Genomic DNA, 112,775 nt, shown 5'->3' with positions numbered 1-112,775 from the left:
CGAACTGCACGTAGAACGGCTTGTCGAGTCCGAGGACGCCGCGCATCTGCTCGCGGTCGGCCTGCGTCGCCTCGGGCGGCAGCATGAGCGACACCGGGTCGCCCACGAAATTGAAGAGCGAGAAGGCGATGAAGCCCACGACCAGCATCACGATGACGCCCTGCATCAGGCGCCGGATGACGAACGCCAGCATCTAGCCCAGGGCCATGAAGAGGGCGGCCGCGGCCGCCCGGTGCGACGTCATTGGATGTTGACCCACTTCACCGACACGCGGTTGTCGGCGCGATGCACGGCGAACACGTTGGAGCGCATCGCCCAGGGGATGACCTGGTGGTGCAGCGGGATGTGGCCCACGTCGTCGCGATGCAGGATCGTGATCTCGCGGGCGAGGTCGGCGCGCTTCTTCGGGTCGATCTCGGTCTTCAGCTTGTCGATCGCGGCGTCGACCTTGGCGTTGGAATAGCGCCCGAGGTTGTAGTCGCCATCGGCTGTCTTCTCGATGCGCGTGCGCATCAGGCTCTGCAGCGCGTATTGCGAGTCGAAGGTCGGCACGCCCCAGCCCAGCATGTAGAAGCTGGTGTCGAGGAGCTGGATCTTCTGGAAATACGTCGCCCGCGGCATCGAGTTCACCTTCACCTTGATGTTCACTTGCGCGAGCATCCCGGCGGCGGCAACACAGATCTTCTCGTCGGCCACGTAGCGGTTGTTCGGGCAGTCGAGGGTGACCTCGAAGCCCTGCGGGTAGCCGGCCTCGGCGAGCAGCTTCTTCGCCGCTTCGCGGTCGGGCTTGACCGGAACGTCGAGGTCCTTCGGATAGCCGTCGACCTGCGGGGCGAACATGATGCCCGTGGGGACCGACAGGCCGCGCATCACCTGCGACTTGATCGCCTGCACGTCGATGGCGAGCTGCACGGCCTTGCGGACGCGCTGGTCCTTGAACGGGTTCTTGCCCTTCACGCTCGAGTACTGCAGCTCGTCGCGGAACTGGTCCATGCCGAAGAAGATGGTGCGGTTCTCGTTGCCCTCGAGGACCTTGATCTTGGCGTCCTGGCGCAGGCGCGGCACGTCCTGCGGCGGCGGGTCGAGCACGAAGTCGATCTCGCCGGAGATGAGCGCGGCCAGGCGCGTGGCGTCGGACTTGATCGGCTGGTAGACGATCTCGGTCACGTTGCCTTCGCGCTTGCCCCACCAGTTGGAGTTGAGCACCGCGACCGTCTTCACGTCGGCTTCACGCGTGCGCAGGATGAAGGGGCCGGTGCCGTTGCCGTTGCGCGAGGCGAACGTCTCTTCCTTGTTCTTGTAGTCCTGGGGCTTCAGCACGTTGTGCTTGGTGCACCACGCCTTGCTCATCACGCGGATCTCGGTGAGCTGGCCCAGCAGCGCCGGGGCCGGGCCTTCGGTGAGGACGTCGACCGTGAGGTCGTCGACCTTCTTCGCTTCCTTCACGCCCGCGAGGTAGGGCTTGAAGTTGGAGGTGTCGGAGAGCGCGCGCTGGAACGTGAACACGACGTCGTCGGCGTTGAACGGCGTGCCGTCGTGGAACTTCACGTTCGGGCGGAGCTTGAAGCGCATGGTGGTCGGGTTGACCTGCTGCCAGGAGACGGCAAGCGCGCCCTCGACCTTGAGGTCCTTGCCGCGGGTGACCAGGGGGTCGTAGATGTTGTCGAGGAACGCGTTGGTGAAGCCCTCGTTGTTGCCGTGCGGGTCGATCGTCGTGATGTCGCCCTGGCTCGAGAAACGGAAGGTCTTCGCCTCGGCGCCGAAGGCGCAGGCCAGCGCGACGGCGGCGGCGATGGCCGCGCGGACGGTTGCGGTTTTCATGTGGTTTTCCCCTGGAATGTCTGCTGTGCAGGCTTGCGGGGTGGAATATTACGCGAGAATAAGGGCATGACCGAAGCTCTCTACCGGGACGACGCCTACCTTCGAGACTGCGAGGCCACCGTGGCCGCGGTGGACGATCGGGGGATCCGCCTGGACCGGACCGTCTTCTACCCGCGCGGCGGCGGCCAGGCGGGGGATGCCGGGCGGCTTGCGCTCCCCGGCGGAAACACGATTGCGATTGCCGATACCGTGAAGGGCGAGGGCGCGGAGATCCTCCACGTGCCCGCGCCGGGGCAGGAAGCCCTGCTGGCCGCGCTGGCGCCGGGCACGGCGGTCACCGCCACGATCGACTGGGATCGCCGCCATCGCCACATGCGCTTCCACACGGCCACGCACCTGCTCTGCGCGATCGTCCCGCACCAGACCAACGGCTGCTCGATCGTCGCGGACTACGCTCGGCTCGACTTCGACATGGTGGAGCCCCTCGACAAGGAGCATCTCGAGCGCGAGCTGGCGCGCCTGGTCGCCGAGGCCCACGACATTCGCACCACGTGGATCACGGATGCGGAGCTGGATACGAAGCCGGAGCTGGTGCGCACGATGTCGGTGCAGCCGCCTCGTGGCGTGGGCCGCGTGCGCCTGCTGGAGATCGCGGGGGTGGACCTGCAGCCCTGCGGCGGAACCCACGTCGCCAACACGAGCGAAATCGGTGCACTGCGGATCGTGAAGATCGAGAAGAAGAGCGCGCGCTCGCGGCGCGTGGTCCTCGAGTTCGATAAATAATGAGGGTCAGACCACCATTTCGCCGACGCGAAATGGTGGTCTGACCCTCATTATTTATTTGAGCCGGAACTCGACTTCGGTCTCGACGGTGCGGCCGGACGGGCCCTCGTTGAAGTGCCACTGCGAGAGCGCACGGACCACGGCGCGGTCGAAGAGACGGCGCGGGTTCGCTTCCACGACTTCCACGCGCGTCACGTTGCCGTTGCCGTCGAGCGTCATGCGCGCCTTCACGCTGCCGCGCTCGGCCCCGGCGATGACCGCCTCGCGCGGATAGTCGGGCTCGACGCGGCTCACGAGCTTTGCGGCGGCGAGCGCCGGCGGGGGCGGGGGTTGTGCAGCCGGAGCCTTGGCCGCGGCCACTTCCACCTTCGGAGGAGCGACGGGCTCCGGGCCTTTTGTAGGCTGGGTTCCCGCCTCCGCGGGAATGACGGGTCGCTGCACGGGCTCCGGCGCGGGTGCAGGTGCGGACTTTGCCGGTTCCGCCTTGGCGGGCGCCGCGGCGGCGGTCTTCACGGATTCGGGTGCCGGGGCGGGCGCAGCGGGCTTTGCGGCCTCCGCTCTCGCGGGGGCGGGCTCGGCCTTGCTCTTGTCGAAGAGCTTGGTCGCGGCTTCCTGGCGGGCCAGGCGTTCCTTCGTGGCTTCGTCGGCGGAAGCGTTCGACGAGGTGCCGTCGAGCGTGCCTTGGGCCGGCTTGAGGGGCGCGTTGGCGCGGGCCTTGTTCGAGGGTGCTTCACTGTTGCCGCATGCGGTAGCAAGCAGCCCACAGACCGCCAATGCAGCGGCCATCTCCCTGGTTTGGCGCTTCATGGGCGCGTTCTCCGTTTTTCTACACGGGAAAGTATAAAAAAACGGTTGACGGAGTGCTTCGGTATTTTTACGGAATCTTGCGGTTGTAATGTCCTAGGTGCCCAAATGCGCCAGTGGGAGCGCCGTGGTCTCCTTCACTTCCTCCAGGACGAAGCTCGATTTCACGTCCAGGACGCCCGGGTGCTTGAGCAGGGAATCCATCACGAAGCGCGAGAAATGCTCGAGGTCCTCGACGTGCACGCGCAGCAGGTAGTCCATGTCGCCGGTGGTCGAGTGGCAGCCCACCACTTCGGGCCAGTCCTGCACCGCCTTGGTGAAGACGTCCGTCGGCATGCGCCCGCGCTTCTCGAGCTTCACCGTCACGAAGGCGCGCAGGCCCAGGCCCACCTTTCCGGGATCGACGATCGCGGCGTAGCGGCGGATCACACCGGCTTCTTCGAGCGCGCGCACTCGGCGCAGGCACGCGCTGGGTGAGAGGCTCACGCGCTCGGCGAGCTCCAGGTTGGTGAGGCGGCCGTCGCCCTGGAGGATCTCGAGGATGCGGCGATCGCTGCGGTTCAGGGCTGGTCGTGCCATTTGTTGTGTGACTTAAGGCTTTAACGCAATTTAGTTGCGTAAGCATGGCTTCCTGCCGCCAGAATTGCAATCTTGTGCCTTTCCTCGCGGCGTAGAATGGTCGCCCGGCCGTACGGTCTCAAGACAACACGAAGCGAAGGAATCCGAGATGGAGCAGACCGCGCACGACAACCCCATGGGCACCGACGGCTTCGAGTTCATCGAATACACCGCGCCCGATCCCAAGCTCCTCGGCGCGCTCTTCGAGCAGATGGGCTTCACCGCCGTCGCGAAGCACCGCTCCAAGGACGTGTGGCTGTATCGGCAGGGCCGCGTCAATTTCATCGTGAACCGCGAGCCCGACTCGTTCGCGCAGTCGTTCGCGCGCGTGCACGGTCCCTCGGCGTGCGCGTTCGCGATGCGCGTCAAGGATGCCGCGAAGGCGTACAAGCGGGCGATCGAGCTGGGAGCGAAGCCGTATCAGGGCCCCGTCGGCCCGATGGAGCTCAACATTCCCGCGATCCGCGGCATCGGCGATTCGCTGATCTACCTCGTGGACCGCTACCCCGGCAACGGCGGCAACCTCTCGATCTACGACGTGGACTTCGTCCCGCTCGAAGGCGTGAACCAGCATCCGGAGGGCGCGGGGCTGGTCGAGGTCGACCACCTCACGCACAACGTCTACGTCGGCCGCATGGACGTCTGGGCGCAGTTCTACGAGAAGCTCTTCAATTTCCGCGAGATCCGTTACTTCGACATCAAGGGGAAGATGACCGGCCTCACGTCGCGGGCGCTCACCAGCCCCTGCGGCAAGATCCGCATCCCGATCAACGAGCCGTCGGACACGAAGTCGCAGATCCAGGAGTACCTCGACGCGTACCACGGCGAGGGGATCCAGCACATCGCGCTCTCGACGGAAGACATCTACGCCACGGTGGAGAAGCTGCGCGGCCAGTCGGTGAAGTTCCTCGACACGCCCGACACCTACTACGAGCGCGTGAGCGACCGGGTGAAGGATCACGGCGAGGACCTGGCGCGCATGAAGAAGAACAAGATCCTCCTCGACGGCGAGGGCGTGGACAAGGACCACCACGAGGACAAGCTGCTGCAGATCTTCACCGAGACCGTGATCGGCCCGATCTTCTTCGAGATCATCCAGAGGAAGGGCAACCAGGGGTTCGGGGAGGGCAATTTCCGGGCGCTGTTCGAGAGCATCGAAGCCGACCAGATCGCCCGCGGTGTCATTTGATCGTCGCCCCCGCGGAGGCGGGGGCCCAGCCCAAGGCAAAAGGCTTCCTCCGCGGATAAACGCAGATAAACGCCGATGAAATACCTTTCAGGATTCGGAAGTCACCACGAGAGCGAGGCCATCGAGGGCGCTCTGCCGGTCGGGCAGAACTCGCCGCAGCAGGCGCCGCTCGGGCTTTATGCCGAGCAGCTCTCGGGCTCGTCGTTCACGGCGCCGCGATCGGAGAACCTGCGCTCGTGGCTCTATCGCCTGCGTCCGTCCGCGATGCACGCTCCGTTCAAGGCACTCGAGGGCACGCTGGTCCACACGGCGCCCGATCCCGACGCGCAGCCGACGCCGAACCGCCTGCGCTGGATGCCGATCCCGATTCCGGGCGCGGCGGTGGATTTCGTCGATGGGCTGCGCACGTATGCGACCAACGGCTCCGCGCGCGGCCAGCACGGCATCGGCGTTCACGGTTATGCCTGCTCGAAGTCGATGGCGGGCCGCGCGTTCTACGACGCGGATGGCGAGCTGCTGATCGTGCCGCAGCAAGGCGCGCTCACCCTGCGAACCGAGCTGGGCGTCCTCGAAGTCGCGCCGGGTGAGATTGCCGTGATTCCGCGTGGCGTGCGCTTCCGCGTCGAGGTGACCGGCCCGTCGCGCGGCTACGTGTGCGAGAACTATGGAGGGCCGCTGCGCCTGCCGGAGCTGGGACCGATCGGATCGAACGGCCTCGCCAACCCGCGTGATTTCCTCGCGCCCACCGCGGCGTACGAAGATGCAGGCGCCACCGAGCTGGTCGCCAAGTTCGCGGGACGGCTGTGGCGCGCGTCGCTGCCGCACTCGCCGCTCGACGTCGTCGCGTGGCACGGCAACTACTATCCGTACAAGTACGACCTCGCGCGCTTCAACGCGATGAACACCGTGAGCTTCGACCATCCCGATCCGTCGATCTTCACCGTGCTCACCTCGCCGTCGGACACGCGCGGTGTCGCCAACGTGGACTTCGTGATCTTCCCGCCGCGCTGGATGGTGGCCGAGAAGACCTTCCGCCCGCCGTACTTCCACCGCAACGTGATGAGCGAGTTCATGGGCCTCATCCACGGCGCGTACGACGCCAAGGAAGGCGGCTTCGTGCCCGGCGGAGCCAGCCTGCACAATTGCATGAGCGCGCACGGGCCGGACAAGGCTTCCTACGAGAAGGCCGTCACCGCGAAGCTGGAACCGCACTACCTGGGCGGCTCGCTCGCCTTCATGTTCGAGAGCCGCTACGTCCTCGAGCCCACCGCGGCGGCGATGCAGGTGAGCCTGCTCGACCCCGATTACGACGCCGCCTGGAGCGGATTCACGAAAGCCCCGTTGAAATGAAACTCGCTTCCCTGAAGGGCCCCACCCGCGACGGCACCCTGCTGCTGGTGAACTCCGGCCTCACGCGCGCCGTGAACACCGACGGCATCGCGCCCACCATGCAGTACCTGCTCGAGCATTGGGAGGAAAGCCACGCCAAGCTGCTCGACGCGGCCGAGAGCCTCGAGTGCGGCAACGAGCGCCATGCGTTCGATTTCCAGGCTGCGCTCGCGCAGGGCGCCATCGACGCGCCCCTGCCCCGCGCCTACGAGTGGCTCGACGGCTCTGCGTACCTCACGCACGTCGAGCGCGTGCGCCGTGCGCGCAACGACAAGGTCCCCGAGAGCTACTACACCGATCCGCTCATGTACCAGGGCGGCGCGGGCTCGATGATGGGCGCGCGCGACCCGATCCGCGCGAAGAGCGAGGACTGGGGCATCGACCTCGAAGGAGAAGTGGTCGCGATCACCGGCGACGTGGCGATGGGCGCCACGCCCGCGGAAGCCTCGGCGGCCGTGCGCCTGATCACGCTCGTGAACGACGTCTCGTTCCGAAAGCTCATTCCCGCGGAGCTCGCGAAGGGTTTCGGCTTCGTGAACGGCAAGGGCGCCAACGCGCTCGCCCCTGTGGCCGTCACGCCCGACGAACTGGGCCAGGCGTGGGACGCGGGCAAGGTGAGCTATCGCCTCGTCACGCACATCAACGGCAAATGGTTCGGCAACCCGAACGCCGGCGACGACGCGACGTTCAGCCTCTTCGATCTCATCGCGCACGCCGCGCGCACGCGCGAGCTGAAGGCCGGCACGATGATCGGCACCGGCACCATCTCCAACAAGGATCCCGCCACCGGCTACGCCTGCATCATGGAAGCGCGCGTGGTGGAGCAAGTGGAGCAGGGCGAGCCGAAGACGCCGTTCCTCAAGTACGGCGACACGGTGAAGATCGAGATGTTCGACCACCAGGGCGACACGATCTTCGGCGCCATCGAGCAGAAGGTCGTTCCCTACCCGTGACCGGCGAAACCGCCCACAACCTGCGCGGCGACTACAGCCGCATGCGTCCCGACTACACGGTCGTCCAGGACTGGGCTGGGTATTCGCAAGCCGAGCACGATCTCTGGAAGCGCCTGTACGCGCGCCAGGTGGCGCTCGCGCCGAAGTACGCATGCGACGAGTTCGTGGACACGCTGGCGGCGCTCCACTTCGGCGATGGCATCCCGAGCTTCGAAGCCGTGAACGCGAAGCTGGGCCGCGCGACGAACTGGCAACTGGTCGCTGTGCCGGGGCTCGTGCCCGACCTCACGTTCTTCGACCACCTCGCCAACCGCCGCTTTCCGGTCACCGTGTGGCTGAGGACGCCCGAGGAGTTCGACTACATCGTCGAGCCGGACATCTTCCACGACTTCTACGGCCACGTGCCGCTGCTCTTCAACCCGGTGTTCGCGGACTATCTCCAGGCATACGGGCGCGGCGGCATCAAGGCGCACGAGCTCGGTGCGATCGAGATGCTCTCGCGCCTCTACTGGTACACGGTGGAGTTCGGCCTGATCGACACGCCGAAGGGCCTGCGCACATACGGCGCCGGCATCCTCTCTTCGGGCGGCGAGCTGCCGTATTGCATCGACAGTCCCGATCCGAACCGCATCGGCTTCGATCTTCTTCGCATCATGCGCACGCGCTACAAGATCGACACGTTCCAGGAGACGTACTTCGTGATCCGCGATTTCCGCGAGCTCTTCGACGCGACCGCGCCGGACTTCACGCCGTACTACGCGGAATTGAGCGGCAAGGAGCCGCACGCGCCGTCGATCGTGCTGCCCAGCGATCGCGTCTATCACCGCGGCGCGGCGCCGCAGCGCGCCGCATAGGCACCTTCAGGCCCGGGCCCGCCGCCAGGTCGCCGGCGGCTCGCCGAACTCCCGCTTGAACGCACGGCTGAAGGACGCCTCGGACTCGTAGCCGCTGTGCTCCGCCACGCGCGCGATCGTCTCGCGGCTCGAACGCAGCGCTTGCGCGGCGAGGGCGAGGCGCCAGCGCGTGAGGTACTGCATCGGCGGCTCGCCCACCATCGCGGTGAATCGTTCGGCGAGCGCCGAGCGCGAGAGCGCCACTTCGCGCGCGAGGTCGTCCACGGTCCACGCCCGGCGCGGGTCATGGTGCAGCAGCGCCAGCGCGCGGCCGACCTGCGCGTCGCGCAGCCCCGAGAGCCAACCCTTCCCGCCGGGCGGCAGCGCCTCGACATAGCGGCGGATCGCTTCGACGAACATCAGCTCCGAGAGCTTCGCCAGCATCGATTGGGCACCGGCCCGCTCCAGCGACGACTCGCGCACGCCCGCCTGCAGCAGCTCGCGGATCATCGTCGAGAGTGGCGTGTCGCCGACGTCGATGCAGAGCAGGCGCGGCAATGCTTCCAGCAACGGACGGCAGACACTGCGGCTGCACGCGAGGTAGCCGCACACGAAGCGCGTGGCCGTGCCGCCGCCGTCGTAGCGGATCCGCGTGTGGTCGCCGCCGGCGGCGCTCTCGGCGGCGAGGCGCTCGCTGTCGATGGGCGTCAAGCGAACGTCGCTGCCGAGCAAGTGCCTGTCGGACCCGGGGATGAGGATCACGTCTCCGGCATGCGCTTCCACGGTCTCGGGCGAGTCGTCGAGCTTGGCGCGGCATGCGCCCTCGGTGACGAGGTGGAAGAAGAACACATGCTCGGCATCGCGCAGCCGGTCGCGCACCGACGGCACGTTGCATTCGCCGCGGATGCACCACGGCGCGGTGAAGTCGCCGTTCAGGTACACGGCGCCCTCGAGGTGGATGGACTTCAGGACATCGGACAGCGCATCCATGGCGTTTCGATCATGAAGTGTGGTGTCCCGGCCAAGGCGGATCTGGCGAGGGCTGCGGATACTAGCAACACGCAAACTGCCCTGCAAGAGAGGTTCCATGGATACCGTCGAGAAGCTTGCTCCCAAATCCGCCGCGCCCGCAAAGACCTACGAAGGCCGCTGCTTCTGCGGCGCCGTCGAGCTGCGCGTTCGCGGCGAGCCCGCCGGCATGGGCTACTGCCATTGCGAGTCGTGCCGCAGCTGGTCCGCCGGCCCGGTGAACGCGTTCACGCTCTGGAAGCCCGAGGCCGTCGAAGTCACGAAGGGTGCTTCGAACATCGGCACGTTCAACAAGACGCCGCACAGCTACCGCAAGTGGTGCAAGTCCTGCGGCGGCCATCTCTTCACCGACCACCCGGGCATGGGCCTCATCGACGTCTACGCGGCGACGATCCCCGATTTTCCGTACGAAGCCGGCATCCACGTCCACTACCAGGAGACGCGCCTGCCGATGAAGGACGGCCTCGTGAAGATGAAGGACCTGCCGAAGGAGATGGGCGGCTCGGGCGTCGCGCTGGCCGAGTAGCGCGGGCTGGCCGGGTCGCGCGGCCTTACGCCGATCCGGTGACGAGCTCGCGGAAGCCCGCGCGGAAGAGGCTCTCTCCGCCGTGCGCCGGGTGGCGGATGTAGCCGGCGCAGTGGCCTCCGGGCCACTGGCCGAGCGCGAGCTCCGCGACCTTTCCCACCGCCAGCACGCGTAGCGGATGCGTGAAGCACGCCTGGAAAGCTTCGAAGGCTGCGTGACCCTCGCGCACCTCCGCGGGACGGGGCTTGCGGTTCGAGGTGACGTCGTCGCCGTAGGGATGCCACGGGTACGTGTTCCAGAGCACCACGTCGAAGGGAGAGCCCGAGTGCTCGAGCTCGCCCCAGATCACCGCGGCGCTGCGCTCGGTGAAGGGCTTCGTCGCTGCATCGCGGCTGGTGAGCTGCAGCGGTTTCCTCGCGACCAGGTCCGCCTTGTGCACCAGCTCGTGCTCCGAGCAGAACGGAATGCCGGAGAAGCGGCAGCCGCGGTGGCTCGGCGCCTCGCCCATCAACACGTAGCGTGCGCTGGTGCGGCGGGCCTCGAGGTAGGCAGCGAGGTTGTCGAGACGGCGCTGCGGCATCCGGCGATGCGGCGTCGCGTCGCGCTCATCCGTGTCGCGCCAGGGATTGAAGACACGCTGGGGATCGGCGGGACCTTGGGCCAACAGGTCCAGCAGCGTTGCGATCGGCTCGGCCACGCTAGCGGATCCGCACCCATTCGGCGGTGACGACGTTGTCCGCGCGATGGACGGCCTCCACGTTGGCGCGCATCGCCCACGGAATCACCTGGCGATGGAGGGGAATGGTGTAGATGTTCTCGCGCGCGCGTTGCAGGGCCTGCAGCAGGAGGGCCGAGCGCTTCGGGATGTCCATCTCCACCTCGGCGGCTTCGCCGATCCTGTCCAGCTCCGCGTCGCGATAGCGGCCGGAGTTGAAGTCCCCGCGCCGGCCGTCGCGGCTGTGGAGGATCGGCGTCACGGTGAAGCCCGGATCGGTGGCCGCGCCCCCCCAGCCGTACATGTGGATGGAGTGGTCGAACTGGTCCACGCGCTGGAAGAACTGGGCGCGCGGCAGCGTCTCCAGCCGCGCCTTCACGCCGACCTTCGCCCACATGGAAGTGATGGCCGTGCAGATACGCTCGTCGTTCACGTAGCGGTTGTTGGGGCAGAGGAGTCCGACTTCGAAGCCGTCGGGATAGCCCGCTTCGGCAAGGAGCTTCTTCGCCTTCGCCGGATCGTGAGGGAGCAGCCGCGGCTCCAGGGGCGGGAAGCTGCGCGAGATCGTCGGCACCATCGCGCCGGTCGGCCGCGAGGATCCGCGCATCACCTGGCGCTGGATGGCTTCGATGTCGATCGCGGAGTAGAGCGCTTGCCGGACGCGCAGATCCTTGAGCGGGTTCTTGCCCTTCACGTTCGAGTACTTGAGGGTGTCGCGCTCCTGGTCCATCACCAGGAAGATCACGCGGTTCTCCGGCCCCTCGATCACCTTGACCTTCGCGTCCTGGCGCAGGCGCGCGATGTCCTGCAGCGGCGGGTCCTGCACGAGATCGATCTCTCCCGTGACCAGCGCGGCCATCCGCGTGGCATCCGACTTGATGGGACGGTAGACGATCTCGTCCACGTTGCCCTCGAAGCGCTTGTCGGCGATGCCCCACCAGTTGGGATTCTTGCGCAGCGTCGTCGCCACCTCGGGCTCGCGCTTCACGAGGATGAACGGGCCCGTGCCGTTGGCGTTGCGCGATGCGAACGTCTCCTCGCCGGTCTTGAAGTCCTGGGGCTTCAGCGCGCCGTTCTTCACGCACCATGCCTTGCTCATGATGCGGATGCTGTTCAGCAGCTCGTGGATCAGCGGGCTCGGGCCCGGCGTCTCGATCTCCACCGTGTAGTCGTCGATGCGCCGCAGCTTGCCGATCGGCCCCGCGTAGACCTTGAAGTTCGAGCTCGGGAGCTGGGCTCTCTCGATCGAGAACACCACGTCGTCCGCCGTGAACGGCGTGCCGTCGTGGAACGTGACGCCCTTGCGGAGGTTGAAGCGCCACAGCGTCGGCGACTTCGCCTCCCACGAGACGGCGAGCGCGGGCTGCAGCACGAGGTCCTTGCCGCGTGTCGTGAGCCTCTCGAAGATGTAGTCGTTGACGTTGTTGTTGAGCCCCTCGTTCTGCGCGTGCGGATCGGCGGAGAGGTAGTCCCCCTGCGAGGACCATCGGAACGTGGCGGCACCGGACGATGTCGCGGCGAGGAGACACAGGGCGAAAAGGACGGGGCGCATGCGTCGCATTCTGCCTTACACTGGGCGCCGTCGCGAAGAGAAGGCCCGAACGAATTTGTCGCTGCCCCGGGAATGGATCGGCCTTGCGCTCGTGCTCGCGGGGCTTGCGCGCGCGGCCCTGCTCATCGCGCACGAGCCGATCGTCGGCTACGCCAACCAGTACGACATGGCGCGCACCAGCGCGTGCACCGGCCTCTATCCCGCGGTCGATGTGGCCGTGCGCGAGCGGGCCAGCCCCGAGGCGCCGCTGCCGCTCTATTCGCTGGGCGCTCCGAAGCGGGAGGGCTGCTACCCCAGCACCGAAGTCGCCCTCACCGGAATGACCGTCGCGGCGGCCGTGGCTTTCGGCGCGCCGCCTACCCAGGTGCGCCTGAAGTGGATCGGAACGGTGAAGCTCACCTTGCTCGCGGTCGTGGCGCTGCTGTTGGCGTTCGCGTTTCACGGCCATCCGGCGGCCGCGCTGTACCACGGGCTCGTCTTCTTCTTCGTGATGGCCGATCCCGCCGTCACCCTCTGGCTCAACACGCTCTACACGGAGTTCGCGCTGCTCGCGTCGCTGTACGCATGCATCGGCGCGATCTGCGCGATCGCGCTCACCGATCGCGGGTCGCTCGTCCTCTCGGTGACGCTCGCGGGCTCGCTCGTGGCGCTCGCCTTCTCGCGCGAGCAGTTCGCATTGCTCGCCCCGGCGCTCGTGGCCGCGGCGTGGCCGTGGCTGTGGCGGCGATCGCCGCACTTCACCGTCACCGCGTTCGGCATCGCCGTGGTCGCCTCGATGCTCGCCTTCGGGCTGCTCTCGCGCCCCGGCGCGGTGCGCGAAGTGAACCGCACCAATACGTATCTTGGCGTGGTGCTTCCTGCCGCGGGCGATCCGAAGGACGCCGCGCAGGTGCTGGGCCTGCCCGAGCGCTGCGCGGCGCTCTCGGGAGCCACGTGGTACCTGCCGCGCGGCGAGGTCCTGCGGGAGAAGTGCCCCGAGGTGTTCGGGCTCTCGAGCCTCGCGTTCCTGCGCTTCGTGCCGGCCGACCCCCGGCTGCTCGTCCGTTCGGTGGCTCGCGTCCTGCCCGCTACGCAGGCCGTGACGCCCGCTTACCTCGGCGTGCTCGGCGACGCAAAAGGCGTGACGGTCGATGGCCTTGAGCCATGGAACCGCTCGCTCCTGCAGCTCGCGGCGACCCACATGCCGGGCCCCGTGTTCGCCGCACTCGTGATCGCGTCCATGCTCGCGGCCTTTCTCGCGGCGATCGCGGCGGCGCTCTGGGCGCGGCCCGCCAGCGACGATCCCGCGACCTCGCTGCTCCTCGCGATGCTGCTGGGCGGCACCGTGATCTACGCGGTGCTCACCACGGTGTTCGGCGACGGGATGAGCGAAGCCTCTCGCCACTTCCTGCCCGGCTGGCTCGCGATGGCGGCTCTCGTGCTCGGCGTCCTCGTCGCCGCGCCCATTTGCCTGATGCGATGGGGCCGCGCGCCGCGTGACAACGTGCGGCCGATCGCGGCCGCGGTCCTCTTTACGGCGGCGACGGTGGCGGGCGTCTACTACACGTTCGATTGGGCGAACCGCCAGCCGCTCTCGATCGGCGTGCTGGATCTTCCGGCCTCCCGCCAGGTGAACAGTGTCCCGCTCGAGATCCGCGGATGGACGCTCGATCCGTTCGGGGTCGAGTCCGTGTCCGTGAAGCTCGGCAAGGTCGAGAAGCCCGCGCGCTTCGGCGATGCCAGCGCCGATCTCGCCGCCGTCTTCCCGGGCTACCCCGACGGTGCGCGTGGTCGCTTCGCGCTCGACTTCAGCGCCGAAGACCTCGCGGCCGCGGGTCCGCCGGAGGCGCTCGAGATGCGCATCACGACGCGCTCGAAGAACGGCCACGTCTCGGAGATCGACCGCCGGCGCCTGGAGATGCGCCCGTGAACGACCGGCGCGCGGCCCTCGCGTCGTGGCTCGGCTTCGCGCTCGCCGCGGCGTGGCTGATGGCGCCGGTCCTGCGCGTCTACTTCCTCTCCGACGATTTCGTGCCGCTCGCGCTGTTCCACCATTGGCAGGAGCAAGGCCGCTTCGGCGCCATGCTGCTTGCCAAGCTCCACACCGGCCTGGACGCGGGCGACAACCACTTCTACCGGCCGCTCTCGTACGCATCGTTCGCGCTCAACTACGTCGTCGGAGGTCTCGATGCGCGCGGCTGGATGGCGGTGAACCTCGCACTGCACGTGGCGAGCGCCGTGATGGCGGGGACGATCGGCGTGCGGCTCGTGGGCGCTCGCGGCGCGCAGGCCTCGCTGGCCGCGGCGCTCGGGGCGGTGCTCTTTCTTGCGTTCGCGCCGAGCGCCGAGGTGGCCGCGTGGATCTCCGGCCGCTTCGACGCGAGCGCCACGTTCTTCACGCTGCTCTCGTGCCTGCTGTTCCTCGCGAGCCGCCGCCTCGGCGACGCGGCCTCGGTCGCTTCGCTGGTGGCGGCCGTGGCCGCGTTCCTGTGCAAGGAGTCGGCCGCGATCCTGCCGTTCGCGATCCTGCTGCTCGCCGCGGCTCGCGACGAAGAGGAGGGCGCGAGCTGGACCTTCGCGAGGTTCGTGGCGGCCGTGCGGCGATCGCTTCCCTGGCTGATCGTTGCCGCCGCGTACCTGGTCGCGCGCTACGTGTTCTTCGGCTCGTTCACGCGCGTCTATGCGGGAACGACGCCCGCCACCGCGATCCTCACGCTGGACTACTGGTCCGGGCTCGCGGGCACGTTGCCGATCTGGTTCGCCGCGCACTTCCGTCCTGAGGGTCACGCCACCGCGGTACTCGGCTTCACCGCGATCCAGCTCGCCCTGGTCGCGTGGGTGGTGTTCTCGCGCGGGACGTCGCGCGCGATGCGCACTGCGTTGCTGGCCCTTGTCGCGGCCGCCGCGTTCACGATCGCGCTGGTGGCACCGCATATCGGCCGGCTGCCGCCGATGGATCTCGGCGGGCGGCTGCTCTACCAGACGGCAGGCTTCTATGCGGCGCTCGTGGCCGCGGCGATCGCCGTCGCGAATCCCGTGAAACCGCTCGCGGTGATCACGGTGGGAGTGGCCCTTATTCACGGGAGCTCCCTGCTCGAGTCCCTCGACCGCCGGGTCGAGACCTCGGACCAGATGCGCGCTTTGATCGGCGAGATCGCCCGCGAGTCCGCCGCCACGCGCGCCGGCGACTACACGCTCGTGCTGGCGCCGCGCGACTACAAGGACATCCCGTTCGCGATCAACGCGCAGGGCGGCCTCATGCTGCCGCCGGTGTTCCCGGCGCCATTGGGCAATCACCTGCTGGTGCAGATCTACGAGGAGATCCCGGAGCTGCCCGGCAAGATCGAAGGCGGTGTCGTGACGACGCTGCGACAGCATTCCGTCTTCGAGTATCTCGAGGGCAAGCGCGTGAAGGCCGCGGAGCCGGAATATCCGACGCGCGTGGTGTGCTGGGACCCGAAGCTGAAGCAGCTGGTGCCCGTGCCGGTCACGCCGGGACCCGCGCCGAAGCCGTGGGCCGAAGCGATCGGCCGCTATGTCGCCGGTTCCGGCTGCGCGTTCGGCGCGTCGATCGGCCGCCCTCGCTAGATCTTCAGGCGGACGAAGATCGCCTCGGGCAGGTGGCGGATCGCGAACATGATCGGCCACCAGAACCACGGCAGGTAGACCTCGGCGCCGCCATGCTCCATCGCGGAGACGATGCCCTTCGCGATCTTCTCGGGCGCGGCCCACAGCAGGCCCTTCTTGAAGGCGGCCGTCATCGGCGTGTCGACGAAGCCGGGCTTCACGGTCACCACACCGACGCCCGTCGCGTTCAATCGCGCACGCAGCCCCGAGAGGAAGATCGACAACCCGCCCTTGGCGCTGCCGTAGACGTAGTTCGAGGCGCGGCCGCGGTCGCCGGCTACCGAGGAGATCGCGACGATGCGTCCCGTGCCCCGCGGTGCGAAGCGATTGGCGAGGTGGGTGGCGAGCGATGCGGGCGCCACGAAGTTGGTGAGGATCTCGCGCTCGGCGAGCGCGAAGTCGTGTTCGCAGGCGACCTGGTCGGGCAGCGTGCCTTGGGCAATCAGCGCGGCATCCATCGCGCCGCCGAGCGATTGCTCGGCTTCCTCGACGAGCGCCGCGTGTCTCGCGGTCTCGTCCAGGTCCGCGAGCGTCACGCTCACGCCCGCGCTGCCGCGCGCCGCGATATCCGCGCGCACGGCTTCGAGCTTGGCGGGATCGCGTCCCACGAGATGGAGCCGCACGCCTTTCGCCGCGAGCTGCCGCGCCACGGCCTGCGCGATCGCGGAGGTGGCGCCGAAGATCGCGACGCGTTGCAGGCTCATCGGGTGACCCGCCGCCAGAAGCTGGAGGAGAACGCCGGATCGCGATGGCGCTCCAGCTCCTCCCAGCGCGGGAACGAAGCGCGGAAGGTCTCGGGCGACATGCGCGCGTCCTTGGCCGGATAGATCGCACCGCCCGCGTCGCGCACGATGGCGTCGAGGCGCTCCAGAAGCTCCAGCGTCGCGGCGCCGCGCATCGGAAGATCCAGTGCGAGCGTCACGCCCGGCCGCGGGAACGAGAGCAGTCCGGCACCCTCGCGGTCCCCGAACACCTTGAGGACGGTGAGGAACGACGCATCGCCCGCTTCGGCCACCGCTTCGAGAATGGCGCGCACCCGCAGCGGCGCATCCGTGCGCGGCACGACGCTCTGGTGCTGCACGAAGCCGGGCTTGCCGTACATGCGGTTCCAGTGCGCGATGCCGTCCAGCGGGAACAGGTACTTCGAATACGGTTCGTGCGTGTGCTGCCAGCCGCGCGAACCTCGGGCGCGGTAGAGCGCGTTGAAGAGCGAGACGCTGTGGCGGTTCAGCGTGGCCGCGGGCAGGTCGAAGGGCATCGCGAGGCGTGCTCCGGCCTCCGGCATCGGATGGATCGCCACGGACGAGTGCCGCGCGCGGATGAAGAGGCCCCGGCCCAGGTCCTTGCCCTTCGCGAGCGCATCGACCCACGCGACGTTGTATTCGTATCCGGCCGACGCCTCCGTGAGCGCGAAGAAATGGCCGAGGTCGTCCATGCGCGTCGTCTCCACGTCGAACATCGCGGAGTCGATGCGCTTCAGCCGCAGCTCGGCCCACGTGACGAGTCCCGTGAGCCCGAGGCCCGCGATCGTCGCGCGGAAGAGCGCGGGCTCGGTGGGCGGAGCGCACTCGATCCGCGTTCCGTCGGAGCGCGCGAGCTCGAAGCGGCGGACGTGGGCGCCGAACGTGCCTTCGAGGTGGTGGTTCTTGCCGTGGACGTCGTTGGCGATCGCCCCGCCCACCGTCACGTACGAAGTGCCGGGCACCACCGGAAGGAACCAGCCCACCGGGGCTGCGAGCGCGAGGATCTGCCCCAGCGTCATACCGGCTTCGCAGCGGAGCACGCCCGTCGTGCGGTCGAATGCGATCAGCCGGTCCAGGCCGCGCGTGGCGAGCAGCGTGCCGCCTTCGTTGAGGCAACTATCCCCGTAGCTGCGTGCCAGGCCGGAGGGCAGCATCGTGCCGCCGACTTTCGGCAACGCCTCGTGGCGCCACGCGAGCGGGATCACCGCCGCGTGCTCGACCTTCGGGTAGTTGCCCCAGGAACGCACGCTCACGTGGCGGCAAGCATCGTGACGAGCACCAGCGCGCCCACGATATAGCTCGCCCGGTCGCGAAGCGCGAAGAGCAGCGGATCTTCGTGCAGGGCGCCGCGGTGCGCGAGCAGCCACACGCGCGAGATCCAGTAGAGCAGCAGCGGGATCGCGAAGCCGAGCACGCCCGGCGCCTTGTAGAGCGCCGCGACCTGCGGGCTCGTCACGTAGAGCGCGAACACCAGCACGGCGAGGTAGCCGCTCGCGGTGCCGAGCATCGCGACCAGCGGGCCGTCGCCCGCGTGGTAGCCGCGGCCGCCAACTTTCTCCTCGTCCCGCGCGAGGACGCTGTCGACCTCCACGTAGCGCTTGGCGAGCGCCAGCGACAGGAAGAGGAAGAGCGAGAACGCCAGCAGCCACGGCGAGACCGGCACGTCGATCGCGGCGGCGCCCGCCAGCAGGCGCAGCGTGTAGAGGCCTGCAAGCACGAAGACATCGAGGATCGCCACGCGCTTCAGGACCAGCGAATAGGCGAGGTTCGCGACGATGTACGTCACCAGCAGCGCTCCGAAGGCCGGCGGCAGGCGCCAGGCGATGAGGGCGGCACCGGCCACCAGCAGCGGCAGCAGCAACAGGGCCGCGCCGATGGGCAGCTCTCCCGAGGCGATCGCCCGCGTTCGCTTGGTGGGATGGCGCCGGTCGTCCTGCAGGTCGGCCAGGTCGTTGGCGAGATAAACGGCCGAGGCCACGAGGCAGAACGCGACGAAGGCGAGCGAGCACGCCGAGATCGAAGCCGCATCCCAGCGGTGGGCCGTGAGCAGCGGCACGAAGACGAGGAGATTCTTCGCCCACTGGTAGGCGCGCGTGCCGCGGCGCACGGCGCGCACCGGGTTCGTCTTCCGCTTCACGTCGATCGCTTCGCGGGCGTGGTTCCAGATCGGCACGTCGTGCCGGTCCTCGCCCACGTAGTCGAAGCCCTTCTCGCCGTAGCGCGCCACGAGCTCGCGGGCCTTCGCCTCGCGCTTGAGGTTCTTCACGCCGTCGCTCGCGAGCACGGTCTGGAAGAGGCCCAGGTGGTCGGCGATGCGCTGCGCGATCGTCGAGTCGGCGGCGGTGGCGAGCACCACGGTACGGCCCTGCTCTCGTGCGTCGCGCAGGCGCTGCAGCACGGCCTCGTCGTAGGGGAGCACGGCGACGTCGATCGCGTCGGCGCGCATGGCGAGCTCGTGCTTGAGTGCCGCGCGGCCGCGAGCGAGCCAGAAGGGCAGGGCGAACGCGAGGAGGGGACGCCGTTTGAGGGCCGCCACGAGCGACTCCAGTAACATGTCGCTCTTCACGAGCGTACCGTCGAGATCCACGCACAGCGGAACCGGATCGGCCGATGCCAGGGCGGGGGCGCTGCCGAGGGGATTTCGCACTTGACTCTGCATGAGCGTGGCTACCGGTTTCGCGCAGCCATCATATCAGCCGTCCTCGCCGTGGGCGCCTTCGTCGCCCTGGCCTTCTGGAGCGACGCGGCGCGTTTCGGGGAGGCGCTGGGACGCGTCGGTATCGGCGAGCTCGCGGCGCTGCTGGCCCTCTCGGTGGCCAACTACGCCACGCGGGCCGAGCGCTGGCGTGTCTTCCTCGCGAGTGCCGGCCATCCGCTGGACCGCCGCGCGGCAGCGGCGAACTACGTGCGGGGCTTCGCGTGGACCACGACACCCGGCAAGGTGGGAGAAGCGGCTCGCGCGCTCGAGCTGAAGCGCGACCACGACGTGCCCTACGCCGTCTCGATCGCGGCACTGCTCGCCGACCGCCTCTCGGACGTGCTGGGCCTGGCCCTGCTTTCGATCCTTGCGCTCGCCTTCATTCCCCACGGCGGGACGGTGGCGATCTGCGTGGCCGCGGGCGTCGCAGTGGCCCTGTGGATCGCAGCCTCCGATCGCCGCACGGCCGCGCTGGTCCGCGTGCTGGTGCGCGTCGTGCCGCATCGCTTCGCCGCGCGCTTCGAGGCGCTCGCCCGGGAGTCGAGCCGGATGGCCCGCGGCGGGCCTCTCACCATCGGGCTCGCGTTGTCGGTCGTGGGCTGGGCCGCCGAGGCCTGGGCGCTCCACCTCGTGGTTGCCTCGATGGGGGCCACGATGCCGGTCGAGACCGCGATGGGCATTTACGCGATCGCCTTGCTGGGGGGAGCGCTGCTTCTCTTGCCCGGTGGGCTAGGCAGCACCGAGGCATTGATGCTATTCCTGCTGGTACAGGCCGGCATGGAACCGGCCGCGGCAGGAGCGGCAACCGTGGTGTCGCGAGTGACGACGCTCTGGTTTGCTGTAGGACTGGGATGGGCCGCGCTGGCCTGGAAGGGAGCAGCGCGCAAGCTCACCGGATAAAAACAAGGGAGGCAGCATGGGCGCACAAGCCATCACGAACGAAGACCTCGACGCGGCGCAATGGGAGGCCGATCCGCACGCCGACCAAGCCATCGAGCAGATCCTGGGGCCCTGGCCCCAGCCCCTCCTGAAAGCCGCGGCGGACGCACCGCTCGCGGCCTCCGCGAAGGAGGGGACCCAGGCGTCCCCGATCCAGGAGCGTCTCGAGCGCATCCGCGCGCTGAACAAGGAGATCACCGCCTGGGACTGCAACGACGCGGTCGCGAACTGGAAGCCCACGGCCGCGACCCCGGACTACCTCGTGCAGCCGCTGCAGGACTACGTGAAGGCCGCGCTTCCGCGGCCTCCCGACGGCGCCGACCGCGAGCGCATCGCCCGCGCCGAGAAGCTGTTCATGGATCACGGAGCGCTCTCCGTCACGATCCTCTTCTGCGCGAGCCTTCCCGAGTGCTACGTGGTGCCCGACCTCGCGTCCGTGCTGCAAGCGACGGGGCAGCTCATCCATCGCGCCGAGCATCGCATCCGGGCCACGGGTGCGATGATCTTTCCGGCGATGATGGAAGGCGGCCTCACGCGCGGCGACGCGAGCGGCATCGCGCAGATCCTCAAGGTGCGGCTCATCCACGCGAGCGTTCGCAACCTCATCCTGCGAGGCACGCCCCAGGCCGCCGCGGCCGAGGAAACGCACGAAGCGATCCCGCCGCTCGCCACCATCCAGGACAAGGACGACCGGCATGAAGCGCTCTACGTGCACGGCTGGGACCTGGGCGAGGACGCGCTGCCCAACAACCAGGAAGAGCTTGCCTACACGCTGCTCACCTTCAGCTACGTCTTCCTGCGCAGCCTCCGCAAGCTCGGCATCCCGTTCGAGCGCCAGGAGGAAGAGGACTATCTGTATCTGTGGAACGTCGTGGGGCACTACCTCGGCATTCGTCCCGAGCTCACGGCCGGCACGTACGAGGAGGCCGAGAAGCTCTTCGCCCTCATGCAACAGCGCGGCCGCGAAGACTGGGAGCGGACCGCGGACAAGCGTAACGACCCGCGCCCGGCGCTCGGCGCCGCGCTGATCTCGGCGATGAAGTCGGCCATTCCCTGGGCGGTGTTCAAGCCGTTCCCCGTCCTGCTCACACGGGAGCTGGTCATGCCCGCGAGCGCGCGCGAGCTGGCACTCGAGGAATCCGTGGGGTGGATCTCGCAGTTGCTCTTCGTAGCCATCCTGGGCGCGGCGCGCTGGTTCGATACGCAGGCGCGCCGCTGGTTTCCGAACTTCTCGATCGCCCGCCTGCTCACGCGCGTGATCGGCTACCGGCTCACGTGCCGCCTGCTGATGGATCAGACGCGCGATCTCGTCGTCCCCGGGCGGCTACGCCAGCCCATCCACGCGCTGATCGAGCAGTGGGGGCGCGACCCGGACGCCTCGAAGTGGATGAACTTCCTCGAGGACAGCCTCACGACCTTCGGGAAGTGGGAACCCCTCGACCCGCCTCGCGAGGGGTGATGCGCGGGCTTCGCATGCTGGGCTGCGCGCTGCTGCTCGTGGCGGGCGAGGCCTGTGCGCAGGCGATCCTCGCGGAGGACGCGAGCGTCGACCTGTGGCCGCAGGTGACGGCGCTCGCCGATCCGGACGGAAAGCTCGCGCCCGAGGACGCGTTCGCCGCGCGCGATCGCTTCGCCGCGCCGAAGGGGGCCTACGCGACTCTCGGCATGGACAAGATCGTCACGTGGCTGAGGGTGCCGCTCACGGTGAGCGCCAAGGGCGCCGGCACGTGGGTGCTCGACATCGATTACGCGCTGCTGCAGCGCGTGGACGTCTATGTCTTTCGCGATGGCCAGCTCGCGCACCGCGAAACGCTGGGCAACGTGACGCCCTTCGCGCGAGCGCCACTCGTGGGACGCACGCTCGCCGCCCCGCTCGAGTTCGTGCCGGGCCGCGCGACGGAGCTGCTGCTGCGCGTCGATACGCCGGGCGCGAAGATCGTTCCGCTCACGTTGAGCCGGCTCTCGGCGTTCCATGTCCGGGCGCTCGACGAGCAGATGCTGCAGGGCGCGCTCGCCTGCCTGGGGTTCGTGCTGCTGCTCTACAGCCTCGCGCAGTGGCTGGCGCTGCGCGAGAGCCTCTACCTCAAGTACGCGCTCCTCGTGCTGTGCAGCGCGATGTTCTCCGTCAACTTCTTCGGCATCGGCGAGATGTACCTGTGGACCGACCACGCTTGGTACGAGCGCCACATGGCGGGCGTTACCGCGCTGATGGCGACCACGGCGACCGCGCTCTTCGTCGAGGACGCGCTTGCCGGCGACCTGCACCCGGGCCTGCGCTACGCGCTGCGCGCGGTGGCGGTGCTGCACACGGTGGCCACGGTCGCCTACGGGCTGGACGTGATCGACCTCCAGGTGGTCGCGATCCTCATGACGACCACCGGCCTCGCTCCGGGCCTCATGGGCTTGCCCGGTGCGCTCGCGATGGCGCGCCGCGGCGACAGCGTCGGCGCCTGGTTCATGTTCTCGTGGCTGGGCTACTTCGTCGCGAGCGCCGTGATGGTCGGCGTGGTGCGCGGGCGCGTCGACGCGAACTTCTGGACGCTGCATTCGTTCCAGGTCGGCGCCACGCTCGACATGCTCGTGTTCATGCGCATCGCGGTGCTGCGCACGACCGCGCGCTTGCTCGAGCGCCGGCGGCTCCGCTCGTCGTTCTCGGGCTACGTGAGCCCCGCGGTGATGGAGGAGATCCTGAGCGGGCGGCTGACACCCGAGGCGGGCGGCGAGCAGCGCTACGTATGCCTGCTGTTCTCCGACATCCGCGGCTACACGATGCGCAGCGAAAGCATGAAGCCCGCGGACCTGCTCGCCTTCCTCAACGGTTACTTCGACGGCGTGGTCGGGATCATCCACCGGCACGGCGGCACCGTCGTCTCGTTCATGGGCGACGGCTTCGTGGCCGTGTTCGGGGCGCCGCAGCGGCTGGACAACCCGAGCGACGCGGCCTTCCGGGCCGCGCGCGCGTTGATCGACAACCTGGCCGGCGTGAACAAGCGCCTGGCCGAAGAGGGCAGCGCGCCCATCGACATCGGCGTCGGCCTGCATGCGGGCGAGGCGGTCGTGGGCCACATCGGCGGGCGCAAGCGCCACGAGTACGCGGCGATCGGCGACGTCACCAACGTCGCGGCGCGCCTCGAGAACGCCACCAAGGACACGGGCTATCGCATCGTGCTGTCCGAGGAAGTCGCGCGGCACCTCGCGTCGCGCGAGGGCCTCGTACCGCTGGGGCCGGTGAGCCTCAAGGGACACACGCCCGTCGATGCGCACGGCACCGATCCGATCGCGGCGGGGGTTTCGTGAGCGCTTCCTTATACTGCTGGCCGATGCTTCGCCTTTCTTCCCTGCTTGCCGTGTTTCGCGCATTGGTCCTGGTCTGCGTGGCGGCCCTCTCGCCGACGGCACATGCGCAGGCGCTGCTCACCGGCCACGCCGGGACCGTCGACCTCTGGCCGCATGTGCAGGCGCTCCCCGATCCTGAGCGTGTGATCGGCATCGAGCAGGCGCTCGCGATGCGTGAACGCTTCGGCCAGCCGAACGGCGCCTACGCGACGCTCGGCATGGACAAGCAAGTGGTCTGGCTGCACGTGCCGGTGGCGACCTCGGCGGCCGGGCAGGGCACGTGGATCCTCGACTTCGACTACGCGCTCCTCCAGCGGGTGGACGTCTATCACGTGAACGACCGGAGGCTCGTGCGCCAGGTGATGCTGGGCGACCTCCAGCCGTTCGCCTCGCGCCCGCTGCAGGGTCGCTCGCATGCCGTGCCCCTCGAGTTCGCGCCGGGCAGCTCGGAGCTGCTGCTGCGCGTCGATACGCGCGGGGCCAAGATCCTTCCGGTGAGCCTCTCGCGGCTTCCGTCCTTCCATGCCCGAGCGCTGCAGGAGCAGCTCCTGCAGGGCGCTCTCGCGAGCCTGGGGATCTTCCTGCTGATCTACAGCCTCGCGCAGTGGGCCCACCTGCGCGAGCATCTCTACGCGAAGTACGCGTTGCTCGTCGTGTGCAGCGTGATGTTCTCGGTGCACTTCTTCGGGATCGGCGAGATGTACCTGTGGACCGACAACGCGTGGTTCCAGCGCCACATGGCCGGCATCACGTCGCTGCTCGCCGCGGCGGCCACGGCCCTCTTCGTCGAGGACGCGCTCGCCGGGGACCTGAACCGGTGGTTGCGCAAGGCGCTCCGCGGCGTGGCGGCGCTGCACTTCGTGGCCGCGGTCGCCCACGGCGTGGACCTGATCGACATCCAGGCCGTGGCCATCCTCATGACGACCACCGGCCTCGCGCCGTCGCTGATGGGCCTGCCGGGAGCGCTCGCCAAGGCACGGCGCGGCGACAGCGTGGGCGTCTGGTTCATCGCCGCCTGGCTGACCTACTTCATCGCGAGCGCCATCATGGTCGGCGTGGTGCGCGGCCGCATCGACGCCAACTTCTGGACGCTGCATTCGTTCCAGTTCGGCGCGACGTTCGACATGCTGGTCTTCATGCGCATCGCCGTGCTCCGGACGGCTGCACGCCACCGCGACGCACAGCGCGCGGCCCTCGAGCGCGACACGCTGCACTCGCTCGCCCATACCGACGCGCTCACGGGCCTCATCAACCGCCGCGGCCTGAACGACGCGCTCAATGCCGCGCTCGCGCGCGTGTCACCCGACCGCATCCTCGCGCTCTACGTCCTCGACCTGGACGGCTTCAAGCCCGTGAACGACCAGTACGGCCACGACGTCGGGGATTCGCTGCTGCGGGTCGTCGCACAGCGGCTGCGCGCATCAATGCGTGCGGGCGACGGTGTAGCTCGTATCGGAGGCGACGAGTTCGTCGTGATGGCCGAGGGGCTGACCCACGAAGCCCAGGCGCTCGATCTCGGGCTCAAGCTGCTCAACGCGTTCGAAGGGGCGTTCGTGTTCGGTCAACACTCGTGCAGTGTGTCGGCGACGGTCGGGTATGCGTTGGCGCCCAACGACGTGTCCGATGCAAATGCGCTCATCAAAGCCGCGGACGCCGCGATGTATCTCGGGAAGCAGGAAGGGAAATCTCGATTGCGGCGCTTCGGGGCGTGACTAAAGCGGAGGCCAGGGGGTAGGTAGGACCTTTTCTTCGTCGGGACCATGACAGGGTTTCAATGCGTCTCGATCTCAAGCGGTATGGGTTCTGCGGAGGTCAGTGAGTCGAGGATGGCTCAGGACTTCGGCGCGGGGATCACGGCGGACACCCCATCCGTCCCGAGCGAAAGAAAAGGTCCTGCCGTACCCCCTGTCCTCCCCCTCGAGCGCGCCGCCAGCGCGCCGCGATCGAGTTTTCGAACCAGCTTGCGAACATCCATTGCCGTGGTCGAGTTCCATTCCGCTCCGGGGACGTGCATCGGCCGCACGGTTGTAGGGAGGCATGGGTGATGACCACGGCCATTCGCGTAAAGCCACGATGACGCCGGTCCTCTGGAACGAGTGCCAACGACAGCCGTGCGCCAAGGGTAGGAGGAGGGGGTACGGTAGGACCTTTTTTCTCGCTCGGGACAAACGGGCTGTCCGCCATGATCCCCGAAAGGGCCTACCTACCTCCTCCTCCTAAAAAAAACGCGGGCCTGGGCCCGCGTTCGAGAGAGTTGCGATCGATGAATTACTTGATCGTCACCCAGGTCGCCTGCAGCCAGTTGTCGGCCCGATGGATGACGTTCACGTTGGAGCGCGACGCCCAGGGGATCACTTGCAAGTGCAGGGGGATGTGGAAGACCTGGTCATGGTGGTACTGCATGGCCTCGTTGATGATGCCCTGCCGCTTCTTGAGGTCCGTCTCGCCTTTCGCCGCGTCGATGAGCGCGTCGAACTTGGCGTCCTTGTAGTTGCCCCAGTTGTAGTCGCCGTCGCCCTTGTCGTTGCGGCTGTGGAGCACCGGCTGCAGCGTGAAGATCGCGTCCGTCGTCGCACCGCCCCAGCCCAGCATGTACATGCTGATCTCCAGGCGCTGCGCCTTCGGGAAGAACTGCGCGCGCGGGATGGCGTTCACCTTCATCGTGACGCCGATCTTCGCCATCATCCCGGCCACCGCGACGCAGATCTTCTCGTCGTTGAGATACCGGTTGTTGGGGCAGTCGATCTGGACCTCGAAGCCGTTCGGGTAGCCGGCGTCGGCGAGCAGCTTCTTCGCGGCGGCGACGTCGTAGGGATAGCGCTTGTCCATCTCCTTCGGGATGCCGGCGCGCTCCGGGTTCGCGAGGTTGATGGCGGTGGGCACCGACAGGCCGCGCATCACCGCCTTCTGGATCGCATACACGTCGATGGCCTGGTAGAACGCCTGGCGCACGCGCTTGTCCTTGAACGGGTTCTTGCCCTTCACGTTCGAGTACAGCAGCTCGTCGCGGTTCTGGTCGAAGCCGAGGAAGATGATGCGGTTCTCGCGGCCCTCGTAGACCTTCACGTTCTTGTCCTGCTTCAGCTTCTCGACGTCTTGCACGGGCGGGTCGAGCACGAAGTCGAGGTTGCCCGCGAGCAGCGCCGAAACGCGCGTGCCGTCCGCCTTGATCGGCGTGTAGACGATCTCGTCGACGTTGCCGTCCCAGTAGCCGGGTTCCTTCAAGCCCCACCAGTTCGGGTTCTTCTTGAAGACGCTTTTCACGTCGGGCTCGCGCGAGACGAGGATGTACGGGCCGGTGCCCATCGCGTTCCTGACGGCGAACGTCTCTTCCTGCGTCTTGAAGTCCTGGCTGCGCTCGACCTTGTTCTTCTTGCACCACGCCTCGCTCATCATGAAGAGGCTGTTGGCGAGCATCTCGAGCATCACCGGGTTGGGCACGGGCGTGGTGAGCTCGACCGTGTGGCTGTCGATCTTGCGGGGCGTGCCCACGCCGTTGCCGTAGACGCGGAAGTTCGAGGTCTCGCCCTGCAGGCGCTTGATCGAGAACACCACGTCGTCGGCGGTGAAGTCGCTGCCGTCCTGCCACTTCACGCCCTTCCTCAGGGTGAAGACCCAGATCGTGGGGCTCACCTGCTTCCAGCTCTCCGCGAGCGCCGGGAGGATCTCGAGCTTCTTGCCGCGCATCACGAGCGATTCGTAGACGTGGCCGTTGATCGAGTTGGTCAGCAACTCGTTCTGGCCCATCGGGTCGGCCGTCACGTAGTCGCCCTGGCTGGACCAGCGCAGGGTCTTCGCGTCGGCGAAAGGTACCGCGGCCATCAGCAGGGCGGCGGCGAACGGGGCAAGGCGTCGCATTCGGCAAATCTCCACGGGGAAAGGGCCGATGATAGCGCCCCGGAATGCCCCCGGCGGGTCTTGTAACAGCTACCGACGCCAAGCGATATACTCGTCAGCTTCCCCCCGGGAGGTACCCATGAACGCCGCCGTCATGCAGGCCCGCAGCGCACTCAGCAACCTCAAAGATCCCTCGCTTTTCAAGGATAAAAACTATATCGACGGGCAGTGGGTCGGCGCCGACAGCGGCACGACCATCGACGTGGACAATCCGGCCGACGGGTCGGTCGTGGGCACCGTGCCCAACTGCGGTGCGGTCGAAACCAAGCGCGCCATCGAGGCCGCCCGGGTCGCCCAGCACTCCTGGGCCAAGCTGACCGGCCGCGAGCGCTCGATCATCCTGCGCAAGTGGTTCGACCTCATGGTCGCCAACGCCGACGACCTGGCGCTCATCCTCACCACGGAGCAGGGCAAGCCCCTGGCCGAGGCCAAGGGCGAGATCCTCTACGGCGCCTCGTTCATCGAGTGGTTCGCCGAGGAAGCCAAGCGCGTCTACGGCGACACGATCCCCAGCCCCACCGCCGACAAGCGGATCATCGTCATCAAGCAGCCGATCGGCGTCGTCGGCGCCATCACGCCGTGGAACTTCCCCAACGCGATGATCACGCGCAAGGCCGGCCCCGCGCTCGCCGTGGGCTGCTCGATGGTGCTGAAGCCCGCGTCGCAGACTCCGTACTCCGCCCTCGCGCTCGCCGAGCTCGGCATCCGCGCCGGCATCCCGAAGGGCGTGTTCAATGTCATCACCGGCAGCGCGCGCGCCATCGGCGGCGAGATGACCGCGAGCCCGATCGTCGCGAAGATCACCTTCACCGGCTCCACGGACGTGGGCAAGGTCCTCATGCGCCAGAGCGCGGACACGGTGAAGAAGCTCGGCCTCGAGCTGGGCGGCAACGCGCCGTTCATCGTGTTCGACGACGCGGACCTCGACGCTGCCGCCGCGGGCGCGATGATCTCCAAGTTCCGCAACAACGGCCAGACGTGCGTGTGCGCCAACCGCATCTACGTGCAGGAATCGGTCTACGACGCGTTCGCCGCCAAGCTCGCGGAGAAGGTGCGTGCGCTGAAGGTCGGCCCCGGCACGGGCGAAGGCGTCACCGCCGGTCCGCTGATCGACGGCGGCGCACTCGCGAAAGTGGAAGAGCACATCGCCGATGCCGTCGCCAAGGGCGGCAAGGTCACCGTGGGCGGCAAGAAGCACGCGCTGGGCGGCCGCTTCTTCGAGCCGACGGTCATCACCGGCGTCACCAAGGACATGAAGGTCGCCACCGAGGAGACGTTCGGTCCCCTCGCACCGCTCTTCAAGTTCAAGGACGAGGCCGATGCCATCGCCCAGGCCAACGACACCGAGTTCGGGCTCGCCGCGTATTTCTACGCACGCGATCTCGGCCGCGTGTGGCGCGTGGCGGAAGCGCTCGAGACCGGCATCGTCGGCATCAACACCGGACTCATCTCCACGGAAGTCGCTCCGTTCGGCGGCGTGAAGCAGTCGGGCCTGGGCCGCGAAGGCTCGAAGTACGGCATCGACGACTTCACGGAGATCAAGTACCTGGCGATGGGCGGCATCTGACGGGACCGATGCGCGTTCGCTCGCTGCTCGCCGCCGCGCTCCTCGCGGCGTCCGTTTCATCGCTCGCGCAGCTCCGGCCTTCGCAGCCGGAGCCGCCGAGCGGCTGGACTCCCAAGACCCTCGCCCACGCCAAGCGGTTCATGGTCGCCGCGGCGAGCCCGCTCGCGGTGGATGCGGGCGTGAAGATGCTGGAGCAGGGCGGCAGCGCGGTCGACGCGATGATCGCCACGCAGCTCGTGCTCACGCTGGTGGAGCCGCAGGCCTCGGGCCTCGGCGGCGGCGCTTTCTTCCTGTACTACGATGCCGCGACCAAGCACGTGAGCGCGATCGATGCGAGGGAGACCGCTCCGGCAGGCGCCACCCCCGAGCTCCTCATGAAGGACGGCAAGCCCATGGCCTTCCAGCAGGCCGTGGTGGGTGGCCGCTCGGTGGGCACGCCCGGCACGCCGCGCCTGCTCGAGGTCGCGCATGCGCGCCACGGCAAGCTCCCCTGGGCCAAGCTCTTCGAGCCGGCGATCGCGCTCGCCGAGAACGGCTTCCCGCTTTCGCCGCGCGTGGCCGAGCTGCTCACCAAGGACAAGGGCCTCACGGACAACCCTGCGGCACGCGCGTACTTCTTCGATCCGGACGGCAAGCCGAAGACGCGGGGCGCGATGATGCGCAACCCCGAGCTCGCGAAGACGCTCCGCCTGCTCGCGGCGAAGGGTGCGGACGCGTACTACACGGGCGACGTGGCCACCGACATCGCCGCGGCGGTTCGCGGGCACGCCACGAACCCGGGCACGCTCTCGACGGACGATCTCGCCGCCTACCGCGTGCGCGACGTCGATCCGCTCTGCGGCCCGTACCGGACGCTTCGCGTGTGCGGCATGCCGCCCTCGTCGTCCGGCGGCATCGCGGTGCTGCAGATCCTGGGCGTCCTCGAGAAGCACGACATCGCCGCCGCGCGCCCGAACTCCACGCAGGCCGTGCACCTCTTCGCGGAAGCGCAGCGCCTCGCGTTCGCGGACCGCAACCGCTACGTGGGAGACGACCGCTACGTGGACGTGCCGGTCACCGGGCTCGTCGATGCCCGATACATCGCGCAACGCTCGCAGCTCGTGCGCGCGGAGAAATCGATGGGCCGAGCCGAGGCGGGCACGCCGCCGGGCACGAAGGTCGCCCTCGCGGACGATCCGGTGGACGAGGTCGCCGGCACCAGCCAGATCGCCATCGTCGATGCGGCCGGCAACGCCGTGTCCATGACCACCACCATCGAGGGCTTCTTCGGCTCCAAGCTGATGGTGCGCGGCTTCCTGCTCAACAACGAGCTCACCGACTTCAACTTCAATCCCGTCGAGGATGGCCGGCTCGTGGCCAACAGCGTGGCGCCGGGCAAGCGCCCGCGCAGCTCCATGGCGCCGTTCCTGGTCTTCGACGCGAAGACGGGCGCGCTCGACATGGTGGTCGGAAGCCCCGGCGGCAGCCTCATCATCGGCTACGTCGCCAAGGCGATCGTGGGCGTGTACGACTGGAAGCTCGACATGCAGAAGGCCATCGACCTTCCCAACCGCGGCAGCCGCAACGGCCCGACGGAGATCGAAAAGGGCACGGAACTGGAAGGGCTCGCCGCGGCTCTGAAGACGATGGGCCACGAGGTCAGCGTGATCGACATGACCAGCGGCTTGCAGGGCATTCGCCGGGTTCCCGGCGGGTGGGAAGGCGGCGCCGATCCGCGGCGCGAAGGCGTGGCGCGCGGCCACTAGAAGCGCGCCGAGAATGAACCGAGGAGATTCCGTGAAGCAACTGATTGCCGTGGCCGCGATGGCCTTCACCGCGGCCTGCGCGAATGCGCAGGCCCCCAAGGCCGCCGATGCGAAGACGGGCTGCGTGCCGCCCCCGAAGGAGCTGGTGAAGAAGGACCTCGCCCCCGGCACGGGCGATCGCTCCGTCATTCCCAAGAGCGCCATCCTCGTGAGCTACACCGGCTGGCTCTACGACGGCTGCGCCAAGGACTTGAAGGGCGCCAAGTTCGATTCCTCCGAGGGGCGCGCGACGCCGTTCGGCTTCATGATCAGCGTGGGCAAGGTGATCCCGGGGTGGGACGAGGGCATCATCGGCATGAAGGAGAAGGGCGCCAAGCGCCTGCTGGTGATCCCGCCCGACAAGGGCTACGGCGAGAAGGGCACGCCCGACGGCAAGATCCCGCCGAACGCCACGCTGGTCTTCGAGGTCGAGACGATCCAGATCGTCTACTACCCGCAGCCCGACGCCGCACCGAAGGCGCCCGCTCCCGCACCGGCGGCTCCCAAGTGAAAGTCCATCTCGCCGGATTCGTCGACGGCGGCGCGATCCCCGCCAAGTTCGCGTTCTGCGCGCCCGATCCGACGGCGCACGTGCGCATGTCGGAGAACCGCAATCCGCCGCTCGCGTGGAGCGACGTGCCCGCGGGCACGAAGAGCTTCGCCGTGATCTGCCACGATCCCGATGTGCCGAGCGTCGGCACGGACGTGAACCAGGAAGGAAGGACGGTCCCCGCATCGCTGCCGCGCGTGGACTTCTTCCATTGGGTGCTGGTCGACCTGCCGGCGTCCGTCGCGTCGATCGGCGAGGGCGAGTTCTCGTCGTCCATCGTCGCCGCGGGCAAGCCCGGGCCGGCCGCGCCGCGCGGCGCCCGCCAGGGATTGAACGACTACACCGGCTGGTTCGCGAGCGATCCGGCCATGGCCGGCCAGTACTTCGGCTACGACGGGCCGTGCCCGCCGTGGAACGACGAGATCGTCCACCACTACGTGTTCACGGTGTTCGCCCTCGACGTGGAGCGCCTGGCCGTGGACGGCGCGTTCGCCGGAGCGGATGCGCGCCAGGCGATGGAGGGCCACGTGCTGGCCAAGGCTTCGATCACCGGCACCTACGCGCTCAATCCGAAAGTGAAGTTCTAGCTTGGCCTTCGGCGCGCTCATCATCGGCGACGAGCTGCTCTCGGGGAAGCGCCAGGACAAGCACCTCGCCAAGGTGATCGAGCTCCTCGGAGCCCGCAACCTCGAGCTCGCGTGGGCCGAGTACGTGGGCGACGATCCCGCGCGCATCACCGCGACGCTGCAGCGCACGTTCGCCACGAGCGACATCGTGTTCTCCTTCGGCGGCATCGGCGCCACGCCCGACGACCACACGCGCCAGTGCGCGGCGGCGGCGCTGGGCGTCGGCCTCGCGGTCCATCCCGAGGGGCTGAAGGAGCTCGAGGCGCGCTTCAAGCCGGAGGAGATCACCGAGCGGCGCCTGAAGATGATCGAGTTCCCCGAGGGCTCGTCGATCGTGCCGAACCCGTACAACCGCATTCCCGGCTTCTGCGTGAACCATCACTACTTCGTGCCCGGCTTTCCCGAGATGGCACACCCGATGGTGGCGTGGGCGCTGGACACGCGGTACAAGCACCTGCATCGCGAAGTCCGCCCCGTCGAGCATGCGATCGCGGTGCGCGTGGGCGAGTCGTTCCTCATCGACATCATGAACGCCGTCGTGCGCGACTATCCGGACCTCAAGCTCGCGAGCCTGCCGCAGAACATCGAAGGCGGCTATCGGGTGGAGCTCTCGGTGCGCGGCGACCCGAAGCGCGTTCCCGACGCCATGGCCTACGTGCGCACGGAAGTCGCGAAGCTCGGCTACGCGTTCGAAGAGCTGGCTCCGCGCTAGCCATGGATGCGCGGCGCCGCGCGCTGCTGGTCGCCGGATCCGCGTGGCTCCTCCCGGCCCGCGCCGAAATCACCGCCGAGTCGCTCTGGACGACGCTTCGCCGCGGGGGCTCGGTGATCCTCGTCCGCCACGCGAGCACGACCTCGGGGCTCGGCGATCCGGCCGGCTACACGCTCGAGGACTGCGCGACGCAGCGCAACCTCTCCGATTCGGGGCGTGCGGAAGCGAAGCGCATCGGCGAGCGCATCCGTGCCGAGCGCGTGCCCATCGCGCGCGTCTACACGAGCCCGTGGTGCCGTTGCCGCGAGACGGCGCAACTCGCCTTCGGCAAGGCCGAGGACTGGTCGCCGCTCGGCTCCACGTTCGATACGCCGCACCTCGAGGGCGCGGCGACCGAGACGGTGAAGAAGCGCATCCTGGGCTATTCGATCGCGAAGCCGAAAGGCAACGTCGTGATGGTCACGCACAACGTGAACATCGCGGCGCTCACGAAGCTCTCGGTGGCGACGGGCGCGCTGGTGGTCGTGCGTCCCGACGGCTGCTGCGGCCTGCGGGTCGTGGGAACGCTCAGGGTCGAATGATCGCGCTCACGAGCTGCCCGCAGGAAAGCACGCCCGCCCACAGCACGATCGAAAGCGCTGCCGAGGCGCGAGCCGTAAGCGGCGCGGTGACCCCCGTGTCCCACGCCGGCACCGTGGCCCACGGGCCGGTGCGGAAGAAGGCGGCATTCATGCCCGCGGCGAGGATCAAGCCCAGCTTGAGCTGGAAAGCGCGGCTGGCGAGAAGCTCGTCGGCGTGCGCCGAGAGCATCAGCAAGCCCGTGGGAAGGATCGCCAGCAGCGCGGTGAAGCACCACGGAAGCGTGAGGCGCGACAGGGCGCGCAGCGGCACCGCGCGCGAGAAGCCCAGCACGCGAAGGTCGAAGACCACGATCGCGCCCACCAGCACGACGAAGCCGAGCGTGTGGATCGCGACCACGGCCGTGTAGTGGGACAAGGTGAACGCGTCGATCATTCGTCGTCCTGGCCGTGGAGCCACTTCTCGTAGTCGCGGCGCGATTTCTTCGTCGGCCGGCCGGTGAACACGGGCGCGGGCGCGGCTCGCAGCTCGGCCACCAGAGCCTCACGTCGCGCCTTGCTCTCGGCCGTCTCCTCGTAGAGCGTCGCGGCGATCGCCGCGGAGCCGCGCTGCTCCGAAAGGGCGCGCACGATCACGGCCTGCTCGAACGGCGGACGACGGATCAGGAGGGCATCACCGGGCTTGACGGCCTTCGCGGGCTTCGCGCGTTCACCGTTCACGCTCACGCGTCCGGCCTCGATCGCGGCCACCGAGAGGGCTCGTGTCTTGAAGAAGCGCGCTGCCCAGAGGAACTTGTCGAGCCGCGTCACGGATTCGCGAGCCGCACCTCGTGCAGGGCGAGGGGGAGGGACGTGCCGGTGTCGAACTCCGCGCCGGCCTGCACCCCGGTCTCGGCGATCGCTCCGGCGGACTTGCCCTTCGCGTACACCGTGTACATGGCGCCGAGTGCAAAGTCGCGGCCCGAGCCGATCGCCCAGAAGCGGTCGAACTCGAACACCTCGCGCATCGAGTACACCGCGAAGATGCCGGCGGGGTTGGCGATCATCACCGTCATCTGCGAGGACTCGTAGGGATCGTCGTCCTCTTCCTTCGGGTTCAGGAACGCCTCGTCCTTCAGCATCGGGTGGAGCTTGCGGAACGATTCGTAGATCGCGGACTTGCCGTGGAAGTCCAGCTCCGGCGCGCGCGCGAGCAGGTTCTCCATCACGAGCTGGTGCGCGGCACTCCCGGCGATGCCGATGAACGAGTCCTTGTACGCCACGATCTTCTGCGGATGGCGGTCGTAGGCGGGCGCGAGGCGCGTGGAGCCGAACGTGGTGAGCGAATCGGCGGCGATCACGGCGGTGTCGCCCTTGCGGACGACGACGATGGTGGTCATAGGTCGACGGACTTGAGGAAGGCCTTGCGCTCGTCCTCGTCGTCGATGTGCGAGGCGAGGGAGAGGTAGAGCTCCTTCAGGGTCGCCGACTTGTTGACGGCGTCCTTGATGAGGATCTTGGCGAGCGGGCCGACGTAGCTCGCGAGGCGCTTCTCGGCCGTGGCCACCGCCTCGGGCGTGAAGTTGATGCGCGTCTTCTGCGCCTTGGCGGACTGCGTCGCGTCCACGGCGGGCGACGGTGCGGGAGCGGCCGGCGCGGGTGCCGGCGCCTCGGCCGCCGCCACGGCCTTCTTGCGGATCGTCGCGGCCTTGGCGAGGAACTCGCCGCGCTCTTCCCGGGGAATGTTGGCCGCGAGCAGCTCGAGGAGCTCGTCCATGTCCTTCGCCTCGCCCTGGCCCTGCTTCACGAGCACCTTGGCGAGCGGGCCGATGTGGCGCGAGAGCGAGCGCTCGAGCTCGGCCAAGATCGAGGGATCGACGACGAGCGGCCGGCGTTCGGCGGGCGCGCGCATCGAGATGCGCGTGGACTCGGCGCGCGCGGCGGCGCCCGGCGGCAGCGTGCGCTCGACGGAAGAGGTGCCGGCCACGGCCTTCCCCTGCAGCGCCTGCAGGAGCGCCAGCTGGAAATCGCGGGCGCTGGCGAAGCGGTCCGCGGGCTTCTTGGCGAGGGCGCGCGCGATCACGCCGTCGAAGCCCGGCGGCAACGCGGGATTCACGCTCGACGGCGGCTCGGGCGTCACCTGCAGCACGCGGTGCATCACGGTGGCCGGCGTCTCGGCGAGGAAGGGATTCACGGCGGTGAGCATCTCGTAGAGGATCACGCCCGCGGACCAGAGGTCGGCGCGGCCGTCGGCCTGGATGCCCATCAGCTGCTCGGGCGCCATGTGCGTGGGGGTGCCGACGACGGTGCCCACCTGCGTGAGCGAGGACGACTCCAGCCTCGCGATCCCGAAGTCCATGATCTTCACCTTCGGGCCCGGCAGGATCATGAGGTTCGCGGGCTTGATGTCGCGGTGCACGACGCCCTGCTTGTGCGAGTACTCGAGCGCCGAGAGCAGCTGCTTCATGATCTCGAAGGTGTCGATCAGCTCGTAGCGCCGGCCCTCGCGGAAGACGTTCTTCAGCTCCTCGCCGTCGCAGTACTCCATGACGATGTAGGCCATGCCGCCTTCGTCGCCGTACTCGTAGACGCCGATGATGCCGGGGTGCATGAGGCGGCCGCCGGCCTGGGCCTCGCGCTTGAAGCGCGCGACGGCCTCCTCCATCTCGGCGGCTTCGAGGTATTCGGCAAGGATGGTCTTGATGGCGACCCGGCGCTCGATGACCGGGTCGTAGCCCTCGTAGACCATGCCCATCGCGCCCTTGCCCAATGGGCGGACGACCTTGTACTTGCCGATCTTCTCCGGGGCGTTGTCTGCCATGAAGCCCCGATTTTACCGCTCGATCAGCTTGAGGGCCTTTTGCAGGCTGCGGCGCATCCGGTTGAAGGAGGTCCCCAGCGCGTGGATCTCGTCCCGGCCCTTGGTCTTGAACTCGGGCACGTCGAAGTCCCCGGTCGACACCTGGTCCGCGGCCGCGCTCATGCGCGAGATCGGCCGGATGATCATCACCGAGAGCATGACGTTCAGCACGATGAAGGTCACCACGAAGATCGCCGCCAGCGAGCCGATGAACGTGACGAAGGCCTTGTTCGCGTTCTTGATCGGCAGCGACATCGGCACCGACACGACCTGCGCTCCGATGATCTCCTGGTGCTTCCAGCCGAAGCCGTTGTTCTCGCCGTAGAGCTTGATCATCGAGGCGGGAGCGTTTGCCGGAACGCTATGGCAGACGAGGCAGGCCGGATCCTTGATCTGCAGCGGGCGGGCGAGGTAGAGCATCGGGCCCACGGGCGTGTCGCGCATGCCCGTCACTTCGGGGAGCGAGGCGCCCGCGTTGCGGAAGGCGTTCACCACGTCGGCTTCCCACTCCACCGCCTTGTCGCGCGGATTGGTGGGATTCAGCGTGGCTTCCTTGTACGAATAGTCGGGATACTTTTTCCGCAGGGTATTGAAGGTCTCCGTGGCCGCGTAGGCCGGGACCGTCTGCGGCAGGAAGGTCTCCGCGAGCTGCGCTTCCAGGTGCGGCTTCACCTGCGTGACCGTGTAGCCCCGGATCGACAGCGCAGCCTCCATCATGAGGCCGGCGTTGCGAAGGACTTCTTCCTTCGCGTTGTCCTGCAGGAGCCTGTGCGAGACGTAGGCCGAAACGCCCATCCCGGCTGCGAAAACGAGAAACAAAACGATGTTGAATTTGAGTCTGAGACCCATGGCTTGTGCCCTCCCGGCTTGCCTTACGCGACATACTACCGTCTGGATGCGACCCTCCCAACCATCCGTCGCCCCTGGCGCGCCGTTAGTCGTGAATGCCACGGAATACCTGACAAAGGCCGCCCGGAACCATCCCGAGCGGACCGCACTGTACCTCGGAAGCTCGCCCTGGGCGTCCTACAAGGATCTCGCCCGGCGCGTCTCCGCGCTGGCCGGGGGCCTGCGTGCGCGCGGCCTCGAGCCCGGCAGCCGCGTCATGATCCTGCAGCGCAACGCCCCCGAGTACCTGGAGGCGATGTATGCCGCGTGGTGGGCCGGTCTCGTCGTGGTGCCAGTAAACGCGAAGTTGCACCCGAAAGAAGTGAGCTACATCACTGAACACGCGGGCGTGCGTTACCGCTTCGAGACGGAGGGCGCGGACTATCGCCGCCTGCTGGCTTCCGGGCCCCTGGCCGAGCCCGATCCGCAGGGCGGACTGGCGTGGCTCTTCTACACGAGCGGCACCACCGGGCGGCCGAAGGGCGCGATGCTCTCGCACGCGAACCTGGCGTGCATGACGGAGAGCTACTTCCGCAGCGTCGACGAGGTGCCTGCCGGCGGATGCCTGCTGCACGCGGCCCCGATGTCGCACGGCTCGGGGCTCTACACGTTCACGCACCTCGCGGCGGGCGCGGCCCAGGTCGTCCCCGAGTCGGGCGGCTTCGACGCGGACGAGGTGCTGCGCCTCTGCGAATCGCATGACGAGGTCTCCCTCTTCGCGGCACCGACGATGGTGAAACGCCTCACCGAGGCCGCGCGCGCCTCGGGGCGATCGGCGCCAGGGCTGCGCACCCTCGTGTATGGAGGCGGGCCGATGTACCAGGCGGACATCCACGAGGCCATCGCCGTGCTCGGCAACCGCTTCGCGCAGATCTACGGCCAGGGAGAAACGCCGATGACGATCACCGCGCTGTCGAAATTCCACCACGGCGACACGGCGCATCCGAGGCACGCGCAGCGTCTCGCTTCGGTGGGCGTTGCGCACCACGGCGTGGAGGTCGCGATCCGCGGTGAAGACGGGCGCGACCTGGCGCCCGGCGAGGTGGGTGAGGTCTGCGTTCGCGGCGGCACCGTGATGTCGGGCTACTGGGAGGATCCGGAAGCGACAACTCGCGCGCTACGCGGCGGCTGGCTCTGGACCGGAGACCTCGGAGCGCTCGATGCCGACGGTTTCCTCACGCTCAAGGACCGCAGCAAGGACCTCATCATCAGCGGCGGCTCCAACATCTACCCGCGCGAGGTGGAGGAGGTCCTGCTCGCGCATCCCTCGGTGGCCGAGGTTTCGGTGGTGGGCCGTCCGGATCCCGAATGGGGCGAGAGCGTGGTGGCCTTCGTCGTCGCCCGCGGGACGGCGCCTTCGGCCGCGGAGCTCGACCGCTGGTGCCTCGAGCACATCGCGCGCTTCAAGCGGCCCAAGGACTACCGGTTCGTCGAGAGCCTGCCGAAGAATCACTACGGCAAGGTCCTGAAGACCGAGCTGCGCGGTAGACTCGACACCCCATGAGCGCTCCCCTCTTCGAAGGCTTTCGCGACACGCGCATCCGCACCGGCGAGACCGAGATCGCCGCGTGGGTCGGCGGCTCCGGCCCGCCCCTGCTCTTGCTGCACGGCTATCCGCAGACGCGCGCCATCTGGCACAGGGTCGCGCCGCGCCTCGCCCGGCGCTACACCGTCGTGGCCTCGGATCTGCGCGGCTACGGAGACTCCGCCAAGCCCGCGGGCGGAACCGACCACGCGGGCTACTCGAAGCGCGCGATGGCCGCGGACCAGGTCGAGCTCATGCGCTCGCTGGGCCACGAGAGCTTCTTCCTCGCGGGCCACGACCGCGGAGGGCGCGTGGCGCACCGGCTCGCGGCCGACCATCCGAAGGCGGTCACGAAAGTCGCCGTCCTGGATATCGCGCCGACGCTCGCGATGTACGAGCAGACGACCGAGGCTTTCGCGCGCGCCTACTGGCACTGGTTCTTCCTCATCCTCCCGGCGCCGCAGCCCGAGCGCATGATCGGCGGCGACCGCCTCGCCTACCTGCACTTCAAGATCGGCCAGGGGCGAGCCGGCATGAAGCCTTTCGCGCGGGAAGCGCTCGCCGAGTATGAACGGTGCTTCACGGACGAATCGATCCACGCGATGTGCGAGGACTATCGTGCAGCGGCGGCGATCGATCTCGTGCACGATCGCGCCGACCGCGACGCGGGGCGGAAGCTCCCCATGCCGCTGCTGGCGTTGTGGGGCGGGCACGGCGTGGTCGAAGCCTGCTTCAAGCCCGTAGACGAATGGCTGCGCGTCGCCCAAGATGCGAAAGGGCACGCGCTGCCCGCGGGGCACTACCTGCCGGAGGAAGTCCCGGAGCAGGTGGCCGACGAATTCGAAGGGTTCTTCAAGTAACCCGGTACCGAAGGAGGGGAAGTGAAGCGTTTTCGCATTGCCGTCGTCGCGGGCGACGGGATCGGCACCGAAGTGGTGCCTGAAGGCATCCGCGTGCTCGAGGCCGCGGGCCGCAAGTTCGGCTTCGAGTTCCAGTGGGACGAGAAGCCCTGGAGCTGCGAGTACTACGCCAAGCACGGCCGGATGATGCCCGAGGACGGGCTCGCGTCGATCAAGGGGCACGACGCGATCTTCCTCGGCGCGTGCGGGTTTCCCGGCGTTCCCGACCACGTCTCGCTCTGGGGCCTGCTGATCCCGATCCGCCGCGAGTTCCAGCAGTACGTGAACCTGCGTCCCGTGCGCCTGATGCCCGGCGTGCCTTCGCCGCTCGCGGGCCGCAAGCCCGGCGACATCGATTTCTGGGTCGTGCGCGAGAACAACGAGGGCGAGTACTCCTCGATGGGCGGGCGCATGCACGCGGGCACGGAGCACGAGTTCGCCTCGCAGCTCTCGGTGTTCACGCGCCGCGGCACCGACCGCATCATGAAATTCGCCTTCGAGCTCGCGCGGAAGCGCACGAGGAAGCACGTGACCTCGGCCACCAAGTCCAACGGCATCGCGATCACCATGCCGTACTGGGACGAGCGCTTCAAGGAGATGTCCGCGAAGTATCCGGACGTGAAGACCTCGCAATACCACATCGACATCCTCACGGCGCACTTCGTCCAGCATCCCGACTGGTTCGATGTCGTCGTGGGCTCCAACCTCTTCGGCGACATCCTCTCGGACCTCGGGCCCGCGTGCACCGGCACGATCGGCATCGCGCCCTCGGCGAACCTGAATCCCGAGCGCGAGTTCCCGTCGTGCTTCGAGCCGGTGCACGGAAGCGCGCCGGACATCGCCGGCAAGGGCATCGCGAATCCCATCGGCCAGGTCTGGTCGGGCGCGATGATGCTCGAGCACCTGGGCGAGCCCGCCGCGGCCGCCGCGATCGTGCAGGCGATCGAGACGGTGCTCAAGGATGGCCCGCGCACGCGCGACATGGGCGGCAACGCGGGCACGCAGGACGTCGGCAAGGCCATCGCACAAATCATCGGAGGATGAGAGACATGAAAAGACGCGAATTCCTGGTGGCGGGCGGCACGCTCGCCATGTCGCTATCGCTGCCCGCGCGCGCGGCATTTCCCGAGAAGCCCGTGCGCTACTACATCGCGTTCGCCCCCGGCGGCGAATCGGATGTCGCCGCGCGCCTGCAGCAGCCGTACTTCCGGAAGAAATTCGGCCAGGAGCTCATCGTCGATTCGAAGCCCGGCGCCGGCGGCGCGCTCGCCTGGTCGCAGCTGAACACCTTCCCCGGCGACGGCTACACCGTGATGGGCACCAACCTGCCCCACATCGTGCTTCAGCCCCTTGAAGGGAATGTCCAGTACAAGACGGAAGACATCACGAACATCCATTTCTTCCAGTACACGCCCGACGCGATCATCGTTCGCGCCGAAAGCCCCCTCAAGACCTACCAGGACCTCGTGGCCGCAGCCAAGGCAAATCCCGGCAAGCTCAACTTCGCCGGTTCCGGAACCAATTCCGCGAACCACGCGGCGCACGAGCGGCTGAACAACCTCGCCGGCATCAAGACGCAGTACGTCGCGTTCAAGGGCACGGGAGACCTCGTCGCCTCGCTGATCGGCGGGCACGTGGACGGCGCCATGTCGTATTCGCCGCTCGCGCTCCAGCAGAAAGGCAAGGCGCGCATGCTCGCCGTCGCCTCGGAGAAGCGCCTCGAGCTCTTCCCCGATGTGCCGACCTTCCGCGAGCTGGGGCTGGACTGGGTGGACGGCGCCATCCGCGGCATCGGCGTGCCGAAGTCCACGCCGGAGGACCTCCGCAAGAAGCTCTCGGACATGTTCTCCGAGATCAACCGCGATCCCGAATTCAGGAAGCAGATGCTCGACAACGGCTTCGAGCTGATGGACATCACCTACGACAAGATGCCCGCCTTCATGGAAGAGCGGAAGAAGATCTACCTGGGCACCGCCAAGCTGATGGGCCTCGCGAAGTGACGTTGCGTTGCTGCACTGCGTCATTCCCGCGGTCCGCGATGCTGACATAATCAGGCCGGCCGCACCGATGCGCACACCGAGAGAGAGAAAGCCATGATGAAGAAAGGAAACCAGACGGATTTCTGGGCCGGCGTGATGTTCGCCAGCATCGGATTCCTGTTCCTGATCGTTGCCTACGGCGTGAAGATCGGCGACAAGGTGCTGATGGCCGGCTACTCGATGGGTACCCCGGCGCGCATGGGCCCCGCATTCTTCCCCTTCTGGCTCGGCCTCATCCTGTTCATCCTCGGCGTCGCCATCGCCGTGATGGCGCTGCGCAGCAGCGAGGTGAAGCCCGTCGAGAAATTCCACTGGGGCCCGATCCTCTGGGTCCTCTCCGCCGTGGTGTCCTTCGGCCTGCTCATGAAGCCGCTGGGCATGCCGATCGCGGGCATCATCCTCGTCGTCATCGCCAGCATGGGAAGCCACGACTTCCGCTGGAAGCCCACGATCATCCTCGCGGTGTGCCTGATCATCTTCGCGACCGGGGTGTTCGTCTACGGGTTGAAGCTGCCGATCCCGCTCTGTCCCGACGTCGCGAACCTGCAGGACATGCGCGCTTGCCGCGTCTAAAGGAATAAGCCATGGACTTCCTCAACAACCTGGCACTCGGCTTCTCGGTCGCGCTGACCTTCAGCAACATCATGTATTGCTTCATCGGCGTGCTGCTCGGTACGCTGATCGGGGTGTTGCCCGGCATCGGACCGATCGCGACGATCTCCATGCTGCTGCCCGCCACGTTCGTGCTGCCACCGGTGTCCGCGCTGATCATGCTGGCCGGCATCTACTACGGAGCGCAGTACGGCGGCTCGACGACGGCCATCCTGGTGAACCTGCCGGGGGAGGTCTCATCGGTGGTGACCTGCCTGGACGGCTATCAGTTAGCGAGGCAGGGAAAGGCAGGGAAGGCACTCGGGGTCGCGGCGCTCTCGTCCTTCTTCGCGGGCTCGGTGGCCACGCTGCTGATCGCGGGCTTCGCCCCGCCGCTCGCGGAGCTGGCCCTGAAGTTCGGCCCCGCGGACTACTTCTCGCTGATGGTGCTGGGCCTGGTCGCCGCGGTGGTGCTGGCGCACGGCTCGCTCATCAAGGCGATCGCGATGATCATCCTCGGGCTGCTGATGGGGCTGATCGGCACCGACGTGAACTCCGGCGTGGCGCGCTACAGCTTCGGCCTTCCGGAGCTGATCGACGGCGTGGGCATCGGCACGATCGCGATGGGCATCTTCGGCTTCTCCGAGATCATCCGGAACCTGGAGCAAGGCGAGAAGCGCGAGGTGTTCACGAAGTCGATCACCGGCCTGCTTCCGAACTTCGCCGACATCAAGCAGGTCACGCCGGCGACGCTGCGCGGAACCGCGCTGGGTGCGTTCCTCGGCATCCTGCCGGGCGGTGGCCCGGTGCTGGGCTCGTTCTCGGCCTACACGCTGGAGAAGAAGCTGTCGAAGGACCCGAGCCGCTTCGGCAAGGGCGCCCTCGAGGGCGTGGCCGCCCCGGAGTCCGCGAACAACGCGGCCGCGCAGACTTCCTTCATCCCGCTGCTCACGCTCGGCATCCCGTCCAACCCGGTGATGGCGCTGATGATCGGCGCGATGATCATCCACGGCATCCAGCCCGGCCCGCAGATCATGACGGCGAAGCCCGAGCTCTTCTGGGGGATGATCGCCTCGATGTGGGTGGGCAACTTCCTGCTCGTGGTGCTGAACCTGCCGATGATCGGCCTGTGGGTGAAGCTGCTGTCGGTCGACTACAAGTACCTCTACCCGGCGATCCTCACGTTCTGCTGCATCGGCGTGTACTCGATCAACAACGCCACGATGGACGTCTTCCTGACGGCGCTCTTCGGCTTCATCGGCTACCTCTTCATCAAGCTCGACACCGAGCCAGCCCCGTTGCTGCTGGGCTTCGTGCTGGGACCGATGATGGAGGAGAACTTGCGAAGAGCGCTGCTGCTCTCGCGAGGCAAGATCGACGTGTTCTACGAACGCCCGATCAGCCTCGTGCTGCTGATCCTCTCCGCCGCGCTGCTGCTGATCGTGATGGCGCCGTCGATCTCCAAGAAGCGCGAAGAAGCTTTCCAGGAGTAGAGAGAATCCAGGGGTCAGACCCTTTTATTCGCGTGCTTTTCGCGAATAAAAGGGTCTGACCCCTTTCTTTTGCGCCTATTGCTTCAGGAGCTCGGCAAGTTCGGAGAGATTCGAGATCACGGCATCGGGCCGCACGCCCAGCCGCTCCACCGGCGCCTTCCCGCGATTCACCCAGAAGACCTGGAAGCCGAAGGTTCGCGCGCCCGCCGCATCCCACCCGTTGGACGACACGAAGCCCGTGAGCGAGCGCGGCACGCCGAGGCGATTCTCGGCGAGCGCGTAGACGCTCGGGTGCGGCTTGAAGACCTTGGCCGCGTGCACCGAGAGCACGCCGCCGCGGAAGAGGTTCCTCAGCTTGTTGTGCTCGACGACGGCCTCGAGCATCTCGGGATGCCCGTTGGAGAGGATCGCGAGCGGGCGTTGCCGCGCCATCGCATCGAGCGCCGCGGGCACTTCGGGAAACACCGCCAGCGTCCGGTATTCCGCGACCAGCGCGCGCCGCGCCGCCTCGTCCGCCTCGAGGCCCAGGTGCTCGAGCGACCAGTCGAGGCTGGCCGCGGTCACGCGGTTGAAATCCTCGTAGCGGTCCATGAGCGAGCGCAGCCACGTGTACTCGAGCTGCTTGGTCCGCCAGGCTGCCGAGAGCGCGGCGCCACGCCCGGGAAAGAGCGTGTCGGCGAGGCGCGTGACGGAGTGCACGTCGAAGAGCGTGCCGTACGCGTCGAACACAAGGGCTGATATCTCTTGGGCCATGGGTGTGCTTTTGGCCGATGCTACCATTGGGGCAACCCCGCACATCCGGAACGCCCCATGCTCGTCCGAATCGCCGCGAGCCTCGCGCTTGCGCTCGCCGCATCCGCCGCCCACGCCCAGGCGTGGCCCACCAAGCCCATCAAGATGATCGTGCCGTTCCCGGCGGGCGGCCCGACCGACGTGCTCACGCGCTCGCTCTCGGACAAGCTCAGCACCGCCCTGGGGCAGGCGGTCGTCGTCGACAACAAGCCCGGCGCCGGCGGCACGATCGGCTCGGACCTCGCGGCGAAGAGCCCCAATGACGGCTACACGCTGCTGATGGCCACGGGCAGCACGCACTCGGTCGGCCCCTACCTGCAGAAGCTGCCCTACGATCCGGTGAAGGACTTCGTCCCGGTCGTGTACGTCGGCTACGCCACGAACATCATGCTCATCTCGCCGAAGATCCCGGCGAGGAACGTGCGCGAGTTCATCGAGCTCGCGAAGAAGGATCCGGGCAAGTACAACTATTCCACCAGCGGCATCGGCAGCGTCGCGCACCTGACGGCGGAGATGTTCTCCGCGCAGGCCGGCATCAAGCTCACGCACGTGCCGTACAAGGGGACGCAGCTCTCCATCCCCGACCTCGCGCAGGGCACGGTCTCGATCCTCTTCGACAGCGTGATGACCGCGAAGCCGCACCTGGACAGCGGGCGCCTGAACGCGCTGGGCATCTCGTCGCTGCAGCGTTCCGATCTCGTGCCCAACCTCCCCACGATCGACGAGTCGGGCCTCAAGGGCTTCGACTCCTGGAACTACTTCGGCATCTTCGCGCCCGCGGGCACGCCCAAGGCCGTCGTCGACCGCGTGAACACCGAGATGAACAAGATCCTCGGGGATCCCGCGATCAAGGAGCGCTTCCGCCAGCTGGGCTTCGACATCACCGGCGGGACGCAGCAGGATTTCGTGAAGGTGATCGCGAGCGAATCGGCGAAGTGGTCGAAGGTGATCCACGACGCCAACGTCAAACCCGAATAGAACGAAAAGACGCCGCATGTTCACCTGGGATTTCCCGTATACCTCGCAGCGCATGCCGGTGCTGGCGAAGAACGTCGTCGCCACCTCGCAGCCGCTCGCCGCGCAGGCCGGCCTGCAGATGCTCCACCGCGGCGGCAACGCCGTGGATGCCGCGCTCGCCGCCGCCATCACGCTCACGGTGGTCGAGCCCACCAGCAACGGCATCGGCTCGGACCTCTTCGCCATCCTGTGGGACGGGAAGAAGCTGCATGGGCTCAACGCCTCGGGCCGCTCGCCCGCCGGCTGGACGCCCGAGCGCTTCAAGGGCAAGACGGCCATGCCGATCCACGGCTGGGACGCGGTGACGGTTCCGGGCTGCGTGGCCGCCTGGGCCGACCTCTCCGCCAAGTTCGGCAAGCTTCCCTTCGCGCAGCTCTTCGAGTTCGCGATCAAGTACGCGCGCGAGAGCTACATGGTCTCGCCGATCACGGCGCTGTCGTGGGCGCGCCAGGCGCCGAACTTCAAGGACTTCTCCGAGTTCTCCTGGACCTTCCTGCCGAAGGATCGCGCGCCCTACGCGGGCGAGCGCTTCTACTGCCCGCAACAGGCCGACACACTCGAGGAAATCGCCGCCACGCGCGGCGAGAGCTTCTACCGCGGCCCGCTCGCCGAGCGCATCGCCCTCGCCAGCGCCTCCGACGACGGCGCGATGACCGCCGAGGATCTCGCCGCCCACAAGAACGACTGGGTGGACACGATCTCCATCGACTACCGCGGCTATCGCCTGCACCAGATCCCGCCCAACGGCCACGGCATCGCCTCGCTCACCGCGCTCGGCATCCTCTCCGGCTTCGACGTCTCCTCGCACCCGGCCGATTCCGCCGACAGCATCCACCTGCAGATCGAGGCCATGAAGCTCGGCTTCGCGGATGCGTGGAAGCACGTGTCCGATCCGTCGACGATGCAGACGACGGTCGAGGAGCTGCTGGACGCCGGCTACCTCGCCCAGCGCGCGAAGCTGATCGACATGAAGCGCGCATCGCATCCGAAGTCCGGCATCCCGAAGGACGGCGGCACGGTCTACCTCACCACCGCGGACGAGAGCGGAATGATGGTCTCGCTGATCCAGTCCAACTACATGGGCTTCGGCTCGGGCGTCGTGGTGCCCGGCACCGGCATCAGCCTTCAGAACCGCGGCGCGGGCTTCAAGCTCGTGGCCGGCCATGCGAACGAGGTTGGCCCGCGGAAGCGCCCGTACCACACGATCATCCCCGGCTTCCTCACGCGCGACGGCGTTCCGGTCATGTCCTTCGGCGTGATGGGCGGCATGATGCAGCCGCAGGGCCACCTGCAGATGGTCGTGCGCCTCGTCGACTACCACCAGAACCCGCAGGCCTGCACCGATGCGCCGCGCTGGATCGTGAATCCCGACTACACGATCTGCGTCGAGGACCGGATGCCCGCGACCGTGACCGAGGAGCTGGTGCGCCGCGGCCACAAGATCGTGCCGCCCGAGGTGCCGATGTTCGGCTTCGGCGGTGCGCAGCTCATCCACCGTCTCGAGGACGGCTACCTCGCCGCGTCCGACCACCGCAAGGACGGCTGCGCGATCGGCTTCTGAAATAAATGGGGTCTGACCCCATTTATTTGCCTATTTCTTGGGGTTCTCCGCGGGCAGCAGCTGGATCTGCACCGGTGCGGGTTCGACCTTCGCGGGCCGCAGGACGCGCGGGAAGAAGTCGAGCGACGTGACGAGCGCCCCCATGACGACCAGGAACGCGACGGCGAGCTTGATGATGAAGCCGAGCCCGTAGCTGGAGGGCGTCAGGTTGCGCGCCGATTCGGCCGCCACGGTCCGGTCGGCGAGGCGCGCATAGGCGGCGTCCACCGGCGAGACGAACTCACGCTCCAGGGGAGACTTCACGCGCCGCGAGACGGCGCCGGCGATGGCCGCGGCGCCCTCGGCTGCCACGGACGGCGGGCAGCCTTCGTCGACCAGCGCTTGCTCGACCTGCATGCGGTCGAAGCCGATGAACACCAGCTCCTGGGCGAGTGCCACGCTCGCGACCCGCAGCCGTTCGATCTCGTCGGGCGGCGCCCCGGGCTGCGCGCAGCGCTGCGCGAGCGAGCGATAGCGCGCCTTGAGCTCCTGGGGAGTGGCGGTACCGGAGAGGCCGAACGAGCGTTGCAGCAGGTCCGTCAGTCGTCGCCCTCCGCGGGCAGCGCGGCCGTCGGCGCCCGGTGCGAATCGACCGTCTCGCCCTTCGTGATCCACTGCGTGGCCTTGCGGCCCAGCGTGTCGAAGTACGTGAAGAGCACGGGCACCACCACGAGCGTCAGCGCCGTCGAGGTGATGATGCCGCCGATCACCGCGTGCGCCATCGGCGACTGCTGCTCGGATCCGGCCCCGAGGGCCAGCGCCAGCGGCAGCATGCCGAAGACCATCGCCGCCGTGGTCATGAGGATGGGCCGCAGCCGCACCTGGCCCGCGTCGAGGATGGCGGTGTAGCGATCCTTGCCTTCCCGGATGCCCTGGTTCGTGAAGTCCACCAGCAGGATGGCGTTCTTGGTGACGAGGCCCATCAGCATGATGAAGCCGATCACCGAGAAGATATTGAGCGTGCTCTTGAAGATCATCAGCGCGAGGAACACGCCGATCAGCGACAGCGGCAGCGAGGCCATGATGGCGAGCGGCTGCAGGAAGCTGCCGAACTGCGAGGCGAGCACGAGGTAGATGAAGATCACCGCGATGCCGAGCGCGATGACGGCGTACTTGCCCGACTCCTGCATCATCTCGCCGTCGCCGCCGTAGTCGAAGCGGTAGCCCGGCGGCAGGGCGGTCGACGAGGTGATCTTGCGCACCTCGGCCAGCACCTCGCCCGAGGTGGCACCACTGCCGACACCGCCCCAGATCTGGATCTGGCGCTGCAGGTTCCGGCGCTCGATCGTGCGCTCGGAAAGCGACGGCCTGAACTCCGCGATCTGGCGCAGCGGCACCATGCGCGGCGTGGCGTCGGCGTTGAACGAGTAGGAGGCGACGTAGATCTTGTCCAGGTCCGCGATGCCGGTACGCTCGTCGCGCGGCAGGCGAATCAGGATCTGGTGGTTCTCGCCGTCCGGGCCTTCCCACTGGCCGGCGAGCTCCCCGGCGAGCAGCGCCCGCGTGGTGAGGCCGATCTGCTGCATCGACACACCCATGTCGCTCGCGAGCTCGCGGTTCACGACGATGTCGAGCGCCGGGCTGGTGGGCTTGAAGCTGCTCTCCACGTCCACCGTGCCCTTCACTTCCTTGATCTTCGCGATCACCTCCTGCGAGATGCGGTCGAGCTCCTTGATGTCGGAGCCCTGCGCGAAGATGCGGATCGGGCGGTTCCAGCCGATGTTCACCTCGAGGCCGGCGATGCGCTTGAGACGATTGCGGAACTCGTCGTCCATCTGCTTCTGGCTCTTCGAGCGCTTCTTCTTGTCCACGAGCTGGATCTCGAACCACGCGGAGTTGCGCCACACGCTCTTCGACAGGCGCTTGATCTCGGGATAGTCCTTGAGCGCCGCTTCTACCTGCTCGGCCTTGGACGTGGTGTAGGCGAGCGAGGAGCCCACCGGGGTCTGGATACGAAGGCTGGTCCAGCCCTCGTCGGTCTGCGGCACGAACTCGCTCTTCACCAGGCCGGCGGCCAGCAGGCCGAACGCGGCGGCCAGCGTGAGCAGCGCCATCCACAGCACGATGCCGCGGTTGCGGATGGTCGCGCGGCGGAAGCGCTTCTCGTGGAACGAGTAGGTGGGAATCCAGAGCTTCCGGTAGTCGGTCTTGAAGGCCCAGCGCAGGATCGCGTCGTACTTCGCGTGCAGCCAGTCCATGAAGCGGTCCTGCTGGCGCAGCACCCAGCCGAGCGGGCCACGCTGCATCCAGGCCGAGGGCGGGTCCTTCCACACCGACGAGAGCATCGGGTCGAGCGTGAAGGACACGAAGAGCGACACCATCACGGCCACGACCACCGTGATGCCGAACTGGTAGAAGAACTTCCCGATGATCCCGCCCATGAACGCCACGGGCACGAACACGGCCACGATGGTGAACGTGGTGGCCATCACCGCGAGGCCGATCTCCTGCGTGGCTTCGAGCGCGGCCTGGCGGTGGGTCTTGCCCATCTTCAGGTGCCGCACGATGTTCTCGCGCACCACGATCGCATCGTCGATCAGCACGCCGATGGACAGCGACAGCGCCAGCAGCGTGATGAAGTTGATGGTGAAGCCGAACGCGTTCATCGCGATGAAGGTCGCGAACACGGAGATCGGCAGCGTGAGGCCGGTGATCACCGTCGAGCGCCACGAGTGCAGGAACAGGAAGACGATCAGCACCGTGAGCAGCGCGCCCTCGATGATCGTGTGCTTCACGTTGTCCACCGAATCGCGGATGAACTCCGACCGGTCGAAGCTCACCTCGAGCTTCACGTCGGCGGGGAGCGTCTTCTTGAGCGATTCGATCTGCTTGCGGATCGCGGCGGCCATCTCGATGGTGTTGGCGCCGCGGGTCTTGCGGATCTGGATGGAGATCGCGCGCTTGCCGTCCATCGTGGCGAGCGAGTTCTCCTCGCGCTGGGTGTCGCGCACGTCGGCGAGCTGGCCCAGCGTGACCGCGGTGGTATTGGCCCCGGTGCCGCGGCGCGCGACGATGATGCGCTCGAATTCCTGCGGGCTCTTGATCTTGCCCTGCACGCGCACCACGCGCTCCATCTTGTCGGAGATGAGCGAGCCGGCGGGCGCGTCCTGGTTCTCCACGCGCACGGCGGCGATGATCTGGTCGATGCCCACGCCGTAGGCGGCCATCATTTCGGGCTTCAGGCGGATCGCGAGCTCGCGCTGCACCGAGCCGTTCACCTCGACGTTGCCCACGCCCGGGGCGCCCTGCAGGCGCTTGGCGACGAGATCCTCGGCGAGGTCGGAGACTTCGCGCAGGCTCCTCACGTCGGACTGCATCGTGAGGTAGACCACGGGCTGGTCGTTGTCGTTGTCCGCGCGCGAGACCGTGGGCTCGCCCACGTCGCGGTTGAACGTGCGGCGTGCCTCGGCGACCTTGTCGCGCACGTCCTGGATGGCGGTCTTGATGTCGACGTCGAGCTCGAACTCGGCCACGACCCACGAGAAGCCGAGCTGCGAGCCGGAGCGGATGGTACGAATGCCGGAGACGGTGTTCACCGCCTCTTCGATGCGGCGCGTGACTTCCTGCTCGACCGCCTCGGCCGACGCACCGGGGTAAGGCGTGCGCACCACCGCAACGGGAATGCTCACGTCGGGCATCTGCTCGATCGACAGGCGCTGGTAGGAGAAGAGGCCGAGCACCATGATCGCGGCCATCACCATGGTCGCGAAGACCGGGTTGTTGATCGAGACGCGCGTGAACCACATGGTCAGGACGCCTTCGGGGCGGCTGCGGCCGCGGGCGGGGCGCCGGCAGCGCCTTTGACGATGGCGGTCGCCCCGGCCTTGATGCCGTCGGCCTTCACGATCACCACGGGCACGTTGGGTTCGAGGCCTTCCTTCACGACGATCACGCCGCGCTCGACGCTGCGCGGCCCCGTGACGACGGAGCGGCGCTCGATCTTGCCGCCCTTCACGACGTGCACGAACGTCTGGCCGCCTTCCTCGAGGATGGCGGTGATCGGGATCACGTTCACGTCCGTGCCGGCTCCGGTGGCGAGGATGCCGTTGGCGAACATGCCGCCCTTCAGCGAGGAGTCGGCGTTCGGAAGCGTCACGAACACCATGATCGTGCGCGAGCCCGCCTCCGCCGAGGGGTTCACGCGCTCGACCTTGCCGCTGAACTTGCGGGTAGGGAAGCCGTCGACGGTGAACAGGATCTCCTGGCCCACGTGCACGAAGGGGATCTCGCCCACCGGCACCGCGGCTTCGAGCTCCATGCGGCCGAGATCGACGACGTAGGCCACGGGCATGTCGGCGGTGACCTTGTCGCCCACGTTCACCCAGCGCTTGGCCACCACGCCGTTGAAGGGCGCGCGGATCGACGCGTCGTTCAGCGCGCGCTGCGCGATCGTGGCCTGCGCCTCCGCGGAGAGCAGGATGGCCTCGGCAACCAGCACCGTGTTGCTCACCGTGTCGTACGCGTTCTGCGAGATGAAGGTCTTCTCGAGCAGCTGCTTGTTGTTCGCGAGGTTCTTGCGGGCGAGGTCGAGCCGCGCCTTCGCCTCGGCGACCGTCGCGGCCTGCGCGTCGTAGCGCGCCTTGAGGTCGGCGGTGTCGAGCGTGACGAGCGCCGTGCCCGCGTCGACGCGCTGGCCTTCCTGCACGTGGATCTTCGCGACCTCGGCGGGGACCTTGGAGCGGACCGTCGCCTGCAGCAGCGGCTTCACCGAGCCCGAGACCGGGATCTGGCGTCCGAGCGGCACGCGCTGCATCTCGGCGAGATCGCCGGCGGCGAACTCGAACACCTTCTCCTCGTTCTTCTTGGCGTCCTTCTTCGCTCCGGTCTGGCTCAGCGCGAGGGCCGTGCCGACACCGGCGGCGACGAGGAGGGCGAGGGCGGCGATGACGTACTTTTTCTTGAAGAGCATGGGGTATCTCTCGTGGACGGCGCGCGGGCTCGGGGATGGTGGGCTCGCTCTGCCCCGTTGGATGCCGGGGCGGGCCGTGGCGGATTCGCGTGACCGCCTTTGGATGCCGCGATTATAGGCTCCACCGCGGGAACCCCCTTGTCACATATTGTGGATTTCGGCCGCCGGGGTTCCCGGTATTCGCGCCGGGTCCCAATCTCGCGTTGCCGCGGCGAGCAGCTCGCGCGGGTCGCCGGACCGCGGAACCGGCTGGCCGAGGAAGGCGAGGCCCTGGCCGAGGAGCCGCGTGGCCGCTTTCGCATCCAGCGCGGGCGCGCGGTTCTGCTTCGAGAGCTTCTGGCCGTCGCGGGTCGCCACGGGAATGTGCAGGTAGCGGGGCGTGGGGTATCCGAGCACGCGTTGCAGGAAGACCTGGCGCGGCGTGGACAACAGGAGGTCGGCGCCGCGCACGATGTCGGTGATGCCCTGGTCAGCATCGTCGACGACGACCGCCAATTGGTAGGCAAACAATCCGTCGCGGCGCTTGAGCACGAAATCACCGACGTCCTGCGCGATCCGTTGCGACACCGGCCCTTGCGCGCGGTCGGTGAACGCGATCGCCTCGCCGGCGGAGAGGATGCGGTCGGCGCCGTCGACGTCGAGGCCGAGCGCTCGGTGGCGGCACGTCCCGGGATAGACGACGCCCTCGATGCCTTCGACGCTCGCCATGGCGGAGTCGGCGATCTCCTTGCGCGAGCACTTGCATCGGTAGACGAGCCCGCGTTCGCGCAGGCGTTCCAGCGCGGCGCCGTAGAGCGCCGTGCGCTCGCTCTGGCGGACCACGGGTCCATCCCAATGCAGGCCGAAGGCTTCGAGCGCGCGAAGGATCGCGTCCTCGGCACCGGTCACGGTGCGGGGCGTGTCGACGTCTTCCATGCGAACGAGCCATTCGCCGCCCGCAGCGCGCGCGTCGAGCCAGCTCGCGAGCGCGGCGACCAGCGAGCCGAAGTGCAGCGGCCCGGAGGGTGACGGCGCGAAACGGCCTCGATAGTTCATGAAAGGAGGGTGGCCGCCACGAGGGGATCTTCGAGACGCTTCACGAACCACTTGAGCGCCTTGCCCGCGCGGTCGGGATGCCATGAGTAGAGAAGCTCGCCTTCGACGGGCCCGGTCTCCACTTCGAGGATGCGGAGCCGCCCGGCATACGCCTCGCGCTCGGCGATCCACTTCGGGATGCGGCCGACGCCGAGCCCGGCCACGAGCGCGGAGACCTTCGCTTCGAGCGTGGGCACCGTGAGCACGTCCTGCCCGGAGAGCAGGCCCACGGTGCGCGGGGGCAGCAGGCGCGAGCTGTCGGCGATGCTCACCGCGCGGTAGCCCGTGAGCACCGTGGACGTGAGCGGCTGCGGCTCGCGCGTCACGGCATGGAAGGGTGCGGCGGCGAGCGCCAGCGTGAGGCGGCCGAGCGGACGGCTCGCGAAGCCGCCGCCGGGCGGGCCGTCGCCGATGGCGCCGATGGCGAGGTCGGCGCGCCCCGAAGCAAGCGCATCCCACGTGCCGCCCAGGACCTCATGACCGAAGCGCAGGCGCGTGCCCGGGTTCTCCCCGTAGAACTCCGCGACGACGCCGAAGAGCTTGTCCATTCCCACCATGGTGTCGACCGCGATGCGCAGCTCCGATTCCCAGCCCCTCGCCACCTGCTGGACCCGGCATTCGAGGTCCGCGGCGGAGCGCAGCAGGTGCCGGCCCTCGTTCAAAAGCTCCTTTCCGGCCTCGGTCAGCTTGGCCCGGTGGCCGCGCCGGTCGAAGAGCAGGACGTCCAGCCCCTCCTCCAACTGCTGGATGGAGTAAGTGATCGCTGACGGCACGCGATGGAGCTCCTCCGCCGCCGCGGCGAACGAGCCGCGGCGGTCGATGGCGTCGAGCACCTGCAAGGAGTCGAGGGACAGTTTCATTCAGATTAATCGAACGAGTCTGTCGCAATTATTCGCTTTTAAACCGGGCTTGTGAAGCCCAACATGGCTACATCGCAGGCAAACCTAGGACAAGGAAACTGAACATGAACGAGCTCCGCAAAGGCCAGGAACGCGGCCACGCCCAACATGGCTGGCTCGACTCCTTCCACAGCTTCTCCTTCGCCGACTACTACGACCCGGAGCACATGGGGTTCGGGCCGCTTCGCGTGATCAACGAGGACCGGGTCCAGGCCGGCAAGGGCTTCGGCACGCACGGCCACCGCGACATGGAAATCATCAGCTACGTGTTGGACGGCGAGCTCGCCCACAAGGACTCGATGGGCAACGGCTCCGTCATCCGCCCGGGCGACGTGCAGCGCATGAGCGCGGGCACCGGCGTGCACCACAGCGAATTCAACGGCTCGAGCGACAAGCCCGTCCACTTCCTCCAGATCTGGATCGAGCCCAGCTCGCGCGGCGACAAGCCCTCGTATGAAGAGAAGCGCTTCGACGAAGCCGCCAAGCGCGGGACGCTGCGCCTCATCGCTTCGCCGGATGGCCGTGAAGGCTCGGTCACGGTTCACCAGGATGCCAACCTCTACGCCGCGCTGGTGGACGGCGCGGAGAGCGTCGAGTTCACGCAGAAGCCCGGTCGGCTCACCTACGTGCACGTGATCCGCGGCGCGGTCGAGGTGAACGGCCAGGCGCTCGTGGGCGGCGACGCGATGAAGCTCACCGGCGAAGCCGCGGTCCGCATCTCGAAGGGCCGCGACGCCGAAGTCCTTCTTTTCGATCTCAACAAATAAAAGGAAAACCATGAATGCGAACGTGTCCAACACCGCCGTCCTCGCCGGCCGCATCCTGCTCGGCGCGATCTTCATGCTCTCCGGCTTCGGCAAGATCACCGGTTACGAGGGCACCGCCGGCTACATGGCCTCGAAGGGCATGCCGATGGTGAACCTGCTGCTGCCGGCCGCGATCGCGGTCGAGCTGGGCGGCGGCCTGCTGCTCGCCATCGGGCTCAAGGCGCGCTGGGCCGCGCTCGCGATCTTCCTGTTCCTGATCCCGACCACGCTGGTCTTCCACGCCTTCTGGGGGATCGATCCCAAGGAAGCCGCGACGCAGCAGATCAACTTCCTCAAGAACCTCGCGATCATGGGCGGCATGCTGATGGTGTTCGCGCATGGCCCCGGTCGCTACAGCCTGGACAAATCATGAATGCCATCCTGCGTGAAGTCGTGAAAGGCCGCGAGGTCGCTCAGGTCGCGGCCTCGCAAGTCGCCCCGGTGGGGACGTTCACGGTGCGCCGGGCGTTGCCGCTTCGCGACCGCCACTCCGTCGGCCCCTGGGTGTTCCTCGACCACTTCGGCCCCTTCCGCGTGAAGCCGGGCGAGGACGGCGTCGGCGCCCATCCGCATGCGGGCATCGAGACCGTGACGTACCTCATGTCGGGCCGCATGCAGCACCGCGATTCGGCCGGGCACCTCGGCGTCGTGGGCAAGGGTGGCGCGCAGTGGATGACCTCGGGGCGCGGCATCGTGCACGCCGAGCGCCCGCTGGCGGAGAACGACGACGAACTCACGATGCACGGCATCCAGCTCTGGACGTCGCTGCCGCGCGCGAAGAAGCTCATGCCGCCGCGTTACCAGCGCATCGCCGCCGAATCCATTCCGGCCGTGGCGATCGCCGGGGGCACGGTGCGCGTGATCGGCGGCGACTTCGCCGGGACGGCGGGGCCGGCCGAGACGCAGATGCCGCTCTTCCTCTGGCACGTGTCGCTCGAGCCGGGCGCCGCGTTCGAAGCCGCGATTCCCTCGTCGTTCGAGGCGGCGGCGTATGTCATCGAAGGCGAAGCGGATCTCGGCGATACGGGCGAGGAATCGGCCGTCACGGGACGCATCGCGATCTTCGACGGATCGGAGGAGCGCATCCGCATTGCGAACGCTTCCGCGTCGGCGAAGCTCGAGGTGCTATTGCTGGGCGGTGCGCCGGCCGAGGGACCGCTCGTCTTCCACGGGCCGTTCGTGATGAACAGCGTCGAGCAGGTTCGTGCCGCGGAAATTGCCTACCATACGGGACGCATGGGCCAACTCTCGGAGACCTGATGGCAGCCAAGATCCTCGCATTCGCCGGAAGCGCGCGGCGCGACTCGTTGAACAAGAAGCTGGTCCGGGTGGCGGCGCGCGCGGCGCGAGAGGCGGGCGGCGAGGTCACGTTGATCGACCTCGACGACTTCCCGATGCCGATCTACCACGGCGACCTCGAGGATGCGGAAGGCTTGCCGCCCAATGCGCTCAAGCTGCGGGAGCTCTTCCTCGCGCACGACGCGCTGCTGATCGTCTCGCCCGAGAACAACGGTTCCGTGCCGGCCGTGCTGAAGAACACGATCGACTGGCTTTCGCGCGGTACGGGCGACGGCCACGGGACCAACTCCGGCATAGCACCCTATCGAGGCAAGGTGGCCGGGCTCGCGGGTGCGACGCCGGGGCCCTGGGGCACGCTCTACCAGTGCCTGCCCCACCTGCGCATCATCCTCACGAAGCTCACCGTGACGGTGATCCCGCAACAGGTGCCGCTGCCCCACGCCGACGAGGCGTTCGACGAGCAGGGGGAGCTGCGCGATCCGAAGGTCGCGAAGAGCGTCGCGGCGTTCGCGAAATCGCTCGTCGAAACGACCCTCAAGTTGAAAGCCTGACCAATCGGCCCCATTGGAATAATTCATTGGCGCGGCAAGGTTTCCGCCCCCATATTCGACGGACCGACACTGGAAAAAGAAAAGGAGTGACCATGGCCAGGAAATCCGCCGCGCCGGCGATGGACATCGGCATCAGCGCCTCCGACCGCGCGAAGATCGCCGAGGGCCTGTCGCGCCTGCTGGCCGACAACGCCACGCTGTATCTCAAGACCCACAACTTCCACTGGAACGTGCGCGGCCCGATGTTCCAGACGCTGCACCTCATGTTCGAGGCCCAGTACAACGAGCTGTGGCTGGCGCTGGACGCCATCGCCGAGCGCATCCGCGCCCTCGGCCACGATGCCCCGGCCACCTACTCGCAGTTCGCCAAGCTCTCCTCGATCAAGGAGACGGCCGGCGTTCCCGAGGCGAAGGAGATGGTCCGCCTACTGGTCCAGGGCCATGAAGCCGTCGCGCGCACGGCACGAAAGATCTTTCCCGCGGTCGAAAAAGCAGGCGATGAGCCGACTGCCGACCTACTGACCCAGAGATTGCAAATCCACGAGAAAACCGCGTGGATGTTGCGCTCGCTTTTGGAGCAATGACCATGGCTGTCCAGGAACTCACGAAGGAAAACTTCGAGCAGGTCGTCACGGGGAGTCCTACCGTGATCGTGGACTATTGGGCCCCCTGGTGCGGCCCGTGCCGCGCCTTCGCGCCCACCTTCGAGCGCGTGTCGGAGAGGCACCCCGACGTCGTGTTCGCCAAAGTGAACACGGAGGACGAGCAGGAGATCGCGGGTCATTTCCAGATCCGTTCGATCCCGACGCTCATGGTCTTCCGCGACAACATCATCATCTTCTCGCAGCCCGGGGCGCTGCCCGAGGGCGCGCTGGAGCAGGTGATCGCCAAGGCGAAGGCGCTGGACATGGACGACGTCCGCAAGCAGATCGCCGCGCAGCAGGCGGACGAGCCCCCGCAGGCCGGGGCCGCCACCGGCTGAACGCCGCGGCGCGGGGCGGGTGGGGGCGCTAGAATGGCGCCCTTCCCGCAACCGTCCCCGCCATGGATATCTCCGAATCGCCGCTGCGCGCGCAGATCCGCGCGCACTACCTCCGCGATGAACCCGAAGCGCTCGGCGAGCTCCTCGCCACGGCGCGGCTCGAGCCGGCAGCCGATGCCCGCGTAACCGAGCGCGCCCGCTCGCTGGTCGAGACGGTGCGCGCGAAGCAGCGAGCCTCGGCGGGCATGCAGTCCTTCCTGCAGGAATATGACCTCTCGTCCCGCGAGGGCGTATTGCTCATGTGCGTGGCCGAAGCGCTGCTGCGCATTCCCGACGCCGCCACCGCGGACAAGCTGATCCGCGACAAATTCTCGCAAGGCGAATGGGACCGCCACTTCGGCAAGAGCCACTCGATGCTGGTGAATGCCGGCACCTGGGGAATGATGCTCACCGGGAAGCTGGTGGCCGTGGACGAAGTGGACACGAGCGGCATCGGCCGCTGGGTCGCGTCGCTCGCGGCGAAGGCCGGAGAACCCGTGGTTCGCCTCGCGCTTCGCCAGGCGATGAAGCTCATGGCCGAGCAGTTCGTGATGGGCAGGACGATCGAGGACGCGCTCGCGCGCGCGCAGACCGCGGAGCAGGCGAGCTACCGGCACTCCTACGACATGCTCGGCGAGGCGGCCTTCACGGAAGCCGACGCGCAGCGCTACTTCAAGGCCTACGAGGACGCGATCGACGCGATCTCGTCCGCCGCGGCGCGCATGGCGGGAAGCCGGACGGTGTTCGAGAAGCCGGGCATCTCGATCAAGCTCTCCGCACTTCACCCAAGATATGAATTCGCGCAGCGCGAGCGCGTTCTCGAGGAGCTCACGCCGCGCGTGCGGTCGCTCGCCGAGCGCGCGCGCCGAGGCGACATCGGCGTCACGCTGGATGCGGAAGAGGCCGACCGCCTCGACCTCTCGCTGGACATCTTCGAGCGCGTGTTCTCCTCGCCGGCGCTCGCGGGCTGGGAGGGCTTCGGCCTCGCGGTGCAGGCCTACCAGAAGCGCGCGCCGTTCGTGGTCGACTGGCTGGCCGAGGTCGCGCGCCGTGGCGGGCGGCGCATCATGGTCCGCCTCGTGAAGGGCGCCTACTGGGATTCCGAAGTGAAGCGCGCGCAGACGCAGGGGCTCACGGGGTATCCGGTGTACACGCGCAAGTCCAACACCGATGTCTCGTACCTCGCATGCGCCGCGAAGATGCTGGCCGCGCCCGAGGCGTTCTACGGCCAGTTCGCCACGCACAACGCGCACACCGTCGCCACCATCCTCGAGCGCGCGAAGCCGGGCCAGGCATTCGAGTTCCAGCGCCTGCACGGCATGGGCGACGAGCTCTACGGCGAGGTCACGCGCCTCGGCCACGCGTGCCGCGTCTATGCGCCGGTCGGCAGCCACGAGGACCTGCTGCCGTATCTCGTGCGGCGCCTGCTCGAGAACGGCGCCAACACGTCGTTCGTGAACCGCATCGCGGATGCCGCGGTGCCGGTGGACAGCGTCGTGGCCGATCCCGTGAAAGTGGCCATGGCGAACGCGACGCCGGCCAATCCCAAGATCCCGTTGCCCGCGGACCTGTATGGCGACCGGCGCAACTCCGCGGGCTTCGTCTTCGCCGACGAGGCTGTGTCCATTCCGTTCCTCGCCGCGCTCGAGCCCGAGCTCGCGCGCACCGATCGCCGTGCATCGCCGTTGATCGGCGGCAAGGCACAGCCGGGCGTGCTTCTCGACGTGCGCGATCCTTCGACGGGCCGCGTGCTGGGGCGCGTGGAGGAGGGTGACGCGAAGACGGTCGATGCGGCGCTCGCTCGCGCGGTGGCGGCCGTGATCCCGCCGGCCGAAGAACGCGCGGCCGCGCTCGAGCGCGGGGCCGATCTCCTCGAAGCCCATCGCGTGGAGCTGATCGCGCTGCTCGCGCGCGAAGCCGGCAAGACGCTGCCCGATGCGCTGGGCGAAGTGCGCGAGGCGGCCGATTTCTGCCGCTACTACGCGATGCTCGCGCGGCGGCACTTCGGCGAGCCGGAATCGCTGCGCGGCCCGACCGGCGAGTCCAACGATCTCTACCTCGCGGGGCGCGGTCCGTTCGTCTGCGTGAGCCCGTGGAATTTCCCGCTCGCGATCTTCGTGGGCCAGGTCGTCGCGGCGTACGCGGCCGGCAACGCGGTGATCGCGAAGCCCGCGGAGCAGACGCCGCTGGTGGCCTTCCGCGCGATTGAGCTGCTGCTCGAGGCCGGGGTGCCCGGCGATGCGCTGGCGTTCATTCCCGGCCGCGGCGAGACCGTGGGGGCTGGCCTGGTGTCCGATGTGAGGACCGCGGGCGTCGCCTTCACCGGCTCCACCGACACCGCGCGCGCCATCAACCGGGCGCTCGCCGCTCGTGACGGCCCGATCGTGCCGTTCATCGCCGAGACCGGCGGACTGAACGCCATGCTGGTCGATTCGAGCGCGCTCCCCGAACAGGTGGTCACGGACGTGATCGCCTCGGCGTTCAACAGCTCGGGCCAGCGTTGCTCGGCGCTGCGCGTGCTGTGCCTGCAGGAAGACATCGCCCCGCGCGTGCTGCAGCTGCTGGAGGGGGCGACGGCGCTGCTACGCGTCGGCGACCCCGCGCGGCTGGAGAACGACGTCGGCCCGGTGATCGACCAGGACGCGCTCGAGATGCTGGAAGCGCACGCGCGCAAGATGGACCGCCAGGAGACCCTCGTGTGCAAGGCGCCGCTGCCGGAGGGGCTCACGGGCTTCTTCTTCGCGCCGCGCGCCTATGCGATCGCCGACCTCGATGCGATCGACCGCGAGGTGTTCGGGCCGATCCTGCACGTGGTCACGTTCAAGGCCGACGAGCTGGAAGCGGTCGTCGACGCGATCAACGCGAAGGGCTACGGCCTCACGCTCGGCATCCACAGCCGCATAGAGCACACGGTCGAGGCCGTGCGGCGCCGCGCGAAGGCGGGCAACGTCTACGTGAATCGCAACATGATCGGCGCCACGGTGGGCGTGCAGCCCTTCGGCGGCGAGGGCCTCTCGGGCACCGGCCCGAAGGCCGGTGGGCCGCACTACCTCTTCCGGTTCGCCACCGAGCGGACCTTCACCGTCAACACGGCAGCCGCAGGCGGCAACGCGACGCTCATCGCGAGCTCGGAGTAGAGCGGAGTCAAAGGCAGAGGGGTGGGGAGGGGGTTGGCGAAACGATGTCTGGACACCGGCTGGTTCCAGAAGGTTTCGACAACCCCCTCCCCACCCCTCTGCCTTTGACCCGTTACTCCTCTTTCGAGGAGAGTTTCGAGACGCCCTTCGGCGCTTTCTCTCCGGAGAAGAGGACGACGAACGCCGTGTCGTCTTCCTTCCACGAAGCGACGGCGTCGCGGCAGATCTCGACCAGCGTCTCGAATTGATCGGGATGCGTGGTGAGCAGGCCGTCGATGTGGTCGTAGTAGATGACCACGCCCGCGGAGCCGGCCCAGTCGAGGTCGACGAGGCATTCCTCGAGCGCATCCCAGTTGTCGCCGAAGTGCTTGGGCAGCCGCAGCGCCGTGGCGACGGCGTTCATGAGCTGCTCCTTGCGCTCGATGCTCTTGCCCTCGATGTGGAAGAAGGCGAAGCCCGCGGCCTTGGCCGACTGCTGCACGGCTTTCGGCGCGACGTTCCCCGGGAGGAAGAACACGCCTCCGCGATCCTCCCCGAGCAACGATTCGAGCGCCGCGTTCGCCATGGGATCTCCGCTAGTCCTTCACGCGGCGGAAGCTGTTGTAGTGGTCGGGCGAGTAGTACAGCTCGCCGCCACGTCCCGCCACGATGCGGCGTGCGCCTCGCGTGCGCTCGCCGGGTGTCTTCACAGTGTACTCGTGGTAGTAGCCGTGCTTCTGCTTCGGGAGCTTGCCCTCGCGGTTGCCGAAGACCGCGTGATCCTTCGCGTAGGGATACGGTCCGCCCTTGTGGATCCGCGCGATCGTCTCGCGCGCTTCCTTGGGCAGCTCCGCGGCGGGAATCGGCTCGGCGCCGGAAGCCGCGGCGGCCTTCGGCGAGCCCGCGGGCGCGCCTTCCTTCTGCGCGGCCGCGACGCCCGCCAACGCCAGCGCGAGCACCAGCAGCGGAGCGAGCAGCGCGCGCGCGTTCACCCCGCGCCCTCCGCCTCGGCCACCTTCTCGGCGACTTTCGCATTGAAGCGTTCCGCGTCGATGACAACGCGCTGGTGCGTGCCTTCGGTGATCGGGTCGATGCCGTCGCTGGCGCGGATCGAGAAGCCCACCATGCGGCCCTGCACCTCGCTTACCGTGACCACGATCTCGATCGTGAGGCCCGGGGGCGTGGCGGCGGTGTGGGAGAGGTTCACGTGCGTGCCGACGCTCTGCTCGCGCGGCCAGTCCAGGTGCGGCTTCATCAGCTCGATCGCGGCCCACTCGCACAGCGCGACCAGGTAGCCGGTGGCGAGCACGCGCGGCATCAGCTGGAAATCGGGCGCCTCGGGGTAGACGTTGGGCACCGTCTTGGAGGGCGGCACCTTGTAGCGGTACGTGCCGGTGAGCCCGGCCTTCAACGTCGGCTTCATCGCGCGCTCAGTCCTTCGGGCGGTGCGGGCACTTGGGCTTGATGCAGTCCGCGTAGATGTGGAGCTGGTGCTCGCGGATCGTGAAGCCGCGCTCCTTCGCGACTTTGAGCTGGCGCTTCTCGATCTCCGCATCGTAGAACTCCTCGACGCGGCCGCACTGCTGGCACACGATGTGGTCGTGGTGCGTGCCCTCGTTCAGCTCGTAGACGGCCTTGCCGCCCTCGAAGTGGGTGCGCTGGAGCAGGCCCGCCTGCTCGAACTGCGTGAGCACGCGATAGACGGTGGCGAGGCCGACGTCGGAATGCTCGTCGAGGAGCTTGCGGTAGACGTCCTCGGCGGTGAGGTGGCGATCAGGGCTGTGCTTGAAGAGGTCCAGCACCTTGAGGCGCGGGACCGTGACCTTCAGGCCCTGGCTGCGAAGTTCTTTGGGATCGCTCATGGAGGACGGCTGGAAGTGCGTGCCGGAAATCATACCGGGATTCGAAGCCCTATAATGCACGCTTCATTCCCGCCGTCCGCCACCCATGCGCTTCACGTTCACCACGCTGTGCCTCGCCGCCGCGGTCCTCTCGGGCTGCGTCCACAAGATCGATATCCAGCAGGGCAACGTGGTCGTGGCCGAACAGCTCGCCAAGGTGAAGGTGGGCATGTCGCGGCCGGAAGTCCGCCAGACGCTCGGCACGCCGCTGCTCGCGGATGCCTTCCACGCCAATCGTTGGGACTACTTCTTCTACAACGAGAAGAAGGGCCGGGAGATCGAGCGCAACAAGATCACCATCCACTTCGCCGACGACAAGGTCACGCGCATCGACGGCGCGGCCCCGGTCGCGATCAAGGGCGAGGAACGCAAGTGAGCCTGGCGCTGGCGATCGCCGGCGCCGGAGGCCGCATGGGCCGCGCGCTGCTGGAAGCCGCCGCCGCCACCGAAGGCGTGCGCGTCGGCGCGGCGCTCGAAGCCGCCGGCAGCCCCTGGGTGGGCCGCGATGCGGGCGATCTCGCCGCGGGCGCAAAGGGCGTGACCATCGGATCGGACATTGCCGCGGCGCTCAAGGCCAGCGACGTCCTCATCGACTTCACCCGCCCCGAGGGAACGCTCGTCCACCTGGAAGCGTGCCGCGCGGCCGGCCGGAAGATCGTCATCGGCACCACCGGGTTCAAGGCGGCCGAGATCGAGAAGATCCGCGCCGCCGCGAAGGACATCGCCATCGTCTTCGCGCCCAACATGAGCATCGGCGTGAACGTGACGCTGAAGCTGGTCGAGCTCGCGGCGCGCGCCCTGGGCCCCGCGTACGACGTCGATGTCTTCGAGATGCACCACAGCCTCAAGGTCGACGCGCCTTCCGGCACCGCCCTCAAGCTGGGCGAGGTCGCGGCCCAGGCGCGCGGCACGACGCTCGAGGCCGACGGCGTCTTCGCGCGCCATGGCGTGACCGGCGAGCGCAAGGCCGGCAGCATCGGTTTCTCGGTCGCGCGCGGCGGCGACGTGGTGGGCGACCACACGGTGTATTTCGCCGGGCCGGGCGAGCGGATCGAGATCACCCACCGTTCGAACAGCCGCACCACCTATGCGCAGGGCGCGCTTCGTGCCGCGCAATTCCTCGCCTCCAGGTCCACGGGCCTGCACGGCATGGACGACGTGCTGGGACTCGCCTAGCCGCTCCTTTTTTTGCTATAATTTTGGACTCATGAAAGCGGGATGAGCCTCGACAAGTACTAACAGAGCTCGCCCGTTTTTTTGCGCCTATCGTTTTCGCACTGGAGCACTACGTGTCGCCGAAATCGCCCGCTGTCCTGGTCCTTGCCGACGGGAGCGTATTTCGTGGAATTTCCGTCGGCGCCGACGGGGTTACCTCCGGCGAAGTGGTCTTCAACACCGCGATGACCGGCTACCAGGAAATCCTCACGGATCCCTCCTACGCCGGGCAGGTCGTCACCCTCACGTACCCCCACATCGGCAACGTCGGCGCGAATCCCGAGGATTTCGAGTCGCGCGGCGTCTATGCGGCCGGCTTGATCATCCGCGACCTCCCGCGCGAGGCCTCCAGCTGGCGGAAGCAGGAGGACCTCCCCGAATACCTCAAGCGCCACAAGGTCGTGGCGATCGCGGGCATCGACACCCGCCGCCTCACGCGCATCCTTCGCGAAAAGGGCGCGCAGAACGGCTGCATCATGGGCGGCCAGGTGGACGAGGCGAAGGCGCTCGCGCTCGCCAAGGCGGCGCCGAACATGGCCGGCCAGGATCTCGCGAAGGTCGTGTCGTGCGAGAAGGGCTATGACTGGAACGGCAGCCTCTGGGCGCTCGGCACCGGCTACAAGGCCGACGGCAGCACCCGGTTCCACGTCGTGGCCTTCGACTACGGCGTGAAGCACAACATCCTGCGCAACCTCGCCGAGCGCGGCTGCAAGGTGACGGTGCTGCCCGCGCAGGCCACCGCGAAGGAAGCCCTCGCGCTCAAGCCCGACGGCGTCTTCCTCTCCAACGGTCCCGGCGACCCGGAACCGTGCGACTACGCGATCACCGCCATCCGCGAGATCGTCGAGTCGGGCACGCCCACCTTCGGCATCTGCCTCGGCCACCAGCTCCTGGGCCTGGCGAGTGGTGCCAAGACGATCAAGATGAAGTTCGGCCACCACGGCGCGAACCACCCGGTGCAGGACCTCGACACGAAGCGCGTCTTCATCACGAGCCAGAACCACGGCTTCGCGGTGGACGAGAAGACGCTGCCCGCCAACGTGCGCACCACGCACAAGTCGCTCTTCGACGGATCGCTGCAGGGCATCGAGCGCACCGACAAGCCCGCGTTCAGCTTCCAGGGCCACCCCGAGGCGAGCCCGGGGCCGCGCGAGATGTCGTATCTCTTCGACAAGTTCGTCACGATGATGGAAAAGAACCAGTAGATGCCGAAGCGCACCGACATCAAGAGCGTCCTCATCATCGGTGCCGGCCCGATCGTCATCGGGCAGGGCTGCGAGTTCGACTATTCCGGCGCCCAGGCCTGCAAGGCGCTGCGCGACGAGGGCTACAAGGTCATCCTGGTCAACTCCAATCCGGCCACGATCATGACGGACCCGGAGATGGCCGACGTCACGTACATCGAGCCCATCACCTGGCAGATGGTCGCCACGATCATCGAGAAGGAGCGCCCCGACGCGCTGCTACCCACGATGGGCGGCCAGACGGCGCTGAATTGCGCGCTCGACCTCGCGCGCGAAGGCGTGCTCGACAAGTTCAACGTCGAGATGATCGGCGCCAAGAAGGAAGCGATCGACAAGGCCGAGGACCGCGAGAAGTTCAAGAACGCGATGACCAAGATCGGCCTCGAGAGCCCGCGCTCCATGCTCGCGCATTCGCTCGAGGAGGCGCTGCAGGTCCAGTCGAGCGTCGGCTTCCCGACGATCATCCGCCCCTCGTTCACGCTGGGCGGCACGGGCGGCGGCATCGCCTACAACATGGAAGAGTTCGTCACCATCTGCGAGCGCGGCCTCGACGCTTCCCCGACCAAGGAGCTCCTCATCGAGGAATCCGTGATCGGCTGGAAGGAATACGAGATGGAGGTGGTGCGCGACAAGAAGGACAACTGCATCATCATCTGCTCGATCGAGAACCTGGACCCGATGGGCGTGCACACGGGCGACTCGATCACGGTGGCGCCGGCGCAGACGCTCACCGACAAGGAATACCAGATCATGCGCGACGCCTCGATCGCGTGCCTGCGCGAGATCGGCGTCGAGACCGGCGGCTCCAACGTCCAGTTCGGCATCAACCCGAAGGACGGGCGCATGGTCATCATCGAGATGAACCCGCGCGTGTCGCGCTCCTCGGCGCTGGCGTCGAAGGCCACGGGCTTCCCGATCGCGAAGATCGCCGCCAAGCTCGCCGTGGGCTACACGCTGGACGAGCTGAAGAACGACATCACCGGCGGCAAGACCCCGGCGTCCTTCGAGCCCAGCATCGACTACGTCGTGACGAAGGTGCCGCGCTTCGCCTTCGAGAAATTCAAGCAGGCCGACGACCGCCTCACCACGCAGATGAAGAGCGTGGGCGAGGTGATGGCCATCGGCCGCAACTTCCAGGAGTCGCTGCAGAAGGCGTTGCGCGGCCTGGAGGTCGGTGTCGACGGGTTTAATTTGAAAACGGTCGACATGGAGAAGATCGAGGACGAGCTCGCCTACCCCCGCGCCGAGCGCCTCTGGTACGTGGCCGATGCGTTCGGCGTCGGCATGTCGATGGAAGACGTCCACCGCTTCACGAAGATCGACCGCTGGTTCCTGGCCGAGATCGAGGATCTCGTGAAGACCGAGCTCGCGATCGAGAAGCAGGGGCTCGCCGACTTCGACCGCGACGCGCTCTACGAGCTGAAGAGGAAGGGCTTCTCCGACCGCCGCCTCGCCTACCTGTGGAAGACCACGGAGCACGAGGTCCGGAAGAAGCGCCACGCGCTCGGCATCCGCCCCGTGTTCAAGCGCGTGGACACGTGCGCCGCGGAGTTCTCGACCAAGACGGCGTACATGTACTCCACGTACGACGAGGAGGACGAGGCCGATCCGTCGGACCGCAAGAAGATCATGGTGCTGGGCGGCGGTCCCAACCGCATCGGCCAGGGCATCGAGTTCGACTACTGCTGCGTCCATGCCGCGCTCGCGCTTCGCGAGGACGGCTACGAGACCATCATGGTCAACTGCAACCCCGAGACCGTGTCCACCGACTACGACACGTCCGACCGCCTCTACTTCGAGCCGCTGACGCTGGAAGACGTCCTGGAGATCGTCGACCGCGAGAAGCCCACCGGCGTGATCGTGCAGTTCGGGGGCCAGACGCCGCTCAAGCTCGCGCGCGACCTCGAGGCCGCGGGCGTGCCCATCATCGGCACCTCGCCGGATTCCATCGACAAGGCCGAGGACCGCGAGCGCTTCCAGCAGATGCTGCACAAGCTCAAGCTGCGCCAGCCGCCCAACCGCACCGCCCGCACGCCCGAGGCGGCGCTCGCCGCGGCGAAGGAGATCGGGTATCCGGTCGTGGTGCGGCCCTCGTACGTGCTGGGCGGCCGCGCGATGGAGATCGTCCACGCCGAGAGCGACCTCGTTCGCTACATGAAGGAGGCCGTGAAGGTCTCCAACGATTCACCCGTGCTGATCGACCGGTTCCTCAACGACGCGATCGAGGTGGACGTCGACGCCGTGTCCGACGGCAAGGACGTGGTCATCGGCGGGATCATGGAGCACATCGAGCAGGCCGGCGTGCACTCGGGCGATTCGGCGTGCTCGCTGCCGCCCTTCAGCCTCTCCAACGAATTGCAGGACGAGATCCGCCGCCAGACGGTGGCCATGGCGATGGAGCTGAACGTGGTCGGCCTGATGAACGTGCAGTTCGCGATCCAGGACGACAAGGTCTTCGTCCTCGAGGTGAACCCGCGCGCCTCGCGGACCGTGCCGTACGTGTCCAAGGCCATCGGGCAGCCGCTCGCGAAGATCGCGGCGCGCTGCATGGTCGGCCAGCCGCTCGCGAAGCAGGGCTTCACGAAGGAGATCGTCCCCCCGTACTACTCGGTGAAGGAGGCGGTGTTCCCCTTCATCAAGTTCCCCGGCGTCGACACCATCCTCGGCCCCGAGATGAAGTCCACCGGCGAAGTCATGGGCGTGGGCAACTCCTTCGCCGAGGCGTTCGTGAAGAGCCAGCTCGCTGCGGGCGTCAGGCTGCCCACCGGCGGCAAGGCGTTCCTGTCCGTGCGCGACGAGGACAAGCCCAAGGTGATCGAGATCGCCCGTTCGCTCGTGGACCTCGGCTTCCAGCTCGTCGCCACGCGCGGCACGGCGGCTGCCTTGCAGCTGGCCGGCCTCAAGGTCCAGCCCGTCAACAAGGTGATGGAAGGCCGGCCCCACATCGTGGACATGGTGAAGAACCGCGAGATCACGCTCATCATCAACACCGTCGAGGAAGACCGCCGCTCGATCCAGGACTCCTGGTCGATCCGCAACTCGGCGCTGCAGAACCGCATCACCTACTACACGACGATCGCGGGCGCCAAGGCGGCGGCGGTCGGCCTGCAGCACATCGGCGAACTGAAGGCCTACGACCTCCAGACGCTCCACGCGAGCATCCACTAGAGGGCAACCCCCCATGAGCAAGATCCCCGTCACGCTGGCCGGCGCCGAGCTGCTGAAGGCCGAGCTGCACAAGCTGAAGACCGCCGAACGCCCCAACGTCATCGTCGCCATCGCCGAGGCGAGGGCGCAGGGCGACATCTCCGAGAACGCCGAGTACGAGGCGGCGCGCGAGCGCCAGGGCTTCATCGAGGGCCGGATCATCGAGCTCGAGGCGAAGCTCTCGAACTGCCAGGTGGTCGATCCCGCGCTGCTGGACGACGACGGCCGCGTCGTCTTCGGCTCGACGGTGGAGCTGATGGATACCTCGGGAACCGCGACGGAGACCTACCAGATCGTCGGCGAGGACGAGGCCGACATCAAGCTGGGGAAGATCTCCTACTCCTCGCCGATCGCGAAGGCCCTTATCGGGAAGTACGCGGGCGACGTTTCGGAGGTCCGGACGCCGGGCGGGGTGAAAGAGTTCGAGATCGTCGACGTGAAGTACCAGTGAAGACGGTCTCCTTCGGCCGCTTCAGCTTCGCGCGCTCCTCGATCGGAACCTGGTTCTCGATCGGATTGCCCTTCGGCGGGCGCTTGCGGATCGGCTTCTTCACCGGTTTCTTCGCGGCCTTGGCCGGCTTCACCGGTACGGGCTTCGGGGCCGGGCGCTTGTCCGGGTTCTCGCGATAGATCACCAGCACCTTGCCGATCTGCTGCACCGCATGCGCACCCAGCCGTTCGCAGAGCACCAGGAGCCAGGTCTCGCGCGCCTCGCGGTCGTCGGTCGCGGCCTTGATCTTGATGAGCTCGTGCGCCTTGAGCGCCCGCTCGACCTCGGCAACGATTCCGTCGGTGAGGCCCTTGTCGCCGATCATCACGACGGGCTTCAGGTTGTGCGCTTCGCCGCGCAGCTCGCTGCGGCGCGCGGGGGTGAGGGGGGTCGTCAGCATGGGCGGATTATAGGCGAGCGATGAAGAAATCACCGTCTTCCAAGCAGTGGCTGCGCCGGCACGTCGACGACCCGTACGTCCAGCGCTCCAAGCGCGAGGGCTACCGGTCGCGCGCCGCCTACAAGCTGCTGGAGATCGACGAGCGCGACCAGCTCCTGAAGCCGGGCATGGTGGCGGTCGACCTGGGCTCCGCGCCCGGCGGCTGGTGCCAGGTTCTGGGCAAGCGAGCGGTCCCCAATGGCTTGGTGGTCGCTATCGACCTGCTGGCGATGCCACCCGTTACCGGTGTGACATTTCTCCAGGGAGATTTCACCCAAACCCGTGGTCTACTTGCATTGACGGAAGCGCTCGGCGGGAAGAAGGCCGACCTCATCCTGTCGGACATGTCGCCCAACCTGACCGGGATCCCCTTCACGGACCAGGCGCGGTCCATGGCCCTCGCGGAACTGGCCCTGGATTTCGCGCTCGAGCACCTGAAGCCCGGCGGTGCGTTCCTGGTGAAGGTATTCCAGGGCGACGGCTACCAGGAGTACGTGAAGCTGATCAAGCAACGCTTCGAGAAAGTCGTGGTCCGAAAGCCCAATGCCTCCCGCGACGAGAGCGCCGAGCAATATTTGCTGGCGAGAGTCTTGCGGCAGGCTTGATTCCCGGGAAAGCGCCCGAACTTTGCTATAGTAGGTTTCGATCCATGGCCCTGATTCGTCGGGCCTTTTTCACCTGAGGACGGCTCGTGAACAACACGCTTCGCACCATCATGGTCTGGCTGGTCATCGGCGTCATCCTGACCATGGTCTTCATGCAGGTCGGCAACCGCCAGACGAGCCAGAACCAGATCGACTACTCCACCTTCATGGAGGAGGCGCGCCAGAACCGCATCGCCAAGGTGACGATGGGCGGCGGACGCACCCTGAAGGCCGTCGGTCGCGACAACAAGACCTACACGGTGGTCACCCCCGGCCTCCAGGACCCCTGGATGGTGAGCGATCTCCTCAAGTACAACGTGCAGGTCGAGGCCAAGCCGGAAGAGGAGCCCTCGCTCCTCATGAACATCTTCGTCTCGTGGTTCCCGATGCTGCTGCTGATCGGCGTGTGGATCTTCTTCATGCGCCAGATGCAGGGCGGCGGCCGCGGCGGCGCGTTCTCGTTCGGCAAGAGCCGCGCGCGCATGCTCGACGAGAACACCAACCAGGTCACGTTCGCGGACGTCGCGGGCGTGGACGAGGCCAAGGAAGAGGTCGGCGAGCTGGTCGAGTTCCTGCGCGATCCGACCAAGTTCCAGAAGCTGGGCGGGCGCATCCCGCGCGGCGTGCTCATGGTCGGCAATCCCGGCACGGGCAAGACGCTGCTCGCTCGCGCGATCGCCGGCGAAGCCAAGGTGCCGTTCTTCTCGATCTCGGGCTCCGACTTCGTGGAGATGTTCGTCGGCGTGGGCGCGGCCCGCGTGCGCGACATGTTCGAGCAGGCGAAGAAGAACGCGCCCTGCATCGTGTTCATCGACGAGATCGACGCGGTCGGCCGCCAGCGCGGCGCGGGCCTCGGCGGCGGCAACGACGAGCGCGAGCAGACGCTCAACCAATTGCTGGTGGAGATGGACGGCTTCGAGGGCAACTCGGGCGTGATCGTCATCGCCGCCACCAACCGGCCGGATGTCCTCGACCCCGCGCTGCTGCGCCCGGGCCGATTCGACCGCCAGGTCGTGGTGCCGCTGCCCGACATCCGCGGCCGCGAGCAGATCCTCGTCGTGCACATGCGCAAGGTCCCGATCGCGCCGGACGTGGATGCGTCGATCATCGCGCGCGGCACGCCGGGCTTCTCGGGCGCGGATCTCGCCAACCTCGTGAACGAGGCCGCCCTCTTCGCCGCCCGCGGCGCCAAGCGCCTCGTGGACATGGACGATTTCGAGCGCGCCAAGGACAAGGTCATCATGGGCGCCGAGCGCCGCTCGATGGTCATGCCCGAGGAAGAGCGGCGCAACACCGCCTACCACGAGTCCGGCCACGCGATCGTGGCGCGCCTGCTGCCCAAGACGGATCCGGTGCACAAGGTCACGATCATCCCGCGCGGCCGCGCGCTGGGCGTCACGATGCAGCTGCCGGTCGAGGACCGCTACAGCTATGACCGCAACTACTTGCTGAACAACATCGCGGTGCTGTTCGGCGGCCGCATCGCCGAAGAGCTGTTCATGAACCAGATGACCACGGGCGCTTCGAACGACTTCAAGCGCGCCACGGACATGGCTCGCAGGATGGTCACCGAGTGGGGCATGTCGGATGCGCTGGGCACGATGGTCTACGCGGAGAACGAGGGCGAAGTTTTCCTCGGCCGCCAGGTCACGCAGCACCAGAACGTTTCCGAAGAGACCATGAAGGCCGTGGACAAGGAAGTGCGCGCCATCATCGACATGCAATACGCGCTCGCCCGCCGCCTGCTCGAGGAGAACCGCGACAAGGTCGAGGCCATGACCTACGCGCTGCTCGAGTGGGAGACGATCGATGCCAACCAGATCGAGGACATCATGTCGGGCAAGCCCCCGCGTCCGCCCAAGCCGGTGGCGGCCAAGCCGGTCCAGCCCACCGACGGCGGCAACAAGGGCACGGGTACGGCGGCGCCGGCACCCGCGGAAAGCGCCTGAGCAAGAAGCAGCAGACTGTCGTGGAGACGGGGCGGCCCTGGCCGCCCCGTTTTGCGTCTGGACGCCCGCTCGTGGTGGGCATCGTCAACATCACCGCCGATTCCTTCTCCGACGGCGGCAAGTTCTTCGAGACCCCGCGCGCGATCGAGCACGCCTTGCGGCTGGTGGAGGAAGGCGCCGACTGGATCGACGTCGGCGGCGAATCGACACGGCCGGGCGCGAAACCAGTGGCCGCCGACGAGGAGCTGCGCCGCGTGGTCCCCGTCGTCGATGCGCTCGCTCGCCTGGGCATCGCGGTCTCCGTGGACACGATGAAGCCCCTGGTCATGCGCTCCGCGATCGACGCGGGCTGCGCGATGGTGAACGACGTGAACGGCTTTCGCGCGGAGGGCGCGGTCGAGGCCGTCGCGGGCCGCCACGTGGCCGCGTGCGTGATGCACATGCAGGGCGAGCCCGCGACCATGCAGGCCGATCCGCGCTATGGCGACGTCGTGGCCGAGGTGACCGCGTACCTGCTCGAGCGCTCCGCCGTCCTCGAGAAGGCGGGGTTGCCCCGCGAGGCGATCGTCCTCGATCCGGGCTTCGGCTTCGGCAAGAACATGGCGCACAACGTGGCGCTCTTCCGGGCGCTGCCGCAGCTCGCCGCGCATGGCCATCCGGTCCTCGCGGGCCTGTCGCGAAAGCGAACCCTGGGCGACATCACCGGCCGCAGCGTGGAAGACCGCATGGCCGCGAGCGTTGCGGCGGCTCTCCTCGCCGTGCAGAATGGCGCGAGCCTCGTGCGCGTGCACGACGTGAAGGAAACGGTGGACGCGATCAAAGTCTGGATGGCGCTTCGATGAGCAGGAAGTACTTCGGCACCGACGGGATCCGCGGCCGCGCCGGCGTGGCGCCGATCACGCCGGAGTTCGTCATGAAGCTCGGTTATTGCGCGGGCAAGGTGCTCTCGCGCGCCGACGTGGCCCCGCCCCATCGCGATCGCCCCGCGGTCCTCGTCGGCAAGGACACGAGGCTCTCCGGCTACATGCTCGAATCCGCGCTCGAGTCGGGGCTGTCCACGGCCGGCGTGGATACCCTCCTCGTAGGCCCCATGCCCACGCCCGCCGTCGCGTTCCTGACACGGGCCCTGCGGCTTTCGGCCGGGATCATGATCTCCGCCTCGCACAACCCGTTCGAGGACAACGGCATCAAGTTCTTCTCCAACGACGGGATGAAGCTCCCCGATGCGGTGGAGCGCGAGATCGAAGCGGCGCTCGACGAGCCGATGACGCCGCCCGCCCCCTCGGCTTACGGCAAGGCCGAGCGCGTGCACGACGCCGAAGGCCGCTATCTCGAGTTCTGCAAGCAGACGTTCCCGAAGCAGCGGTCGCTGCGGGGCCTCAAGCTCGTGGTCGATTGCGCCCACGGCTCGAACTATCGCGTCGGCGCGCGCGTCTTCCAGGAGCTGGGCGCGGAGGTCTACACGATCGGCGACCGCCCCAACGGCATCAACATCAACGACGGGTGCGGCGCCACGCATCCGTCCACGCTTGCGCGCGCCGTGGTCGAGCAGAAGGCCGACTTCGGCATCGCCTTCGACGGCGACGGCGACCGCCTCGCGATGGCCGACCACGACGGCCGCATCTTCGACGGCGACGAGCTGCTCTACGCCATCGTGAAGCATCGCTTGCGCGAGGGAAGGCTGAAGGGCGGCGTGGTCGGAACGCTGATGACCAACTTCGCCTTCGAGAAGCGCCTGGGCGAGCTCGGCGTGGCGTTCGACCGCGCGAAGGTCGGCGACCGGTACGTGCTGGAGATGCTGCTGGAGAAGGGCTGGGAGTGCGGCGGCGAGAATTCCGGCCACCTCCTGTGCCTGGACAGCCACTCGACCGGCGACGCCATCATCTCCGCGCTGCAGGTGCTGGCCGCGCTCGTGGCCTCCGGCCAGACGCTGGGCGACCTCACGCGCGACCTCGTGCTGATGCCGCAGGTGCTCGTGAACGTGCAGACCAGCCGCAGCTTCGATTTCAAGTCGTCCTCCGCGGTGCGCGGCGCCGTCGAGGCCGCGGAATCGGAGCTGGCGGGCAAGGGCCGCGTGCTGCTGCGGCCTTCGGGCACCGAGCCCGTCGTGCGCGTGATGGTCGAGGGCGAGGATGCGGAGCGCGTGAAGCGCCTCGCCGATTCGATCGCCGCCGCGATGCGTGCATCGACGACGCCGGCTGCCGCGTAGGAAGTCCATGATCAAGATCGCACGCGCCGCCGCAGCGGCCTTCCTTGCGTTCGCCCTCGGCTCCGGCCCGGCGCTCGCGGCCGACCCGCCGGTCAACTACCAGGACCTCTGGTGGAGCGGCAGCGCCGAGAACGGCTGGGGCATGACCATCACGCAGCACCGCGACACGCTCTTCGTGGCGCTCTTCATCTACGCGAACGACGGACGCCCGGTGTGGCTGGTGCTGCCCGGCGGCGTGTGGAACAGCTCGCACACGGCGTACTCGGGCGACCTCTACTATCCGACGGGCTCGCCCTACTACGCCTATGACACGGCGGGATTCGGGAGCGGGCTCTCCGTCGGCGTGGTGAGGATCGAATTCACGTCGGAGTCGACGGCGCAGCTCGCCGTGTCGCTGAACTACTCGACGATGACGAAGACGGTCACGAGGTCTGTCTTCGCGCCCGGGTCGCCCACGAACAATTACTCCGACCTGTGGTGGGGCGGAAAGAGCCAGGATGGCTGGGGCCTCGCACTCACGCAGCAGGGCGAGAAGCTGTTCGCCGTCTGGTACACCTACGACGAGTACGGCAGGCCGATCTGGTTCGTGATGCCCGACTCCTCGCCCTGCACCGAGCTCTCGGGTTGCGTGGCCGGCGGCGGTCCCGGATTTACCGGCAAGGCGTACTCCACGCGCGGTTCGGCGTGGTACGGCATGACCTACGACGCCTCGAGGTTCGTGGCGACCGAAGTGGGGACGATGAACTTCCAGTTCGGCGCGAACACGGCCCGGTTCAGGACCACGATCAACGGCCACGTGCAGGACCAGCCCATCGAGCGCCAGGGCTTTTAGCCGGCTTCGGGCAGTCGAATGCCCTGGGGATGGCGAAAGCGATCCTCGGGATCCAGGATCTTCTTCAGGGCCTGCAATCGCGGATAGCTGTCGCCGTAATACGCGCGCGCCCAGTCCGTGATCCCGACGTCCGGATAGTTCGAGTAATGCGTGCGCACACCCGCGTCGGCGAGCTGCTTCTGGAGATCCGCGACCACCGGCATCAGGCGTGCGCCCCGCGCTGCCGTATCCCAATAGGCCTGGAGCTCGCCGATCAGCCGCCGGTCGCGATGCGGGAATGCGCCGTCGCTCGCCGCCGGGAACGGCCCGAACGTATTCACCTGGTAGATGAGGCCCGGGTTCTGGAGCACGGCGCCGAACAGGGCCAGGGCCGCGGGCCGGACGTCCTCGAGGCGATCGTAGAAACCTGCCGAGACGTTCTTGAACAGGATCGGTCCCTTCTCGCCGTAGTACTTCCGCACGCCAGCCGCGAGCGGCAACGACGTCGGTGCTTCCACCTTGCGGGCGCGCGCGGCGAGGCGATCGAGGACGGAGCCCGTCGGTCCGCTGCGGGGACGGCTCGCGAAAGTGGTCACGAGGATGGTGAGCGTCTTGCCGTTGGCGATCAGCGCGGAATACGCCTCGGGCGGCAACGTGCGTGCGAGCGTGTCCCATTCGGAGGCGACCTCGAAGGCATCCTCGGCTTTCGCGACCGTGAAGCGATACCGGAAGGCGTGCAGCGTCGAGGGCGCCGCATGCGTCGCGAACTCCAGATGGGTGACGACGCCCAACCCGCCATTGCCCCCGCCGCGGCAGGCCCAGAGGATCTCGGGTGTCTCGCGCGAATCGCGAACCTCGCCGAGGCCGTCGACGAGGCGCACGCGCGTGAGGTTGTCGCACGTGAGGCCGAACCGGCGGCTGAAGAGGCCGTAGCCGCCGCCGAGGGTCAGGCCCGCGAGGCCGACGCCGCCGCACGAACCCGCGGGCAGGATGCGGGAGCGCGGCAGCAGGAAATCGTTGAGCTGGGAGAGGCGGCTGCCCGGGCCCGAGACCAGCACCTCGCCGGTGAGCGCGAGCCGGTTCATCGCCGCGAGATCCACCACGAGGCCACCGTCGTTCAGGCTGAAGCCCTCGAAGCCGTGTCCTCCGCCCTTGATCGCGACGGGCAGTCGACGCGCGGCCGCCTCGCGCACCGCTTTCTGGACGCCCGCCTCGGAGGCGCACACCGCGATCGACGCGGGAACGAGGGTGATGCGTTTATTGAAGAGGGCGCGATGGCGCTCGAAGTCCGGATGGCCGCGTTCGAGGAAGGCGACGTCGCCGTCGCGCGCTTCGGTTCCGAACGCGGGAGCCAGACCCGCAGCGGTGGCCGCTGCAACGCGCGCGAGAAACGTGCGGCGCGCGGAAACGCTGTCGGTCACGGCGTGCGCTTGCGTACCGCGAGCGCGAAGCTGCCGAGTCCCGCGAAGCCCACCGCCACCAGCGCACCGAGCGCGGCGTTGCGCGTGAGGCCGATCGCGAGCAATCCCGAGAAGGCCGCGGGTGCCACGGCCTTGGCGAACTGGCTCGCCGCGCCCAGCTTGCCGAGCAGTCGCCCGAGCTGCTCGCGCCCGTAGAGCTCCACCGGCGCCGTGCCCTTCACGATGGTGAGCACGCCGTTGCCCACGCCGTAGGCCACGATGAAGACGACGGCCGCGATGCCGAAGCCCTGTACCGAGATCAGCGCCACGAGCGAGAGCAGCATCAAAGAGAACGCGACGATGCCGACCGTGACGGCGCGAACGCGCGCGGAGAAACGAAACTCGATCACGCGCCCCGCCACCTGCAGCGGACCCACCAGCATCGAGACCGTGACGGCCTGCGCGGGCGTGAGCCCCGCCGACGTGAGCAGCGTGATGAGGTGCACGGCCATCACGGCGAAGATGAAGGTGGCGATCGCGAAGCTGAGCGCGAGCCACGGCAGGCGCGGATCGCGCGCCGCGGCCGCCGAAGCGCTCTCGACGGGGATCTCGCGGGGAGCCGGCCGCAGGTAGGCGGGGACGAAGCCGCGGTGGATCGGCAGGCAGACGAAGAGATGGATGCCCGCGTAGATGCCGAGCGTCGCCCTCCAGCCCCAGGCCTCCATCAACAGCAGCGACAGGGGCCAGAACACCGTGCTCGCGAATCCGCCGAAGAGCGTGAGGGCGGTCACGGCCTTGCGGTAGCGCTCGCCCGCATGCTGCCCGAGCGTCGCGAAGGCCGGATCGTAGAGGCAGGCCGCCATCGCCGCGCCGGCCACGAGCCATCCGGCGACCATCAGCTCCGGGCCATCGGCGCAGGCGAGGAGGGCCATCGCGACGGCCCCGAGGACCGAGCCCGTGGAGAGCACGAGCCGCCCGCCGCGGTCGTCGATCATCCGTCCCGCCAGCGGAGCCAGCACGGCTGAGACAATGAGGCCGGCGGTGAAAGCCGAGAACAGGAACAGCTCGCTCACGCCGAGGTCGCGCCGCATGGCGGGCCCGAGGACCCCGATCGAGTAGAAGAGGGTGCCCCAGGAGATGATCTGCGCGACGCCGAGCGCCGCAACCAGCGGTCCCATGTCCCGAGCATCCCGGATTCGGGGACCCGGGGCAATTCCCGGGCTCCGCCGTGTTTGACCCCCCCTGCTGCAACGCGGTAAAATCGCAGGGTTTTCCGATCCTTAAGTCGTTCGGCTTTCAGAGTTAGCGCGCACTTTCACGCGAACAAGGGCATGCGAACCAAGCTCGTCGTCGGCAACTGGAAATTGAACGGCAGCCTCGCCGGCAACGAAGCCCTCCTGAAAGCGGTCCAGGCCGGGGTTTCCGCGGCGAAGGACCGGATCTGCGCGGTGTGCGTGCCTTATCCGTACCTTGCGCAGGTGGGTTCGCTCCTCCGGGGAACGGCCATCGCCTGGGGCTCCCAGGACGTGAGCCGCCACGAGAAGGGCGCCTTCACCGGGGAGGTTTCCGGCGCGATGGTCGCGGAGCTCGGCGCCCGGTTCGCGATCGTGGGGCACTCGGAACGCCGGTCGATGTTCGGCGAAACGGATTCGATCGTCGCGGAGAAGTTCGCCGCGGCGCGCAAGGCAGGGCTCACGCCGATCTTCTGCGTGGGCGAAACCCTCGCGGAACGCGAGGCGGGTGTCACCGAATCGGTGCTCGCCCGGCAAATGGATGCCCTGCTCTCGAAGCAGGGGGCGGCGGCCCTCGAAGGAGCGGTCGTCGCGTACGAGCCGGTCTGGGCGATCGGCACCGGGAAGACGGCAACGTCGGCCCAGGCCGAGGAGGCGCATGCGTTCATTCGCGCGCGCATCGCGGCCCAGGATGCAGGCGTCGCGGGGCGCCTTCCGATCCTCTACGGAGGAAGCGTGAAGGGGTCCAACGCGGCGGAGCTGTTCGCGATGCCGAACGTCGACGGGGGTCTGGTCGGCGGGGCGTCGCTGGCGGCGGACGATTTCATCGCGATCTGGCGTGCAGCCGTCGCGGCTTGAAGGAACGGAAAGAGAAATGCAGACGTTGATCCTCGTGTTGCACATCCTCGCGGCGGTGTCCGTCGTCGTCCTCGTGCTGCTCCAGCACGGCAAGGGCGCGGACATGGGCGCCGCCTTCGGCAGCGGCTCGGCCGGCAGCCTCTTCGGCTCCGCCGGCGCGGCCAACTTCCTCTCGCGCTCCACGGCGGTGCTCGCGGCGGTCTTCTTCGCCACCAGCCTGGGGCTCACCTATTTCACGTCGGGCCCGCAGAAGGCCGGCGGCGTCACGTCCGGCATCGAGGCCCCGAAGGCCGATGCGAAGGACGCGAAGAAGGAGGCCGTGGCCCCTTCCGCCCCCGCCCAGCCCGCGGCTCCGGAGAAGAAGTCGCCCGACATTCCCAAGTAGCAAGCCTCGCGCAAGCGGGGTCCCTCGCTGTTCGCTGTACTGATGCAATGCCGTCGTGGTGGAATTGGTAGACACGCTGTCTTGAGGGGGCAGTGCCGAAAGGCGTAAGAGTTCGAGTCTCTTCGACGGCACCAACAACCAGGCAACAACAGGGCTGCATGCTCGAGAACTACTTCCCGGTCTTGCTGTTCCTCGCCGTAGGCGCGGCCGTGGGCATTGGCGGCATCGCGGTGAGTGGAGCGCTGGCGCGCCTGTCCGGCGCCCAGAACCCGGATCCGGAAAAGCTCTCGCCCTTCGAGTGCGGCTTCGAGGCGTTCGAGGACGCGCGCATGAAGTTCGACGTGCGCTACTACCTCGTCGCCATCCTCTTCATCCTGTTCGACCTCGAGATCGCCTTCCTCTTCCCGTGGGCCGTCGTCCTCCAGGACCTCGGCTGGTTCGGTTACTGGGCGATGATGGTGTTCCTCGGGGTCCTCACCGTGGGCTTCATCTACGAGTGGAAGAAAGGGGCCCTGGAATGGGAGTGATGAAGGAAGGCGGCCTGTCCGACCAGGGCTTCGTCGTCACCACCGTGGACAACGTGCTCAACTGGGCGCGCACCGGCTCGCTCTGGCCCATGACCTTCGGCCTCGCCTGCTGCGCGGTCGAGATGATGCACGCCGGCGCCGCGCGCTACGACCTCGACCGCTTCGGCATCGTCTTCCGCCCGAGCCCGCGCCAGTCCGACCTCATGATCGTGGCCGGCACCCTCTGCAACAAGATGGCCCCGCCGCTTCGCAAGGTCTACGACCAGATGGCCGAGCCGCGCTGGGTGCTCTCCATGGGCACGTGCGCCAACGGCGGCGGCTATTACCACTATTCGTATTCCGTCGTGCGCGGCTGCGACCGCATCGTTCCGGTGGATGTGTACGTCCCGGGCTGCCCGCCGACGGCCGAGGCCCTGCTCTACGGCCTGATCCAGCTCCAGAACAAGATCAAGCGAACCCACACCATTTCCCGCCGCTAGCCGAATGCCAGCCCACCTGGAAGCCCTGAAGGCCAGCGTCGATTCCGCCGTTGGCAATCGCGTGAAGAAGAGCGTCGTCGACCGCGGCGAGATCACCATCGAGGTGTCCGCGGCCGACCTGCTCTCCGTCATGAAGGCGCTGCGAGACGAGCCCACGCTCGCGTTCTCCACGCTGATCGACGTGATCGGCATGGACTACGACGGCTTCGGGGACCAAGTGCTCGAGGGCCCGCGCTACGCGGTGGTCTACAACCTCCTGTCGATCATCCATAACTGGCGCCTGCGCGTGAAAGTGTTCGCCCCGAACAACGACCTGCCGGTGGTCGACTCGATGATCGACACCTGGGCCGGCGCCAACTGGTTCGAGCGCGAGGCCTTCGACCTCTACGGCATCGTGTTCAAGGGCCACAACGACCTTCGCCGCATCCTCACGGACTACGGCTTCGTGGGCCATCCGTTCCGCAAGGATTTCCCGGTGTCCGGCTACGTCGAGATGCGCTACGACGAGTCGCAGCGCCGCGTGGTCTACCAGCCGGTGTCCATCGAGCCGCGCGAGATCGTGCCGCGCGTGATCCGCGAGGATCAGTACGGCGACGCGGGGAAGGTGTAATGGCCGAGATCCGCAACTACACGATGAACTTCGGCCCGCAGCATCCGGCGGCCCACGGCGTGCTGCGCCTGGTGCTGGAGCTGGACGGCGAAGTGATCCAGCGAGCCGATCCCCACATCGGCCTGCTGCACCGGGCCACCGAAAAGCTCGCCGAGACGCGCACCTACATCCAGTCGGTCCCGTACATGGACCGCCTCGACTACGTCTCGATGATGGCCAACGAGCATGCGTACGTGATGGCCATCGAGAAGCTGCTGGGCGTCGATGTCCCCGAGAGAGCGCAGTACATCCGCGTGATGTTCGACGAGATCACGCGCGTGCTGAATCACTTGCTCTGGCTCGGCGCGCACGCGCTCGACGTCGGCGCGATGACGGTGTTCCTCTACTGCTTCCGCGAGCGCGAAGACCTCATGGACTGCTACGAGGCGGTCTCGGGCGCGCGCATGCACGCGGCTTACTACCGCCCGGGTGGCGTCTACCGCGACCTCCCCGAGCGCATGCCGCAGTACAAGCCCTCGCAGGTGAAGAACGAGGCCGAGATCAAGCGCCTGAACGAGAACCGCCAGGGCTCGCTGCTCGACTTCATCGACGACTTCACGAAGCGCTTCCCGGGCTACATCGACGAATACGAGACGCTGCTCACCGACAACCGCATCTGGAAGCAACGCACGGTGGGCATCGGCGTCGTGACGCCGGAGCGCGCTCAGGCCCTGGGCTTCACCGGCCCGATGGTCCGCGGCTCGGGCATCGCCTGGGACCTCCGCAAGAAGCAGCCGTACGAGGTCTACGACCGGATGGACTTCGACATCCCCGTCGGCACCAACGGCGACTGCTACGACCGCTACCTCGTGCGCGTGCAGGAGATGCGCGAGTCGAACAAGATCATCCAGCAGTGCATCGCCTGGCTGCGCAAGAACCCCGGCCCGGTCATCACCTCGAACCACAAGGTGGCCCCGCCGACGCGCGTCGAGATGAAGGAATCGATGGAGGAGCTCATCCATCACTTCAAGCTCTTCTCCGAAGGCTTCCACGTGCCCCCGGGCGAGGTGTATGCCGCGGTGGAGCATCCGAAAGGCGAGTTCGGCATCTTCCTGGTCTCCGACGGAGCCAACAAGCCGTGGCGCCTGAAGATCCGCGCCCCGGGCTTCGCGCACCTCTCCGCCATGGACGAGCTCTCGCGCGGCCACATGATCGCCGACGTGGTCGCGATCATCGGCACCATGGACATCGTGTTCGGCGAGGTGGATCGATGAGCGGCGCGACCGCCTCCCGCGTCATCGACCAGCGCGTCGCCAACCTCGACGAGCTGAAGCTCGAGCGCTTCGAGCAGGGCGACAAGTACGGCTGCGACGCCGTGCGCATCGGCCCGCTGCTGGGCGCGAAGCAGCTCGGCTATTCGTACGACGTCGTTCCTCCCGGCAAGCGCTCGTGCCCGTTCCACAGCCACCACGGCGAAGAGGAGATGTTCTTCATCGTGAAGGGCAGCGGCACGCTGCGCTACGGCCCGGAGACGCGCAAGGTCCGCGCCGGCGATTTCATCTGCTGCCCCACGGGCGGCCCCGAGACGGCGCACCAGCTCGTGAACGACTCCGATGCGCCGCTCGCCTACATTTCCGTCTCGACCATGCTGCCCGCCGAGATCTGCGAGTACCCGGATTCGGGCAAGGTCGGAGCGTTCGGCGGTGCCAGCACGCCGCGGCTGCGCCACATGACCAAGGCCGACAGCGGCGTGGACTACTGGAAGGACGAGGCATGAGCCTGCTCTCCGACGGCGCCCTCGCGAAGATCGAGCGGGAGGCCACCAAGTACCCGCCCGAGCAGCGGCAGTCCGCGGTGATGAGCGCGCTCGCCATCGCCCAGGATGAGCACGGCTGGCTGTCCAACGAACTGATGGAAGAGGTCGCGAAGGTGCTGGGCATGCCGCCCGTCGCGGTCTACGAGGTCGCCACGTTCTACGCGATGTACAACCTCAAGCCGAACGCGCGCCACAAGGTGACGGTGTGCACCAACCTGCCGTGCGCGCTCTCGGGCGGCGCGGATGCGGCCGAATACCTGAAGAAGAAGCTCGGCGTGGATTTCAACGAGACCACGGCCGACGGCGGCTTCACGCTGAAGGAAGGCGAGTGCATGGGCGCCTGCGGCGATGCGCCGGTGCTGCTGGTGGACAACAAGCGCATGTGCAGCTTCATGAGCAACGAGAAGCTGGACAAGCTGATCGAGGAGCTCAAGTAATGGCCACGATGCTCGACTACGGTCCGGACGCCGTGATCATGAAGGGCCTGGACGGCGAGAACTGGCGCCTCAAGGACTACGAAGCGCGCGGCGGCTACGCGGCGCTGAAGAAGATCGTCGCCGAGAAGCTCACGCCCGACGCGATCATCGCGGAAGTGAAGAAGGGCGCGCTTCGCGGCCGCGGCGGCGCGGGCTTCCCCACCGGCCTCAAGTGGACCTTCATGCCCAAGAACTACACCGGGCAGAAGTACGTCGTGTGCAATTCCGACGAAGGCGAGCCCGGCACGTTCAAGGACCGCGACATCCATCGCTACAACCCGCACATCCTCATCGAGGGGATGATCATCGCCGGGTACTGCATGGGTGCGACGGTCGGCTACAACTACGTCCACGGCGAGATCTGGGCCGAGTACGAACGCTTCGAGGAAGCGCTGGAGGAAGCCCGCAAGGCCGGCTACCTCGGCAAGAACATCCTCGGCGGCGGCATCGATTTCGAGCTCTTCGCCCACCACGGCTACGGCGCGTACATCTGCGGCGAGGAGACGGCGCTGCTGGAATCGCTCGAGGGCAAGAAGGGCCAGCCGCGCTTCAAGCCGCCGTTCCCTGCGAGCTACGGCGTCTACGGCAAGCCCACCACGATCAACAACACCGAGACCTTCGCGGCTGTCCCCGCCATCGTGATGAACGGCGGCGACTGGTTCCTCGGCATGGGCAAGCCCAACAACGGCGGCACCAAGATCTTTTCCGTGTCGGGCCACGTGAACAAGCCCGGCAACTACGAGGTGCGCCTGGGCACGCCGTTCGCGAAGCTGCTCGAGATGGCCGGCGGCATGCGCGGCGGCAAGAAGCTGAAGGGCGTGATCCCCGGCGGCTCGTCCATGCCCGTGCTCACGGGCGAAGTGATGATGGCCACCGACATGGACTACGACTCGATCGCGAAGGCGGGCTCGATGCTCGGCTCCGGCGCGGTCATCGTGATGGACGAGGACACCTGCATGGTGAAGGCCGCGGAGCGCCTCGCGTACTTCTACTTCGAGGAGTCCTGCGGCCAGTGCACGCCGTGCCGCGAGGGCACGGGCTGGCTCTACCGCATCATCCAGCGCATCGAGCACGGCGAGGGTCGCATGGAAGACCTGGACCTCCTGCTCAACCTCGCCGACAACATCCAGGGCCGCACGATCTGCGCGCTGGGCGACGCGGCGGCGATGCCGGTGCGCGCGTTCGTGAAGGTGTTCCGCGAGGAATTCGAATACCACATCAAGAACAAGTGCTGCAGCGTGAAGGCCGGCGGGTATAGCTCGGCCCACGGCGATGCGGCCAAAATGGCGGCGGACTGATGCCCATCAACCTGGAAATCGACGGTACGGCCGTCACGGTCGAGAACGGCCAGACGGTGATGGAAGCCGCGAACAAGCTCGGCCTCTTCGTCCCGCACTTCTGCTACCACAAGAAATTGAGCATCGCGGCCAACTGCCGCATGTGCCTGGTGCAAGTGGAGAAGGCGCCCAAGCCGCTGCCGGCCTGCGCCACGCCCGCCACCGAGGGCATGAAGGTGCAGACGCACTCGAAGCAGGCCATCGACGCGCAGAAGGGCGTGATGGAGTTCCTGCTCATCAACCACCCGCTCGACTGCCCGATCTGCGACCAGGGCGGCGAATGCCAGCTGCAGGACCTCGCCGTGGGCTACGGCGGCTCCGCCTCGCGCTACCAGGAAGAGAAGCGCTCGGTGGCGAACAAGGACCTCGGCCCACTCATCTCCACGGACATGACGCGCTGCATCCACTGCACGCGCTGTGTTCGCTTCGGCCAGGAAGTCGCCGGCGTGATGGAGCTCGGCATGGCTGGGCGCGGCGAGCACTCCGAGATCCTCTCGTTCGTCGGCCGCACGGTCGACTCCGAAGTGTCGGGCAACATGATCGACCTCTGCCCGGTCGGCGCGCTCACCTCCAAGCCGTTCCGCTACACGGCTCGCTCGTGGGAGCTCTCCCGCCGCAAGTCCGTCTCCGCGCACGACTCGCTCAACTCCCCGATGGTCATCCAGACCAAGCAGGACCGAGTGATGCGCTCCCTGCCGCTCGAGGACGAGACGCTGAACGAAGGCTGGCTCTCCGACCGCGACCGCTTCGCCTACGAAGGCTTGAACGCCGACGACCGCCTCACCCGCCCGATGGTGAAGCGCTCCACCGGCTGGGCCGAGGTCGAGTGGGCCGAGGCCCTCGACGTCGCCGCCAAGGGTTTGAAGGACGTCGCCGTGAAGCACGGCGGCGATGCGCTCGGCTGCCTCGTGGCCCCGAACCTCACCGTCGAGGAGCTGCACCTGGCCCAGGCCCTGGTGCGCGGCCTGGGGTGCGACAACATCGATCACCGCCTGCGCCAGTCCTCGTTCCCGAAGACGGCCGGCGCTCCGTGGCTCGGCATGCCGGTCGCGGATCTCTCGAAGCTGGAGGCCGTGCTGCTGGTGGGCTCGACGCTCCGCAAGGAACAACCGCTCCTCGCCACGCGCCTGCGCGCCGCGGCCAAGAAGGGCCTCGCCGTGCACGTGCTGCACGCGGCCGATGATTCCCTGCTGATGCCGGTGGCCGGCAAGCGCATCGTGAAGCCTTCGAAGCTCGTCTCCGAAGTGGCCTCGTTCGCCGAGGCGCTGAAGGGCAAGAAGGCCGCGATCCTCCTCGGCCACTACGCGCAGCAGCATTCGCAATTCTCGGAGCTGCTCTCCGCCGTGCAGCGCCTCGCGAAGGAAACCGGTGCCACGGTCGGCGTGCTGCCTGACGGCGCCAATGCCGTCGGAGCGCACCGCGTCGGCGCCCTCCCGCGCAAGGGCCTGGACGCGCGCGGCATGGTCGCCGCGCCGCGCAAGGGCTACTTCCTGGCCGGCGTGGAACCCGAAGTCGATTGCCCCGCCGGAACCGTGCGCGCGCTCGCCGGCGCGGAATTCGTCGTGGCCCTCACCGCCTACCGCAACGGCCTCGCCGACCATGCGCACGTGATGCTGCCGATCGGCCCGTTCACCGAGACCGGCGGCACGTTCGTGAACATGGAAGGCCGCGCGCAGACCTTCAACGCGGTCGTGAAGCCGCTCGGCGACTCGAAGCCTGCGTGGAAAGTGCTGCGCATGCTCGGCGACGAGCTGGGCCTGGACGGCTTTCAGGTCGAGACGATCGAGCAGCTTCGCCACGCCATCGCGCCGGATCTCGCGGCCTGGGCCCGCACTGGCCTCGACAACGCCATCTCCACCGAAGGCGCCGCCGGCCGTTCCGGCAGCGGCACCTACGAGCGCATCGCCGAAGTGCCGCTGTACGCCACGGATGCGATCGTGCGCCGCTCGGCCCCGCTGCAGAAGACCGCCGATGCGGCCGCGGCCGGCAAGGCGCGCATGAACCCCGCCACGTTCGCCGCGCTGGGCCTGGCCGACGGCCAGTCCGTGCGCCTGCGCCAGGGCGGAGGTGAAGCCGTGCTGCCTGCCGCCATCGACGCCGCGGTTCCGGAAGGCTGCGTGCGCGTCGCGCGCGGCATCCGCGAAACGGTGGCGCTGGGCGAGGGCGAGCTCACGATCGAGAAAGTCTCCGTGCAGAGGGTCGCGTGAACGAGCTGCTCGCCCAGGCGCAGGCCGGCGTGACCGGCTACTTCGGCCCGCACTACGGGCCGTACGCGTGGATGTTCGCGAAGTCGCTTGCCGGCATCGTGATGGTGCTGGTGCCCCTGCTGCTCACGGTCCTCTACTACCAGCTGGTCGAGCGCTGGGTGATCGGCTGGATCCAGGTGCGCAAGGGCCCGAACCGCGTGGGCTGGAAGGGCATCCTCCAGCCGATCGCCGATGCCATCAAGCTCCTCATGAAGGAGCAGATCATCCCCAGCGGGTCGTCCAAGGCGCTGTTCCTGCTGGCGCCGATCATCGCCGTCGCGCCCGCGCTGGGCGTGTGGGCCGTGGTGCCGTTCGCTCCGGGCTGGGTCGTCGCCAACGTCGACGCCGGGCTCCTCGTCGTGCTCTCGCTCACCTCGATGGGTGTCTACGGCATCATCGTCGCGGGCTGGGCCTCGAACTCGAAGTACGCCTTCCTCGGTGCTCTGCGCTCGGCCGCGCAGGTGGTCTCGTACGAGATCGCGATGGGCTTCGCGCTGGTCGGCGCGCTGATGGCCGCGCAGAGCATGAACTTGACCGACGTCGTGCTGCGCCAGGACGGCAAGTACGGCATCCTCGAGTGGTTCTTCATCCCGCTCTTCCCGCTCTTCATCGTGTACTTCATCGCGGGCCTCGCCGAGACCAACCGCCACCCGTTCGACGTGGCCGAGGGCGAAAGCGAGATCGTCGCAGGCTTCCACGTCGAGTACTCCGGCATGACCTTCGCGGTCTTCTTCCTCGCCGAGTACGCGAACATGATCCTCGTGGGCGTGCTGGCGAGCCTGCTCTTCCTGGGCGGCTGGCTCTCGCCGTTCCCGGTCTATTTCCTGGATGGCACGGCGCTCGCGTTCCTCGCGGTCCCCGGCATCTGGTGGTTCTTCGCGAAGATCGGCTTCTTCATGTTCCTGTTCCTGTGGATCCGCGCGTCGTTCCCGCGCTACCGCTACGACCAGATCATGCGGTTGGGCTGGAAGGTCTTCATCCCCATCACGCTGGTGTGGATCGCGCTGGTCGGCATCATGATGCTGCCCCCCGTGTCCGGCATCGCACCCTTCTCCTGGTGGTTCGGAAAATGAGCGTCGCCACGCGTACCAAGGACGTCCTCGACAGCCTCATGCTGGGCGAGCTGCTGAAGGGCCTGCGCCTCACGGGCCGGTACCTGTTCGCCCGCAAGGTGACGGTGATGTTCCCCGAGGAGAAGACGCCGCAGAGCCCGCGCTTCCGCGGCCTGCACGCGCTTCGTCGCTATCCCAACGGCGAAGAGCGCTGCATCGCCTGCAAGCTGTGCGAGGCGATCTGCCCGGCGCTCGCCATCACCATCGAGAGCGAGCAGAGGGACGACGGCACGCGCCGGACCACTCGCTACGACATCGACCTCACGAAGTGCATCTTCTGCGGTTTCTGCGAAGAGAGCTGCCCGGTCGATTCCATCGTCGAGACGCGCATCCTCGAGTACCACGGGGAGAAGCGCGGCGACCTCTACTTCACCAAGCCGATGCTGCTCGCCGTGGGCGACCGCTGGGAGCAGCAGATCGCCGAGGACCGCGCCTCCGACGCGGCGTTCCGCTAACCCCCGATGACCGCCTCCCAAGTCCTCTTCTACTTCTTCGGCACCGTGCTGGTGCTCTCGGCGCTGCGCGTGATCACCGCGCGCAACCCCGTGCACGCGGCGCTGTTCCTGGTGCTGTGCTTCTTCAACGCCGCGGCCATCTGGCTGCTCGCGTACGCGGAGTTCCTCGCCATCACGCTGGTGCTCGTCTACGTGGGCGCGGTGATGGTGCTGTTCCTCTTCGTCGTGATGATGCTCGACATCAACTTCGACAAGCTGCGCGAAGGCTTCTGGAGCTACCTGCCGCTGGCCGGCCTGGTCGGCTTCCTGATGGCCTTCGAGATGGCGATGATCCTCTACACGAAGGTCAACATCACCGAGATCCCCGTCACCACGACGATGCCGGCCGGCTCCAACACCAAGGCGCTGGGAGCCGTCCTCTACACCGACTACCTGCTGGCCTTCGAGCTCGCCGCGGTGATCCTGCTGGTGGCGATCGTGGCCGCCATCGCGATCACCCTTCGCCGCCGCAAGGAATCGAAGTACCAGGATCCGCGCGAGCAGCTCGCCGCCAACGCGGGCAACCGTTTGAAGATCATCAAGGGCGTCAAGTGATCCCGCTGAACCACTACCTCGTCCTGGGCGCGCTGCTCTTCGCGATCAGCGTCGTGGGGATCTTCCTCAACCGCAAGAACCTCATCGTGCTGCTGATGGCGATCGAGCTGATGCTGCTCGCGGTGAACCTGAACTTCATCGCCTTCTCGCACCACCTGGGCGACCTCGCCGGGCAGGTCTTCGTGTTCTTCATCCTCACCGTGGCCGCGGCCGAATCCGCCATCGGCCTCGCGATCCTCGTGGCCCTCTTCCGGAACCTGCGCTCGATCAACGTGGACGACCTCGGGTCGCTCAAGGGCTGACGATGGACCTGATGACCCTCGCTTGCGTCGCCGCGTTCGCGCCCCTGGTGGGCGCCGCGCTCGCGGGCTTCCTCGGCTGGAAGTTCGGCCGGGCCTTCGCCCACACGGTGACCATCGCATCGGTGGCGATCTCCTTCGGCGCCTCGATGATGATCTTCCAGCAGGTCGTGGGGAGCGGCGCCACGCTGAACCAGGAGCTCTACACCTGGATGGTGGGCGACGGCTTCCGCTTCCAGGTCGGCTTCCTGCTCGATCCGCTCACCGTCACGATGATGGGCGTGGTCACGTTCGTCTCGCTGATGGTGCACCTCTACACCATCGGCTACATGGCCGACGATCCGGGCTACCAGCGCTTCTTCGCCTACATCTCGCTCTTCACCTTCTCGATGATGATGCTGGTGATGGCGAACAACTTCCTCCAGCTCTTCTTCGGCTGGGAGGCGGTGGGCCTGGTCTCTTACCTCCTGATCGGCTTCTGGTTCACGCGCCCCACGGCCATCTACGCGAACCTGAAGGCCTTCCTCGTGAACCGCGTCGGCGACTTCGGCTTCCTGCTCGCCATCGCGATCGTCTTCATGGTGTTCGGCACGCTCGACTACGCACCGGTGTTCGATTCCGTGAAGCGCTACGCCAACGTCCCGGTCTACCTGCTGCCCGACTGGTTCTCCGCGGCGACCGTGCAGGCGTACGAGGTGAGCGTGGTCACCGTGATCTGCATCGGCCTCTTCATCGGCGCGATGGGCAAGAGCGCCCAGTTCCCGCTGCACGTGTGGCTGCCGGATTCGATGGAAGGCCCCACGCCCATCTCCGCGCTGATCCACGCGGCGACGATGGTGACGGCGGGCATCTTCATGGTGGCGCGCATGTCGCCGCTCTTCGAGCGCTCGCCGGCCGCCCTGTCGTTCGTGGTGGTGATCGGCGCGATCACGGCGTTCTTCATGGCGCTGGTCGCGATCGTGCAGTACGACATCAAGCGGGTCGTGGCGTACTCGACCCTCTCGCAGCTGGGCTACATGACGATGGCGCTCGGCGCCGCCGCGTACCCCGTCGCGATCTTCCACCTGATGACGCACGCGTTCTTCAAGGCGGTGCTCTTCCTCGGAGCCGGCTCGGTCATCATCGCGATGCACCACGAGCAGGACATGCGCCGGATGGGCGGGCTGCGGAAGTACCTGCCGATCACGTACATCACGGTGCTGATCGGCGCCCTCGCGAACGCGGGGATTCCGCCGTTCGCGGGGTTCTTCTCCAAGGATTCGATCATCGAGGCGCTGCATCTCTCGACGACACCGGGTGCGCACTTCGCCTACTGGCTCGCCCTCGCGGGCGTGTTCGTCGGCGGCTTTTATTCGTTCCGCCTCGTGTTCTTTGCATTCCATGGCAAAGAGCGCTGGCGCGAGCCGGCCCCGAAGGACCACCACGAGCTCCACGACGAGGAGCCGGGTCATGACGACCATGGCGTCCACGTGCCGCACGAGTCGCCGTGGGTCGTCACCGTGCCGCTGGTGCTGCTCGCCATTCCTTCGGTGGTGATCGGCTGGTTCGCGATCCAGCCGATGCTCTATGGCGGCTACTTCGGCAAGTCGATCGCCGCGACCGAGACCATGAAGAAGATGGCCGAGGAGTTCCACGGCGCCGGCGCCATGCTCGTGCACTCGCTCACCTCGGTGCCGCTGTGGCTGGCCCTGGGCGGCGCGGCCCTCGCGTACTTCCTCTACATCGTGCGGCCGGACCTGCCGGCCGTCATCAAGAAGAAGAGCGGCATCCTGGCCGTGATCCTCGAGAAGAAATACGGCTTCGACGACTTCAACGACTGGTTCTTCGCCGGCGGTGTGCGCCGCCTCGGCACGGCCCTGTGGAAGTGGGGCGACCAGCGCTTGATCGACGGGTTGATCGTGAACGGCAGCGCTCGCGCGGTGGGTTGGGGGGCCTCGGTCGTCCGGCGCGTGCAGACCGGCTACGTGTACCACTACGCCTTCACGATGATCATCGGCGTCCTCCTGCTCCTCATGTTCTGGTACACCAAGTTCTGACGACATAACAAAAATGCTTTTCGGATTCCCGGTTCTCTCGCTCACCATCTGGGTGCCGATCGCCTTCGGCGTGCTGGTGCTCGCCGTCGGCAACGAGCGCAACCCCGCGGCCGCGCGCTGGCTCTCGCTCGCCGGTGCCGTGCTGGGGCTGCTGGTGGCCATCCCGCTGTGGACGCAGTTCCAGGTCACGCCGGCGATGCAGTTCGTCGAGATGAAGCCGTGGATCGCGCACTTCAACGTGAACTACCACCTCGGCGTGGACGGCATCGCGATGCCGCTGCTGCTGCTGAACTGCTTCACGACCATCCTGGTGGTGATCCAGGGCTGGGGCTCGGTGTCGGAGCGCGTGCCGCAGTACAACGCCGCCTTCCTGATCATGTCGGGGCTGATCAACGGCGTCTTCGCCTCCCTCGACGCCATCCTCTTCTACGTCTTCTTCGAGGCGATGCTGATCCCGATGTTCCTCATCATCGGGATCTGGGGCGGTCCGAACCGCGTGTACGCCGCGGTGAAGTTCTTCCTGTACACGCTGCTGGGCTCGCTGCTGATGCTGGCCGCGTTCATCTACCTCTACGGCAAGACCAACGGCAGCTTCGAGATCCTCGACTACCACCGCCTGGCCATCCCGCTCGAGGCGCAGATCCTCATCTTCCTCGCGATGTTCGCGTCGTTCTCGGTGAAGGTGCCGATGTGGCCGGTGCACACGTGGCTGCCCGACGCGCACACGGAAGCGCCCACGGGCGGCTCGGTGATCCTCGCGGCCATCACGCTGAAGATCGGCGCGTACGGCTTCCTGCGATTCAACCTGCCGATCGCGCCGGATGCGGCGCAGGCCCTGCAGGGCTTCATGGTCGTGCTCTCGCTCGTGGCGATCGTCTACATCGGCCTGGTGGCGCTGGTGCAGGACGACATGAAGCGCCTGATCGCCTACTCGTCGATCTCGCACATGGGCTTCGTGACGCTGGGCTTCTTCGTCTTCAACGCCGACGGCATCCTCGGCGGCCTGGTGCAGTGCATCTCGCACGGCTTCATCTCGGCGGCCATGTTCCTGTGCGTGGGCGTGCTCTACGACCGCGTGCACTCGAGGCGGATTTCCGACTACGGCGGAGTGGCGAACACCATGCCCGTCTTCGCCGCGTTCTTCGTCTTCTTCGCGATGTCCAACTCGGGCCTGCCGGGCACCAGCGGCTTCGTGGGCGAGTTCTTCGTGATCCTGGGCACCATGAAGGTGAGCTTCTGGTGGGCGTTCCTCGCCGCCACGACGCTGATCTTCGGCGCCGCCTACACCCTGTGGATGACCAAGCGCGTCATCTACGGCGAGGTGGCCAACGAGAACGTGAAGGCGCTGAAGGACCTGAACGGCCGCGAGAAGCTCTTCCTCGCGGTGCTCGCCGCCGCCGTGCTCGCCCTCGGCGTGAATCCCAAGCCCCTCACGGACGTCATGAACCCCTCGGTCCAGGGCCTCCTCAAGCACATCGCCGAGTCGAAGACGAAATGAGCGCTGCCTACACCCTCTCCAGCTTCGCGCCCGCGCTCCCCGAGATCGCGCTGGCGACGCTGGCCTGCGCGCTCCTGGTGGTCGACCTCTTCCTGGCCGACGACGAGAAGTACGTCACCTACTGGCTGTCGCTCCTGGCCCTCGCCGGCGTAGGCGTGCTCACGGTGTGGGGCGCGGGCCACGCGCCGGCGCTGGCCTTCAACGGCATGTTCGTCTCCGACCTCATGTCGCAGGTGCTGAAGGCCGCGGTGCTGCTCTCGGTGGCCGCCACGCTGCTCTACGGCCGCGAATACCTCGAGGCGAGGGGCCTGCTCACGGGCGAGTTCCTGTCGCTCTCGCTCTTCGCCGCGCTCGGCATGATGATGATGGTCTCCGCGCACCACTTCATCACGCTCTACATCGGCCTCGAGCTGCAGGCGCTCTCGCTCTACGCCATGGTGGCGCTGCAGCGCGATTCCACGCGCGCCACCGAGGCCGCGATGAAGTACTTCATCCTCGGAGCGCTCTCCTCGGGCCTGCTGCTCTACGGCATGTCGATGGTCTACGGCGGCACGGGTGCGCTGGAGCTCACGGCGATCTCGAAGGCCATCGGCTCGGCCCAGGTGTCGGGCACGCTGCTCGTCTTCGGCCTCGTGTTCGTCGTGGCGGGCCTCGCGTTCAAGGTGGGCCTGGTCCCGTTCCACATGTGGATCCCGGACGTCTATCACGGCGCCTCCACGCCGGCCACGCTCTTCATCGCCGCGGCACCCAAGATCGCGGCCTTCGCGTTCACGATCCGCGTGCTGGTCACGGGCCTGCAGGGCATGACGGCGGACTGGGCCCAGATGCTGGTGATCCTCGCGGTCGGCTCGCTCGCCCTCGGCAACGTGGTCGCCATCGCGCAGACGAACCTGAAGCGCATGCTCGCCTACTCGACCATCGGCCAGATGGGCTTCATGGTGCTGGGCATCCTCTCCGGCACCGTGGTGGGCTACGGCGCCGCGATGTTCTACGTGATCACCTACGTGCTCACCACCCTCGGCACCTTCGGCATCCTCATGATGGCCACGCGCGCCGGCTTCGAGGCCGAGAACCTGGACGACTGGAAAGGCCTCGCGAAGAAGTCGCCGTGGTTCGCGTTCCTGATGATGGTGCTGGTGTTCTCGCTCGCCGGCATCCCGCCCACGGTCGGGTTCTTCGCCAAGCTCTCGGTGCTGCAGTCGGCCCTCGATGCCGGCTACATCTGGCTCGTCGTCTTCGCCGTCGTGATGAGCGTGATCGGCGCGTTCTACTACCTGCGCATCGTGAAGCTCATGTACATGGACGAGCCCGCGGGCGAGCTCGTGCTGGCCGGACGCTCCGACACGCGCCTCGTGCTCTCGGCCAACGCCTTCGCCGCGCTCGTGCTGGGCATCCTGCCCGGGCCGCTGATGGACCTCTGCGCCACCGCCGTCAAGCTCTCGATGTGAGCGTGAAGCCGCCCGACGGCCCGGATTTCACCGAGCACCCGCTGTCCTCGCGGCTCGCCTACGACGGCGGCCTGCTGAAGCTCCACCGCGACGAGATCCGCCTGCCCGACGGCGCGGTCGCCTGGCGCGAGTACGTGAAGCACCCCGGCGCGGTGATGATCCTCGCCTTCCTCGATCCCGAGACCATCCTCCTCGAGCGCCAGTACCGCTACCCGCGCGCGGCGCATTTCATCGAGCTGCCGGCCGGCAAGATCGAGCCCACCGAGCCGCCCCTGGAGACCGCGAAGCGCGAGCTGGTGGAGGAGTGCGGCTACGAGGCGGCCGAGTGGTGGCGGATCGCGCGGCTCGAGCCCTGCATCGGCTACTCCGACGAGATCATCGAGCTGTACGGCGCCCGCGGTCTCACCCACGTGGGCCACCAGCTCGACGTGGGCGAGCACCTCCTCACCTTCCCCGCGCGCCTCGACGAAGCCGCGCAGTGGCTGCGCGAAGGGCTCATCACCGACACCAAGACCGCCTTCGGTATCCTGTGGTGGTTGCAGTTCGGGGACAAGGCATGACGGCGGGCGGGGTCCGGGACCTCCTCATCATCGGCGGCGGCATCAATGGCGCGGGCATCGCGCGCGACGCTGCCGGCCGGGGACTCGCGGTCACGATGGTGGAGCAGGGCGACCTCGCCTCGTCCACCAGCTCGGGAAGCTCCAAGCTGATCCACGGGGGGCTGCGCTACCTCGAGCAATACGAATTCCGCCTGGTGCGCGAGGCGCTGCAGGAGCGCGAGGTGCTGCTGCGCCTGGCTCCCCACATCATCCGCCCGCTGCTCTTCGTGCTGCCGCACGACGCGAGCATGCGGCCGGCCTGGATGATCCGCATCGGCATGTGGCTCTACGACCACATCGGCGGCAAGATCACGCTTCCGGGCTCGGTGCGCGTGAAGTTCCCGCACATCGAGTACAGCGCGGGCCTGAAGCCCGACTTCCGCTCGGGCTTCGTCTATTCCGACTGCCGCGTCGACGACTCGCGCCTCACCGTGCTGAACGCCCTGGGCGCGCGCGACAAGGGCGCCGAGATCCTCACCCGCACGCGTTTCGTCGAGGCGAAGCGCTCCGGCGGCCTCTGGGAGGCCACGATCGAGGATGTCGCCACCGGGGAGCGCCGGCCGGTGCGGGCGAAGGCGCTGGTGAATGCGGCCGGTCCCTGGGTCGCGAACGTGCTCGAGGCCATCCCCGATGACCGCATCACCGCGAAGGTGCGCCTGGTGAAGGGCAGCCACATCGTGGTTCCCCAGGTGCACACGCGGGGCCACGCCTACATCCTGCAGAACGCCGACGACCGCGTCGTCTTCGTGATTCCGTATGAGGGGAAATACAGCCTCGTCGGCACCACGGATGTCGCCGTGGACACGATCGGCGAAGCGGCCGAGATCTCCGAGGCCGAGACGCAGTACCTGCTCGAGGCGGCCAACCGCTTCCTCGCGAAGCCGCTCGCGAAGTCCGACATCGTCTGGAGCTACGCGGGTGTCCGCCCCCTCTACGACGACGGCTCCGAGAATCCCTCGCAGGTCACGCGCGACTACGTGCTCAAGGTCGACCACGAAGGCGGCAGGGCGCCGCTGCTCTCCATCTTCGGCGGCAAGATCACCACGTACCGGCGCCTCGCCGAAGAGGCGATGGAAAAGCTCCAGCCGTTCTTCCCCGGGCTGAAGGGCGCGTGGACCGCCACCGAGCCGCTGCCCGGCGGCGACGTGCGGCACTTCAACGCGTTCCGCGACAAGATGCAGGGCGACTATCCCTCCCTGCCGCGCGACTTGCTGGAGGGCATCGTCCGGCGTCACGGCAGCCGCACGCCGCAAGTGGTGGGCGAAGCGGCGACGATGGAGAGCCTGGGCACGCACTTCGGCGCCGGCCTCACGCAGGCCGAGGTGGATTACCTGAAGCGCGAGGAGTGGGCGCGCACGGCCGAGGACGTGCTGTGGCGCCGCACCAAGGCCGGCCTGCACATGGATGCCGCCCAGCGGGAGGCGGTGGCGCGCTACCTCGGCGGATGAGCGCGGGCACGATGCGGCCGCTCGCCGAATTCCCGCGCGCCGCGCGCCGCGCGATCCGCGGCGTGCTCACCGACATCGACGACACGCTCACCACGCACGGCCGCCTGCTGCCCGAGGCTTACGCAGCGCTGGCGCAGCTTCGCGCCGCCGGCCTGCTCGTGATCCCCGTCACCGGACGGCCCGCCGGCTGGTGCGACCACATCGCCCGCATGTGGCCGGTGGATGCCGTCGTGGGAGAGAACGGCGCCTTCTGGTTCCGCCACGACGCGAAGGCCGGCAAGCTCGTGAAGCGCTACGTGATGGGCGAGACCGAGCGTGCGCAGCGCTCCGCGAAGCTCGAGGCCATCGCCCAGCGGGTGCTCCGCGAAGTGCCCGGCTCGGCCATCGCCTCCGACCAGGCCTACCGCGAAGCCGACCTCGCCATCGACTTCTGCGAGGACGTTGCGCCCTTGCCACGCGAGGCCGTCTCGCGCATCGTCTCGGTCATGGAATCCGAGGGCCTCACGGCGAAGGTGAGCTCCATCCACGTGAACGGATGGTTCGGCGGCTACGACAAGCTGTCATCCTCGCGGCTCATGCTGCGCGAGGACTTCGGCGTGGACCTCGACCGCGACGCTGGGCACTACGTCTTCGCCGGCGATTCCCCCAACGACCAGCCGATGTTCAAGTTCTTTCCCCATGCGGTCGGCGTCGCCAACGTGCGCGCGATGGCCGACCTGATGCAGGACCTGCCCGCGTGGATCACGCCCTCGGAGGGCTCGGCCGGTTTCGCCGAGCTGGCCGCGGCGCTGCTCGCGGCGCGATAAGGAGAACCCCCCATGCTCGTCAATTGCTGCGCCTACCAGAACGGCAAGCGGATCGCGGACATCCAGAAGAACGAGATCTCCGACTACATCCACCGCCCCGACACGTTCGTGTGGGTCGCGCTCTACGAGCCCTCCGCGGAGGAGATCGACGAGATGGCGGTGCAGTTCTCGCTCCACCCCCTCGCCGTCGAGGACGCGCGCCACGGCCACCAGCGCCCGAAGGTGGAGGAGTGGGGCGACCAGCTCTTCGCGGTCGTGCACGTCGTGGAGATGGCGGGTGCCGAGATCAACACCGGCGAGGTCGACATCTTCGTCGGCCCCAACTTCGTGCTCTCGGTGCGCCGCGGCACGGAGGTGGGCTTCCAGGCGGTGCGCGAACGCGCCGAGCGAGAGCCGGAGCTGCTGAAGGCGGGCTCGGGCTTCGTGTTCTACGCGCTGATCGACAACATCGTCGACCGCTACTTCCCGGTCGTCGATTTCCTCGAAGGGCAGCTGGAGAAGATCGAGGAGCGCATCTTCAAGGACGGGACCTCGCCGCGCGCCAACATCGAGTCGCTCTACGACTTGAAAGGCCACGGCATGACGCTTCGCCACGCGGTGGAGCCGTTGATCGAGGCGATCCACAAGCTCTACGGCGGGCGCGTGCCGCAGGTGTGCGTGGGCACGCAGGCGTACTTCCGCGACGTCTATGACCATTTGCTGCGCGTCTCCCAGCAACTGGATGGCCTGCGCGACATGGTGGTCACCGCGATGTCGGTGAACCTCGCGATGATCACCCTGGAGGACAACAAGGTCACCAAGCGGCTCGCGTCGTACGCGGCGCTGATCGCCGTGCCCACGCTCGTGGCCGGCATCTACGGGATGAACTTCAAGAACATGCCCGAGCTGGAGTGGACGTACGGATACCCGATGGCGCTCGTGATCATGGCCGTGTCCGACTTCTGGATCTTCCGGCGCCTTCGCGGCGCGGGGTGGCTCTAGAGAAGCGCATGCGGCGCGCTACGGCAAAAGGCGTCCTCCGCAGATAAACGTGGATAAACGCCGATAAACCCGTCTTTGGGTTTAGCCCTGCAAGGTTTCATCTGCGTTTATCCGCGTTTATCTGCGGAGGAAGCCTTTCGCCCTAGGTTTCTTCGGGCAGCTTTCCGAGAGCCTGCAGGACCCCGAGGAGGTGGTCCTTGTTGAAGGGCTTCCCGAGCGTGGCGTTGTAGCCCTCGGCCTTGCGCGCCTCGCTCCACTTCGGCGAGTGCTCCACGCTGCAGGCGACGAAGTGGACCTTCTCCGAATCGCGCTGGATCGCCGAGCGCAGCTTCGCCGGCCCGTCCGCAAGGCCGGCCACCGAAGGATCGACCAGCACCACGTCGTACATGTCCTGCTCGAGGGCGGCCAGCGCTTCCTCCACGTCCTGCACGGCGACCACGTTGCAGTCGCGCTTGCCGAGGATGTGCGAGGCGAGGATCTGGCTGTCGCGGTTCGCGTCCACCAGCAGGATCGTGGCGCCCTTGCGCTGCTCGCGCAGCGAATGCCGCGTGACCAGCGTCGGCGTCTCGTCGGCGTCGACCGAAGCGCCCGTCACCGCCTTGATGGCTTCTTCCAGCTGGTGCTCGCCGATCGGGTAGCGCATGTACGCCGAGATGCCGTTCTCGCGGCAGGCGATCGCATCGCCCGGCTTGCCGCGCGTGGCGAGCATCATGAGGATCGTGCCGCTCAAGGTGCGGTGGTACTTGATGCGGAAAGCCAGCATGTAGCCATCCTGCACCGGCAGCTGGTCGGCGAGGATCACGAGCGGGACGGCCGCGCCTTCCTCGTGCATGCGCTCGAGGAGCTTCAGCGCCATCTCCGGGTTGTCGGCTTCCATGGGATTCATGCGCCAGCCGCGCAGGGTGTTGGAGAGCTCCAGGCGCTGGTCGGGCTCGGCCGAGACGATGAGCACCGTGAGGCCCACCATCGAGGCGAACGTCGCGCGGCGCGGCGCGGGCGGAACCGGAAGGATCGGGAACTCGATCGTGAACGAGTAGATCTCGCCGCCGGGCCGCGAGGACACGGCGAGCTTGCCGCCCATCGCGATCACCATGAACTTCGCGACCGCGACCCCCATGCCGCCTTCGGGCGAGAAGCGCGGGATCGGCTTGTCGGCGCCGTCCATCGCGGCCGAGACGCCGAACGAGAGCTGGATGCCGGATTCGGTGATGTATTCGGGCGTGATGTGGAGCGTGACTTCCGCGCCGGGCACGAGCTGGAAGGCGTTGTCCAGGAGGTTCTTCACCAGGAGCTGCAGGCGTTCCACGTCGCCCTCGAGGGCGTCGGTCACGTCCTGCTCCACGCGCACGCGCAGGCGGCAGCCGCGTTCCTCGGCCTCGGAGACGACTCGCTTCACGAGATCCGCGAGCGCGGAGCGCAGGCGGAACTCGCCCTTGTGCAGGATCACGCCGCCGGAGACGTTGGAGAAATCCACCAGGTCGCCGATCGCGGCCATGGCCGTCTCGGTGGAGAGGCGAATGCGCGAGAAGTGGTCGATCAGGACCGGATCGAACTCCATCTCCTGGGCGCGAATGGTGATGGCCGACATGCCCTCCAGCGCGACCGAGAGCTCCTCGCCGATCTTCTCGATCAGCGCGATCTCGCTGGCGCTCTTCACCGGGGACGCGTCGCCCGTGCCCTCGGCCGGAAGCCACAGGGCGCCCGCGTCGCCTTCGTCCACGACGATGGTCTGGCGCTTGAAGTCCTTGCGCTTGCGCTTGGACTTGGTGAGCACATCCTTGGCGGGTAGCCCCATCAGCGACTGCGGCGCCGAATCCGTGCCGACGAAGCGACAGAAGGCCTCGGTCACGAGCTCGATCTCGCCGTTCGCGTTCTCGATCATCACGGCGATCGAGGAGGCGTCGGCGATCGCGAAGAGGCGTGCGGCGAAGAGGTTCAGCGTGGTCTCGGTGTCGCGCTGCGAGTCGATGTCCTGCAGCGACACGATGACGTCCACCGGACGCTCGCGCGCGTCGAGCGGGGGTGCGAAGCCCACCTCCACCCAATGCGGCTCCTCGCCCGCGACCTGCGCCTCGATCAGCCCGGAAGCGCTCTTGCCCTCGGCCACGCGCTGAAGGCCCTGCAGGAGCTTCTTCTGGTCGCCGGCGACGAAGAAGTCGGAGAGCACCGTGCCCGGGAGCTCGCGCGCGGCCTTGCCGACCAGCTGCGCGAAGGCGCCGTTGGCGAATGCGATCACGCCGCGCGGATCGGCCACGGCCACCGGCGTGCGGAGCGATTCGACGATGCGCTTGAAGTCTTCGAGGGCCATGGCTCGGGCTAGGCTAGCCGCTTTGTGCGAGCTTGTGAATGACAGACAGGAGATGGGCCGTAGCCGCATCCGGGGCCGTGCCCTCGCCGCGTGCCGCGGGCAGGATCGATCCGGCGATCTTCTTGCCGAGCTCCACGCCCCACTGGTCGAAGGAATTGATGCCCCAGAGCGCGCCCTCGGCGAAGACCTTGTGCTCGTAGAGCGCGAGGAGCGAGCCCAAATGGAAAGGGTCCAGCGCCGGCATCACGATCGTCGTGCTCGCGCGCCCGCCGGGACAGCTCCTCCACGGCTCGGGCGTCTCCACGCCGTTCATCAGCGCCTCCGATTGCGCGGCCGCGTGCGCGACCAGGCGCGCGTGGCGATCGGCGTCGGAGCCCATCGGACGGGCGACCACGATGAAGTCGGACGAGACGGCGTCGGTGCCCTGGTGCAGCCACTGGTGGAACGCGTGCTGGCCCGGAGTGCCTTCGCCGCCGAACACGGCGGGGGCCGTCGCGAAATCGAGCAGGGTGCCATCGCGGTCGACACGCTTGCCGTTCGATTCCATCTCCAGCGCCTGCACATACGGCGTGAGGCCCGTGAGCCGCGCGGCATACGGCAGCACCACGTGGCTGGCACACCCGAGTGCATTGCGGTTCCACACGGAGAGCAGGGCCAGCAGTACCGGAGCGTTCCTCTCGAGCGGCTTGGAGCGGAACTCGAGGTCCACCGCGTGCGCCCCGGCGAGCAGCCGATCGAAAGCCGTCATGCCCACCGCGATCGCGACCGGCAGGCCTACTTCGGACCAAAGCGAGAAGCGGCCGCCCACCCATTCGGGGAACGGAAAGACGTTGCACGCGGCGAGGCCCCAGGCCGTGGCGCGCTCGGGCGAGGCGGTGGCGGCGACGAAGTGACGATCCACGGCACCCGGTCCGAGCGAGCGCTCGATCCATGCGCGCGCCGAGGCCGCGTTGGCCATCGTTTCTTCGGTCGTGAAGGTCTTCGAGGCGATCACGAAGAGCGTGGCGGCGGGGTCGAGGCGGCCGACCGTGTCGTCGAATTCCGCGGGGTCGAGATTCTCGATGAAGTGCGCCTGGGGGCCGTCGGCGATGGCGTGCAGGGCCTTCGCGGCGAGCTTCGGCCCGAGGCTGGAGCCGCCGATGCCCAGGCCCACCACGTGGCGGACCGGCGCGCCCGTGGCGCCCTTCCAGTGCCCCTCGCGCACGGCCTGCGAGAACATGCGCATCCGTTCGCGGCCGCGCTGGATCTCGGGCAGGACGTCGACGCCGCCCACGGTCGTGTGCTCGTCGCCACGGAGAGCCATGTGCAGCGCGGCGCGGCGCTCGGTGGTGTTGACCGGTGCGCCTGAGAACAGGGCCGCGATCGCCTCGGGGAGGCCACGCTCGCGCGCGAGCGCGCACAGCGAGGCGAGCGTTTCCTCGCTGACGGGTTGCTTGGAGAAATCGAGCGCCAGCTCGGCGCAGCCGACGGTGAGCTTCGCCCCACGGGCGGGATCGGCGCGCCACAACTCGCGGGCGGTTTTCCCGCCCAGGGCGTCACGGTGCGCCAGCAGCTGCAGCCAGGCGGGGGAGCGGGAAAACGGGATCACCCCCCGATTCTACCGAAGGGCCAGCCTACGGAAGCGACGGCCTACCCCAGGGCGAGCCCGGAGATTCCCAGGACCATCCCCACGGCGGCGATCGCGCGGCGCGTGACGTCGCCTTCCTTGAGCAGGTGTGCGCCCATCAGGGCGGCGAAGAGGATCGAGACCTCGCGCGCGGGAGCCACCAGGCTCACCGGCGTGAACACCATCGCGGTCAGGACGAGGATGTACGAAAGCGGCGAGAGGGCCGCGATGATGAGGACCGTGCTGCGCTTCTCACGCCAGGCGAGCGCGATCGCCCCGGGATTGCGGTGGCGCGTGAGCGGCACGATCACGAGGCAGCGAAAGAAGTTGCAGCCCCAGTCGTACACGAGCGGCGGGACGAGCCACGCGGCCACGCTCCACTTGTCGGTGAGCGTATAGACCGCGATCGTCATGCCGGTGAGGAGGGCGAAGCCGACGGCACTGCGAGCCTCGCTCTTGTGCCATGCGAGGGGGTTGCCGGTGAGCACCAGCGCGGAGATGCCGATCAGCACGGCGCCGGCCAGCGGCACCGGACCGGGGCGCTCGCCGATCACCGCGATCGCGAAGAGGATGGTGAGCAGCGGGCCGGTGGCGCGCGCGAGCGGGTAGACGATCGAGAGGTCGCCGCCGCTGCGATAGGCGCGGTCGAGCAGCAGGAAGTAGACGAGGTGCACCATCCCGCTCACGAACATGAGCACGAGATGGATCCACTCGAACTGGTAGTGCTGGAGGATCGCGGCGCCGATGAGCACCGGCAGGTAGATCGCGAGCGAAAGCGTGCACGACAGCGCGATCACGCCGCTGCCGCCGCCGCTCTTCTTCAGGATGAAGTTCCAGCTCGCGTGGATGAACGCCGACGCGAGGACCAGCAGGAGGGCTAAGACCGACATGAGGGCGCCATTCTACAGGCGCCCTCCGCCCGTCATTCCCGCGGAGGCGGGAACCCAGCGAGCAACGGCTACTTCGTGTTCACCATCACCAGCCATTCGCCGTTTTCGCAGCGTCCGGCGTCCTTCGGTCCCGCGGCCACCTGGTTCTTCGACAGGGGGCTCGCGTTGATGCCGTTCACCAGGCAGGCGTCATGCTTCGTGCCGGCCCAGTTGCAGTTGAATGTGTCGCCGGATTCCGAGAGCGAGCGTTTCCAGCAGTACATCGAGCCCGATCCCGCGGCGGCCGAGCTGGCGCCGGCGGCGCCGGTCTGAGAAGTCTGCACGCCCGCGCAAGCGGACAGGACAAGTACGGATGCGGCGGTGAGGAACAGCACGGTTTTTTTCATTTCCATCTCCAGGCGTTCGGGAGGGGGTCCCGATTCTTCTTCCGGAAATGCTGCCCATTGGTTCCGGGCGGCGTGTCACCATAAATTTCAGAATGACACCGTACGCAACCGCCGCGTCACTTAAGGCTTGAGCAAGCGAAGCAGGTCGAGGTATTGCGGGTCTTCGGGAACGGGCACGCCCTGGCGCAGCAGGCCGTCGATGGTGACGGCGCCTGCGTCGAGCGTGAACTCGCCGTCGAGGATGCGGGAAACGACATCTTCGTTGCGCAGCAGCTGGATTTCCTGCACCTCGCCGTCCTGGTTGGCGGGCGTGAAGTCAGCGGGCAGCCACAGGTCGTGCACGAAGAGCACTTCGCGGTGCAGCCCTTCGGGCACGGCGTACTCGACGCGAACGGCGCTCGAACAATAGACCCCCGCCAGGCGCGCGGGCGGGATGCCGGCTTCTTCCCACGCTTCCTTGCGCAGGGTCTCGTCCACCGTGGAGCCGGCGGCGATGCGCCCGCCGACGAGGTTGTCCAGCATTCCGGGGTCCACGGCCTTGTCGGCCGCGCGCCGGGAGATCCACGTGTGCACCTCGCCGCCACGGCGCGTGAAGCCGTTGGCATGCACGCCGTAGGAGACGAAGCCGAAGTGGCGCGAGGCCGCGCGCTCCACTCGCAGCAACTCCGGCGCCGCGTAGTGCCAGGAGATGCTCACGGGCTCCTCGCGCCAGCCGCGGATCTGCCCCTCCTTGGCCAGGGCGCGCGTGACCTCGTCCAGTGCCGCGGTGCGCCCGGCGACGGTGTCGGGCGCCCCCTTCAGCGCCACCCACGAGGCGTCCACCTCGAAGACGTGGGGCCAGCGGCGCAGCTCCCCGGCGAAGGAGGGTCGCAGCCAGCCCACGGGATGCTCCTTCACGTAGAAGGGCACCAGGGGCAGGTCGCGGCCCTGGTGGGACGCATGCGTGCAGGCCGTCTTGAGGAAGCCCAGGAGGTCCGGAAAGGGTCTCGGCTTCATGTTGACAATGGTAGGGCCATTCCCCAGACTCCGCGCTGGATTTGGGGGGGAGGAACGGCGAGGGGAGAGACCCGGGAGACGGCTCTCCCCTCGTGCTTTTTCAGGCCCTTGCCGGGGTTCCGGGGGGCTGGGAGGGGTCCTGAGGTGTCCAGACCCCGTCCGCCGCCGCCTGGGGCCGCCCAAGGCCTCCCGAACGAGCCTCCGGACACCCGCCCGACCGAGCTTTCCCATGACCGCCGAACTCATCACCCTCGCAGACATCCGCGCCGCCGCCCAGGCCATCGACGGCCAGGTCGTGCGCACGCCCTGCCTCCTCTCTCAGACGCTCTCCGAGATCTCGGGCGCGCAGGTGTTCCTCAAGTTCGAGAACCACCAGTTCACGGCGTCCTTCAAGGAGCGCGGCGCGATCAACAAGCTGGAGTCCCTCACGGCCGCGGAGCGCGCCAAGGGCGTGATCGCCTGTTCGGCCGGCAACCACGCGCAGGGCGTGGCCTATCACGCGAGCCGCCTGGGCATCCCGGCGGTGATCGTGATGCCGAAGCACACGCCGTTCGTGAAAGTCGAGCACACGCGCAAGCACGGCGCCGAGGTGATCCTGGAGGGCGAGGGCTTCGACGATGCGATGCGCGCGGCCAAGCGGATCATGGCCGAGCGCGGGCTCACGTTCGTGCACCCCTACGACGACGCGAAGATCATCGCCGGCCAGGGCACCATCGGCCTGGAGATGCTGGAAGCCTTCCCGCAGTTGGACGTGCTGGTGATCGCGGTGGGCGGCGGCGGCCTCATCTCCGGCATCACGCTGGCGGCCAAGGCGCTCAAGCCCTCGATCGAGGTCTACGGCGTCGAGGTCGCCCGCTTTCCCGGCATGTACCACGTGATGCGCGGCACGCCCGCGGCCTTCGGGCCGGGCACCATCGCCGAGGGCATCGCGGTGAAGGAGCCGGGGCAGATCACGCGCGAGGTCGTGAAGCGCCACGTGAAGGACATCCTGCTCGTGGACGAAGGCGACATCGAGGAGAGCGTCGTGATGCTCCTCGAGATCGAGAAGACCGTCGTCGAAGGCGCGGGCGCCGCGGGCCTCGCCGCGCTCCTCAAGTTCAAGGACACGTTCCGCGGAAAGAATGTCGGGTTGGTCCTCTGCGGCGGCAACATCGAGCCGCTGGTGCTGGCCGACATCGTGCAGCGCGGCATGGTGCGCGCGGGGCGCCTCGCGCGCGTGAAGGTCGAGGCGCGCGACCTGCCGGGCTCGCTCGCGAAGATCACCGCCGTCATCGCCGAGCACAACGCCAACGTGGAGGAGGTGCACCACCACCGCGCCTTCACGCAGCTCACCGTCCAGCACGTCGAGATCGACCTCGCGATCAAGACCCGCAACGCCGCCCACGTTCACGAGATCGTGAAGGCCCTCCAGGAAGCCGGGTTCAAAGCGGAGATCAAGTGAATAAAGGGGTCAGGACAACTTATTCGTACGCTTCTTTTTTCGAATAAGTTGTCCTGACCCCTTTATTCACCCTTCACGTCCTCGCGTGGATGTCGAGGGCGACGAGGAAGCGCGACACCATGTTGTAGGTGGCAATGGTGGCGACCAGCTCGACCATCGCCTGCTCGGAGGCGATCACCTTGGCGGCCGCCGCGAAGGTCTCGTCGCGCACTTCCACGTTGCGGGTCATCTCGATGGTGAGGCGGATCACCGCTCGCTCCGACGCGTCGAAGAGCGTGGAGGACGACGCGCGCTCGAACTCGCGCAGCGCTTCCAGCTGGGCCGGGGTGCCGCCGCCCTTGAGGAAGTGCGGCGAGTGCTGCTTGAACTCGTATTCGGCGCGGTTCAGGATCGCTACGCCGCAAATGGCCAGCTCGCGCAGCTTCGGGGAGAGCGTGAGCTGCGTGCGGACCGCCCCGAGGTAGGTGTTCCAGCCCGCGGCGAGGGCGGGGCTGTTCAGCAGCATGCGGTCCAGGTCGAGCAGCGTTCCCCCGCGCCGGGCGCGAATGGCGTCGACGATCTCGCGGGGCTCCGCGATGTCGGCGGGCACGTAGGGAATTCGCGGCATGGCTCTCTCCGGGCTAAAGAGCGATAGTAAACTGCACGTGAATCCACCAACAGGGAAAAAAACCATGGCCATCCAGCGCCACAACGTCGGCAAGCGCCTCTCCGAGATCGTCGTCCACGGCAACACGGTGTACCTCGCGGGAGAAGTCCCCGACGACGAGAAGAAGGACATCACGGGCCAGACCCAGGAAGTCCTCGCCAAGATCGACAAGCTGCTGGCCAAGGTCGGCAGCGACAAGACCAAGATCCTCTCGGCGCAGATCTTCCTGCCCGACATGAAGGACTTCGCCGGCATGAACGCGGTGTGGGAAGCGTGGGTCGTGCCGGGCCAGACGCCGGCGCGCGCCACGATCGAGGCCAAGCTCGCCAATCCGGCCTACAAGGTCGAGATCATGTGCGTGGCCGCGCTCTAGGAGCGGCGGGAAAGGCGACGCGCCCATGAGGACGGTCGCCGCCACGCGCTACGTGACGCCGCTTCGCGAGGGCGGCTCGCTGCCCGCGATCGTCGAGGCGGATGACGAAGGCCTCTATGTCATCAAGTTCCGCGGCGCCGGCCAGGGGCCGCGGGCGCTCGTCGCGGAGCTGGTCGCCGGGGAGGTCGCGCGGGCCGTGGGCCTCGATGTCCCCGAGATCGTCTTCATCACGCTCGACCGCGAGCTCGCCCGCTCCGAGCCCGACCCCGAGATCCAGGACTTGATCCGCGCGAGCGCCGGCGTGAACATCGCGCTGGACTACATGCCGGGCTCGGTGGCGTTCGATCCGGTCGCCGAGCAGCCCGATGCCGAGCTCGCCTCCGCCATCGTGTGGTTCGACGCGCTGGTCGTGAACCTCGACCGGTCGCCGCGCAATACCAACCTGCTCATGTGGCACGGCAAGCTCCGCTTGATCGACCACGGCGCCGCGCTCTACGTTCACCACGCGGGCGGAGATTTCGCGGCGCGAGCAAAGGAAGCGTTCCCGAAGATCAAGGACCACGTGCTGCTGCCGTTCGCATCCCGCCTGGCCGAGGTGGACGCCCGCCTTGCCGCGCGCCTCACGCCGAACGTGATCGAGGGCATCGTGGCGTCGATCCCGGAGGACTGGATCGCGCAAGACGCCGGCCGCGAAACGTATTCACGCTACCTCAACGCGCGTCTCGCTCCGCCGCGTGTTTTCGTCGAGGAGGCCCTCCGTGCCCGCGCCGTGTAGCTACGACTACGCCGTGATCCGCGTCGTCCCGCGCGTCGAGCGCGAGGAGTTCGTGAACGTGGGCGTGATCGTCTCGTGCCACGAGCGCGATTTCCTCGAGGCGCGCATCGAGCTCGATGAGGCCCGCATCCGCATGCTCGATCCCGGTGCCGACCTCGCGACGGTGCGCGCACACCTCGACACCATCCCCGTCATCTGCGCCGGTGGAGATGCCGCGGGCCCCATCGGCAAGCTCTCGCCGCGCGAGCGCTTCAGGTGGCTCACAGCCCCGCGCAGTACGATCATCCAGGTGTCGGCCGCGCACACCGGCCGCGCCGGGGACCCGGCCACGGCCCTCGAACGATTGCTCGACGCGATGGTGAGGATCCCGAAGCGATGACCGAGTGGAAGGCTCCCGCCAAGGCGCAGGTCGCGGCCGCGGCGAAGATGGTCGAGGCGATCGTGCGCCTCCTGCGAAACGAGAAGGGCGTGCATGCGGAGACGGCCATCGCCGCCGCCGCGCGCCTCGGCGGCACGTTCCTGTTTCGATCGTTCGGCCTGCCCACCGCGGGCATCGAGCCCGGCGCACCGGTGCTGTCGGATCGCGCCAACGAGGAAGGCCCAGCCCTCATGCAGACCTTCGCCTACGGGCTCGCGGCCGAGGGCCTCGATCCCCGCGCGCTGCAGCCCGACGACCTGAATGTCCTCGAGCAGAACCGGCCGCTGCTCACCGTCGTGCAGACGCAGGAGAAGCTAGAGGTCGAGGTGCGCGCCATCGCCGCGGCGCAGAAGCTCGATGCCCAGCAGGCCGCGCATGCGTGTGCGCTCGCCGCCGCGCGCCTCGTGAAGATGACCGTGCAGGTGCTCGACCCGCGCGTGGGCTTCGCGGTCGCGGCGTACGGATTCGTCGAGGGCACGAAGACGATGCCGATGTCGCTCGTCCTGGCCGATCCGCCGAAGAAGCCCTGGTATCGCTTCTGAGCGGGGCTCAGTTTCCGAGCGCGCGGATGTAGAGCACCAGCTGCCAGATGCGCGCATCCGAGAGATGCGGATGCGGCGGCATCGAGGTCGTCGGCGAGCCGTAGCGGATCACCCAGAAGAGCTGGCCATCGGACACGTTCGCGAGCGTGGCCTTGCAGCGGAAATTGCGCGGCGGCGGATCGAACATCGAGGCCATGTCGCCCTGGCCGTCGCCGCGCACGCCGTGGCATGACGCGCAGGCGATGCCCTGACCGTCGCCGAAGAACGCGACCTCTGCCGCCTTCTTGTCGAGCGCGGCGGGCGCGACCGGATTGGCGCGGTTGTAGAACTCGTCCGGTGCCTTCTTCGTGGTGCGCGTCTCCGGGCACACGGGGCCGCGCGCGAAGGCTGCGCCTGCGGTGAGCAGCGCCAGCGCCGCGATGGCGACTGCAGATGTGTGGCTCATTGCGGATGCGAGGGGTGCGCGGCGCATGCGCCGATTGTGGCATCCTGCCGCACAGCCCGATAGACGTGATCGCATGTCCCGCAAGCCCTGGTTCTGGATCGTTTTGCTCGTGGCATCGCTGGCCTGCGCAGTGGCGATGCTCCGGCACCGCGACGCGCTGCTGCCGCTGCTCGAGGTCGACGTCTCGATGACGCGCGACGACGCGCTCGCGAAGGCGGCCTCGATCGCAGAGTCCCTCCGTCTCTCCCCCGCGAAGCTCACGCGTTCCGCGGCCGCCTTCCAGGGCGACTCCCGCGCGCAGCTCTTCATCGAGCAGGAAGGCGGAGGGCGTCCCGCGCTGGCGCCGTTCCTGCGCGAGGGCGAGCATGTGCTCTACGTGTGGCGCACGCGTCTCTTCGAGCCCGGGGTCACGCACGAGGTCTCCGTGTACTTCACGCCCGCGGGGCGCCCGTATGGCTTCCGTGCGCGCGTGCCCGAGGCGGAGGCAGGCGCCGTCCTCGAAGCCGACGCCGCGCGAGCCATCGCGCTCGAGCGGGCCACGACGGACTGGAAGGTCGACTTCGCGCAGTACAAGCCCGTGTCCACCTCGACCGCGAAGCGCACCGGCGGGCGCATGGACCACGAGTTCCGCTACGAGCGAGTCGACACCCCAATTGGCGAGGGCAAGCTCCTGCTGACGCTCGTCGTGAGCGGCGACAAGCTCACGGCGCTCGCGCGCGGCTTCCAGGTTCCCGAGGCCTTCGAGCGCCGCTACCAGGAGCGCCGCTCGGCCAACAGCACGATCTCCGCCGCGGCCAACATCGTGGTCACGCTCGCCTACATGCTGGGTGGCTGCCTTCTCGGATCGATCTGGCTGCTGCGTCGCGGTGCGTGGACCTGGCGCCCCGCGGCGTGGCTCGCACTCGGCATCGCGCTGCTGGTCGGATTCTCCGTGCTCGATTCCATTCCGTCGAGCTGGCTCGGCTACAACACCGCCACGTCGTCCGAGGCGCACTACGCCAAGGCCATCGGCGCCGCGGTGGCGGCGGCCGTGATGTGGTGGGCCGTGCTGCTCGCCACGTTCACGGCGGGCGAGGGGCTGGGACGCCTCGCGTTCCCGAGCCATCCGTATCTCTGGGGCGCGTGGGCGCCGCGCACTGGCGCCACAGGCGCGATCGTCGGCCGCACGCTCGGCGGCTACGCGTGGGTCGGTTTCGAGCTCGCGTTCGTCGCGGTGTTCTACTTCGTCGCGCAGCGCTACTTCGGCTGGTGGTCGCCGGGCAGCCTGATGATCGATCCGAACATCCTGAGCCATGCGCAACCCTGGATCGATCCGGTGGCCAATGCGTTGCGCGCCGGCGTGTGGGAGGAATTTCTCTTCCGCGCGGTGCCGCTCGCGGGTGCCGCGCTGCTGGGCCGGCACTTCGGGCGCGGGAAGCTCTTCATCGGCGTGGGCCTCGTCCTGCAAGCGGTGGTGTTCGGCTGCGCGCACGCGACCTATCCGCAGGAGCCGTCGTGGGCGCGCCCCGTGGAGCTCTTCCTGCCGTCGATCGTGTGGGGCCTGGTGTACCTGCGCTACGGGATCCTGCCCGGCATCCTCATGCACTTCATCTTCGACCTCGTGCTGATGTCGACGCCGCTCTGGGCCACGAGCGCGCCGGGCATCGGCTTCGACCGCGCGATGGTGGTGCTCTGCGCGCTGGTGCCTTTGATCGTGGTTGCTGTGCGCGTCGCGCGCGCTCGTGGGCTCGCGCCCCTCGCTGCAATCGACATCAACGCCCACGTGACGCGCCTCGCGCCGGCGTGGCATGCAGTCGCGACGGTGCCCAGAAGAGAAGCGACGGCCGCCGCGACACCGCGCTGGGCGGTCGCGCTCCTGATGGTGCTGGGCCTCGCGGGCGCCGCCGGATGGATCGACCGCATCACGACGCCGTACGACGCTCCGGGACTGTCGATCACGCGCGAGCAGGCCCTGCGCATCGCGGAGGATGCGGTCGTCGCGGAGGGCGCGAAGCTCGGTCCCGATTGGCGCCGCCTCTCGAAGGTCGAAGGGCCGCGCGACCAGGAGCCGCACGCGTTCGTCTGGCAGAAGGGCGGCGAGGCGATGTACCGCGCGCTGCTCGGCAACCATCTCGCCCCTCCGCTGTGGGCCGTGCGCTTCGCGCGCTTCGAGGGCGAGGTGGACGTGGCCGATCGCGCCGAGTCGTGGTTCGTGTTCGTGGCGGGCGATGGCACGGTGCGCGCGATTCATCATCGCCTGCCCGAAGCGCGCGCCGGCGCGCGGCTGACGGAGGAAGCGGCCCGCAACAAGGCGCACGAGGCCGTGGGCCGGTGGCTCGGAGTCGATCCGTCCGCGCTGCGCTTCGTCTCGGGGCGTGCCAGCAACAAGCCCGGCCGCCTCGACTGGGAGTTCATCTACGCCGATCCCTCGCGCCCAGTGCCGCCCGGCGGCGAGGCGTACGTGCAGGTCGACATCGCGGGCGACCAGGTCGTGGCGCGCGGCCGCTACGTGTTCGTGCCGGAAGACTGGACACGCGAGCGCAAGGCGAAGCGCGATTCGGGCGCGATCGTCACCGGCATCGCGGGGCTGGCCTTGCTGGTGGCGCTCTCGACGATCCTCGTGCTGGTGATCCGCCGCTTCGCGCGGCGCGAGTTCTCGAAGCGCGGCGCCATCGTGGGTGCGGTCGTCGGGTTCGGCTTCATCCTCGCGCAACGCGCGCTCGGGCTCGAGGCCACGATGACCGAGGCGTTCGATACCGCGCAACCGATCACCCAGCAATACGTGCGCGAGGGGATGGTGGCACTCGCATTCGCGGCGACCGTGGCACTCCTCATGGCCGTGATGGTGGGTGTTGCGGTGCGGATCGCTTCGCACGCCGCGCGTTCCGGGGCAGCAGCGTGGCGAGACGCCGCGGCGCTCGTGTTCCTCGCGATGGGAGGCCCAACGCTCGCGCGCTGGATCTGGCCCGTGCCCCGCGAGCCGCGCCTGCCGCCGGTGCGCGATGCCGAATCGTTCGCTCCGGTCGTCGCGTCGCTACTGGACTCGGTGGACTTCATGATGTTCTGCGCCATCGCCGTCGCCGCCCTCGGCGTGCTGGACGCGCGGCGCGGCTGGCGCTCGGCGCTCGTGGCAGCGCTCTTCGTCTGCGTGGGCGTCATCGCGGGCTCGCGCTCGCCGGAGTGGAGCGTCCTCACGCTCGCCGGCGGGGTCGTCGCGGGACTCGCGGCGTGGTGGATCTTCCGGCGCTACGTGCTGGGCCGGATCGAGATCGTGGCGCCGCTGATCGCGTGCGGCTCGGTCCTCGCCGCGATCGGCACGATCGCGCGGCCCACGTACGCGCAGGCGGTGCCCGCGGCGATTGTCGGTATGCTCTCGGTCGCGGCCGGCTACCTCGCGTGGCAGTGGCTCGTACACAAGGAGAAATGATGCGAATCCTCATCACCGGCGGCGGCGGGTTTCTCGGCTCGCGCCTCGCGCAGGCCCTGCTCGCGCGCGATCCCGCGGCGAAGATCACGCTGCTCGACGTCGCGTTCCCCAACCCGCCCGATGGGCGCTTCACCGCGATCACCGGCGACCTCGCGTCTCCCGATGTGTTCGCGCGCGCCTTGCCCGCGGATACGGACGCGGTCTTCCATCTCGCTGCCGTGGTGAGCGGCGGCGCGGAAGCCGACTTCGACCTGGGCTACCACGTGAACCTCGACGGCACGCGCGCGCTGCTCGAGGCCTGCCGCAAGCTCGCGAAGCCGCCGAAGGTGGTCTATGCGAGCTCGGTCGCGGCCTTCGGGGGCAAGCTGCCCGACGTGCTCGACGACACGACCACGCCCACGCCGCAAACCTCGTACGGCACGCAGAAGGTGATCGGCGAGTACCTCGTCGCGGATTGGACGCGCAAGGGCATGATCGACGGGCGCTCGCTGCGGCTGCCGACGATCGTCGTGCGCCCCGGCAAGCCGAACCTCGCGGCCTCGTCGTTCGCGAGCTCGATCATCCGCGAGCCGCTCGCCGGTGTGGCCGTCGATTGCCCGGTCCCCGATACGACGGGCGTATGGATCCTTTCGCCGCGCCGCGTCGTCGATGCCTTCGTGCATGCCTACGATCTTCCCGCGAGCGCGTGGCCCACGAGCCGCGTCGTGAACCTGCCCGGCATCACGCTCACGGTGCGCGAGATGATCGACGCGATGGCGACTGTTGCGGGGGCCGAAAAAGCGAAGCTCGTGCGTTTCGTGCCCGACGCGCGCATCCAGGGCATCGTGAAGACGTGGCCCGTCCGCTTCCGCACGGACAAGGCGCTCGAGATGGGCTTCAAGGCCGACGAAAGCTTCGAAGACGCGGTTCGCCAGCACGGGAACGCCGGGTGATGTAGGATGCGCGACACGCGCGTGTTCAGGCTGATGCAAGACTAGACCGCATTGACGGTCGGGCGCCTTCCGCGAGCGCACTTGGCATTCGTCCATTCACCCCTTAGGGAGCAGACAACACCATGAAGCGCAATATCGTTTTCCTCGCCGTCGCCACCAGCGTCGCGCTGTCGGCCGTGGCGCAGACCCCGGAAGCCGTTACCCCGAAGGGCGTCAAGCCCGCCATGACCCTCGTGGGCTCCGGCCCGCTGGGCTATGAGTGCAAGAACACCGAC

At 67.8% G+C, this 112,775-nt stretch carries 108 protein-coding genes and 1 tRNA gene (2 of these 109 running past the window's edge); 73 read left to right on the top strand and 36 right to left on the bottom strand.

The window, feature by feature from the left end; genetic code table 11:
• Window positions 1-193 carry the start of an ABC transporter permease gene (locus DSM104443_RS17545; RefSeq protein WP_171094560.1) on the bottom strand. Its footprint begins 791 nt before the window's first position, so only the first 193 of its 984 coding nucleotides appear in the window; the start codon lies at window positions 191-193; the stop codon falls past the left edge of the window.
• 47 nt (window positions 194-240) lie between these two features.
• Window positions 241-1,821, bottom strand: coding sequence for an ABC transporter substrate-binding protein (locus DSM104443_RS17540; protein WP_171094558.1), 1,581 nt, complete (start codon window positions 1,819-1,821; stop codon window positions 241-243).
• A gap of 66 nt (window positions 1,822-1,887) precedes the next feature.
• On the opposite strand from DSM104443_RS17540, the gene DSM104443_RS17535 reads away from it, so the two are divergent.
• The gene (locus DSM104443_RS17535) at window positions 1,888-2,604 is read left to right on the top strand and encodes an alanyl-tRNA editing protein (RefSeq protein WP_171094556.1); all 717 of its coding nucleotides are present in this window, start codon (window positions 1,888-1,890) and stop codon (window positions 2,602-2,604) included.
• 54 nt (window positions 2,605-2,658) lie between these two features.
• On the opposite strand, the gene DSM104443_RS22080 is transcribed toward DSM104443_RS17535, so the two are convergent.
• Together DSM104443_RS22080 and DSM104443_RS17525 are read right to left on the bottom strand one after the other, a co-directional pair.
• Window positions 2,659-3,411, bottom strand: a complete 753-nt coding sequence (locus DSM104443_RS22080; RefSeq protein ID WP_171094554.1) for an energy transducer TonB — start codon at window positions 3,409-3,411, stop codon at window positions 2,659-2,661.
• 93 nt (window positions 3,412-3,504) lie between these two features.
• Complete coding sequence (locus DSM104443_RS17525; RefSeq protein WP_171094552.1) at window positions 3,505-3,987, bottom strand: Lrp/AsnC family transcriptional regulator; 483 nt, start codon at window positions 3,985-3,987, stop codon at window positions 3,505-3,507.
• 148 nt (window positions 3,988-4,135) lie between these two features.
• On the opposite strand from DSM104443_RS17525, the gene hppD reads away from it, so the two are divergent.
• The 4 genes from hppD (at window position 4,136) to phhA (ending at window position 8,411) form a co-directional block, all read left to right on the top strand.
• Complete coding sequence (hppD, locus tag DSM104443_RS17520) at window positions 4,136-5,215, top strand: 4-hydroxyphenylpyruvate dioxygenase (RefSeq protein WP_171094550.1); 1,080 nt, start codon at window positions 4,136-4,138, stop codon at window positions 5,213-5,215.
• A 75-nt stretch (window positions 5,216-5,290) separates the two neighbouring features.
• Complete coding sequence (gene hmgA / locus DSM104443_RS17515) at window positions 5,291-6,565, top strand: homogentisate 1,2-dioxygenase (RefSeq protein ID WP_171094548.1); 1,275 nt, start codon at window positions 5,291-5,293, stop codon at window positions 6,563-6,565.
• Window positions 6,562-7,557 (top strand): fumarylacetoacetate hydrolase family protein, encoded by a 996-nt coding sequence (locus DSM104443_RS17510; RefSeq protein WP_171094545.1) that lies wholly within the window; start codon window positions 6,562-6,564, stop codon window positions 7,555-7,557. Before hmgA ends, DSM104443_RS17510 begins: the two co-directional genes overlap by 4 nt.
• Window positions 7,554-8,411, top strand: a complete 858-nt coding sequence (phhA, locus tag DSM104443_RS17505) for a phenylalanine 4-monooxygenase (RefSeq protein WP_246232341.1) — start codon at window positions 7,554-7,556, stop codon at window positions 8,409-8,411. Before DSM104443_RS17510 ends, phhA begins: the two co-directional genes overlap by 4 nt.
• 6 nt (window positions 8,412-8,417) lie before the next feature.
• Here phhA and DSM104443_RS17500 read toward each other — a convergent pair whose 3' ends face one another.
• Window positions 8,418-9,380, bottom strand: coding sequence for an AraC family transcriptional regulator (locus DSM104443_RS17500; RefSeq protein WP_171094544.1), 963 nt, complete (start codon window positions 9,378-9,380; stop codon window positions 8,418-8,420).
• Window positions 9,381-9,477: 97 nt separating this feature from the next.
• Between DSM104443_RS17500 and DSM104443_RS17495 the strand changes: the two genes are divergently transcribed.
• The gene (locus DSM104443_RS17495; RefSeq protein WP_171094541.1) at window positions 9,478-9,945 is read left to right on the top strand and encodes a GFA family protein; all 468 of its coding nucleotides are present in this window, start codon (window positions 9,478-9,480) and stop codon (window positions 9,943-9,945) included.
• A 25-nt stretch (window positions 9,946-9,970) separates the two neighbouring features.
• Here DSM104443_RS17495 and DSM104443_RS17490 read toward each other — a convergent pair whose 3' ends face one another.
• Entirely contained in the window at window positions 9,971-10,642 is a 672-nt protein-coding gene (locus tag DSM104443_RS17490) for a uracil-DNA glycosylase (RefSeq protein ID WP_171094539.1), read from the bottom strand.
• Between the two features lies 1 nt (window position 10,643).
• Window positions 10,644-12,212 carry an ABC transporter substrate-binding protein gene (locus DSM104443_RS17485; RefSeq protein ID WP_171094538.1) on the bottom strand — a complete coding sequence of 523 codons (1,569 nt, stop codon included), beginning with the start codon at window positions 12,210-12,212 and terminating at the stop codon, window positions 10,644-10,646.
• A gap of 55 nt (window positions 12,213-12,267) precedes the next feature.
• On the opposite strand from DSM104443_RS17485, the gene wsfD reads away from it, so the two are divergent.
• Window positions 12,268-14,121, top strand: coding sequence for a glycan biosynthesis hexose transferase WsfD (gene wsfD / locus DSM104443_RS17480; protein ID WP_171094536.1), 1,854 nt, complete (start codon window positions 12,268-12,270; stop codon window positions 14,119-14,121).
• On the top strand, window positions 14,118-15,779 hold the full coding sequence (locus tag DSM104443_RS17475) for a hypothetical protein (protein ID WP_171094533.1): 1,662 nt from the start codon (window positions 14,118-14,120) through the stop codon (window positions 15,777-15,779). Before wsfD ends, DSM104443_RS17475 begins: the two co-directional genes overlap by 4 nt.
• Here DSM104443_RS17475 and DSM104443_RS17470 read toward each other — a convergent pair.
• From DSM104443_RS17470 to DSM104443_RS17460, 3 genes are read right to left on the bottom strand one after another with little or no spacing between them, the layout of a single operon-like run.
• Window positions 15,776-16,522: an SDR family oxidoreductase gene (locus tag DSM104443_RS17470; protein WP_171094532.1), complete on the bottom strand. Its 747-nt coding sequence runs from the start codon at window positions 16,520-16,522 to the stop codon at window positions 15,776-15,778. The genes DSM104443_RS17475 and DSM104443_RS17470 overlap by 4 nt on opposite strands.
• Window positions 16,519-17,814 carry an FAD-binding oxidoreductase gene (locus tag DSM104443_RS17465; RefSeq protein ID WP_212756768.1) on the bottom strand — a complete coding sequence of 432 codons (1,296 nt, stop codon included), beginning with the start codon at window positions 17,812-17,814 and terminating at the stop codon, window positions 16,519-16,521. The genes DSM104443_RS17470 and DSM104443_RS17465 overlap by 4 nt, the downstream gene beginning before the upstream one ends.
• A complete protein-coding gene (locus DSM104443_RS17460; RefSeq protein ID WP_212756766.1) occupies window positions 17,811-19,208 on the bottom strand; it encodes a UbiA family prenyltransferase in 1,398 nt (465 codons plus the stop codon). The genes DSM104443_RS17465 and DSM104443_RS17460 overlap by 4 nt, the downstream gene beginning before the upstream one ends.
• Before the next feature lie 60 nt (window positions 19,209-19,268).
• Between DSM104443_RS17460 and DSM104443_RS17455 the strand changes: the two genes are divergently transcribed.
• The 4 genes from DSM104443_RS17455 to DSM104443_RS22075 are packed head-to-tail and all read left to right on the top strand — an operon-like array spanning window position 19,269 to window position 25,246.
• Entirely contained in the window at window positions 19,269-20,159 is an 891-nt protein-coding gene (locus tag DSM104443_RS17455) for a lysylphosphatidylglycerol synthase transmembrane domain-containing protein (protein ID WP_171094528.1), read from the top strand.
• 16 nt (window positions 20,160-20,175) lie between these two features.
• A complete protein-coding gene (locus DSM104443_RS17450) occupies window positions 20,176-21,657 on the top strand; it encodes an oxygenase MpaB family protein (protein ID WP_171094526.1) in 1,482 nt (493 codons plus the stop codon).
• Window positions 21,657-23,495, top strand: a complete 1,839-nt coding sequence (locus DSM104443_RS17445; RefSeq protein WP_171094523.1) for a 7TM diverse intracellular signaling domain-containing protein — start codon at window positions 21,657-21,659, stop codon at window positions 23,493-23,495. The genes DSM104443_RS17450 and DSM104443_RS17445 overlap by 1 nt, the downstream gene beginning before the upstream one ends.
• Window positions 23,496-23,518: 23 nt before the next feature.
• Window positions 23,519-25,246, top strand: coding sequence for a diguanylate cyclase (locus DSM104443_RS22075; protein ID WP_171094521.1), 1,728 nt, complete (start codon window positions 23,519-23,521; stop codon window positions 25,244-25,246).
• A 556-nt stretch (window positions 25,247-25,802) separates the two neighbouring features.
• Here the strand turns inward: DSM104443_RS22075 and DSM104443_RS17435 are convergent.
• The gene (locus DSM104443_RS17435) at window positions 25,803-27,392 is read right to left on the bottom strand and encodes an ABC transporter substrate-binding protein (RefSeq protein WP_171094519.1); all 1,590 of its coding nucleotides are present in this window, start codon (window positions 27,390-27,392) and stop codon (window positions 25,803-25,805) included.
• 118 nt (window positions 27,393-27,510) lie between these two features.
• Here DSM104443_RS17435 and DSM104443_RS17430 point away from each other — a divergent pair, with 118 nt between their 5' ends.
• From DSM104443_RS17430 to DSM104443_RS17405, 6 genes are read left to right on the top strand one after another with little or no spacing between them, the layout of a single operon-like run.
• Window positions 27,511-28,998 (top strand): NAD-dependent succinate-semialdehyde dehydrogenase, encoded by a 1,488-nt coding sequence (locus DSM104443_RS17430; protein WP_281359534.1) that lies wholly within the window; start codon window positions 27,511-27,513, stop codon window positions 28,996-28,998.
• Between the two features lie 8 nt (window positions 28,999-29,006).
• Window positions 29,007-30,743: a gamma-glutamyltransferase gene (ggt, locus tag DSM104443_RS17425; protein ID WP_171094517.1), complete on the top strand. Its 1,737-nt coding sequence runs from the start codon at window positions 29,007-29,009 to the stop codon at window positions 30,741-30,743.
• Between the two features lie 31 nt (window positions 30,744-30,774).
• Entirely contained in the window at window positions 30,775-31,293 is a 519-nt protein-coding gene (locus DSM104443_RS17420) for an FKBP-type peptidyl-prolyl cis-trans isomerase (RefSeq protein WP_212756764.1), read from the top strand.
• Window positions 31,290-31,919, top strand: coding sequence for a YbhB/YbcL family Raf kinase inhibitor-like protein (locus DSM104443_RS17415; RefSeq protein ID WP_246232338.1), 630 nt, complete (start codon window positions 31,290-31,292; stop codon window positions 31,917-31,919). The genes DSM104443_RS17420 and DSM104443_RS17415 overlap by 4 nt, the downstream gene beginning before the upstream one ends.
• A gap of 1 nt (window position 31,920) precedes the next feature.
• Window positions 31,921-32,670, top strand: coding sequence for a competence/damage-inducible protein A (locus tag DSM104443_RS17410; protein WP_171094513.1), 750 nt, complete (start codon window positions 31,921-31,923; stop codon window positions 32,668-32,670).
• Window positions 32,671-32,672: 2 nt separating this feature from the next.
• Window positions 32,673-33,251, top strand: coding sequence for a histidine phosphatase family protein (locus tag DSM104443_RS17405; protein WP_171094510.1), 579 nt, complete (start codon window positions 32,673-32,675; stop codon window positions 33,249-33,251).
• On the opposite strand, the gene DSM104443_RS17400 is transcribed toward DSM104443_RS17405, so the two are convergent.
• Genes DSM104443_RS17400 through DSM104443_RS17380 form a run of 5 tightly spaced genes read right to left on the bottom strand, consistent with a single transcriptional unit; the run spans window position 33,238 to window position 36,936 of the window.
• Entirely contained in the window at window positions 33,238-33,684 is a 447-nt protein-coding gene (locus tag DSM104443_RS17400; protein ID WP_171094508.1) for a DUF6644 family protein, read from the bottom strand. The two genes, DSM104443_RS17405 and DSM104443_RS17400, sit on opposite strands and share 14 nt — an antisense overlap.
• A complete protein-coding gene (locus tag DSM104443_RS17395) occupies window positions 33,681-34,058 on the bottom strand; it encodes an RNA-binding S4 domain-containing protein (RefSeq protein WP_171094506.1) in 378 nt (125 codons plus the stop codon). The genes DSM104443_RS17400 and DSM104443_RS17395 overlap by 4 nt, the downstream gene beginning before the upstream one ends.
• Window positions 34,055-34,627 (bottom strand): Ntn hydrolase family protein, encoded by a 573-nt coding sequence (locus DSM104443_RS17390; RefSeq protein ID WP_171094504.1) that lies wholly within the window; start codon window positions 34,625-34,627, stop codon window positions 34,055-34,057. Before DSM104443_RS17390 ends, DSM104443_RS17395 begins: the two co-directional genes overlap by 4 nt.
• Window positions 34,624-36,048 (bottom strand): serine/threonine-protein kinase, encoded by a 1,425-nt coding sequence (locus DSM104443_RS17385; RefSeq protein WP_171094502.1) that lies wholly within the window; start codon window positions 36,046-36,048, stop codon window positions 34,624-34,626. Before DSM104443_RS17385 ends, DSM104443_RS17390 begins: the two co-directional genes overlap by 4 nt.
• 12 nt (window positions 36,049-36,060) lie before the next feature.
• A complete protein-coding gene (locus tag DSM104443_RS17380; RefSeq protein WP_171094500.1) occupies window positions 36,061-36,936 on the bottom strand; it encodes a Tll0287-like domain-containing protein in 876 nt (291 codons plus the stop codon).
• 91 nt (window positions 36,937-37,027) lie between these two features.
• On the opposite strand from DSM104443_RS17380, the gene DSM104443_RS17375 reads away from it, so the two are divergent.
• From DSM104443_RS17375 to DSM104443_RS17350, 6 genes are all read left to right on the top strand, one after another.
• Window positions 37,028-38,479: a class I adenylate-forming enzyme family protein gene (locus DSM104443_RS17375; protein ID WP_212756762.1), complete on the top strand. Its 1,452-nt coding sequence runs from the start codon at window positions 37,028-37,030 to the stop codon at window positions 38,477-38,479.
• On the top strand, window positions 38,476-39,360 hold the full coding sequence (locus tag DSM104443_RS17370) for an alpha/beta fold hydrolase (protein WP_171094496.1): 885 nt from the start codon (window positions 38,476-38,478) through the stop codon (window positions 39,358-39,360). Before DSM104443_RS17375 ends, DSM104443_RS17370 begins: the two co-directional genes overlap by 4 nt.
• A 21-nt stretch (window positions 39,361-39,381) precedes the next feature.
• Window positions 39,382-40,443: a tartrate dehydrogenase gene (locus DSM104443_RS17365; RefSeq protein ID WP_171094494.1), complete on the top strand. Its 1,062-nt coding sequence runs from the start codon at window positions 39,382-39,384 to the stop codon at window positions 40,441-40,443.
• 5 nt (window positions 40,444-40,448) lie between these two features.
• Entirely contained in the window at window positions 40,449-41,399 is a 951-nt protein-coding gene (locus tag DSM104443_RS17360; protein ID WP_171094492.1) for a Bug family tripartite tricarboxylate transporter substrate binding protein, read from the top strand.
• Between the two features lie 93 nt (window positions 41,400-41,492).
• Window positions 41,493-42,011: a tripartite tricarboxylate transporter TctB family protein gene (locus DSM104443_RS17355; RefSeq protein ID WP_171094490.1), complete on the top strand. Its 519-nt coding sequence runs from the start codon at window positions 41,493-41,495 to the stop codon at window positions 42,009-42,011.
• 11 nt (window positions 42,012-42,022) lie between these two features.
• Window positions 42,023-43,522, top strand: a complete 1,500-nt coding sequence (locus DSM104443_RS17350; RefSeq protein ID WP_171094488.1) for a tripartite tricarboxylate transporter permease — start codon at window positions 42,023-42,025, stop codon at window positions 43,520-43,522.
• 75 nt (window positions 43,523-43,597) lie between these two features.
• On the opposite strand, the gene DSM104443_RS17345 is transcribed toward DSM104443_RS17350, so the two are convergent.
• Window positions 43,598-44,275 carry a haloacid dehalogenase type II gene (locus DSM104443_RS17345; protein WP_171094486.1) on the bottom strand — a complete coding sequence of 226 codons (678 nt, stop codon included), beginning with the start codon at window positions 44,273-44,275 and terminating at the stop codon, window positions 43,598-43,600.
• 57 nt (window positions 44,276-44,332) lie between these two features.
• Between DSM104443_RS17345 and DSM104443_RS17340 the strand changes: the two genes are divergently transcribed.
• Complete coding sequence (locus DSM104443_RS17340; protein ID WP_171094484.1) at window positions 44,333-45,292, top strand: Bug family tripartite tricarboxylate transporter substrate binding protein; 960 nt, start codon at window positions 44,333-44,335, stop codon at window positions 45,290-45,292.
• 16 nt (window positions 45,293-45,308) lie between these two features.
• Window positions 45,309-46,892: a gamma-glutamyltransferase family protein gene (locus DSM104443_RS17335; protein ID WP_212756760.1), complete on the top strand. Its 1,584-nt coding sequence runs from the start codon at window positions 45,309-45,311 to the stop codon at window positions 46,890-46,892.
• Between the two features lie 30 nt (window positions 46,893-46,922).
• Here DSM104443_RS17335 and DSM104443_RS17330 read toward each other — a convergent pair whose 3' ends face one another.
• The 5 genes from DSM104443_RS17330 to DSM104443_RS17310 form a co-directional block, all read right to left on the bottom strand.
• Window positions 46,923-47,546: a hypothetical protein gene (locus DSM104443_RS17330; RefSeq protein WP_171094482.1), complete on the bottom strand. Its 624-nt coding sequence runs from the start codon at window positions 47,544-47,546 to the stop codon at window positions 46,923-46,925.
• Window positions 47,471-50,677, bottom strand: coding sequence for an efflux RND transporter permease subunit (locus DSM104443_RS17325; protein ID WP_171094479.1), 3,207 nt, complete (start codon window positions 50,675-50,677; stop codon window positions 47,471-47,473). Before DSM104443_RS17325 ends, DSM104443_RS17330 begins: the two co-directional genes overlap by 76 nt.
• Window positions 50,678-50,679: 2 nt before the next feature.
• Window positions 50,680-51,840: an efflux RND transporter periplasmic adaptor subunit gene (locus DSM104443_RS17320; protein WP_171094477.1), complete on the bottom strand. Its 1,161-nt coding sequence runs from the start codon at window positions 51,838-51,840 to the stop codon at window positions 50,680-50,682.
• A gap of 141 nt (window positions 51,841-51,981) precedes the next feature.
• A complete protein-coding gene (gene gluQRS / locus DSM104443_RS17315) occupies window positions 51,982-52,875 on the bottom strand; it encodes a tRNA glutamyl-Q(34) synthetase GluQRS (protein WP_171094475.1) in 894 nt (297 codons plus the stop codon).
• Window positions 52,872-53,774, bottom strand: coding sequence for a LysR substrate-binding domain-containing protein (locus tag DSM104443_RS17310; protein ID WP_171094473.1), 903 nt, complete (start codon window positions 53,772-53,774; stop codon window positions 52,872-52,874). Before DSM104443_RS17310 ends, gluQRS begins: the two co-directional genes overlap by 4 nt.
• A gap of 104 nt (window positions 53,775-53,878) precedes the next feature.
• Between DSM104443_RS17310 and DSM104443_RS17305 the strand changes: the two genes are divergently transcribed.
• The 7 genes from DSM104443_RS17305 to putA all read left to right on the top strand — a co-directional run bounded on the left by DSM104443_RS17305 (window position 53,879) and on the right by putA (window position 60,627).
• Window positions 53,879-54,580, top strand: coding sequence for a pirin family protein (locus tag DSM104443_RS17305; RefSeq protein ID WP_171094471.1), 702 nt, complete (start codon window positions 53,879-53,881; stop codon window positions 54,578-54,580).
• Window positions 54,581-54,590: 10 nt separating this feature from the next.
• Complete coding sequence (locus DSM104443_RS17300; protein ID WP_171094469.1) at window positions 54,591-54,992, top strand: DoxX family protein; 402 nt, start codon at window positions 54,591-54,593, stop codon at window positions 54,990-54,992.
• Window positions 54,989-55,879, top strand: a complete 891-nt coding sequence (locus DSM104443_RS17295; RefSeq protein WP_171094467.1) for a pirin family protein — start codon at window positions 54,989-54,991, stop codon at window positions 55,877-55,879. The genes DSM104443_RS17300 and DSM104443_RS17295 overlap by 4 nt, the downstream gene beginning before the upstream one ends.
• Complete coding sequence (locus DSM104443_RS17290) at window positions 55,879-56,469, top strand: NADPH-dependent FMN reductase (RefSeq protein ID WP_171094465.1); 591 nt, start codon at window positions 55,879-55,881, stop codon at window positions 56,467-56,469. The genes DSM104443_RS17295 and DSM104443_RS17290 overlap by 1 nt, the downstream gene beginning before the upstream one ends.
• Before the next feature lie 119 nt (window positions 56,470-56,588).
• Window positions 56,589-57,053, top strand: a complete 465-nt coding sequence (locus DSM104443_RS17285; protein ID WP_281359571.1) for a Dps family protein — start codon at window positions 56,589-56,591, stop codon at window positions 57,051-57,053.
• A gap of 2 nt (window positions 57,054-57,055) precedes the next feature.
• Entirely contained in the window at window positions 57,056-57,451 is a 396-nt protein-coding gene (gene trxA, locus DSM104443_RS17280; RefSeq protein WP_171094460.1) for a thioredoxin, read from the top strand.
• A gap of 62 nt (window positions 57,452-57,513) precedes the next feature.
• On the top strand, window positions 57,514-60,627 hold the full coding sequence (gene putA, locus DSM104443_RS17275) for a bifunctional proline dehydrogenase/L-glutamate gamma-semialdehyde dehydrogenase PutA (protein WP_171094458.1): 3,114 nt from the start codon (window positions 57,514-57,516) through the stop codon (window positions 60,625-60,627).
• Window positions 60,628-60,739: 112 nt separating this feature from the next.
• On the opposite strand, the gene DSM104443_RS17270 is transcribed toward putA, so the two are convergent.
• The 4 genes from DSM104443_RS17270 to fur are packed head-to-tail and all read right to left on the bottom strand — an operon-like array spanning window position 60,740 to window position 62,468.
• On the bottom strand, window positions 60,740-61,192 hold the full coding sequence (locus DSM104443_RS17270) for a barstar family protein (protein WP_171094456.1): 453 nt from the start codon (window positions 61,190-61,192) through the stop codon (window positions 60,740-60,742).
• Window positions 61,193-61,202: 10 nt separating this feature from the next.
• Complete coding sequence (locus DSM104443_RS17265) at window positions 61,203-61,598, bottom strand: guanyl-specific ribonuclease (RefSeq protein ID WP_171094454.1); 396 nt, start codon at window positions 61,596-61,598, stop codon at window positions 61,203-61,205.
• The gene (locus DSM104443_RS17260; RefSeq protein WP_171094451.1) at window positions 61,595-62,029 is read right to left on the bottom strand and encodes a thioesterase family protein; all 435 of its coding nucleotides are present in this window, start codon (window positions 62,027-62,029) and stop codon (window positions 61,595-61,597) included. Before DSM104443_RS17260 ends, DSM104443_RS17265 begins: the two co-directional genes overlap by 4 nt.
• Before the next feature lie 7 nt (window positions 62,030-62,036).
• Complete coding sequence (fur, locus tag DSM104443_RS17255) at window positions 62,037-62,468, bottom strand: ferric iron uptake transcriptional regulator (RefSeq protein ID WP_171096606.1); 432 nt, start codon at window positions 62,466-62,468, stop codon at window positions 62,037-62,039.
• A gap of 85 nt (window positions 62,469-62,553) precedes the next feature.
• Between fur and DSM104443_RS17250 the strand changes: the two genes are divergently transcribed.
• The 5 genes from DSM104443_RS17250 to greA all read left to right on the top strand — a co-directional run bounded on the left by DSM104443_RS17250 (window position 62,554) and on the right by greA (window position 68,624).
• The gene (locus DSM104443_RS17250) at window positions 62,554-62,883 is read left to right on the top strand and encodes an outer membrane protein assembly factor BamE (protein ID WP_171094449.1); all 330 of its coding nucleotides are present in this window, start codon (window positions 62,554-62,556) and stop codon (window positions 62,881-62,883) included.
• Window positions 62,884-62,918: 35 nt separating this feature from the next.
• On the top strand, window positions 62,919-63,683 hold the full coding sequence (gene dapB / locus DSM104443_RS17245) for a 4-hydroxy-tetrahydrodipicolinate reductase (RefSeq protein ID WP_171096604.1): 765 nt from the start codon (window positions 62,919-62,921) through the stop codon (window positions 63,681-63,683).
• 113 nt (window positions 63,684-63,796) lie between these two features.
• A complete protein-coding gene (gene carA, locus DSM104443_RS17240) occupies window positions 63,797-64,927 on the top strand; it encodes a glutamine-hydrolyzing carbamoyl-phosphate synthase small subunit (RefSeq protein ID WP_171094447.1) in 1,131 nt (376 codons plus the stop codon).
• Window positions 64,928-68,134, top strand: a complete 3,207-nt coding sequence (carB, locus tag DSM104443_RS17235) for a carbamoyl-phosphate synthase large subunit (protein ID WP_171094445.1) — start codon at window positions 64,928-64,930, stop codon at window positions 68,132-68,134.
• 13 nt (window positions 68,135-68,147) lie between these two features.
• Entirely contained in the window at window positions 68,148-68,624 is a 477-nt protein-coding gene (gene greA, locus DSM104443_RS17230) for a transcription elongation factor GreA (RefSeq protein WP_171094443.1), read from the top strand.
• Here the strand turns inward: greA and yhbY are convergent.
• A complete protein-coding gene (gene yhbY, locus DSM104443_RS17225) occupies window positions 68,536-69,063 on the bottom strand; it encodes a ribosome assembly RNA-binding protein YhbY (protein ID WP_171094441.1) in 528 nt (175 codons plus the stop codon). The two genes, greA and yhbY, sit on opposite strands and share 89 nt — an antisense overlap.
• A 20-nt stretch (window positions 69,064-69,083) precedes the next feature.
• Here yhbY and DSM104443_RS17220 point away from each other — a divergent pair, with 20 nt between their 5' ends.
• The 5 genes from DSM104443_RS17220 (at window position 69,084) to DSM104443_RS17200 (ending at window position 74,736) form a co-directional block, all read left to right on the top strand.
• The gene (locus DSM104443_RS17220) at window positions 69,084-69,707 is read left to right on the top strand and encodes an RlmE family RNA methyltransferase (RefSeq protein WP_171094439.1); all 624 of its coding nucleotides are present in this window, start codon (window positions 69,084-69,086) and stop codon (window positions 69,705-69,707) included.
• A gap of 86 nt (window positions 69,708-69,793) precedes the next feature.
• Window positions 69,794-71,695 (top strand): ATP-dependent zinc metalloprotease FtsH, encoded by a 1,902-nt coding sequence (gene ftsH, locus DSM104443_RS17215; RefSeq protein WP_171094437.1) that lies wholly within the window; start codon window positions 69,794-69,796, stop codon window positions 71,693-71,695.
• A gap of 71 nt (window positions 71,696-71,766) precedes the next feature.
• Window positions 71,767-72,537, top strand: a complete 771-nt coding sequence (folP, locus tag DSM104443_RS17210) for a dihydropteroate synthase (protein ID WP_246232335.1) — start codon at window positions 71,767-71,769, stop codon at window positions 72,535-72,537.
• Window positions 72,534-73,904, top strand: coding sequence for a phosphoglucosamine mutase (glmM, locus tag DSM104443_RS17205; RefSeq protein WP_171094434.1), 1,371 nt, complete (start codon window positions 72,534-72,536; stop codon window positions 73,902-73,904). Before folP ends, glmM begins: the two co-directional genes overlap by 4 nt.
• A 7-nt stretch (window positions 73,905-73,911) precedes the next feature.
• On the top strand, window positions 73,912-74,736 hold the full coding sequence (locus DSM104443_RS17200; RefSeq protein ID WP_171094432.1) for a hypothetical protein: 825 nt from the start codon (window positions 73,912-73,914) through the stop codon (window positions 74,734-74,736).
• Here DSM104443_RS17200 and DSM104443_RS17195 read toward each other — a convergent pair.
• Together DSM104443_RS17195 and DSM104443_RS17190 are read right to left on the bottom strand one after the other, a co-directional pair.
• Complete coding sequence (locus tag DSM104443_RS17195; RefSeq protein ID WP_171094430.1) at window positions 74,733-76,136, bottom strand: FAD-binding oxidoreductase; 1,404 nt, start codon at window positions 76,134-76,136, stop codon at window positions 74,733-74,735. The genes DSM104443_RS17200 and DSM104443_RS17195 overlap by 4 nt on opposite strands.
• Window positions 76,133-77,293 (bottom strand): MFS transporter, encoded by a 1,161-nt coding sequence (locus DSM104443_RS17190; protein ID WP_171094428.1) that lies wholly within the window; start codon window positions 77,291-77,293, stop codon window positions 76,133-76,135. Before DSM104443_RS17190 ends, DSM104443_RS17195 begins: the two co-directional genes overlap by 4 nt.
• A 153-nt stretch (window positions 77,294-77,446) precedes the next feature.
• On the opposite strand from DSM104443_RS17190, the gene tpiA reads away from it, so the two are divergent.
• The 22 genes from tpiA to corA all read left to right on the top strand — a co-directional run bounded on the left by tpiA (window position 77,447) and on the right by corA (window position 97,336).
• Entirely contained in the window at window positions 77,447-78,205 is a 759-nt protein-coding gene (tpiA, locus tag DSM104443_RS17185) for a triose-phosphate isomerase (protein WP_171094426.1), read from the top strand.
• Between the two features lie 16 nt (window positions 78,206-78,221).
• Entirely contained in the window at window positions 78,222-78,590 is a 369-nt protein-coding gene (secG, locus tag DSM104443_RS17180) for a preprotein translocase subunit SecG (protein WP_171094424.1), read from the top strand.
• A gap of 49 nt (window positions 78,591-78,639) precedes the next feature.
• Window positions 78,640-78,724, top strand: a tRNA-Leu gene (locus DSM104443_RS17175).
• A 24-nt stretch (window positions 78,725-78,748) separates the two neighbouring features.
• Complete coding sequence (locus DSM104443_RS17170) at window positions 78,749-79,117, top strand: NADH-quinone oxidoreductase subunit A (protein ID WP_171094421.1); 369 nt, start codon at window positions 78,749-78,751, stop codon at window positions 79,115-79,117.
• A complete protein-coding gene (locus DSM104443_RS17165) occupies window positions 79,117-79,596 on the top strand; it encodes a NuoB/complex I 20 kDa subunit family protein (RefSeq protein WP_171096600.1) in 480 nt (159 codons plus the stop codon). Before DSM104443_RS17170 ends, DSM104443_RS17165 begins: the two co-directional genes overlap by 1 nt.
• A 4-nt stretch (window positions 79,597-79,600) precedes the next feature.
• Complete coding sequence (locus DSM104443_RS17160) at window positions 79,601-80,206, top strand: NADH-quinone oxidoreductase subunit C (RefSeq protein WP_171094419.1); 606 nt, start codon at window positions 79,601-79,603, stop codon at window positions 80,204-80,206.
• The gene (locus DSM104443_RS17155) at window positions 80,206-81,459 is read left to right on the top strand and encodes an NADH-quinone oxidoreductase subunit D (RefSeq protein ID WP_171094417.1); all 1,254 of its coding nucleotides are present in this window, start codon (window positions 80,206-80,208) and stop codon (window positions 81,457-81,459) included. Before DSM104443_RS17160 ends, DSM104443_RS17155 begins: the two co-directional genes overlap by 1 nt.
• Entirely contained in the window at window positions 81,456-81,962 is a 507-nt protein-coding gene (locus DSM104443_RS17150; protein ID WP_171094416.1) for a cupin domain-containing protein, read from the top strand. The genes DSM104443_RS17155 and DSM104443_RS17150 overlap by 4 nt, the downstream gene beginning before the upstream one ends.
• On the top strand, window positions 81,959-82,438 hold the full coding sequence (gene nuoE / locus DSM104443_RS17145; RefSeq protein WP_212756756.1) for an NADH-quinone oxidoreductase subunit NuoE: 480 nt from the start codon (window positions 81,959-81,961) through the stop codon (window positions 82,436-82,438). The genes DSM104443_RS17150 and nuoE overlap by 4 nt, the downstream gene beginning before the upstream one ends.
• An 8-nt stretch (window positions 82,439-82,446) precedes the next feature.
• Window positions 82,447-83,775, top strand: coding sequence for an NADH-quinone oxidoreductase subunit NuoF (gene nuoF / locus DSM104443_RS17140; RefSeq protein ID WP_212757216.1), 1,329 nt, complete (start codon window positions 82,447-82,449; stop codon window positions 83,773-83,775).
• Window positions 83,775-86,021 carry an NADH-quinone oxidoreductase subunit NuoG gene (nuoG, locus tag DSM104443_RS17135; protein WP_171094412.1) on the top strand — a complete coding sequence of 749 codons (2,247 nt, stop codon included), beginning with the start codon at window positions 83,775-83,777 and terminating at the stop codon, window positions 86,019-86,021. Before nuoF ends, nuoG begins: the two co-directional genes overlap by 1 nt.
• A gap of 71 nt (window positions 86,022-86,092) precedes the next feature.
• Complete coding sequence (gene nuoH, locus DSM104443_RS17130; protein WP_171096596.1) at window positions 86,093-87,133, top strand: NADH-quinone oxidoreductase subunit NuoH; 1,041 nt, start codon at window positions 86,093-86,095, stop codon at window positions 87,131-87,133.
• Window positions 87,130-87,627 carry an NADH-quinone oxidoreductase subunit NuoI gene (nuoI, locus tag DSM104443_RS17125; RefSeq protein ID WP_171094411.1) on the top strand — a complete coding sequence of 166 codons (498 nt, stop codon included), beginning with the start codon at window positions 87,130-87,132 and terminating at the stop codon, window positions 87,625-87,627. Before nuoH ends, nuoI begins: the two co-directional genes overlap by 4 nt.
• 6 nt (window positions 87,628-87,633) lie before the next feature.
• The gene (locus tag DSM104443_RS17120) at window positions 87,634-88,221 is read left to right on the top strand and encodes an NADH-quinone oxidoreductase subunit J (RefSeq protein WP_171094409.1); all 588 of its coding nucleotides are present in this window, start codon (window positions 87,634-87,636) and stop codon (window positions 88,219-88,221) included.
• The gene (gene nuoK, locus DSM104443_RS17115; protein ID WP_171094407.1) at window positions 88,218-88,523 is read left to right on the top strand and encodes an NADH-quinone oxidoreductase subunit NuoK; all 306 of its coding nucleotides are present in this window, start codon (window positions 88,218-88,220) and stop codon (window positions 88,521-88,523) included. Before DSM104443_RS17120 ends, nuoK begins: the two co-directional genes overlap by 4 nt.
• A 2-nt stretch (window positions 88,524-88,525) precedes the next feature.
• Complete coding sequence (gene nuoL, locus DSM104443_RS17110) at window positions 88,526-90,556, top strand: NADH-quinone oxidoreductase subunit L (protein ID WP_171094405.1); 2,031 nt, start codon at window positions 88,526-88,528, stop codon at window positions 90,554-90,556.
• Between the two features lie 13 nt (window positions 90,557-90,569).
• A complete protein-coding gene (locus DSM104443_RS17105) occupies window positions 90,570-92,054 on the top strand; it encodes an NADH-quinone oxidoreductase subunit M (RefSeq protein WP_171094403.1) in 1,485 nt (494 codons plus the stop codon).
• Entirely contained in the window at window positions 92,051-93,502 is a 1,452-nt protein-coding gene (nuoN, locus tag DSM104443_RS17100; protein WP_171094402.1) for an NADH-quinone oxidoreductase subunit NuoN, read from the top strand. Before DSM104443_RS17105 ends, nuoN begins: the two co-directional genes overlap by 4 nt.
• 2 nt (window positions 93,503-93,504) lie before the next feature.
• Window positions 93,505-94,062 carry an NUDIX domain-containing protein gene (locus DSM104443_RS17095; protein ID WP_171094400.1) on the top strand — a complete coding sequence of 186 codons (558 nt, stop codon included), beginning with the start codon at window positions 93,505-93,507 and terminating at the stop codon, window positions 94,060-94,062.
• The gene (glpD, locus tag DSM104443_RS17090) at window positions 94,059-95,549 is read left to right on the top strand and encodes a glycerol-3-phosphate dehydrogenase (protein ID WP_171094398.1); all 1,491 of its coding nucleotides are present in this window, start codon (window positions 94,059-94,061) and stop codon (window positions 95,547-95,549) included. The genes DSM104443_RS17095 and glpD overlap by 4 nt, the downstream gene beginning before the upstream one ends.
• Window positions 95,546-96,355, top strand: a complete 810-nt coding sequence (locus tag DSM104443_RS17085) for an HAD-IIB family hydrolase (protein WP_212756754.1) — start codon at window positions 95,546-95,548, stop codon at window positions 96,353-96,355. The genes glpD and DSM104443_RS17085 overlap by 4 nt, the downstream gene beginning before the upstream one ends.
• Window positions 96,356-96,367: 12 nt before the next feature.
• Entirely contained in the window at window positions 96,368-97,336 is a 969-nt protein-coding gene (gene corA / locus DSM104443_RS17080) for a magnesium/cobalt transporter CorA (RefSeq protein WP_171094396.1), read from the top strand.
• Window positions 97,337-97,478: 142 nt separating this feature from the next.
• Here the strand turns inward: corA and DSM104443_RS17075 are convergent, their stop codons facing one another.
• The 5 genes from DSM104443_RS17075 to DSM104443_RS17055 form a co-directional block, all read right to left on the bottom strand.
• Window positions 97,479-99,644 (bottom strand): response regulator, encoded by a 2,166-nt coding sequence (locus tag DSM104443_RS17075; protein ID WP_171094394.1) that lies wholly within the window; start codon window positions 99,642-99,644, stop codon window positions 97,479-97,481.
• 13 nt (window positions 99,645-99,657) lie between these two features.
• Window positions 99,658-101,232 (bottom strand): glucose-6-phosphate isomerase, encoded by a 1,575-nt coding sequence (gene pgi / locus DSM104443_RS17070; RefSeq protein ID WP_212756752.1) that lies wholly within the window; start codon window positions 101,230-101,232, stop codon window positions 99,658-99,660.
• Window positions 101,233-101,273: 41 nt separating this feature from the next.
• On the bottom strand, window positions 101,274-102,140 hold the full coding sequence (locus DSM104443_RS17065) for an EamA family transporter (RefSeq protein ID WP_171094392.1): 867 nt from the start codon (window positions 102,138-102,140) through the stop codon (window positions 101,274-101,276).
• A gap of 68 nt (window positions 102,141-102,208) precedes the next feature.
• Window positions 102,209-102,526 (bottom strand): hypothetical protein, encoded by a 318-nt coding sequence (locus DSM104443_RS17060; RefSeq protein ID WP_171094390.1) that lies wholly within the window; start codon window positions 102,524-102,526, stop codon window positions 102,209-102,211.
• Between the two features lie 120 nt (window positions 102,527-102,646).
• Window positions 102,647-103,522, bottom strand: coding sequence for an NUDIX hydrolase (locus DSM104443_RS17055; RefSeq protein ID WP_171094388.1), 876 nt, complete (start codon window positions 103,520-103,522; stop codon window positions 102,647-102,649).
• Between the two features lie 229 nt (window positions 103,523-103,751).
• Between DSM104443_RS17055 and DSM104443_RS17050 the strand changes: the two genes are divergently transcribed.
• Window positions 103,752-104,963 carry a threonine ammonia-lyase gene (locus DSM104443_RS17050; RefSeq protein ID WP_171094385.1) on the top strand — a complete coding sequence of 404 codons (1,212 nt, stop codon included), beginning with the start codon at window positions 103,752-103,754 and terminating at the stop codon, window positions 104,961-104,963.
• A 73-nt stretch (window positions 104,964-105,036) separates the two neighbouring features.
• Here DSM104443_RS17050 and DSM104443_RS17045 read toward each other — a convergent pair whose 3' ends face one another.
• A complete protein-coding gene (locus DSM104443_RS17045; RefSeq protein ID WP_171094383.1) occupies window positions 105,037-105,570 on the bottom strand; it encodes a carboxymuconolactone decarboxylase family protein in 534 nt (177 codons plus the stop codon).
• 64 nt (window positions 105,571-105,634) lie between these two features.
• Between DSM104443_RS17045 and DSM104443_RS17040 the strand changes: the two genes are divergently transcribed.
• The 4 genes from DSM104443_RS17040 to DSM104443_RS17025 are packed head-to-tail and all read left to right on the top strand — an operon-like array spanning window position 105,635 to window position 107,717.
• Window positions 105,635-105,982, top strand: a complete 348-nt coding sequence (locus tag DSM104443_RS17040) for a RidA family protein (RefSeq protein WP_171094381.1) — start codon at window positions 105,635-105,637, stop codon at window positions 105,980-105,982.
• A gap of 25 nt (window positions 105,983-106,007) precedes the next feature.
• Window positions 106,008-106,757, top strand: a complete 750-nt coding sequence (locus tag DSM104443_RS17035; RefSeq protein ID WP_171094379.1) for a HipA family kinase — start codon at window positions 106,008-106,010, stop codon at window positions 106,755-106,757.
• A complete protein-coding gene (locus DSM104443_RS17030) occupies window positions 106,741-107,136 on the top strand; it encodes a DUF3037 domain-containing protein (RefSeq protein ID WP_171094378.1) in 396 nt (131 codons plus the stop codon). Before DSM104443_RS17035 ends, DSM104443_RS17030 begins: the two co-directional genes overlap by 17 nt.
• Window positions 107,133-107,717 (top strand): hypothetical protein, encoded by a 585-nt coding sequence (locus DSM104443_RS17025; RefSeq protein WP_171094376.1) that lies wholly within the window; start codon window positions 107,133-107,135, stop codon window positions 107,715-107,717. Before DSM104443_RS17030 ends, DSM104443_RS17025 begins: the two co-directional genes overlap by 4 nt.
• Before the next feature lie 7 nt (window positions 107,718-107,724).
• Here the strand turns inward: DSM104443_RS17025 and DSM104443_RS17020 are convergent, their stop codons facing one another.
• A complete protein-coding gene (locus DSM104443_RS17020) occupies window positions 107,725-108,189 on the bottom strand; it encodes a c-type cytochrome (protein WP_171094374.1) in 465 nt (154 codons plus the stop codon).
• A 46-nt stretch (window positions 108,190-108,235) separates the two neighbouring features.
• Here DSM104443_RS17020 and DSM104443_RS17015 point away from each other — a divergent pair, with 46 nt between their 5' ends.
• From DSM104443_RS17015 to DSM104443_RS17005, 3 genes are all read left to right on the top strand, one after another.
• Entirely contained in the window at window positions 108,236-111,568 is a 3,333-nt protein-coding gene (locus tag DSM104443_RS17015; protein ID WP_171094370.1) for a CPBP family intramembrane glutamic endopeptidase, read from the top strand.
• Window positions 111,565-112,500, top strand: coding sequence for a D-erythronate dehydrogenase (gene denD, locus DSM104443_RS17010; protein ID WP_212756750.1), 936 nt, complete (start codon window positions 111,565-111,567; stop codon window positions 112,498-112,500). The genes DSM104443_RS17015 and denD overlap by 4 nt, the downstream gene beginning before the upstream one ends.
• 122 nt (window positions 112,501-112,622) lie before the next feature.
• On the top strand, window positions 112,623-112,775 hold the start of the coding sequence (locus tag DSM104443_RS17005; protein WP_171094368.1) for a DUF3455 domain-containing protein. It continues 336 nt past the right edge of the window; only the first 153 of its 489 coding nucleotides appear in the window; it begins with the start codon at window positions 112,623-112,625; its stop codon lies off the right edge, out of view.

The sequence above is a fragment of the Usitatibacter rugosus genome (assembly GCF_013003965.1).
Classification (GTDB): Bacteria; Pseudomonadota; Gammaproteobacteria; order Burkholderiales; family Usitatibacteraceae; genus Usitatibacter; species Usitatibacter rugosus.
Note: the sequence above shows the minus strand (reverse complement) of the source record. Positions and strands in the feature narration are given on the sequence as shown.

Coding starts and splice junctions, on each gene's coding strand:
- DSM104443_RS17160 (WP_171094419.1), top strand. CDS start 79,601: ATGCCAGCCCACCTGGAAGCCCTGAAGGCCAGCGTCGATTCCGCCGTT.
- DSM104443_RS17150 (WP_171094416.1), top strand. CDS start 81,456: ATGAGCGGCGCGACCGCCTCCCGCGTCATCGACCAGCGCGTCGCCAAC.
- DSM104443_RS17355 (WP_171094490.1), top strand. CDS start 41,493: ATGATGAAGAAAGGAAACCAGACGGATTTCTGGGCCGGCGTGATGTTC.
- DSM104443_RS17525 (WP_171094552.1), bottom strand. CDS start 3,987: ATGGCACGACCAGCCCTGAACCGCAGCGATCGCCGCATCCTCGAGATC.
- DSM104443_RS17360 (WP_171094492.1), top strand. CDS start 40,449: ATGAAAAGACGCGAATTCCTGGTGGCGGGCGGCACGCTCGCCATGTCG.
- glpD (WP_171094398.1), top strand. CDS start 94,059: ATGACGGCGGGCGGGGTCCGGGACCTCCTCATCATCGGCGGCGGCATC.
- DSM104443_RS17035 (WP_171094379.1), top strand. CDS start 106,008: ATGAGGACGGTCGCCGCCACGCGCTACGTGACGCCGCTTCGCGAGGGC.
- DSM104443_RS17260 (WP_171094451.1), bottom strand. CDS start 62,029: ATGAAGCCGACGTTGAAGGCCGGGCTCACCGGCACGTACCGCTACAAG.
- DSM104443_RS17060 (WP_171094390.1), bottom strand. CDS start 102,526: ATGAAAAAAACCGTGCTGTTCCTCACCGCCGCATCCGTACTTGTCCTG.
- tpiA (WP_171094426.1), top strand. CDS start 77,447: ATGCGAACCAAGCTCGTCGTCGGCAACTGGAAATTGAACGGCAGCCTC.
- DSM104443_RS17350 (WP_171094488.1), top strand. CDS start 42,023: ATGGACTTCCTCAACAACCTGGCACTCGGCTTCTCGGTCGCGCTGACC.
- DSM104443_RS17535 (WP_171094556.1), top strand. CDS start 1,888: ATGACCGAAGCTCTCTACCGGGACGACGCCTACCTTCGAGACTGCGAG.
- DSM104443_RS17200 (WP_171094432.1), top strand. CDS start 73,912: ATGATCAAGATCGCACGCGCCGCCGCAGCGGCCTTCCTTGCGTTCGCC.
- hmgA (WP_171094548.1), top strand. CDS start 5,291: ATGAAATACCTTTCAGGATTCGGAAGTCACCACGAGAGCGAGGCCATC.
- greA (WP_171094443.1), top strand. CDS start 68,148: ATGAGCAAGATCCCCGTCACGCTGGCCGGCGCCGAGCTGCTGAAGGCC.
- DSM104443_RS17025 (WP_171094376.1), top strand. CDS start 107,133: ATGACCGAGTGGAAGGCTCCCGCCAAGGCGCAGGTCGCGGCCGCGGCG.
- DSM104443_RS17045 (WP_171094383.1), bottom strand. CDS start 105,570: ATGCCGCGAATTCCCTACGTGCCCGCCGACATCGCGGAGCCCCGCGAG.
- DSM104443_RS17435 (WP_171094519.1), bottom strand. CDS start 27,392: ATGCGACGCCTTGCCCCGTTCGCCGCCGCCCTGCTGATGGCCGCGGTA.
- denD (WP_212756750.1), top strand. CDS start 111,565: ATGATGCGAATCCTCATCACCGGCGGCGGCGGGTTTCTCGGCTCGCGC.
- DSM104443_RS17290 (WP_171094465.1), top strand. CDS start 55,879: ATGGCAGCCAAGATCCTCGCATTCGCCGGAAGCGCGCGGCGCGACTCG.
- DSM104443_RS17220 (WP_171094439.1), top strand. CDS start 69,084: ATGAAGAAATCACCGTCTTCCAAGCAGTGGCTGCGCCGGCACGTCGAC.
- dapB (WP_171096604.1), top strand. CDS start 62,919: ATGGGCCGCGCGCTGCTGGAAGCCGCCGCCGCCACCGAAGGCGTGCGC.
- DSM104443_RS17345 (WP_171094486.1), bottom strand. CDS start 44,275: ATGGCCCAAGAGATATCAGCCCTTGTGTTCGACGCGTACGGCACGCTC.
- secG (WP_171094424.1), top strand. CDS start 78,222: ATGCAGACGTTGATCCTCGTGTTGCACATCCTCGCGGCGGTGTCCGTC.
- nuoF (WP_212757216.1), top strand. CDS start 82,447: ATGCTCGACTACGGTCCGGACGCCGTGATCATGAAGGGCCTGGACGGC.
- DSM104443_RS17370 (WP_171094496.1), top strand. CDS start 38,476: ATGAGCGCTCCCCTCTTCGAAGGCTTTCGCGACACGCGCATCCGCACC.
- DSM104443_RS17445 (WP_171094523.1), top strand. CDS start 21,657: ATGCGCGGGCTTCGCATGCTGGGCTGCGCGCTGCTGCTCGTGGCGGGC.
- fur (WP_171096606.1), bottom strand. CDS start 62,468: ATGAGCGATCCCAAAGAACTTCGCAGCCAGGGCCTGAAGGTCACGGTC.
- glmM (WP_171094434.1), top strand. CDS start 72,534: ATGAGCAGGAAGTACTTCGGCACCGACGGGATCCGCGGCCGCGCCGGC.
- DSM104443_RS17540 (WP_171094558.1), bottom strand. CDS start 1,821: ATGAAAACCGCAACCGTCCGCGCGGCCATCGCCGCCGCCGTCGCGCTG.
- nuoE (WP_212756756.1), top strand. CDS start 81,959: ATGAGCCTGCTCTCCGACGGCGCCCTCGCGAAGATCGAGCGGGAGGCC.
- DSM104443_RS17015 (WP_171094370.1), top strand. CDS start 108,236: ATGTCCCGCAAGCCCTGGTTCTGGATCGTTTTGCTCGTGGCATCGCTG.
- trxA (WP_171094460.1), top strand. CDS start 57,056: ATGGCTGTCCAGGAACTCACGAAGGAAAACTTCGAGCAGGTCGTCACG.
- DSM104443_RS17050 (WP_171094385.1), top strand. CDS start 103,752: ATGACCGCCGAACTCATCACCCTCGCAGACATCCGCGCCGCCGCCCAG.
- nuoI (WP_171094411.1), top strand. CDS start 87,130: ATGAGCGTCGCCACGCGTACCAAGGACGTCCTCGACAGCCTCATGCTG.
- DSM104443_RS17510 (WP_171094545.1), top strand. CDS start 6,562: ATGAAACTCGCTTCCCTGAAGGGCCCCACCCGCGACGGCACCCTGCTG.
- DSM104443_RS17120 (WP_171094409.1), top strand. CDS start 87,634: ATGACCGCCTCCCAAGTCCTCTTCTACTTCTTCGGCACCGTGCTGGTG.
- DSM104443_RS17305 (WP_171094471.1), top strand. CDS start 53,879: ATGAACGAGCTCCGCAAAGGCCAGGAACGCGGCCACGCCCAACATGGC.
- DSM104443_RS17310 (WP_171094473.1), bottom strand. CDS start 53,774: ATGAAACTGTCCCTCGACTCCTTGCAGGTGCTCGACGCCATCGACCGC.
- DSM104443_RS17450 (WP_171094526.1), top strand. CDS start 20,176: ATGGGCGCACAAGCCATCACGAACGAAGACCTCGACGCGGCGCAATGG.
- DSM104443_RS17055 (WP_171094388.1), bottom strand. CDS start 103,522: ATGAAGCCGAGACCCTTTCCGGACCTCCTGGGCTTCCTCAAGACGGCC.
- DSM104443_RS22075 (WP_171094521.1), top strand. CDS start 23,519: ATGCTTCGCCTTTCTTCCCTGCTTGCCGTGTTTCGCGCATTGGTCCTG.
- gluQRS (WP_171094475.1), bottom strand. CDS start 52,875: ATGAACTATCGAGGCCGTTTCGCGCCGTCACCCTCCGGGCCGCTGCAC.
- DSM104443_RS17020 (WP_171094374.1), bottom strand. CDS start 108,189: ATGCGCCGCGCACCCCTCGCATCCGCAATGAGCCACACATCTGCAGTC.
- DSM104443_RS17075 (WP_171094394.1), bottom strand. CDS start 99,644: ATGGCCCTCGAAGACTTCAAGCGCATCGTCGAATCGCTCCGCACGCCG.
- carB (WP_171094445.1), top strand. CDS start 64,928: ATGCCGAAGCGCACCGACATCAAGAGCGTCCTCATCATCGGTGCCGGC.
- DSM104443_RS17470 (WP_171094532.1), bottom strand. CDS start 16,522: ATGAGCCTGCAACGCGTCGCGATCTTCGGCGCCACCTCCGCGATCGCG.
- DSM104443_RS17385 (WP_171094502.1), bottom strand. CDS start 36,048: ATGGCAGACAACGCCCCGGAGAAGATCGGCAAGTACAAGGTCGTCCGC.
- DSM104443_RS17190 (WP_171094428.1), bottom strand. CDS start 77,293: ATGGGACCGCTGGTTGCGGCGCTCGGCGTCGCGCAGATCATCTCCTGG.
- DSM104443_RS17320 (WP_171094477.1), bottom strand. CDS start 51,840: ATGCTCTTCAAGAAAAAGTACGTCATCGCCGCCCTCGCCCTCCTCGTC.
- nuoL (WP_171094405.1), top strand. CDS start 88,526: ATGGACCTGATGACCCTCGCTTGCGTCGCCGCGTTCGCGCCCCTGGTG.
- DSM104443_RS17040 (WP_171094381.1), top strand. CDS start 105,635: ATGGCCATCCAGCGCCACAACGTCGGCAAGCGCCTCTCCGAGATCGTC.
- DSM104443_RS17495 (WP_171094541.1), top strand. CDS start 9,478: ATGGATACCGTCGAGAAGCTTGCTCCCAAATCCGCCGCGCCCGCAAAG.
- DSM104443_RS17155 (WP_171094417.1), top strand. CDS start 80,206: ATGGCCGAGATCCGCAACTACACGATGAACTTCGGCCCGCAGCATCCG.
- DSM104443_RS17340 (WP_171094484.1), top strand. CDS start 44,333: ATGCTCGTCCGAATCGCCGCGAGCCTCGCGCTTGCGCTCGCCGCATCC.
- DSM104443_RS17085 (WP_212756754.1), top strand. CDS start 95,546: ATGAGCGCGGGCACGATGCGGCCGCTCGCCGAATTCCCGCGCGCCGCG.
- DSM104443_RS17250 (WP_171094449.1), top strand. CDS start 62,554: ATGCGCTTCACGTTCACCACGCTGTGCCTCGCCGCCGCGGTCCTCTCG.
- putA (WP_171094458.1), top strand. CDS start 57,514: ATGGATATCTCCGAATCGCCGCTGCGCGCGCAGATCCGCGCGCACTAC.
- corA (WP_171094396.1), top strand. CDS start 96,368: ATGCTCGTCAATTGCTGCGCCTACCAGAACGGCAAGCGGATCGCGGAC.
- nuoG (WP_171094412.1), top strand. CDS start 83,775: ATGCCCATCAACCTGGAAATCGACGGTACGGCCGTCACGGTCGAGAAC.
- DSM104443_RS17380 (WP_171094500.1), bottom strand. CDS start 36,936: ATGGGTCTCAGACTCAAATTCAACATCGTTTTGTTTCTCGTTTTCGCA.
- DSM104443_RS17430 (WP_281359534.1), top strand. CDS start 27,511: ATGAACGCCGCCGTCATGCAGGCCCGCAGCGCACTCAGCAACCTCAAA.
- hppD (WP_171094550.1), top strand. CDS start 4,136: ATGGAGCAGACCGCGCACGACAACCCCATGGGCACCGACGGCTTCGAG.
- DSM104443_RS17485 (WP_171094538.1), bottom strand. CDS start 12,212: ATGCGCCCCGTCCTTTTCGCCCTGTGTCTCCTCGCCGCGACATCGTCC.
- DSM104443_RS17500 (WP_171094544.1), bottom strand. CDS start 9,380: ATGGATGCGCTGTCCGATGTCCTGAAGTCCATCCACCTCGAGGGCGCC.
- DSM104443_RS17300 (WP_171094469.1), top strand. CDS start 54,591: ATGAATGCGAACGTGTCCAACACCGCCGTCCTCGCCGGCCGCATCCTG.
- DSM104443_RS17170 (WP_171094421.1), top strand. CDS start 78,749: ATGCTCGAGAACTACTTCCCGGTCTTGCTGTTCCTCGCCGTAGGCGCG.
- DSM104443_RS17295 (WP_171094467.1), top strand. CDS start 54,989: ATGAATGCCATCCTGCGTGAAGTCGTGAAAGGCCGCGAGGTCGCTCAG.
- ggt (WP_171094517.1), top strand. CDS start 29,007: ATGCGCGTTCGCTCGCTGCTCGCCGCCGCGCTCCTCGCGGCGTCCGTT.
- DSM104443_RS17400 (WP_171094508.1), bottom strand. CDS start 33,684: ATGATCGACGCGTTCACCTTGTCCCACTACACGGCCGTGGTCGCGATC.
- DSM104443_RS17065 (WP_171094392.1), bottom strand. CDS start 102,140: ATGTCGGTCTTAGCCCTCCTGCTGGTCCTCGCGTCGGCGTTCATCCAC.
- DSM104443_RS17285 (WP_281359571.1), top strand. CDS start 56,589: ATGGACATCGGCATCAGCGCCTCCGACCGCGCGAAGATCGCCGAGGGC.
- DSM104443_RS17390 (WP_171094504.1), bottom strand. CDS start 34,627: ATGACCACCATCGTCGTCGTCCGCAAGGGCGACACCGCCGTGATCGCC.
- DSM104443_RS17270 (WP_171094456.1), bottom strand. CDS start 61,192: ATGGCGAACGCGGCGCTCGAATCGTTGCTCGGGGAGGATCGCGGAGGC.
- DSM104443_RS22080 (WP_171094554.1), bottom strand. CDS start 3,411: ATGAAGCGCCAAACCAGGGAGATGGCCGCTGCATTGGCGGTCTGTGGG.
- DSM104443_RS17325 (WP_171094479.1), bottom strand. CDS start 50,677: ATGTGGTTCACGCGCGTCTCGATCAACAACCCGGTCTTCGCGACCATG.
- yhbY (WP_171094441.1), bottom strand. CDS start 69,063: ATGCTGACGACCCCCCTCACCCCCGCGCGCCGCAGCGAGCTGCGCGGC.
- nuoN (WP_171094402.1), top strand. CDS start 92,051: ATGAGCGCTGCCTACACCCTCTCCAGCTTCGCGCCCGCGCTCCCCGAG.
- DSM104443_RS17165 (WP_171096600.1), top strand. CDS start 79,117: ATGAAGGAAGGCGGCCTGTCCGACCAGGGCTTCGTCGTCACCACCGTG.
- DSM104443_RS17335 (WP_212756760.1), top strand. CDS start 45,309: ATGTTCACCTGGGATTTCCCGTATACCTCGCAGCGCATGCCGGTGCTG.
- DSM104443_RS17105 (WP_171094403.1), top strand. CDS start 90,570: ATGCTTTTCGGATTCCCGGTTCTCTCGCTCACCATCTGGGTGCCGATC.
- nuoH (WP_171096596.1), top strand. CDS start 86,093: ATGTTCGCGAAGTCGCTTGCCGGCATCGTGATGGTGCTGGTGCCCCTG.
- DSM104443_RS17405 (WP_171094510.1), top strand. CDS start 32,673: ATGGATGCGCGGCGCCGCGCGCTGCTGGTCGCCGGATCCGCGTGGCTC.